The organism is Pseudomonas sp. GL_135 (assembly GCF_057834665.1).
Genome location: NZ_CM174408.1, coordinates 1,898,274 through 2,013,616, shown reverse-complemented (window position 1 = coordinate 2,013,616; position 115,343 = coordinate 1,898,274). Strand labels below are relative to the sequence as shown.

At 61.8% G+C, this 115,343-nt stretch carries 97 protein-coding genes (2 of these 97 cut by a window edge); 60 read left to right on the top strand and 37 right to left on the bottom strand.

Translation table 11 applies throughout. From position 1 onward, the window contains the following. On the top strand, nt 1-70 hold the 3' end of the coding sequence (locus AC3ISG_RS09125; RefSeq protein WP_489299053.1) for a LysR family transcriptional regulator. It extends 830 nt beyond the left edge of the window; 70 of the gene's 900 nt are visible here — the last part of the coding sequence; its start codon lies beyond the left edge, outside the window; it ends in the stop codon at nt 68-70. Between the two features lie 177 nt (nt 71-247). Here AC3ISG_RS09125 and AC3ISG_RS09120 read toward each other — a convergent pair whose 3' ends face one another. Further along, entirely contained in the window at nt 248-520 is a 273-nt protein-coding gene (locus AC3ISG_RS09120; protein ID WP_489299052.1) for a DUF2790 domain-containing protein, read from the bottom strand. A 516-nt stretch (nt 521-1,036) separates the two neighbouring features. Between AC3ISG_RS09120 and AC3ISG_RS09115 the strand changes: the two genes are divergently transcribed. The 3 genes from AC3ISG_RS09115 to AC3ISG_RS09105 are packed head-to-tail and all read left to right on the top strand — an operon-like array spanning nt 1,037 to nt 4,921. Next, a complete protein-coding gene (locus AC3ISG_RS09115) occupies nt 1,037-1,489 on the top strand; it encodes a (2Fe-2S)-binding protein (protein ID WP_074893339.1) in 453 nt (150 codons plus the stop codon). An 11-nt stretch (nt 1,490-1,500) separates the two neighbouring features. Further along, entirely contained in the window at nt 1,501-3,693 is a 2,193-nt protein-coding gene (locus tag AC3ISG_RS09110; protein WP_489299051.1) for a xanthine dehydrogenase family protein molybdopterin-binding subunit, read from the top strand. Nucleotides 3,694-3,703: 10 nt separating this feature from the next. Beyond that, nucleotides 3,704-4,921, top strand: a complete 1,218-nt coding sequence (locus AC3ISG_RS09105; protein ID WP_489299050.1) for a c-type cytochrome — start codon at nt 3,704-3,706, stop codon at nt 4,919-4,921. 61 nt (nt 4,922-4,982) lie between these two features. On the opposite strand, the gene AC3ISG_RS09100 is transcribed toward AC3ISG_RS09105, so the two are convergent. Next, nucleotides 4,983-5,378 carry an ester cyclase gene (locus AC3ISG_RS09100; RefSeq protein ID WP_489299049.1) on the bottom strand — a complete coding sequence of 132 codons (396 nt, stop codon included), beginning with the start codon at nt 5,376-5,378 and terminating at the stop codon, nt 4,983-4,985. A gap of 362 nt (nt 5,379-5,740) precedes the next feature. On the opposite strand from AC3ISG_RS09100, the gene AC3ISG_RS09095 reads away from it, so the two are divergent. Both AC3ISG_RS09095 and AC3ISG_RS09090 read left to right on the top strand, forming a co-directional pair. Beyond that, nucleotides 5,741-6,166, top strand: coding sequence for an NUDIX hydrolase (locus AC3ISG_RS09095; protein WP_272634650.1), 426 nt, complete (start codon nt 5,741-5,743; stop codon nt 6,164-6,166). A gap of 225 nt (nt 6,167-6,391) precedes the next feature. Continuing rightward, nucleotides 6,392-8,815: a glucose/quinate/shikimate family membrane-bound PQQ-dependent dehydrogenase gene (locus tag AC3ISG_RS09090; RefSeq protein ID WP_489299048.1), complete on the top strand. Its 2,424-nt coding sequence runs from the start codon at nt 6,392-6,394 to the stop codon at nt 8,813-8,815. 337 nt (nt 8,816-9,152) lie between these two features. On the opposite strand, the gene AC3ISG_RS09085 is transcribed toward AC3ISG_RS09090, so the two are convergent. The 5 genes from AC3ISG_RS09085 to AC3ISG_RS09065 form a co-directional block, all read right to left on the bottom strand. Further along, nucleotides 9,153-9,842: an ATPase gene (locus AC3ISG_RS09085; RefSeq protein ID WP_489299047.1), complete on the bottom strand. Its 690-nt coding sequence runs from the start codon at nt 9,840-9,842 to the stop codon at nt 9,153-9,155. A gap of 434 nt (nt 9,843-10,276) precedes the next feature. Next, nucleotides 10,277-11,203, bottom strand: coding sequence for a hypothetical protein (locus tag AC3ISG_RS09080; RefSeq protein WP_489299046.1), 927 nt, complete (start codon nt 11,201-11,203; stop codon nt 10,277-10,279). A 66-nt stretch (nt 11,204-11,269) separates the two neighbouring features. Next, complete coding sequence (locus AC3ISG_RS09075) at nt 11,270-11,860, bottom strand: DNA translocase FtsK (RefSeq protein WP_489299045.1); 591 nt, start codon at nt 11,858-11,860, stop codon at nt 11,270-11,272. Between the two features lie 85 nt (nt 11,861-11,945). Further along, nucleotides 11,946-12,149 carry a hypothetical protein gene (locus tag AC3ISG_RS09070; RefSeq protein ID WP_489299044.1) on the bottom strand — a complete coding sequence of 68 codons (204 nt, stop codon included), beginning with the start codon at nt 12,147-12,149 and terminating at the stop codon, nt 11,946-11,948. A 151-nt stretch (nt 12,150-12,300) separates the two neighbouring features. Further along, complete coding sequence (locus tag AC3ISG_RS09065; RefSeq protein WP_172612748.1) at nt 12,301-13,638, bottom strand: PQQ-dependent sugar dehydrogenase; 1,338 nt, start codon at nt 13,636-13,638, stop codon at nt 12,301-12,303. Between the two features lie 289 nt (nt 13,639-13,927). Between AC3ISG_RS09065 and AC3ISG_RS09060 the strand changes: the two genes are divergently transcribed. The 6 genes from AC3ISG_RS09060 (at nt 13,928) to AC3ISG_RS09035 (ending at nt 19,760) form a co-directional block, all read left to right on the top strand. Next, nucleotides 13,928-15,118 carry a GAF domain-containing sensor histidine kinase gene (locus tag AC3ISG_RS09060; protein WP_489299043.1) on the top strand — a complete coding sequence of 397 codons (1,191 nt, stop codon included), beginning with the start codon at nt 13,928-13,930 and terminating at the stop codon, nt 15,116-15,118. A 96-nt stretch (nt 15,119-15,214) separates the two neighbouring features. Next, nucleotides 15,215-15,964 carry a creatininase family protein gene (locus tag AC3ISG_RS09055; protein WP_489299042.1) on the top strand — a complete coding sequence of 250 codons (750 nt, stop codon included), beginning with the start codon at nt 15,215-15,217 and terminating at the stop codon, nt 15,962-15,964. Between the two features lie 179 nt (nt 15,965-16,143). Continuing rightward, a complete protein-coding gene (locus AC3ISG_RS09050; RefSeq protein ID WP_122534448.1) occupies nt 16,144-16,509 on the top strand; it encodes a hypothetical protein in 366 nt (121 codons plus the stop codon). A 281-nt stretch (nt 16,510-16,790) separates the two neighbouring features. After that, nucleotides 16,791-17,810 carry an alpha/beta hydrolase gene (locus AC3ISG_RS09045; protein ID WP_489299041.1) on the top strand — a complete coding sequence of 340 codons (1,020 nt, stop codon included), beginning with the start codon at nt 16,791-16,793 and terminating at the stop codon, nt 17,808-17,810. 318 nt (nt 17,811-18,128) lie between these two features. Then, nucleotides 18,129-19,337 carry an MFS transporter gene (locus tag AC3ISG_RS09040; protein ID WP_489299040.1) on the top strand — a complete coding sequence of 403 codons (1,209 nt, stop codon included), beginning with the start codon at nt 18,129-18,131 and terminating at the stop codon, nt 19,335-19,337. Between the two features lie 57 nt (nt 19,338-19,394). Then, nucleotides 19,395-19,760, top strand: a complete 366-nt coding sequence (locus AC3ISG_RS09035) for a glyoxalase superfamily protein (RefSeq protein WP_489299039.1) — start codon at nt 19,395-19,397, stop codon at nt 19,758-19,760. Between the two features lie 12 nt (nt 19,761-19,772). On the opposite strand, the gene AC3ISG_RS09030 is transcribed toward AC3ISG_RS09035, so the two are convergent. Beyond that, the gene (locus tag AC3ISG_RS09030; protein WP_489299038.1) at nt 19,773-20,627 is read right to left on the bottom strand and encodes a LysR family transcriptional regulator; all 855 of its coding nucleotides are present in this window, start codon (nt 20,625-20,627) and stop codon (nt 19,773-19,775) included. Nucleotides 20,628-20,701: 74 nt separating this feature from the next. Between AC3ISG_RS09030 and AC3ISG_RS09025 the strand changes: the two genes are divergently transcribed. Together AC3ISG_RS09025 and AC3ISG_RS09020 are read left to right on the top strand one after the other, a co-directional pair. After that, nucleotides 20,702-21,658: a DMT family transporter gene (locus tag AC3ISG_RS09025; protein WP_489299037.1), complete on the top strand. Its 957-nt coding sequence runs from the start codon at nt 20,702-20,704 to the stop codon at nt 21,656-21,658. A gap of 151 nt (nt 21,659-21,809) precedes the next feature. Continuing rightward, a complete protein-coding gene (locus tag AC3ISG_RS09020) occupies nt 21,810-22,682 on the top strand; it encodes an NAD(P)-dependent oxidoreductase (protein WP_489299036.1) in 873 nt (290 codons plus the stop codon). 42 nt (nt 22,683-22,724) lie between these two features. Here AC3ISG_RS09020 and AC3ISG_RS09015 read toward each other — a convergent pair whose 3' ends face one another. From AC3ISG_RS09015 to yghX, 3 genes are all read right to left on the bottom strand, one after another. Then, the gene (locus AC3ISG_RS09015; RefSeq protein ID WP_489299035.1) at nt 22,725-23,435 is read right to left on the bottom strand and encodes a GntR family transcriptional regulator; all 711 of its coding nucleotides are present in this window, start codon (nt 23,433-23,435) and stop codon (nt 22,725-22,727) included. 62 nt (nt 23,436-23,497) lie between these two features. Then, nucleotides 23,498-25,318, bottom strand: coding sequence for an allophanate hydrolase (atzF, locus tag AC3ISG_RS09010; protein WP_489299034.1), 1,821 nt, complete (start codon nt 25,316-25,318; stop codon nt 23,498-23,500). Nucleotides 25,319-25,971: 653 nt separating this feature from the next. Further along, complete coding sequence (gene yghX / locus AC3ISG_RS09005) at nt 25,972-26,859, bottom strand: YghX family hydrolase (RefSeq protein ID WP_485620918.1); 888 nt, start codon at nt 26,857-26,859, stop codon at nt 25,972-25,974. A 265-nt stretch (nt 26,860-27,124) separates the two neighbouring features. On the opposite strand from yghX, the gene AC3ISG_RS09000 reads away from it, so the two are divergent. Further along, nucleotides 27,125-27,556, top strand: a complete 432-nt coding sequence (locus AC3ISG_RS09000) for a nuclear transport factor 2 family protein (protein WP_122623737.1) — start codon at nt 27,125-27,127, stop codon at nt 27,554-27,556. Between the two features lie 84 nt (nt 27,557-27,640). Here AC3ISG_RS09000 and AC3ISG_RS08995 read toward each other — a convergent pair whose 3' ends face one another. Then, entirely contained in the window at nt 27,641-28,525 is an 885-nt protein-coding gene (locus tag AC3ISG_RS08995; RefSeq protein ID WP_489299033.1) for a LysR family transcriptional regulator, read from the bottom strand. Between the two features lie 116 nt (nt 28,526-28,641). On the opposite strand from AC3ISG_RS08995, the gene argC reads away from it, so the two are divergent. Continuing rightward, nucleotides 28,642-29,565: an N-acetyl-gamma-glutamyl-phosphate reductase gene (gene argC, locus AC3ISG_RS08990; protein ID WP_272633996.1), complete on the top strand. Its 924-nt coding sequence runs from the start codon at nt 28,642-28,644 to the stop codon at nt 29,563-29,565. Between the two features lie 22 nt (nt 29,566-29,587). Here argC and AC3ISG_RS08985 read toward each other — a convergent pair whose 3' ends face one another. The 4 genes from AC3ISG_RS08985 to eat form a co-directional block, all read right to left on the bottom strand. Then, entirely contained in the window at nt 29,588-31,006 is a 1,419-nt protein-coding gene (locus tag AC3ISG_RS08985) for a CoA transferase (RefSeq protein ID WP_489299032.1), read from the bottom strand. A 746-nt stretch (nt 31,007-31,752) separates the two neighbouring features. After that, a complete protein-coding gene (gene eutC, locus AC3ISG_RS08980) occupies nt 31,753-32,571 on the bottom strand; it encodes an ethanolamine ammonia-lyase subunit EutC (RefSeq protein ID WP_489299031.1) in 819 nt (272 codons plus the stop codon). 49 nt (nt 32,572-32,620) lie between these two features. Next, on the bottom strand, nt 32,621-34,012 hold the full coding sequence (locus AC3ISG_RS08975; RefSeq protein WP_122623742.1) for an ethanolamine ammonia-lyase subunit EutB: 1,392 nt from the start codon (nt 34,010-34,012) through the stop codon (nt 32,621-32,623). A 27-nt stretch (nt 34,013-34,039) separates the two neighbouring features. Continuing rightward, nucleotides 34,040-35,392, bottom strand: a complete 1,353-nt coding sequence (eat, locus tag AC3ISG_RS08970; protein ID WP_122534432.1) for an ethanolamine permease — start codon at nt 35,390-35,392, stop codon at nt 34,040-34,042. Nucleotides 35,393-35,840: 448 nt separating this feature from the next. On the opposite strand from eat, the gene qhpR reads away from it, so the two are divergent. Continuing rightward, nucleotides 35,841-36,917, top strand: coding sequence for an AraC-like transcriptional regulator QhpR (gene qhpR / locus AC3ISG_RS08965; protein ID WP_272633988.1), 1,077 nt, complete (start codon nt 35,841-35,843; stop codon nt 36,915-36,917). A 206-nt stretch (nt 36,918-37,123) separates the two neighbouring features. On the opposite strand, the gene AC3ISG_RS08960 is transcribed toward qhpR, so the two are convergent. The 3 genes from AC3ISG_RS08960 to AC3ISG_RS08950 form a co-directional block, all read right to left on the bottom strand. Beyond that, a complete protein-coding gene (locus tag AC3ISG_RS08960; RefSeq protein ID WP_489299030.1) occupies nt 37,124-39,073 on the bottom strand; it encodes an AAA family ATPase in 1,950 nt (649 codons plus the stop codon). A 139-nt stretch (nt 39,074-39,212) separates the two neighbouring features. Continuing rightward, entirely contained in the window at nt 39,213-39,467 is a 255-nt protein-coding gene (locus AC3ISG_RS08955; protein ID WP_489299029.1) for a hypothetical protein, read from the bottom strand. A gap of 78 nt (nt 39,468-39,545) precedes the next feature. Next, nucleotides 39,546-39,809 (bottom strand): DUF2790 domain-containing protein, encoded by a 264-nt coding sequence (locus tag AC3ISG_RS08950; RefSeq protein ID WP_074891841.1) that lies wholly within the window; start codon nt 39,807-39,809, stop codon nt 39,546-39,548. A gap of 305 nt (nt 39,810-40,114) precedes the next feature. Between AC3ISG_RS08950 and AC3ISG_RS08945 the strand changes: the two genes are divergently transcribed. Beyond that, nucleotides 40,115-40,855 carry a response regulator gene (locus AC3ISG_RS08945; RefSeq protein ID WP_122534429.1) on the top strand — a complete coding sequence of 247 codons (741 nt, stop codon included), beginning with the start codon at nt 40,115-40,117 and terminating at the stop codon, nt 40,853-40,855. Beyond that, nucleotides 40,852-42,192, top strand: a complete 1,341-nt coding sequence (locus tag AC3ISG_RS08940; RefSeq protein ID WP_489299028.1) for an ATP-binding protein — start codon at nt 40,852-40,854, stop codon at nt 42,190-42,192. Before AC3ISG_RS08945 ends, AC3ISG_RS08940 begins: the two co-directional genes overlap by 4 nt. A 979-nt stretch (nt 42,193-43,171) precedes the next feature. Here the strand turns inward: AC3ISG_RS08940 and AC3ISG_RS08935 are convergent. Then, nucleotides 43,172-45,298, bottom strand: a complete 2,127-nt coding sequence (locus AC3ISG_RS08935; protein WP_489299483.1) for a TonB-dependent siderophore receptor — start codon at nt 45,296-45,298, stop codon at nt 43,172-43,174. 266 nt (nt 45,299-45,564) lie between these two features. Between AC3ISG_RS08935 and AC3ISG_RS08930 the strand changes: the two genes are divergently transcribed. Together AC3ISG_RS08930 and AC3ISG_RS08925 are read left to right on the top strand one after the other, a co-directional pair. Next, nucleotides 45,565-47,730, top strand: coding sequence for a PA5441 family protein (locus tag AC3ISG_RS08930; protein ID WP_489299027.1), 2,166 nt, complete (start codon nt 45,565-45,567; stop codon nt 47,728-47,730). Then, a complete protein-coding gene (locus AC3ISG_RS08925) occupies nt 47,700-48,473 on the top strand; it encodes a DUF3142 domain-containing protein (RefSeq protein ID WP_489299482.1) in 774 nt (257 codons plus the stop codon). Before AC3ISG_RS08930 ends, AC3ISG_RS08925 begins: the two co-directional genes overlap by 31 nt. A gap of 156 nt (nt 48,474-48,629) precedes the next feature. Here the strand turns inward: AC3ISG_RS08925 and AC3ISG_RS08920 are convergent, their stop codons facing one another. From AC3ISG_RS08920 to AC3ISG_RS08910, 3 genes are read right to left on the bottom strand one after another with little or no spacing between them, the layout of a single operon-like run. Then, nucleotides 48,630-48,947 (bottom strand): AtuA-related protein, encoded by a 318-nt coding sequence (locus AC3ISG_RS08920; protein WP_489299026.1) that lies wholly within the window; start codon nt 48,945-48,947, stop codon nt 48,630-48,632. Then, on the bottom strand, nt 48,944-50,308 hold the full coding sequence (locus AC3ISG_RS08915; protein ID WP_489299025.1) for an acyclic terpene utilization AtuA family protein: 1,365 nt from the start codon (nt 50,306-50,308) through the stop codon (nt 48,944-48,946). Before AC3ISG_RS08915 ends, AC3ISG_RS08920 begins: the two co-directional genes overlap by 4 nt. Beyond that, entirely contained in the window at nt 50,309-51,742 is a 1,434-nt protein-coding gene (locus AC3ISG_RS08910; protein WP_489299481.1) for a CitMHS family transporter, read from the bottom strand. Between the two features lie 36 nt (nt 51,743-51,778). Between AC3ISG_RS08910 and AC3ISG_RS08905 the strand changes: the two genes are divergently transcribed. The 5 genes from AC3ISG_RS08905 to efeO (AC3ISG_RS08885) all read left to right on the top strand — a co-directional run bounded on the left by AC3ISG_RS08905 (nt 51,779) and on the right by efeO (AC3ISG_RS08885) (nt 57,203). Beyond that, entirely contained in the window at nt 51,779-52,657 is an 879-nt protein-coding gene (locus AC3ISG_RS08905; protein ID WP_489299024.1) for a LysR family transcriptional regulator, read from the top strand. 211 nt (nt 52,658-52,868) lie between these two features. After that, entirely contained in the window at nt 52,869-53,750 is an 882-nt protein-coding gene (gene efeU, locus AC3ISG_RS08900) for an iron uptake transporter permease EfeU (protein ID WP_122534420.1), read from the top strand. A gap of 8 nt (nt 53,751-53,758) precedes the next feature. After that, a complete protein-coding gene (efeO, locus tag AC3ISG_RS08895) occupies nt 53,759-54,970 on the top strand; it encodes an iron uptake system protein EfeO (RefSeq protein WP_489299023.1) in 1,212 nt (403 codons plus the stop codon). Between the two features lie 64 nt (nt 54,971-55,034). Then, nucleotides 55,035-56,351, top strand: coding sequence for an iron uptake transporter deferrochelatase/peroxidase subunit (gene efeB / locus AC3ISG_RS08890; RefSeq protein WP_489299022.1), 1,317 nt, complete (start codon nt 55,035-55,037; stop codon nt 56,349-56,351). Nucleotides 56,352-56,378: 27 nt separating this feature from the next. Beyond that, entirely contained in the window at nt 56,379-57,203 is an 825-nt protein-coding gene (gene efeO, locus AC3ISG_RS08885) for an iron uptake system protein EfeO (RefSeq protein WP_122534417.1), read from the top strand. A 1,069-nt stretch (nt 57,204-58,272) separates the two neighbouring features. Here efeO (AC3ISG_RS08885) and AC3ISG_RS08880 read toward each other — a convergent pair. Genes AC3ISG_RS08880 through AC3ISG_RS08870 form a run of 3 tightly spaced genes read right to left on the bottom strand, consistent with a single transcriptional unit; the run spans nt 58,273 to nt 60,340 of the window. Then, the gene (locus AC3ISG_RS08880) at nt 58,273-59,043 is read right to left on the bottom strand and encodes a molybdopterin-dependent oxidoreductase (RefSeq protein WP_122622695.1); all 771 of its coding nucleotides are present in this window, start codon (nt 59,041-59,043) and stop codon (nt 58,273-58,275) included. Next, on the bottom strand, nt 59,036-59,659 hold the full coding sequence (locus tag AC3ISG_RS08875) for a cytochrome b/b6 domain-containing protein (protein ID WP_489299021.1): 624 nt from the start codon (nt 59,657-59,659) through the stop codon (nt 59,036-59,038). Before AC3ISG_RS08875 ends, AC3ISG_RS08880 begins: the two co-directional genes overlap by 8 nt. A 57-nt stretch (nt 59,660-59,716) precedes the next feature. Next, nucleotides 59,717-60,340, bottom strand: a complete 624-nt coding sequence (locus AC3ISG_RS08870) for a hypothetical protein (RefSeq protein WP_122622702.1) — start codon at nt 60,338-60,340, stop codon at nt 59,717-59,719. Nucleotides 60,341-60,650: 310 nt separating this feature from the next. Here AC3ISG_RS08870 and AC3ISG_RS08865 point away from each other — a divergent pair, with 310 nt between their 5' ends. Beyond that, a complete protein-coding gene (locus AC3ISG_RS08865; protein WP_122534413.1) occupies nt 60,651-61,346 on the top strand; it encodes a heavy metal response regulator transcription factor in 696 nt (231 codons plus the stop codon). Continuing rightward, nucleotides 61,319-62,710 carry a heavy metal sensor histidine kinase gene (locus AC3ISG_RS08860; RefSeq protein WP_489299020.1) on the top strand — a complete coding sequence of 464 codons (1,392 nt, stop codon included), beginning with the start codon at nt 61,319-61,321 and terminating at the stop codon, nt 62,708-62,710. The genes AC3ISG_RS08865 and AC3ISG_RS08860 overlap by 28 nt, the downstream gene beginning before the upstream one ends. Before the next feature lie 425 nt (nt 62,711-63,135). Here AC3ISG_RS08860 and AC3ISG_RS08855 read toward each other — a convergent pair whose 3' ends face one another. Next, nucleotides 63,136-63,804, bottom strand: a complete 669-nt coding sequence (locus tag AC3ISG_RS08855) for a polysaccharide lyase family 7 protein (protein WP_122534411.1) — start codon at nt 63,802-63,804, stop codon at nt 63,136-63,138. Nucleotides 63,805-64,386: 582 nt separating this feature from the next. Here AC3ISG_RS08855 and AC3ISG_RS08850 point away from each other — a divergent pair. From AC3ISG_RS08850 to AC3ISG_RS08805, 10 genes are all read left to right on the top strand, one after another. Then, nucleotides 64,387-64,839, top strand: a complete 453-nt coding sequence (locus tag AC3ISG_RS08850) for a MarR family winged helix-turn-helix transcriptional regulator (protein ID WP_489299019.1) — start codon at nt 64,387-64,389, stop codon at nt 64,837-64,839. A gap of 5 nt (nt 64,840-64,844) precedes the next feature. Continuing rightward, complete coding sequence (locus tag AC3ISG_RS08845; protein ID WP_489299480.1) at nt 64,845-66,935, top strand: FUSC family protein; 2,091 nt, start codon at nt 64,845-64,847, stop codon at nt 66,933-66,935. Further along, nucleotides 66,932-67,141: a DUF1656 domain-containing protein gene (locus AC3ISG_RS08840; RefSeq protein WP_122534409.1), complete on the top strand. Its 210-nt coding sequence runs from the start codon at nt 66,932-66,934 to the stop codon at nt 67,139-67,141. The genes AC3ISG_RS08845 and AC3ISG_RS08840 overlap by 4 nt, the downstream gene beginning before the upstream one ends. Further along, a complete protein-coding gene (locus tag AC3ISG_RS08835) occupies nt 67,138-68,058 on the top strand; it encodes an efflux RND transporter periplasmic adaptor subunit (protein ID WP_122534408.1) in 921 nt (306 codons plus the stop codon). Before AC3ISG_RS08840 ends, AC3ISG_RS08835 begins: the two co-directional genes overlap by 4 nt. Further along, nucleotides 68,055-69,491: a TolC family protein gene (locus AC3ISG_RS08830; RefSeq protein ID WP_122534407.1), complete on the top strand. Its 1,437-nt coding sequence runs from the start codon at nt 68,055-68,057 to the stop codon at nt 69,489-69,491. The genes AC3ISG_RS08835 and AC3ISG_RS08830 overlap by 4 nt, the downstream gene beginning before the upstream one ends. Nucleotides 69,492-69,859: 368 nt before the next feature. Further along, nucleotides 69,860-70,693 (top strand): aldo/keto reductase, encoded by an 834-nt coding sequence (locus tag AC3ISG_RS08825; protein ID WP_122534406.1) that lies wholly within the window; start codon nt 69,860-69,862, stop codon nt 70,691-70,693. 107 nt (nt 70,694-70,800) lie between these two features. Further along, nucleotides 70,801-71,817 carry a transporter gene (locus AC3ISG_RS08820; RefSeq protein ID WP_122534405.1) on the top strand — a complete coding sequence of 339 codons (1,017 nt, stop codon included), beginning with the start codon at nt 70,801-70,803 and terminating at the stop codon, nt 71,815-71,817. 130 nt (nt 71,818-71,947) lie between these two features. Beyond that, nucleotides 71,948-73,564 carry an inorganic phosphate transporter gene (locus AC3ISG_RS08815; RefSeq protein ID WP_172612784.1) on the top strand — a complete coding sequence of 539 codons (1,617 nt, stop codon included), beginning with the start codon at nt 71,948-71,950 and terminating at the stop codon, nt 73,562-73,564. A 398-nt stretch (nt 73,565-73,962) separates the two neighbouring features. Continuing rightward, the gene (gene ssuD / locus AC3ISG_RS08810) at nt 73,963-75,099 is read left to right on the top strand and encodes an FMNH2-dependent alkanesulfonate monooxygenase (protein ID WP_122534403.1); all 1,137 of its coding nucleotides are present in this window, start codon (nt 73,963-73,965) and stop codon (nt 75,097-75,099) included. A 145-nt stretch (nt 75,100-75,244) separates the two neighbouring features. After that, nucleotides 75,245-76,348, top strand: a complete 1,104-nt coding sequence (locus AC3ISG_RS08805) for a sigma-54 interaction domain-containing protein (protein WP_489299479.1) — start codon at nt 75,245-75,247, stop codon at nt 76,346-76,348. Between the two features lie 654 nt (nt 76,349-77,002). Here AC3ISG_RS08805 and AC3ISG_RS08800 read toward each other — a convergent pair. Further along, nucleotides 77,003-77,341: an antibiotic biosynthesis monooxygenase gene (locus AC3ISG_RS08800; RefSeq protein WP_489299018.1), complete on the bottom strand. Its 339-nt coding sequence runs from the start codon at nt 77,339-77,341 to the stop codon at nt 77,003-77,005. A 179-nt stretch (nt 77,342-77,520) separates the two neighbouring features. Between AC3ISG_RS08800 and soxR the strand changes: the two genes are divergently transcribed. Continuing rightward, entirely contained in the window at nt 77,521-77,982 is a 462-nt protein-coding gene (soxR, locus tag AC3ISG_RS08795; RefSeq protein ID WP_122622685.1) for a redox-sensitive transcriptional activator SoxR, read from the top strand. Here the strand turns inward: soxR and AC3ISG_RS08790 are convergent. From AC3ISG_RS08790 to rlmM, 3 genes are all read right to left on the bottom strand, one after another. Then, nucleotides 77,973-78,461 carry a hypothetical protein gene (locus tag AC3ISG_RS08790; protein ID WP_122534400.1) on the bottom strand — a complete coding sequence of 163 codons (489 nt, stop codon included), beginning with the start codon at nt 78,459-78,461 and terminating at the stop codon, nt 77,973-77,975. The two genes, soxR and AC3ISG_RS08790, sit on opposite strands and share 10 nt — an antisense overlap. A gap of 164 nt (nt 78,462-78,625) precedes the next feature. Beyond that, nucleotides 78,626-80,053, bottom strand: coding sequence for an FAD/NAD(P)-binding protein (locus tag AC3ISG_RS08785; protein ID WP_489299017.1), 1,428 nt, complete (start codon nt 80,051-80,053; stop codon nt 78,626-78,628). Nucleotides 80,054-80,128: 75 nt separating this feature from the next. Further along, complete coding sequence (gene rlmM, locus AC3ISG_RS08780) at nt 80,129-81,196, bottom strand: 23S rRNA (cytidine(2498)-2'-O)-methyltransferase RlmM (RefSeq protein WP_272633946.1); 1,068 nt, start codon at nt 81,194-81,196, stop codon at nt 80,129-80,131. 235 nt (nt 81,197-81,431) lie between these two features. On the opposite strand from rlmM, the gene acnA reads away from it, so the two are divergent. The 5 genes from acnA to AC3ISG_RS08755 all read left to right on the top strand — a co-directional run bounded on the left by acnA (nt 81,432) and on the right by AC3ISG_RS08755 (nt 88,994). Beyond that, nucleotides 81,432-84,173 carry an aconitate hydratase AcnA gene (gene acnA, locus AC3ISG_RS08775; RefSeq protein ID WP_489299016.1) on the top strand — a complete coding sequence of 914 codons (2,742 nt, stop codon included), beginning with the start codon at nt 81,432-81,434 and terminating at the stop codon, nt 84,171-84,173. A gap of 336 nt (nt 84,174-84,509) precedes the next feature. Beyond that, nucleotides 84,510-85,301, top strand: coding sequence for a CPBP family intramembrane glutamic endopeptidase (locus AC3ISG_RS08770; protein ID WP_489299015.1), 792 nt, complete (start codon nt 84,510-84,512; stop codon nt 85,299-85,301). A 100-nt stretch (nt 85,302-85,401) separates the two neighbouring features. Continuing rightward, nucleotides 85,402-86,967, top strand: a complete 1,566-nt coding sequence (locus AC3ISG_RS08765) for a methyl-accepting chemotaxis protein (protein ID WP_489299014.1) — start codon at nt 85,402-85,404, stop codon at nt 86,965-86,967. Between the two features lie 285 nt (nt 86,968-87,252). Beyond that, on the top strand, nt 87,253-87,906 hold the full coding sequence (locus tag AC3ISG_RS08760) for a hypothetical protein (protein ID WP_489299013.1): 654 nt from the start codon (nt 87,253-87,255) through the stop codon (nt 87,904-87,906). 422 nt (nt 87,907-88,328) lie between these two features. Continuing rightward, a complete protein-coding gene (locus tag AC3ISG_RS08755; protein ID WP_122622678.1) occupies nt 88,329-88,994 on the top strand; it encodes a hypothetical protein in 666 nt (221 codons plus the stop codon). A gap of 74 nt (nt 88,995-89,068) precedes the next feature. Here AC3ISG_RS08755 and AC3ISG_RS08750 read toward each other — a convergent pair whose 3' ends face one another. After that, on the bottom strand, nt 89,069-90,232 hold the full coding sequence (locus tag AC3ISG_RS08750) for an autotransporter outer membrane beta-barrel domain-containing protein (protein ID WP_489299012.1): 1,164 nt from the start codon (nt 90,230-90,232) through the stop codon (nt 89,069-89,071). On the opposite strand from AC3ISG_RS08750, the gene AC3ISG_RS08745 reads away from it, so the two are divergent. From AC3ISG_RS08745 to AC3ISG_RS08730, 4 genes are all read left to right on the top strand, one after another. Then, nucleotides 90,164-91,399, top strand: a complete 1,236-nt coding sequence (locus tag AC3ISG_RS08745; RefSeq protein WP_489299011.1) for a hypothetical protein — start codon at nt 90,164-90,166, stop codon at nt 91,397-91,399. The genes AC3ISG_RS08750 and AC3ISG_RS08745 overlap by 69 nt on opposite strands. A 477-nt stretch (nt 91,400-91,876) precedes the next feature. Next, the gene (locus tag AC3ISG_RS08740) at nt 91,877-93,733 is read left to right on the top strand and encodes a hypothetical protein (RefSeq protein WP_489299010.1); all 1,857 of its coding nucleotides are present in this window, start codon (nt 91,877-91,879) and stop codon (nt 93,731-93,733) included. Nucleotides 93,734-93,787: 54 nt separating this feature from the next. Next, entirely contained in the window at nt 93,788-96,739 is a 2,952-nt protein-coding gene (locus AC3ISG_RS08735; RefSeq protein ID WP_489299009.1) for an immunoglobulin-like domain-containing protein, read from the top strand. Nucleotides 96,740-96,901: 162 nt separating this feature from the next. Then, nucleotides 96,902-97,399, top strand: coding sequence for a hypothetical protein (locus tag AC3ISG_RS08730; RefSeq protein WP_122622674.1), 498 nt, complete (start codon nt 96,902-96,904; stop codon nt 97,397-97,399). Here AC3ISG_RS08730 and AC3ISG_RS08725 read toward each other — a convergent pair. After that, nucleotides 97,374-98,063, bottom strand: coding sequence for an alpha/beta family hydrolase (locus tag AC3ISG_RS08725; RefSeq protein ID WP_489299008.1), 690 nt, complete (start codon nt 98,061-98,063; stop codon nt 97,374-97,376). The genes AC3ISG_RS08730 and AC3ISG_RS08725 overlap by 26 nt on opposite strands. 858 nt (nt 98,064-98,921) lie before the next feature. Here AC3ISG_RS08725 and ccoN point away from each other — a divergent pair. The 12 genes from ccoN (at nt 98,922) to AC3ISG_RS08665 (ending at nt 111,282) form a co-directional block, all read left to right on the top strand. Next, entirely contained in the window at nt 98,922-100,364 is a 1,443-nt protein-coding gene (gene ccoN, locus AC3ISG_RS08720) for a cytochrome-c oxidase, cbb3-type subunit I (protein WP_489299007.1), read from the top strand. After that, nucleotides 100,364-100,975: a cytochrome-c oxidase, cbb3-type subunit II gene (gene ccoO / locus AC3ISG_RS08715; protein ID WP_489299006.1), complete on the top strand. Its 612-nt coding sequence runs from the start codon at nt 100,364-100,366 to the stop codon at nt 100,973-100,975. The genes ccoN and ccoO overlap by 1 nt, the downstream gene beginning before the upstream one ends. 5 nt (nt 100,976-100,980) lie before the next feature. After that, entirely contained in the window at nt 100,981-101,190 is a 210-nt protein-coding gene (locus AC3ISG_RS08710) for a cbb3-type cytochrome c oxidase subunit 3 (protein ID WP_122622699.1), read from the top strand. Then, complete coding sequence (ccoP, locus tag AC3ISG_RS08705; RefSeq protein ID WP_489299005.1) at nt 101,187-102,167, top strand: cytochrome-c oxidase, cbb3-type subunit III; 981 nt, start codon at nt 101,187-101,189, stop codon at nt 102,165-102,167. The genes AC3ISG_RS08710 and ccoP overlap by 4 nt, the downstream gene beginning before the upstream one ends. A 56-nt stretch (nt 102,168-102,223) precedes the next feature. After that, nucleotides 102,224-103,639, top strand: coding sequence for a cytochrome c oxidase accessory protein CcoG (gene ccoG, locus AC3ISG_RS08700; protein ID WP_489299004.1), 1,416 nt, complete (start codon nt 102,224-102,226; stop codon nt 103,637-103,639). A gap of 12 nt (nt 103,640-103,651) precedes the next feature. Continuing rightward, entirely contained in the window at nt 103,652-104,185 is a 534-nt protein-coding gene (locus AC3ISG_RS08695) for a FixH family protein (RefSeq protein ID WP_489299003.1), read from the top strand. A 16-nt stretch (nt 104,186-104,201) separates the two neighbouring features. Further along, nucleotides 104,202-106,685, top strand: a complete 2,484-nt coding sequence (locus AC3ISG_RS08690) for a heavy metal translocating P-type ATPase (protein WP_489299478.1) — start codon at nt 104,202-104,204, stop codon at nt 106,683-106,685. 25 nt (nt 106,686-106,710) lie between these two features. Then, nucleotides 106,711-106,926 (top strand): cbb3-type cytochrome oxidase assembly protein CcoS, encoded by a 216-nt coding sequence (gene ccoS / locus AC3ISG_RS08685; protein WP_489299002.1) that lies wholly within the window; start codon nt 106,711-106,713, stop codon nt 106,924-106,926. A 654-nt stretch (nt 106,927-107,580) separates the two neighbouring features. Continuing rightward, entirely contained in the window at nt 107,581-108,348 is a 768-nt protein-coding gene (locus tag AC3ISG_RS08680; protein ID WP_489299001.1) for a sulfite exporter TauE/SafE family protein, read from the top strand. A gap of 70 nt (nt 108,349-108,418) precedes the next feature. Beyond that, on the top strand, nt 108,419-109,801 hold the full coding sequence (gene hemN, locus AC3ISG_RS08675; protein WP_489299000.1) for an oxygen-independent coproporphyrinogen III oxidase: 1,383 nt from the start codon (nt 108,419-108,421) through the stop codon (nt 109,799-109,801). A gap of 134 nt (nt 109,802-109,935) precedes the next feature. Next, nucleotides 109,936-110,670 (top strand): fumarate/nitrate reduction transcriptional regulator Fnr, encoded by a 735-nt coding sequence (gene fnr, locus AC3ISG_RS08670; RefSeq protein WP_122537282.1) that lies wholly within the window; start codon nt 109,936-109,938, stop codon nt 110,668-110,670. 63 nt (nt 110,671-110,733) lie between these two features. Beyond that, on the top strand, nt 110,734-111,282 hold the full coding sequence (locus tag AC3ISG_RS08665; protein WP_122622664.1) for an adenine phosphoribosyltransferase: 549 nt from the start codon (nt 110,734-110,736) through the stop codon (nt 111,280-111,282). A gap of 225 nt (nt 111,283-111,507) precedes the next feature. Here the strand turns inward: AC3ISG_RS08665 and recR are convergent, their stop codons facing one another. From recR to dnaX, 4 genes are all read right to left on the bottom strand, one after another. Then, the gene (gene recR / locus AC3ISG_RS08660) at nt 111,508-112,110 is read right to left on the bottom strand and encodes a recombination mediator RecR (protein ID WP_065988697.1); all 603 of its coding nucleotides are present in this window, start codon (nt 112,108-112,110) and stop codon (nt 111,508-111,510) included. 69 nt (nt 112,111-112,179) lie between these two features. Then, nucleotides 112,180-113,208, bottom strand: coding sequence for an NADP-dependent oxidoreductase (locus AC3ISG_RS08655; RefSeq protein ID WP_122622663.1), 1,029 nt, complete (start codon nt 113,206-113,208; stop codon nt 112,180-112,182). 182 nt (nt 113,209-113,390) lie between these two features. Then, nucleotides 113,391-113,717, bottom strand: a complete 327-nt coding sequence (locus AC3ISG_RS08650) for a YbaB/EbfC family nucleoid-associated protein (RefSeq protein ID WP_065988699.1) — start codon at nt 113,715-113,717, stop codon at nt 113,391-113,393. A 95-nt stretch (nt 113,718-113,812) separates the two neighbouring features. Then, on the bottom strand, nt 113,813-115,343 hold the 3' portion of the coding sequence (gene dnaX / locus AC3ISG_RS08645; RefSeq protein ID WP_489298999.1) for a DNA polymerase III subunit gamma/tau. 617 nt of this gene lie beyond the right edge of the window; 1,531 of the gene's 2,148 nt are visible here — the last part of the coding sequence; its start codon lies off the right edge, out of view — the gene reads right to left on this strand; it ends in the stop codon at nt 113,813-113,815.

Sequence of the window (115,343 nt, the reverse complement as noted above, 5' to 3'; positions counted from 1 at the left end):
TTACCCAGGACGGCGCTATGTGCCATCACCGTTGAGAGCCTTCCTGGACTTCATCCAGCGGCAGGCATGATGCTTATCCACGCCAAAGCATAGATGATTCATTTACATAAATCGGCCGCCAGCGCTAGTTCATGCCGACACAACCAGCGAGATGTTCCAGCTAAATATTCAGGCAAAAAAAAACGCTGCATTCAATGCAGCGTTTCTTTTATAGCGTTTGTAGTTGAAGCCGCCAGGGCACTGGCGATCAACCATTTTGACGGCCGTAGCCCATGATGGTGTAGTCGAGGGTGTGGGTCACGCCGGCATGGTCAACATAAACCATGGTGGATTGCACCGGACCATCAACTTTCTGCGGGTCTTGGGCATTTTTGATGCTGATCACTTCAGCGACGTCGATACCTTTGTGACGGTTGTATTGTTCAACCTGGGTCGAGTGCTGTTGGTTTGTGACCGGGAGTTCGCCGGCAGCGGCAAATACACTGACGAGGGACAGAGCAGCGAAGGCTAATACTTTCATGGTCGTTCTCCAGAAGTTCATTAAGTAGTAAGGGAGCAAAGCGCTTGTCGTTTGCTTCTGGGGCCATTCTGTTCGTGATCGGCGCAGATGATAAATACTTAAAATCGATAAAGCCCATCACCGTCATCGATGCCCGAATTGATTACATCAATTCTCGTAATAGACTGTTGTACCTCCTGTTAACCCACAACTTTTCGCGCATCTACCCAACCAAGGGTAAACACCCTTTTTGGTGCGGCATATCGAGGGACTGCACTTTCACGGAGCGCGTCATGTTGTCGCGGGACATTAACTGTCCCCGAGAAATATTTTCAGTGCAATCAAACAATTCCAATGACGAACGTACTACCATTCGTCCCGCTGGCTCGTTCCGAACCGCAAGATGGCCGAGCAGACCTCTATAAAGCGCTGGCCACTGGCACGGCGCTAATTTTTAAAACAAACCGAAGCCTTGATGCCGCCTCACGACCTGATCGTGGCGCAGTGCGTCAACCGTGATGACCGTCTGAGGTTGCAATGCAGAAATTGATGATTAACGGCCAGGAGCACGACCTGGATGTCGCCGACGACATGCCATTGTTGTGGGTCCTGCGTGACGTGATGGGCCTGACCGGCACCAAATACGGTTGCGGCATTGCCCAGTGCGGCGTGTGCACCGTGCACCTGGATGGCCAGGCCGTGCGTTCATGCGTGCTGCCGGTCAGCGCCGTGGCGGGCCGCAAGGTCACCACCATCGAAGCGGTCGGCGAGCAGGCCGTGGGTCAGGCGGTACAGAAAGCCTGGCTGGACCATGAAGTCGTGCAATGCGGCTACTGCCAGTCGGGGCAGATCATGTCCGCCGTCGCGCTGCTGCAGGAACACCCCAAAGCCAACGACGAGCAGATCGTCAACGCCATGTCGGGCAACCTCTGCCGCTGCGCCACTTACACCCGCATTCGCGCCGCCATCAAAAGCGTCAGCCAGGCCTGAAGGAAGTCATCATGTCCGAATCACAATCATCTGCCGCGATGCTCTCGCGTCGTGGATTGCTCAAAGGCAGTGCGCTGCTGGGCGGGCTGGTCATCGGCACCTACCTGCCGGCGTCAGTCACCCGAAGCTTCGCCGCCGACCTGGTAAAAGGCGCGAGCCTGGGCGACAACGCCGAACAAGGCTATGGCGCGTTTGTGCGCATTGACCACAGCGGCGCCGTTACGCTGATTTCGCCGAAGATCGAAATGGGCCAGGGCGTGCAGACCGGCATTGCCATGATGGTCGCCGAAGAGCTCGAAGTGCCGTTGAGCCAGATCACCATCACCGAAGCGCCGCCCAATGCAGCGCTGTACACCGATGCGTTGCTGAGCTTCCAGGCCACCGGCGGCTCGACCTCCACTCGCTACAGCTGGGAGCCCCTGCGCAAGGCCGGCGCCGGCGCGCGCATTGTGCTGATCCAGGCCGCGGCCATGCGCTGGAAAGTCGCGCCGAGCCAGTGCCACGCCGAGAACGGCCGGGTCATCGGCCCGAACGGTCAAAGTGCCGATTACGGCGAGCTGGTCGACGCCGCCGCGAAGCTGCCACTGCCGACCGAGATCCCGCTCAAAGCCGTCAGCGAATTCAAGCTGCTGGGCAAACCGGTCCAGCGCCTGGACACCCCGAACAAGGTCAACGGCACCGCGAAATTCACCATCGACCTGCAAGTGCCGGGGATGCTGATTGCCTCCACCCTCACCTGCCCGGTTCACGGCGGCAAACTGCGCGGCGTGAAGAACGAAGACGCTGCACGCAAGGTCCCCGGCGTGCGCGATATCGTGCGGCTCGACAACGCGGTGGCGGTGACGGCGAGCAATTTCTGGTCCTGCCAGCAAGCCCTTAAAGCACTGGACATCGACTGGGACCTCGGCCCCCATGCTGGCCTGGATTCAGCGCAGCTGGACAAATCGCTGTTCGACGCGAGCGCCGGCGACGGCGTGTTCGCACACCAATCCGGTGACATCGCCGGCGCACTGAAAAACGCTTCCAGCCGCTTCGAAGCCATCTACGAACAACCTTTCCTGTCCCACTCCCCACTGGAGCCGATGACCTGCGTCGCCCATGTGCGCGCCGACGCGTGCGAGTTGTGGGTCGGCTGCCAGGCGCCGGGGATGGCCCAGGCGGGCGCTGCCAAAGTCTGCGGCATGCCGGTGGAAAAAGTGGTGATCCACAACCAATTGATCGGCGGCGGTTTCGGCCGTCGCCTGGAGTCCGACTTCATCTTCCAGGCCGTGGATATCGCGCGCCAGTTGAGCTACCCGATCAAGCTGATCTGGAGCCGCGAAGAGGACATGACCCACGACCGTTATCGTCCGCATTACGTCGACCGCCTCAATGCGGCGCTGGACAAAGACCTGCGTCCGGTGGGCTGGGAGCATCGCATCGCCGGTGCCTCGGTGGTCGCGGCCTACATCGGCGCATTGCCGGCGGACGGCGTCGATGGCGATGCCGTCGAAGTGGCGAAGGACCCGATCTACACCCTGCCCAACCTGCAGGTGCGCTACATCCGTCACGACCCGGAAGTGATTCCAGTCTCGTGGTGGCGTGGCGTCGGGCCGCTACGCAGCACCTACGCCATCGAGTGCTTCATCGACGAGCTGGCGCACAACGCCAAGGTCGATCCGGTGAAATACCGCCTGGCGCTGATGCAGTCGCAACCCCGCGCTCAGGCAGTGCTGACCAAGGCCGCGCAACTGGTGGAGTGGGACAAGCCGCTGCCCGCGGGTTCAGGCCGTGGCGTGGCGGTGACGGCGGTGTTCGGCAGCTTTGTCGCGACCATCGTCGAGCTGGAGAAGCAAGGCGAAAAAGGCCTGCGCATCAAACGGCTGGTAACGGTCATCGACTGCGGCTTTGCCACCAACCCGACCTCTGTGGCGTCGCAGATGGAAGGCGGCACGCTGTTCGGTCTGTCGGCCGCGTTATTCAATGAAATCCTCATCGAGAAGGGTCAAGTGCAGCAGACCAACTTCCACGAGTACCGGCAGATCCGCATGAGCGACGCGCCGCCGGTGGAGGTGCACATCGTCGACAGCGTCGAGACCCCTGGCGGTGTCGGCGAAACCGGTGCCGTGCCCGCCGCCGCCGCTCTGGTCAATGCGGTGTTCGCTGCGACCGGTGTACGCGAGCGTCGTCTGCCGTTGAGCCGCTTTGGCTATTTCACTGTTTAAGGAGCGCGTCATGAACGTTTTCAACACTGCGCTCGGACTTGTGGCCGGTTTGCTGGCCAGCACCGTTTACGCGAGCGACACCCCGGCGATGAGCAAGGGCGAATACCTGACCCGCGCCGCTGATTGCGTGGCCTGCCACGTCGTGCCGGGCGGCAAGCCGTACGCCGGCGGGCTGGAATTCAAGTTGCCGTTCGGCAGCCTGTATTCGCCCAACATCACCCCGGACAAAGAAACCGGCATCGGCAACTGGACCGACGACGAATTCGTCGACGCCCTGCAAAAAGGCGTGGGCAAGGACGGCAAGCATTACTACCCGGCCTTCCCTTACACCTCGTACACGCTGATGTCCCGCGAAGACATCCTGGCGATCAAGGGCTACCTGTTCAGCCTTGAGCCGGTGAAGCAGATGCCGCCCGAAAACAAGATTTCGTTCCCGTTCAATCAGCGCTGGGGAATGATGTTCTGGAACGCGATTTTCGCCGGCAACGAACGCTTCGTCCCGGACAGCAAGCAATCGGCTGAATGGAACCGCGGTGCGTATCTGGTGCAGGGCCCAGGCCATTGCGGCGAATGCCACACCCCACGCAACATCTTCCAGGCGATGAGCTCAGGCAATTCTCTGGCGGGTGCCGAACTGGGCAACTGGATGGCCTACAACATCAGCTCCGACGCCAAATACGGCATCGGCGCCTGGCCGGAAGACGCCATCGTCAGCTATCTGTCGAAGGGCTACGCGGCCGGTTTCGGCGGCGCGGGCGGGCCGATGGGAGACGCCGTCGAGCACAGCCTGCAGTACCTCGAACCGGCTGACCTGAAAGCCATCGCGGTGTACCTCAAGAGCACCCCGGCCAGAAGCGAAGGCATCCCCCGCCCGAGCATGGCGGTGAACGATGCCGCGCTGCAGAAAGGGCTCGGCCAGAAGCTGTTCAACGACACCTGCGTGGCTTGTCACCAGATCGACGGCAGTGGCCGGCAATCACCGGCAGGCGGGTTGGCCGGCTTGAAAACCGTCAACGACCCCAAAGGCCGGAACGTGATGGCGACGTTGCTGGAAGGTCACACGCCCACTGCGGCACGGGTCGACCAGCGCATGCCTGCTTTTGCCCGCAGTTACAGCGACGCTGAGCTGGCTGCCGTGAGCACCTTCGTGCTGCGTCGGTTCGGTCAGAGTGACGGCGAGATCAAGGCCGAAGACGTCGCTAAAAATCGCGCCAGCGCGTTGCATTGATGGGACGGTAGCGCTGCTGATTTTTGTCTGAATCGGCAGTACTGCCAGGCCATTCGGCGGCTCAGGGGTTGGATACCTGCGCCGCCACCGCCGCCTTGTCGATCACCGACTCGACGTTGACGATACGCCGCGCCTCAAACGTGTAGAACACGTTCTCCGTAAACCTTACCCTCCTCCCGTTCACCGGCACATCGAACAGCTCGCCCACCGGCGTGCACTCGAACGTCAGCCTTGCGGCAATGTGCGGTGGTTCTGCGATTAGCAGATCGATGACAAAACGCAGGTCGGGAATGGCGCGGAAATCCCGTTCCAGCATTTCCCGGTAGCCGGCCAGACCGACAGGCTCGCCGTTGTAATGCACGTCCTCGCCGACGAAGTCTCCCAAGGCAGACCAGTCCTGGCGATTTAGGCAGGCGATGTAGCCGGTGTAGGCGTCTTTGAGTGTCTGGTTCTTCATGGTGTCTCCCGGAGTGGGTGGTTCGCATGAATGCTAATGCCACTGAATCCACGCGATGCTGTTAGTGGGACCGGCTTTAGCCGGGAAAAGGCCGGCGTGAACACCCTCAATTTTGCAGTGTGACAACTGACGCCTTCCCGGCTGAAGCCGGTCCTACAAGATGAGCGCGCTTTCGTAGGACTGGCTTTAGCCGGGAAGAGGCCGGCGTGAACACCCTCAATTTTGCAGTGTGCCGACTGACGCCTTCCCGGCTGAAGCCGGTCCCCCCAGGTTTACTGCGGTGGGTCAGTCCCCTTGGCTGCAGGCGATGCCTCAGCCAGTCGGTGCTAAGTTATCCGCACTGACTCCATCAAGGCGCAATCATGTCCATCCACCCTCCTTTCTCCGGCGCGAAAGTCGCGATTCTGTGCAACGGAACATTGCTCACTTACCAGCGCGATGACAAGCCGGAGATCCCGTGGCCGAATCTGTGGGACCTGCCCGGCGGCGGCCGTGAGGGTAACGAGACGCCAGAAGAGTGCGCCGTGCGGGAGACGCTGGAAGAGTTCGGCATCATTCTCGACCCCGCGTCCTTCATCTACAAACGGGTTTATCCCGGTCAGGGCGTCGGCGGGCTCGACACCTGGTTCTTCGTCGCTGAAGTGGCTGAAGGCCTGTTCGATCAGGTGGTATTCGGCGATGAAGGCCAGCGCTGGCGGGTGATGACAGTGGACGGGTTTCTTGCAATGGACAACGCCGTGGACCGCCTGCAACACCGCTTGCGGCAGTTTATGACTCAACCGGAATGAGGCATCAGCGCTCAGCAAGCGGGCGCAAGAAACGCCGCAGTGCGAGACAAATTGACGCAGGGTGTCCTTTTTTTGCTATCGTCGCCGAAATTAACTAACCGGTTAACTAAGCAGGTGATCGTGCCGTGCGCTTGCCCACACCGCAACGACGATGCGTTAAACCTTTGCTCTCACCTCACTTGATCGGTCCGCCTCGACCCATCATCGCGTCAGCAGGAATGCCTCATGAACCACTCACAACCTTCGGCAGCCGTCAGCCGCTGGCCCATTCGGGTCGTCGCGCTGGGCGTGCTGGTTTTCGGATTACTCTTCGCAGCGGGCGGCGGCTACCTCGTCACGCTGGGCGGCAGCGTGTATTTCCTGCTGGCCGGACTTGGCCTGATTCTCTCCGCCGTTCAGCTGTTCCGTCGGCGCATGTCGGGCGCCTGGCTGTTTGCAGCGGTGATGCTGCTCACGCTGATCTGGGCGCTGGTGGATGCCGGGCTGGTGTTCTGGCCGCTGGTTTCCCGGCTGTTTGCCCTCGGCGTGCTGAGCCTGCTGGTCGCGCTGATCTACCCTTCCCTGCGCAGGGCCAATGGCCTCGCGGCCGGTCGCGGCGGTTACCTCGTTGGCGGCGTGCTGGCGGTGGCGATGGTCGCCGGGTTCTGGGGGATGTTTCAGCCACACGCCTCGGTGTCGCCCACGGGCGATGGCCCGGCGCTGACCATGGTCGATCCTGCCCACGCGCAGAAAGACTGGGCCCATTACGGCAACGATGAAGGCGGCAGCCGCTTTGCCGCCCTGGACCAGATCAACCGGGACAACGTCAACAAGCTGGTGCCGGCCTGGACTTACCACACCGGCGATGTCGCCATCAGCGACGGCAATGGCGCCGAAGACCAGATGACGCCACTGCAGGTCGGCGACAAGGTGTTCATCTGCACGCCCCACAACAACGTCATCGCGCTGGATGCCGACACCGGCAAGCAACTGTGGAAAAACGAAATCAACGCCAAGTCCGCCGTATGGCAACGCTGCCGCGGGCTGGCCTACTTCGACGCCAGCGCTTACGTTGTGCCACCCACCGACGGCAGCACGCCTGCGGCGTCGGTCGCAGTACCCGCCGGCGCCAACTGCCAGCGTCGTTTGCTGACCAATACTATCGACGCGCGCCTGATTGCCGTGGACGCCGACACCGGCGAGTTCTGCCAGGGCTTCGGCAACAATGGCCAGGTCGATCTTAAAGCCGGTCTGGGCAACGTGCCCGATTCCTACTATCAACTGTCATCGGCGCCGCTGATGGCCGGGACCACCGTGGTCGTCGGCGGTCGCGTGGCCGACAACGTCCAGGCCGACATGCCGGGCGGCGTGATCCGTGGCTTTGACGCGGTCACGGGGCAGATGCGCTGGGCGTTCGATCCGGGCAATCCCGAAGACAAGCAGGCGCCTGGCGCTGACAAAACCTATGTGCGCAGCACGCCGAACAGTTGGGCGCCGATGTCCTACGACCCGGCGATGAACACGCTGTTCCTGCCGATGGGCAGTTCGTCCACGGACATTTATGGCGTGAAGCGCAGCGAGCTCGATCACACCTACGGCGCCTCGGTGCTGGCATTGAACGCCACCACCGGCGTGCAAAAGTGGGTGTATCAGACGGTCCATAACGACCTCTGGGATTTCGACCTGCCGATGCAGCCGAGCCTGATCGACTTCGCCAAACCTGATGGCAGCAAGGTGCCGGCGCTGGTCATCGGCACCAAGGCCGGACAGATTTTCGTCCTCGATCGCCACACCGGCCAGCCACTGACCGAGGTCCAGGAAGTCCCGGTCAAGGCGTCTAACATTCCCAACGAACCCTACTCGCCGACCCAGCCGAAATCCGTCGGCATGCCGCAGATCGGCGCGCAGACACTGACCGAATCGGACATGTGGGGCGCCACGCCGTTCGACCAGCTGCTGTGCCGGATCTCGTTCAAGAAGATGCGTTACGACGGCCTGTTCACCGCGCCGGGCACCGACATTTCCCTGAGTTTCCCGGGCTCGCTGGGCGGGATGAACTGGGGCAGCCTGTCGACCGATCCGGTCCACGGTTTCATCTTCGTCAATGACATGCGCCTGGGTCTGTGGATTCAAATGGTGCCGCAGCTGAAGGACGCTATCGCGGCGTCCGGCGGTGAAGCGCTGAACACCGGCATGGGCGCCGTGCCGCTGAAAGGCACGCCGTACGCCGTCAACAAGAACCGCTTCCTGTCGGTGGCGGGTATTCCGTGCCAGGCACCGCCGTTTGGCACCTTGACGGCGATCGACATGAAAACCCAGAAGATTGCCTGGCAAGTACCGGTAGGCACCGTGCAGGACACTGGCCCGATGGGCATCAAAATGCACCTCCCGCTGCCGATCGGCATGCCGACGCTCGGGGGCACGCTGTCGACCCAGGGCGGTCTGGTGTTCATCGCTGGCACTCAGGATTACTACCTGCGCGCGTTCAATAGCGCCAATGGCGAAGAGGCCTGGAAGGCCCGTTTGCCCGTGGGCAGTCAGGGCGGCCCGATGACGTACGTTTCACCGAAGACCGGCAAGCAGTACATCGTCATCACCGCCGGCGGCGCTCGCCAGTCGGCGGATCGCGGTGATTATGTGATTGCCTACGCATTGCCTGACGGCAAGTAGCCGCCGCATAAAAAAACCGCCGCTGCCTTGATGAGGGGCGCGGCGGTTTTTTATTGCAACAGAGGAAAGATCAGGCCGGATTCACCTGGTGGGACCGGCTTCAGCCGGGAAGGCGTCGGACGTCACACTGCAAAATCGTGGGTGACCAAACCGACCTCTTCCCGGCTAAAGCCAGTCCCACTGTCGAATCGCGTTCGCCTCGTAAGACCGGCTTTAGCCGGGAAGGCGTCGCGCGTCACGCTGCAAAATCGAGGGCGATCACACCGGCCTCTTCCCGGCTAAAGCCAGTCCTACAGTGTGTACCCGGTCCCACCAATCCACCGCACACACCCTTCGATCAATTACTCGCCACTTCCGCGGAGGTACCGGTGGTCACCAACGCTTTCAGCGAAGCATCAAACTGCTTCAGGGCGTTGATCTGCAGGTCGCGCTGCTGGTTGATCTGCGCAGCAATCTCCGGGGCGGCCTTGTCGTGGACCCACACCGAAGTCAGCTCTTTGGCACCGAGGCCTTCAGCCTTGCCGATGTATTGCAGGTTCGAGTCGTAGAACTTCGCAATGAAGCGCGCTTCCACCTGGGAGTTACGCTGGGACACCAGCTGGCTATAGGTGTCGAGCATGACCACGACGTCCGGCCGCGCCTGCATCAGCGCATCGAGGTTGTCATACACGGTCACCGACGCGAACTGCTTCTGCAACGAACCCTTCAGCCAGTCCATCGCCAGTTTCGGATCGGAGCTGCTGACGAACGCCTCGCGAATGCGCGAATCCAACCCGCCGTTCTTGACGCCTTTCAACGCCACCGCGTGATAACGCTCAAGGTATTCGAGGGTGTTGACTGTGTTTTCGCTGTAGAGCACACCAACGCTTTGGGAGGACTGCAAGGCCACGCGGCTCTCCACTACCGGCAGCAGATGGCACGCCTCGGCGTCCGCCGCCGAAACAGTGACCGCAGCAGCAGCGGGACCCGACGCGACGAAACCGCTGGACAGCACGGCGACAAGCGTCAGCAGGGTTGAAATTTTCATCGCGTGGCGTCCTTCTAAAGCAAGTTCGGTATGGAGGCCATCCTCCTCTCTTCCGGGAAAAAGAGAACTCGCCTACCGTGATGGTCACTATCGATTTCAAGAATGGTATGCGCTTTGAGAAACACCTTTACCGGCGGTTCAACAAAGCCTGCCGCGGTGCTTGACCGCACCAGCGCTCACAAACGTACGACGCCGCCTCGCAGGTGACGTTCAAACAGATTCTTATTAGTCCCACGAGTGGCGTGCCGACTCCGAAAGCGTCGACCCCGGATAGCGATAGGGCCCACTCCGACTTCCGAAAACGTGCTTGGGAGCAGTTTTGCCAAGCACAGTAAAAGAAACGATGCTGGTAGAGTGATATGCCTATTCTCTGCATTCCCTTTCTGGGCTGCTGCTCAAGGACGAAACCAAGAGCAGATAATCGCTCTGGATGATCACCTGCGTTTATTGATGAGCCAATCCACAAGTCCGCTACTAATTACCAACGTGGCAGTAGCGTCTAGCCCCCATATATGGACGTTTGCTTCCCTATTTGCCAACTGCTGCAGATCAGCAGAACAGGTGTGGTAGACGAAAAACATCTCATCAAAATCCACATATTCCTGATATGCCGCGATGTATCGCTCGGCTTCCAACTGTGAGGTTTCCGACTTAATCTGGATGAAGGCCCGGCGTCCAGTGGCGGGGGCAAAGGCGTCGATGTCGATGTCCTTGCCTGTCTTCCCTAAAACAGAAAAGCGTTGCCACCCGGCTCTGGCGAATATGAGGTCGATTAGCAGTTCAAAATCGTTCCACCACAAGCCGGCGATGAGGCTGGAGACCTTCGTTTTCAGCGCAGCAAGGACCTGCTCAGCTTCCATGACCTCCTGGATAACATCGCCATTGATCTTCCGAAGAACATAATCGGGCATCTGAACAGTGCAGATGGTGCCTCTATAGCCTTGTACCTTGGTGACCCGTCCATCAATGTTCTCGATGCTCAATGGCCGGCCATTGCCGTCCATCGAGGACCAATTGCCAATAGTGCGGCGGATACGGCTGCCATCTTCCAGCTCATGGACTTCCCTACCCGCACGGCACCAGTACATACGCTTGCGGTGAAACGTTATCCAGATATCGTCTTCGGTGAGCTCATAAAAGTCCTTGATTTGGTTGACGGAGCTTGTTGTCGCCCCCTCGTTACCTTTGCGCTGTTCAAGCCAAAACGTTCTGACAACATCCCACTGGCCTGACAACGAAGCCTGGTGGTGTGGACTGTGGTAACCAAGCCTGACGGTCCCTTCGGCGATGCAACTGGCTTCCCAGCGACCGCCTTCCCCGAGCTTGATGAATCGAATTTGTGGCTGTTTAGCTTCGGGCATATATGAACTCTATGGGCTAAATGACGCTAGACCGGGTATGCCAAGACCGCTGGCGACATCCATGACTCAAGATTTGATATCCCACCCTACGACAATTCCATTCTCGAGCGTGACACGAGTTCGATAACGGTTGCCCGACTCACCATCGTACTTCCAAGTTTCACGTGAGAATCTCTTGAGGTACTTCTGATCAACAGCTTCTGGCTCACCGGCGGCGTCGAAGAGCTGCGCGGCAGTCATGCCCTCCCAAATCTTCCCCGCCATGATTCGCTCAGTTATCTCGGTGTCCTGATACTTTCCAAAAAGGTAGGAGTAGCGTTGTGCTCGCTCCTCTGCTTGTTGCTGACCTAATAACTCAGCCCTACTTGGCATCAGACGAGATTGCTGCCGCTGCGCGTCGCTTAGCAGAAAGCGTGTCCCATCGACAGCAAGGGATGAAACTACAGAGTCGTTTTCTAGGGAGTCCATCAACTGAGCGGCGCGCTGATATCCAATCTTTAGATGTCGCTGTAGCGCCGAAATACTGCATTTCCCTGTAGACATCACGAAAGCTGCTGCTTCCGGATAGAGATGATCGTCACTGGATGACAGATTTGGGACCGCAGGCCCAGGGCAGGGCTTGCTCTCGATGCCAAACAACATTTTCCACCAAGACATCCACTCACTCCATGTGCCGCCGACGTCGTAAATTAATTGCCCTTAGGGGGCTGATAGCTTGCCACGACAGCTTTAGAAAACTCAGCTACGACCAGGGCTTGAAGCGCGAGGAGCAGCGCCTGGGCTTTTGGCTCGGAATTAAAAATAACTGGGCCCTTCTTCCCTGACTGGTTTTGCCTGGATTGTTGGGCATGTACCAGCTCACGAGAATTTCTTTAGGGCCGATCGAGAAGCTTTGGAGCAACTGGCCTTCCACCAGTTGAATGACCCACTGTTCTTGTAATTGCATGGGTGTTCCTTATCAAATCTGAAATTCGACTGAGTTATGCAGGTCCCGGTCAGACTAGGCGACAAGCAGCAATCTGCGCCTTATGTCATGTCAAGGTACGTGGAAAAATGCCGGTGATCATCACCGGCATTTCCCTTTTCTTACCAAGCCATCACTTGGCCTGACTGACGCGCCAGACCTTGTTGCCCACATCGTCTGCGACCAGCAACGCGCCCTGCTTGTCGAGGATGACGCCGACCGGACGGCCTTGTGCGTCGCCATCGGCGTTAAGGAAACCGGTCAGGACATCCACCGGCAAGCCGGTCGGGCGGCCATCCTGGAAGCCGACGAACACGACTTTGTAGCCGGACTGCGGGTTGCGGTTCCACGAGCCGTGCTCGCCGACGAATACACCGTCGGCAAATTTGGCCGGCATGCCGCGCGGGTCGGACCAGGTCAGGCCCAGCGGCGCAACGTGGGTGCCGAGGGCGTAATCCGGGGCGATGGCCTTGGCGACCATGTCCGGGCGAGGCGGCTGCAAGCGGCTGTCAACGTGGTTGCCGTAGTAGCTCCACGGCCAGCCGTAGAAGGCGCCGTCCTTGACCGAGGTCAGGTAATCCGGCACCAGGTCGCTGCCGATTTCGTCACGTTCGTTGACCACCGTCCACAGCTCATTGCTGCCCGGTTTCCAGGCCAGCCCGTTGGGGTTGCGCAGGCCGCTGGCGAACAGGCGTTTCTGCCCGGTTTTTACGTCCACTTCCCAGACCGCCGCGCGGCCCTCTTCGGCCTCCAGACCGTTCTCGGCCACGTTGCTGTTCGAGCCAACGGTGACGTACAGCTTGGTGCCTTCGCGGTTGGCGATGATGTTCTTGGTCCAGTGGTGATTGATCCCCGCCGGCAGGTCGGTGACTTTCACCGGTTTGGCCGTGCTTTCAGTCTGGCCGTCGTTGTACGGGACCTTGACCACGGCATCGGCGTTGGCGATGAACAGTTCGTTGCCCACCAGCACCATGCCGAACGGCGAGGTCAGGCCGCTGATGAATACCTTCTTCATCTCCGCGCGGCCATCGCCGTCGGCATCGCGCAGGATGCTGATGCGGTTGGCGCTCTCGGCTTCGGCGCCGACCCGGCTCATGACGATCCCGGTGGCGGTGCGCTTGATCCAGGCCATGAAGCCCGGGCCGCCGTCCTTCGCGCCTTCAGGCTTGGGCGGCTTGTTGCTTTCGGCGACCAGGATGTCGCCGTTGGGCAGGCTGTACAGCCAGCGCGGGTGATCGAGGTCCTCCGCCAGCGCGCTGACCTTGAAGCCTTCGGCAGCCTTGGGCGTCTCGGCGCCCTTCCAGCCGACGGCCTTGGACACCTTGACGGTGGGAATCAGGGTGCTGTTGGGCTCGGGCAGTTGCGGCTGCGCGCCGACGCCGGCCTGAAACGGCAGCTTGGCGGTTTCGCCGCAAGCACTGAGCATCGCAGCAGTGGTCATCAGCAGTGCAAATCGGTGCATGGCAATCATCGTTCAACCTCGCGGCGGCCATCCGTGGGCCCATTGTTTTGAGAATCAGGAGACAGGAGAAGCAAATGCTTCGAGAGACACAGGGCTGACAAGTATCGCCCTGCCGACCGACAGCAAACAGCTCATCGGACGCAAATGACATGTGCCGTTCAGGCATCAATAAAACGACCACCGTGTGAGTGTGAGGGTTCAATAATCTGCGCCGACACTTCGCCTGCGGGACCGAGGGGTTAGCCATGTTCGCCGATTTTAGATACGCTGCCCTCCCATTACCCCAGAGCCAGATCCGATGACCCGCCCAGAGTTTGCTTTGGATGTTGAGGCGATCAGTGCCATCCCGGCCGTGCCCGTCATTCTAAGCATGGTCAAGCACCTCACCGGCATGCGCTTTGCGGCGGTTGCCAGGGTCACGGAACGTCACTGGGTGGCCTGCGCCGTCGATGACTCGATCAATTTCGGCCTCAAGCCGGGCGGCGAACTGGTGCTGGAGACGACCATCTGCCACGAGATCAGGCAGCATCAGCAGCCGGTGGTATTTGGTCACGCCAGCGCCGACCCGCAGTTCGCCACCCATCACACGCCCCTCACCTACGGGCTGGAAAGCTACATCTCGATCCCCATCGTTCTGCCGGACGACCGCTTTTTCGGCACGCTGTGCGCGATCGATTCGGTGCCGGCGGACCTCAGCGATCCTGCCATCGTCAAGACGCTGACCCTTTTCGCGCAATTGATCGCCATGAGCCTGGACACCCAGGGTCACCTGGAGAGCGCCCGGGCCGAACTGACCGACGCCAACGAACACGGCCGGCTGCGCGAGCAATTCATGGCGGTGCTGGGCCATGACCTGCGCACACCGCTGAGCGCGATCCGCATGAGCGCCGACCTGCTGGCGACCAAAACCGAAGACAAGCGCTCGCAGGGGCTGGTCGCGGCCATACGCCAGAGCTCGATCCGCATGGGCGCGCTGATCGAGAACGTGCTGGATTTTGCCCGGGGCCGAATGGGCGGCGGGATCCCGGTAAAGCGCCACATCACCGACGATCTCTCCGACGTCCTGAAATCGACGGTAGACGAGATCCGCGCGTCGCACCCGCAGGCGAGCTTGATCGAGTCCATCCACCTCGGCGGCAACGTTTATTGCGATCCGCTGCGTATCAGTCAGCTGCTGTCCAATCTGCTGGGCAACGCGGTCACTCACGGTTCACCCACGACGCCGATCCATCTGCACATCTGGCAGGAAGGCGATCAGGTCATCATTTCCGTCATGAACCGCGGCACGCCCATTTCGCCCCGGCTGCTGCCGCTGCTGTTCGAGCCTTTCACCCGCTCAGAAGCCGGTGGTCGCGGAGAAGGCCTGGGACTGGGCCTGTACATCGCCTCACAGATCGCCACGGCCCATAACGGCATTCTGACCGTGAGTTCATCGGCCGAGCTGGGCACCTGTTTCATCGCGCGTTTCCCGGCCGTGCCACCCGCTTGAGCGCCGATTCTGGCGCGTCAAACCGGTGCCGCGCGTCACGATTTTTCGCTATAACCCGGTTTTCTGAAGCCCCCTTCCCTGAGGAGAGCACCTCACATGCTTCTGCACCAGTCCACGTGGATCGAGATCGAGCAGTTTCTCAAACGCAGCCGCACGATCGTCGTGCCCATCGGCTCGAACGAACAACATGGGCCCACCGGCTTGCTCGGCACGGACTGGATGTGCCCGCAGATCATCGCCCACGAAGCGCAAAAGAGTGCCGATATCCTGATTGCGCCGACTTTCAACATTGGCATGGCGCAGCACCATCTGGGCTTTCCCGGGACGATCTCGCTGCGCCCCTCGACGTTCATCGCCGCCATCGGTGACTGGGCGCGCTCGCTGGCGGGTCACGGCTTCGAAAAGATCCTCTTCCTCAACGGTCATGGCGGTAACGTTGCGTCGATCGAGGCGGCGTTTTCCGAGCTGTACGCCGAGGCCAGCTTCGCCGGGCGGTCTGCCGGCTTCGCCCTGAAGCTGATCAACTGGTGGGACCTGGAGGGCGTCGGCGAACTGGCCCACCGGCAGTTTCCGGTAGGCCACGGTTCACACGCGACGCCGTCCGAGATCGCGGTGACCCAGTGGGCCTACCCGGACTCGATCAAGTCGGCGGATTACTCGCCGCAGATCGCACCGTCCGGGCCGATCCGCGAGGCGAAGGACTTCCGTGCGCGCTTCCCCGATGGGCGCATGGGCTCCGACCCCGCGTTGGCGACTCCGCAAAAAGGCGCCGAGCTGGTGGCGCTGGCGTCCAGGGGCCTGGTGCGTGCGGTGGATGCGTTCAGTCGTGAGCCGGCGCTGCGTTGAGGTCGATGCGTTAACGTCGCTGCGTTGACGGGGCTTAGCCGTGCGGCAATAGCGCGCGGCCGTTGAACTCGTCAGCCAAACGGCGGCCATAGTGGTGTGCGCTTTATGAAACGGTTCGGGATCTGGGGCAGTCAGCAGCGCAACGACCTCGCCCGGTCCCCTTGGCTGACAGGTGATATGTGAATACTTTTATCCCACTGGACAAAATTGAAGAAATTGACCTGCAGGATTACCACGAGGTCTGGCTGACCACGTCGGAAACCTGGCCTCAAGACCCCGCAACGGTTCACCGCAAGTGCCTGTGGCGCCAGGACCGCGAAATGACCGCCGATGTGGAAATCGACGGCGTGTATTTTGAAAACCTCCCGCACCTGTGGCTGCGTGTGGACGATCTCGATGATCAACAGGACATCGACCTGGTCATCGAAAAACTAAAGGCGCGCATCGCCGCACTGAATCTCAAGGGTGAGTTCTACCCTGCCGAGCTGCCGAAAGCGCCGCCTCACAAGGACGAAGACGAGATCAACAAGGACCTGCGCAGCTAATTTGCTTCACCCCCGCTTCTAAGACGTGCGCCGTTGCTGATGTTCAGCACGGCGCCGTTTTTGTTTCTGCTGCACGGATTCCCTGGCTGAGGCCTCTATACGTAAAACCGACTGGCGTCGCTCACAGCCAACCGTCTCTTTAACGGAAACAATGTGTCTCTAATCAGGCCAATTGTTCCACTCATGGCAACTCCGTACAGTGTGGTCCAAGCCAGCCGGAAAGCGCTCGATGCGCTAAACCGGCTCATTTGATCCCCGTGCCAATCCACGTGAGCGCCATCATGAATACTCTGACAAAAACCCTGACCGCTACCCTCCTCGCTCTCTCCGTCAGCCAGGCTTTCGCCGCTGAAACCGCCGTGCCTGAACACCAGACTCAAGCGTTCCTCAATGCGCTGGCCGCCGGGGGTGGCAAGCCACTGGAACAGCTCAGCCCGAAAGACGCCCGTGCGGTGCTGACCGGCGCGCAGAATTCGGTGAAGGTGGATTTGAGCGGGACTCAAGTCAGCGAGAAGACCATCAAGGCCGATGGCCAGAACATCAAGCTGACCCTCGTGCGCCCGGCCAACGTCAAGGGTGCACTGCCGGTGTTCATGTTCTTCCACGGTGGCGGCTGGGTGCTGGGTGACTACCCGACTCACGCCCGCTTGATTCACGATCTGGTGGTGGGCTCGGGGGCGGTCGCGGTGTACGTGGATTACACGCCCTCACCCGAAGCGCATTACCCGACAGCGATCAATCAGGCCTACGCCGCGACCCGTTGGGTGGCCGAACATGGCAAGGAAATCAACGTGGACGGCTCGCGTCTGGCCGTGGCCGGCAACAGCGTCGGCGGCAACATGGCAGCCGTAGTAGCGCTGATGGCCAAGGAGCACAACACGCCCAAGCTGCGCTTCCAGCTACTGTTGTGGCCGGTGACCGACGCGAACTTCGACACCGGTTCGTACCAGCAATACGCCGAGGGGCATTTCCTGACCAAAAACATGATGACCTGGTTCTGGGACAACTACACCACCGACGCCAACCAGCGCGCCGACATTCATGCCTCGCCGCTGCGCGCCAGCACCGAACAGCTCAAGGGCCTGCCGCCTGCGCTGGTGCAAACCGCCGCCCTCGACGTGCTGCGTGATGAAGGCGAAGCCTACGCCCGCAAGCTGGATGCCGCCGGTGTCGACGTCACCGCCGTGCGCTACAACGGTATGGTCCACGACTACGGCCTGCTCAACCCGCTGAGCAACATTCCCGAAGTCAAAGCGGCCATGCGCCAGGCCGCGGGCGAGCTGAAGGCTCACCTGAACTGAGTCCATCGGAGGCCACCCGTCTTGCGGTACGGCCTCCGACGCCTTCCCGGCTGAAGCCGGTCCCACTAAGTGCGCGCGTTTATCCAGTGGGACCGGCTTTAGCCGGGAAGAGGCCAGTGTGAACACTCAACATTTTGCAGCGTAGCGTCCGACGCCTTCCCGGCTGAAGCCGGTCCCACTAAGTGCGCGCGTTTATCCAGTGGGACCGGCTTTAGCCGGGAAGGGGCCAGTGTGAACACCCTCAAACGCACATCGGTACAAGCCCACTCCACCCCTCTCTCTTAATGTCACCCATCTGATCCCTGCGAGGCGCTTCGAATGAATCACTCCCACACGACATGGAGCCGGCAGACCAGCTTCTGGGTCGCGGCCGCCGTGGTGGCCCATACGCTGTGGACCAGCGCCGCGCCCGCCATGATGTACCCGCTGTACGCCCATCAATGGCAACTGACGCCGACCGTGACCACGCTGATTTTCGCGGTGTTCCCGGTATTCGTCGTGGCAACGCTGATTGCCTTGGGCGACCTTTCCGATTACATCGGGCGTCGTGCGGCGATGTTGCTGGGTGTCGGCGCTTCACTGATCGGCGTGCTGCTGTTCGCTATCGCCCCCGATGTCACCTGGTTGTTGATCGGCCGGGCATTCATGGGCATCGGCGTCGGGCTGTCAGCAGGCCCTTCGGCGGCTGCGGTCGTCGAATTCAGCGCGCCGGGCAAGGCGAAACTGGCCGGCGCCATCACCACTGCCGCGCAGGCTTCGGGCCTTGCCGCCGCGCTCATCCTCGGCGGCGGCCTGATCCAGTACGCGCCGCTTCCCACGCGCCTGAGCTTCTGGGTGTTGGTGGTCGTGCTCGGCGCCACGCTGTTCGGCGTCTGGCGGTTGCCGCGCCACACCCCGGCCGAGAGCAAAAAGCCCTGGTCGCTGAAGCTGCCGCACATTCACCCGCCGCTGCGCCGCACGTTTCTGGTGTCGGTCAGCGCGGTACTCAGTGCGTATTCGGTTGGGGCGACGATGCTCTCGCTGGGTTCGCAGATCGCCCATGACCTGATCGGCTCAAGCAACGCGCTGGTCAACGGCGGCGCCATTTCGCTGTTCGCCATCGTCCTTGGCATCACCGGCATCGTCGGCAAACGCTTCGGTTCAAGGCTGTCGATCATCGCCGGCGCGAGTTTTTCCATCGTCAGCCTGTTGCTGCTCATGCTCGCGACCAAAACCCACGCTCTGCCGGTGTTCCTGCTCTCCAGCGCAGCCAGCGGCGCCGGTTACAGCTTGCTGTTCATGGGCGGCCTCAACCTGATCAACGCCCACGCGCCGATGCATCACCGGGCCGGGACCCTGTCGGCGCTGTTTCTGGTGGCGTACCTGATGCAGGGCGTTGTCGCTCTGTTGCTGGGCCGCGCCGCCACCGCATGGGGCCTGGATCTGGCGATTGATGTGGGCTCGCTGGCCCTCGCCGCCTTGAGCCTCGGCGCGATGTTGCTGGCGATTTACGTACGCCAGCCGCCTTCTAAAGCAGACGCGGGGTAGCCGCCGGACCACTCTGGGCTAGAATCGCTCGCTCAGACCATCAAGGAGTGAAACCCTGTGCAGATGTCCCCGGCGATACCGCTGATTCGTATCTTTTCCGAAGCCAAGGCGAAAGAGTTCTATGTGGATTTTCTCGGCTTCAGCCTGGAGTGGGAGCACCGCTTTGAACCGGGTCTGCCGCTGTATGCCCAGGCCCGCCGCGACCAGTTCGTGATCCACCTGACTGAACACCACGGCGACGCGACGCCGGGCTCGACGCTCTTTGTGCCGGTCAGCGACATCGCCGAACTGCAGCGCGAACTGCTGGCGAAAAACTACGGCTATTCACGCCCCGGCATCCAGGACCTCGACTGGGGCAAGGTCATGGAAATCGCCGACCCGTTCGGCAACCGGCTGCGCTTCTGCGAGCGCTCCGAGGACTGAACCGCGCCGCCGTCAGAGGCGGAAATACTGCCCGATCGTCCGCCGCAGCAGGTCCACCGCGTCATCGCCGTGGGAAGCAGACGAGCGCACGACGATGATGTCGTGGTCAGCGATCGGCGGCAGGCCGTCGAGGATGCGCATGCCGTCGGTGACCCGGGCGCGGTCGATGACGCTGATCCCCAGGCCTGCTTCGACGCAGGCCTTGACCGCCTGATTGGAGGAGCTCTCGAGCACGATGCGCATGCGCAGGCCGCTGCGCTTGAGCGACTCGATCATCGCTTGCCGGTACGAGCATTGCGCGGCATGCACGGCCAGGGGCAACGGGTCCGGCATATCCCCCGGAAGATGCGCGGCGCCGACCCACACCGGCGTCGTCGGCACCAGCAATTGATCGTCCGCGCCCAGCTGGCCTTCCGGCTGGGCGATGACCGCCACCTGAAGCCGACCCCGCCGCACCTGATCGCGAAGCGTGAAGCTGGGCGCGGTTTTCAGCTCCAGAACGATGTTCGGCCAGGCGGCAGTGAAAATCGGCAGCACGTCGCGAATCAGGTGCGTCGCGTATTCGTCCGGCACCCCGAGGGTGATGCGCCCCGCCAGCTGCGTGCCCTGCAGCTCGGCCAGCACGTGATCGTGGGTGCTCAGCAGCGCAGCGGTGGAGGTCAGAAAACGCTTGCCCAACGGCGTCAGCGACACCGACTGATTGTCACGATTGAGCAGTCGCCCGCCCGCCACCGCTTCCAGCCGCTGCACGTGCACGCTGACCGCCGCCGGGCTTTTGTGCAGCTGTTCCGCCGCTGCACTGAACTTGCCAATGCGCGCCACGGCGTGAAAGGTGCGGACCTGTTCGATATCCAGAATGGCGCTCATGGTTCACTGATCCCGAAGCACTGCTGTCGTTTATTTTGATTTATTAGATTACGGCCGTTGGGTACGTTGGGTCCATGAACACTTCAAACGAACTGACCAACGTGCGCCTCTCCCTTCCGTCCCGACGCCGGGCGATCCCCTTGCCGCTGCTCGAAGCCGGGCTGGTGGTCATCTGGAGCTCGGGCTTCATCGGCGCACGCTTCTCCATCGATTACGCGCCGGCGTCGCTGGTGGTGTTCTGGCGTTGCATCCTGGTCACGTTTCTTCTGTTTCCCTTCGTCGCCCGGCCACTGCGCCAGACGCCGACCGCGGTGCTGCTGAAAAACGCCGGCATCGGCCTGCTGGCCATGGCCGGTTATCTGTTCGGTGTGACCGAAGGGATTGCCCTGGGTGTGCCCGCCGGGCTGGCGGCGCTGTTTGCTGATCTCTTGCCGATCGGCATGGCCGTGCTGGCGGCCGTGGTGCTCCGCCAGCGATTGACCCGCGGCGTATGGGTCGGGTTGCTGATCGGCCTGGCGGGCGTGATGCTGGCGACCCACGACGCGCTGGCCTGGGGCAGCGCACCGCCCTGGGCCTATGCCCTGCCGGTGCTGGGCATGCTGTCGCTGGCGGTCGCCACGCTGTGGCAAAAACACTCCCCCGATCCCACGGCGCTGGGCCTGCTGCCCAACCTGTGGTTGCAGTGCTTCGTCTCGACCTTCGTGTTTGCTGTCGTTGCCGGACTGCACGGGAGTCTCGCGCCCATGCCCAACGCAGGTTTCGCGATGAGTGTGCTGTGGACGTCAGTGTCGACGGTGGGCGGTTACGGCCTGTACTGGATGTGCCTGCGCCGGGCCACGCCGACGCGGGTTGCCAGCGTGCTTTACCTTAGCCCGCCACTGACACTGCTGCTGGCCTGGGCCATGTTCGACGAACCGCTGTCGTGGCTGATGGCGCTGGGCATGGCGGTCTCCGGTGTCGGCATCGGCCTGGTGATACGCGGCGAGGCGTGCCAGGCTGGGCAGCGCGGGCAGCGCGGGCGGCACAGGTAGTGCTCGGGCACGTGCAATGGCCGGGCACGGTTCTAGAGCGGCGCGGTCCCATCCTTCAGGAAGGTGAGCTGCACAGGTCGTGAACGATCCTGCTCGCCCCGCGTGGCGCGCTCTCGCGCCGTACTCCCTTCGTCTACTGGAGCGTATCCCCATGAAAATCGGCTTTTTGGGCCTCGGCAATATGGGTCAGGCCGTGGCTGGCAATCTGTTGAAAGGCGGTCATGAGCTGCTGGTCTGGAACCGTTCTGCCGACGCCGCGCAGCCACTGGTCGAGCAAGGTGCCACGGCAGTCACCGAGCCTGCGCAAGGGTTCGCCGCCGACGTGGTGTTCAGCATGCTCGCCGACGACAAGGCGTTGCGCACCGTGCTGCTGGATTCCGGCCTGCTCAAACAACTCAAGGGCCCGCTGATTCACGTCAACATGGCGACCATCTCCGTGGCCTTCGCCGATGAACTGGCCGAGCTGCACGCCGCACAAGGCATCGACTACATCGCCGCGCCCGTGATGGGCCGCCCCAACATGGCGGCAGCGGCGAAGCTGAACATCATGGCGGCCGGCTCCGCTGAAGCCATCGACCGGGTGCAGCCGTTGTTCGACCTGATCGGCAGCAAGACTTGGCGCATGGGCGACAAACCCTCCAGCGCCAACGCGATGAAACTGGCGATGAATTTCATGCTGGTTTCGGCCATCGAGGCGATGAGCGAAGCCGCCGTGCTCGTCACCCGCCACGGTCTGAAATCCGCTGATCTGGTTGAGCTGGCGGCGGGGACGATCTTTCCCGGCCCGGTGTACGCCGGGTATGGCGCGCTGATCGGCGAACGCACGTACGAGCCGGCGGCATTCAAGGCAGTGCTGGGCCTTAAAGACGTGGATCTGGTCCTGGCCGCCGCCAGCCAGGTGTCGGTCGAGATGCCGAGCGCCGAGATGATTCGCGCCCACTTGCAGGATGCCATCGACCACGGTCAGGGCGACATGGACCTGGCGGTGTTGGCCGAAGTGGCGGAGCGCCGCAATCCGCGCTGAGAGGTCTTTGGTTTGTGGGCGATGCGAGGTGCAGACGTCAGCTCAAGGCCGGGCGACGTGAAGCCGGTGCAGGGTGATCTTGCGCACTTCCTGCTTGCTGATTTCGATGTGCCGCGTGAGCAACTGCTGGGCCTGCTCGGTGTGGCCGTTGAGCACGGCGTCGAGAATCTGCCCATGCTCGTCGTAGGTCGCCTCGATGCGCGACGCCTGGGTGAAATCCAGGCGGCGAATGATGCGGATCTTCTCGGTGATCTCCAGGTGCAGGCGCGCCATCTCGGTGTTTCCTGCCGCCTCCAGCAAGGCGCAGTGGAAACGCTCGTCCAAGGCTGACACTTGCTGGGCGTGTTGCAGGCGTTTGGAGGGAGTGACGAGCCAGGTGTGTTTCAGTTCATCGATAACCGGGTGTTGCTCCAGATCCAGCGCTTCAAGACGCGCCAGCGCCGCGCACTCCAGCACGACGCGGACGTCGTAAAGCTCTTCAAAATAGTTGAAATCGAACGCCCTCACCCGCCAGCCGCTGCGGAAGTACACCTCCAGATAGCCTTCGCGCTCTAGCCGATACAGCGCCTGCCGCACCGGCGTGCGGCTGGCCTGCACGCGCTCGGCCACCTCGCCTTCGCTGAAGCGATCTCCCGGCAGCAGGCGGAACTCGAAGATGTCCTCCTTGAGCTGCTGATAGATGCGCTCGGCCAGGTTGTCCGGGCGCAGTTTGGGTTTTTGATGAGGGATGATGACCTGGGTGCTCCGACTCATGATGGTTAGACGTGACGTGGCTTTTTGCTGTGTTTGGTGCGCCGGCCGCGTCAGGCGTTGGGTCAGGCTTTTTTCAGGCTGCCGATGTACGCGCGCCAGCCACCGAACGAGGTGATGTCCAGCGCGCCGTCGATCGCCCAGGGTTCGCAGATGAAGCCCTTGACGCTGCGACCGTCCTTCAGCGTGAGGTTGCCGATGCCCAGCGGCGCGGGGATCTCGGCAACGAACTCGCCAAAACGCGCCAGCGGGATGTCCCACAGCTCAACGATGATTGACGTACCGCCTGGGGATTTGACCAGACCCGGTTTGGGTGGAACGGTGCCGGGCAGCGCGTAGAGCCGGTAATCGGCCGCCGTCAGGGTTTGTTCGACGAGCACGGCATCACGACTCGTGAGCTGGACGTTGAGCGGCATGCCGGTCAGGTGCGCACCCACCACGGCAACCCGCACGCTGCCGCGCGGTGCACCGGCTGGCGAAGGTGGCGACGCGGGAAGTGAGCGACCAGTTGCGCCCAGCGGCAAGCCGACGCTTTCCTGCCAGCGCTGACCGAACCGGGCCAGCGCGGTATCGTGCCACGCCGGTGCAATCAGGGTGATGCCCGACGGCAAGCCATCCGCACGCATACCGGCAGGCAATGCCAGGGCCGAGAGGTCCGCCAGGTTGGTGAAGTTGGTGTAGAAGCCGAACTGCGAGTTGTACAACACCGGCTCCGCGGCCATTTCCGCCTGGGTGCGCAGGGTCGCGGAGGTGGGCACGACCAGCGCGTCGAAGCCGGCCAGCGCCTCGTTGATCTGGCGGCTCAGCGTCGCCCGCAGGTATTCGGCGCGGTAGGCGTCACAGGCGCTGTAGGCCAGGCCGCTTTCCACAATGCCGCGCACCACCGGGTGAATGGCGTCGGGGTTGGTTTCCAGCATCGAGGCCAGGGCCACCGTGCGTTCCGCCACCCACGGGCCGTAATAGAGCTGCTCGGCCAGGGCTTTGAACGGGGCGAAATCGATGCGGGTGATCTCGGCGCCCATGTCGCTCAAACGATGCAGCGCCTGTTCGAACACGGCTTGATTGTGCGTATCGCCGAAGAACTCCAAAGTGTCCGGCACCGCCAGCTTCATCGCGACGCCAAAGCCCACCGGCGCCGTGCCCGGATTGTGGCGGGAATAGGCGTCATCGCCATCGAATCCTTCAGCGAGACCGGCAACTTTCTGCGCGTCGTCCACCGTCAGCGCGAAGATCGAAATGCAGTCCACTGTCTTGCACGCCGGCACCAGCCCGGTATTGGGCAAACGGCCCTTGGTCGGTTTCAGGCCGACGATGTTGTTGAAGCCCGCCGGCACCCGGCCAGAGCCTGCGGTGTCGGTGCCCAACGAAAACGCCACCAGCCCCCGCGCCACCACCGACGCCGAGCCAGAGCTGGAGCCGCCACTGACATATTCAGGATTAAAGCTGTTGGGCACCGCGCCGTAGGGCGAGCGAGTGCCGACCAGGCCGGTGGCGAACTGATCAAGGTTGGTCTTGCCCATCAGAATCGCCCCCGCTGCGCGCAGTCGAGCCACCACGGTCGCGTCCTTGCTTGCGGTGTAGGCAAATTCGGGACACGCCGCCGTCGTCGGCCAACCGGCGGCGTCGATATTGTCCTTGATCGCGAACGGCACGCCGTACAACGGCAGCTGCGCGATATCGCCGTTGACTGCATCAAGACGCTCGGCGAGTGCATCAAGCTGCTCGCTGAGCTGCGCCTGACTGGCCCGGGCGATCCACGCGGTGTCGGTTGCCGGGTAAGTGCTGGCGAGCGACAGCAGGACGTCAGTGGACAACTGCCCGGTCTGGTAGGCCGTCAGCCACTCGTTGATCGTCCAGCCGAAATGAGAGCTTTGGAGGTCGTGCATGGGAGGCTTCCATCTTGTATCCAAGTTTGGATTCAACAAAAGCAAAAGCCGGGCCATGGGGATGGGAGGCCAGGTAGGCGTGGGGTGCGGGTGGTTTTCAGATTATTGGAGGAGCAATCGTGCGCATCAAAAAAGCGCGGCGTGCCGGGTTTTGGTGCCCGCCGCCACACTGCGTTTACCTAGTGGGACCGGTGACGCGGAGCGTCAGGGGATGCATTCCCACGCGGAGCGTGAGGAACGATCGGAAAGTGGTGGTGAACACACTGGCCTCTTCCCGGCTAAAGCCGGTCCCACAAAAAGCAGCTCGTGCCCGTAGGACCGGCTTCAGCCGGGAAGCACTTGATCTGCTTTTGATCTTCATACGCAAAAGGCTCAAACACCGCCAGTCGCGACTTTGGTGCAGGCTGAACGGAGGTCTCGCGCAGTGGGTCGAGCCGCATGGATGCGGCGAGAGCGCCGTCAGGACATGGATGTCCGTTCGGCGCGGGCCCACGGAGCGAGACCGGAGTGAAGGAACCCTGACGAAGGAAGGGCCCAACCAGGAGCAGGCACTTTTGCTTACTTTTGGTGCTTTTCAAAAGTAAGTCGCCGAAGGCGAAACAGTTTGCCCCCAGGCAGACGCTCTTGATCTTCCCCAGCCGCACCGCGCTCCCTCAGACCAGGTACTTCCTGAACCAATCCACCGTCCGGTTCCACGCCAATGTCGCGGCAGCATCGTCATACCGCGGCGTCGAATCGTTATGAAAACCGTGGTTGGCGCCCTTATAAATATGAGCCTCATAGGTCTTCCCCGCCGCCTTCAACGCCGCTTCATACGCCGGCCAGCCGTCAGTGATCGGCTTATCCAGCTCAGCGTAATGCAACAACAACGGCGCCTTTATCCGGCTCACGTCCTCAGCCCTGGGCTGCCGGCCATAAAACGGCACCGCCGCCGCCAGCTCCGGGTAGGCCACTGCGGCCGCATTCGAAACACCCCCGCCATAACAAAACCCGGTGATCCCTACTTTTCCGGTGGAAGCGTGATGCGCCATCAGCCATTCGATGCCCGCAAAGAAATCGTTCATCAGCTTTTCCGGGTCGACTTTCTGCTGCAGCTCGCGGCCCTTGTCGTCGTTCCCCGGATAGCCCCCGACCGACGTCAGACCGTCAGGCGCCAAGGCAATGAAACCGGCTTTGGCCACACGGCGGGCGACGTCTTCGATGTAGGGATTCAGACCGCGGTTCTCATGCACCACCAGCACCGACGCGACTTTGGCATCGGCCTTCGCCGGCCGCACCAGATACCCGCGCACCTGGCCATGGCCCTTGGGCGACGGATACGTGATGTACTCGGCGATGATGTCCGGGTCGGTAAACTCGACCTGCTCGGCCAGCGCGTAGTTGGGGCTCAATGAGGCCAGAATCGTCGTCGCCGCAAGGCCGCCCACGGCGAACACCGCCGCGCGATCGAGAAACTCCCGGCGATTGATCTTGCCGTGAACATAGTGGTCATAGAGCTCCAGCAATTCCGGGGCGAAGTCTTTGGCGGTGAGACGGGTCATCTGTGCGCATCCTCATCGGTGGTTCAACGGCCACAGGCGCGATAGCGAGCGTCTGAACGTGCCGCAGCGAGTCCTCAGTAAAGCAGGATTTCGCCAGCCTGTATCAAGAGGCGCCGCGGCGGCTCCCCGCTTTCAAACACTCCCTTTCCAACACGCCCGTTGTGGGCTAGCCTGAGCGGCGCAGTTGTACGACGACGTACAAAAGCCACTTTTGCCAGATGGCCTCTGCTTTACGCTTCCATCAACAATAAAAAAGGATGCACCTATGACCAGACTCAAACTGACCCTCGGCTTCCTGTGCCTGTTTTCAGGCTTCGTTGCCGCTGCTCCCTCTGCCGATGAGCAAGACGTCGAAAAAGCGGTCGACAAAATGACCCAAGCGATGCTGCACAAGGACATCGCCGGCCTCAAAGCCCTGACGTCCGACAACGTCACCTACGGCCACTCCAGCGGCAAAGTGCAGAACAAGGATGAGTTCATCGCCGACATCGAAACCGGTCGCAGCGGCTTCAATACCCTTGAGATGAAAAACCAGAAAATCAACATGAACGGCGACACTGCCCTGGTGCGCAATCACTTCTCCGCAGAAGCTGTGAACAGTGGCAAGGTCGTGCCGACCGAGATCGAAAACTTTCAGGTCTGGCAGAAACAGAAAGGCCAATGGCTGCTGATCGGGCGCCAGGCGTTCAAATTCTGATGGCATGACAGCCACGCTGTAACCGACCGGGCGCCTGACAGGATCACGCACCGGTCGGCTACACGTCTGCCTTACCCCCTTGAGCTATAACGCCTCCAGTTCCTGCAACACCTCCAGCACAAACCCGGTCGAGCATTCGACGCTTCCCGCCCGGTGCGCAATGCCCAATTCCCGCCACAACGCCGGCTGCAACGGACGCATGACAATGCGGTTCTCGGGCGCTGGCGTGGATGCTTCGTGGGGCAATAAGGTCGCGCCATAGCCCGCCCCCACCAGACTCTTGATCGCGTCGTTGTAATTGAGCTGAATGCGCGGCGTCGGCTGCGGCCCTTCGCCAGCAAACCACTCCGCCACCTGGCGGGAGAGCCGCGTGGTGGCGTCGTTGAGAATCAGCGGCTGACTGGCGAGCCATGACGGCGTTATCACTGCCGGAGAGTCCCAGCGAGCCGGCAGGAACGCCATCACCGGGTCGCGCCGCCACGGCTGAATCGACAGTCCTTTTACCGGCGCCTGGGGCAATGCAATCACCCCGATGTCCAGGCTGCCGTCCGCGAGCTTTTGCAGCGTCTGTTGCGACGTCAGCACCGCAACCTGCACGTCGATGCCGGGGTGCACCTGCGCCAGGGTTTCCAGCGCCTGGGGCAGCAATTGCGCGATGACTCCCGTCGAAGCACCCAGCCGCACCCGCCCGGCCAGTCCCTGAACCTGACGCTCAACGTCTTCCAGCGCCTGTTCGGCATCAGCCAGCAGGCGTCGCGCGCGTTCGATCAGGGTGTCGCCGATGGCCGAAGGCTGAACCCGTCCGCGGGTGCGCGACAGCAACACGCCGCCCACCCGTTGCTCCAGATCGGCAATGTGCAGGCTGACCGTCGGCGGCGCGAGGTTCAGGACTCGCGCCGCTTCAGCGAACGACCCGTGATCGGCGATGGCCACTAACGTGCGCAACCGATCCAGACTGATTTCCCGCATCGCACGGCCCTTTCTTCAGAAAAGCTGAAGTCTACCGTCAATAAATTCAACTTTCTCTATTCACGAGTGGATTGGAAGATGGCGTCCATTGACGACCTTTTTGCGGAATCGAACCCATGCCCCTCCCTATTGTTTTCATCGACGGCGACCAAGGCACCACCGGCCTGCAAATTCACCAGCGCCTGCAAGGCCGCACCGACCTGCATGTGGTCACCCTGCCGGCCGAGCATCGCAAGAACCCTGTGAGCCGAGCTGCCGCGATCAACGCCTGTGACATTGCCGTGCTGTGCCTGCCGGACGATGCCGCGCGCGACGCGGCTGCGAGCATCACCAACCCGGACGTGCGGGTCATCGACGCCAGCTCTGCGCACCGCACCCACCCCGACTGGGTCTACGGCTTCGCGCAGATAAGCGACGCGCAAAAACAACGCATCGCCAGCGCCCGCCGGGTCAGCAATCCGGGCTGCTACCCCACCGGGTCGGTCGGTTTGTTGCGGCCGTTGCTGGAGGCGGGCCTGCTGCCCCGCGACTACCCGATCACCATCAACGCGGTGTCAGGCTATTCGGGCAAAGGCCGCGCCGGGGTCGATGAGTTCGAGGGGCCGGATGTCGCGCAGGCGGTGCCTTTTCAGGTCTACGGCCTGAGCCTGGCGCACAAGCACGTCCCGGAAATCCAGCAGTACAGCGGACTGAGCGAGCGGCCGGTGTTCGTTCCGGCCTATGGCGCGTTTCGTCAGGGCATCGTGCTGACCATCGCGCTGCAAACGCGCCTGCTGCCCCACGGCGTGACGGGCACGACGCTGCATGCCGCGCTGGCTGGGCATTATCAGGGCAGCGGGTATGTCGAAGTCATGCCGATGGAGCAGTCGCGCGCGCTGACCGGGATTGATCCGCGCCAGCTCAATGGCACGGATAACCTGCGGCTGATGGTGTTTGAAAACGATGGTCACGTATTGCTCGCCGCCGTGTTTGACAACCTCGGCAAAGGCGCGGCCGGGGCGGCGGTGCAGAACCTGGATGTGATGATTGCGGGTGGCTGACAGGCGTTCGACCCGTCGCGCGTTACAGCCATCGCGCGTCGACGCAGCCCAGTGCGCTCGCCGGTAAATCCCAGTGGGTCGGCGTGCCGTCGATCTGCCCGGCGGGTTTGAGGCGCAGCGCCGGGCCCCAGGCGGTGTGCTCGATGGCGGCGGAATAATCGCTCGGATTCAACGGCGGCAGCGCTGAAGGCTGCGCCTCGGTTGGGGCAAACGACATCAGCGATAACGCAGTGCGGGCAAGGGATGCTTGAACCTGAACGCCCTGCCCGGTGGTCAGTCGCTCGGTCAGTCCACGCACGGCTGCTGCCGCCATCAAATACCCGGTGGCGTGATCCTGCGCCTGCACCGGCAGCGGCACGGGGCGATCACTTCCCGCTGCGACCATGCCCGCATCGGCGATGCCGCAACTCATCTGTACCAGGCTGTCGAAACCGCGTCGCTCGCGCCACGGGCCGGTCCAGCCGTAGGCGTTGAGCGATACATCCACCAGACCGGGATTGAGCTGGCGGCGGCGTTCGGCACTGAGGCCCAGCCGCGCAAGGGCGTCGGCGCGGTAGCCGTGAACCATCACGTCGGCTTCACTGATCAGGCCCTCCAGCACTGCGAGATCGGCAGGGTCGCGCAGGTCCAGCCGCGCGCAGCGTTTGCCCAGCACCACCTCGGGCACAGTGCCGGGCTCGTCCCAGCCAGGGGGGTCGATGCGCAGTACCTCGGCGCCGAAACCGGCAAGAAACCGCGTCGCCACCGGGCCGGCCAGGATGCGCGTGAGGTCGAGCACGCGGATGCCCTGCAAAGGACGTTCGCGCGGGACGATCCATTCGGGTCGTGCAGGGTTTGGCTGATGCGCTGCAGCCGGTGCCGCTAGGGCCTGCGCGCGATGGAGCAAGGGTTCGGCGGCGACGGCGCGGCCCTGGGGATGTTCGCGCCAGGCCGAAGCGCTACGCATCGCGGCAGCACACCCCTGATTGTCGACCACCGCACTTTCCAGCTCACTGGCCTTCCAGCGCAGCACGGCCTGACTGACCACGTCGCGCTCGGCGGCGGTTTTCAGCACGGCGAGCGCGGCCTGACGATGGTGCGGCGCGTTGGTGTGTAAACGAATCCAGCCATCCGCCGCGCGATAGTCCCCCGCCACCGCGTCCCACTGCGCCGGCAGTGACCAGCTCTGGGGCTGAAGGGACGTTGAGAACCAGAACGAGGCCAGCCGCCGATCGACCGTGATCGCAGGCGAGGCGCCGTGGGCCTGATCAATCAGTTCGCCCACCGCCAGATGCGCGGCAGCGATGGCGGAGGTGGCGAAGCCGGTGACCGGGAATGCCGACGCCAGCGCGCCTTCGCCAGTGATCTGGAGATGATCGAGGTAGCGAGGCTCGCCGCCGAGGGCCAACCAGAATTCACGTAAGAAGTGCGGGGTGGCACAGTCGGAATGGGCAGTCGACATGGGGCAGCGCTCTCGGGAGTGGTGGGAGCAGCCTAGCAAATGAATCTGGAAAGCGGGCTGACACCGCGCAGCTCGTAGGATCGGCTTTAGCCGGGAAAGCCCTGTCTCTGCCGGTGGAGATTCAGCGGACGGACCGGCCTCTTCCCGGCTGAAGCCGGTCCCACTAAAAGCACCGCGTGCATCTGGTGAAACTGGCCGTGACCTAAAATGTGGGACAGGCTTTAGCCGGGAAAGCGATGTCTCCGCCGATGGAGATGCAGCGGATGTGCTGGCCTCTTCCCGGCTGAAGCCGGTCCCACTAAAAGCACCGCGTGCATCCAGTCAAGCTGGCTGTGAACTAAAACGTGGGACCGGCTTTAGCCGAGAAAGCGATGTCTCCGCCGATGGAGATGCAGCGGATGTGCTGGCTTATTCGTGAGCAAGCTCACTCCCACACGTTCTGCAGGCTGGCTCAGATCCGGCGGCGTCGACGATTATGTGGGAGCGAGCTTGCTCGCGAAGGGGGTCTGTCTGCCGATGGAGATGCAGCGGCTGTGCTGGCCTCTTCCCGGCTGAAGCCGGTCCCACTAAAAGCACCGCGTGCATCCAGTCAAACTGGCTGTGAACTAAAACGTGGGACCGGCTTTAGCCGGGAAGGCGTCGGAAAAGACGCCAGATATTTCCAGCCCTGCAAAGCTGACGCGGAGCGTCACGGGGGGCATGTCCACGCAAAGCGTGGGCACGGTCATCTGGACTGGCTTGGTTCATCATCCACCCAGCAAAAAATTCCCCGGCCGGCTGCCCTCGCCCGCCTCCAGCACCGGCACTTGTGCGTCGTCTTTAAGATTCACGCCGGACAGTTGCCGGCGCCAGGCCTCGCGCATCAGGTACAGCAACTTGTGCGCCGCCATCGCGTAACTCATCCCCTCAAGGCGCACATTGGAAATGCAGTTGCGCGCCGCGTCGTTCAGGCCCACCCGCGGTGCGTAGGTGAAGTACAGGCCGAGGCTGTCCGGCGAGCTGAGGCCCGGCCGCTCGCCGATCAGGATCACCACCATGCGCGCCTTGAGCAGCGAACCAATTTCATCGGCCACGGCGACGCGGCCCTGTTCCACCAGCACCACCGGCGCCAGGCTCCAACCCTCCGCTGCCGCCATTTCGTCAATGCGCTCCAGCATCGCCGGGCTGTGACGCTGCACCGCCAAGGCAGACAACCCGTCAGCGACCACCAGCGCCAGATCAAATCCTTCAGGATGGGCCGCCGCGTACTCCTTCAGTTGCGCAGCCGACGCCTCGGACAAACGCCGCCCAAGATCAGGCCGTTGCAGGTACAGATGGCGGTCGGTGGCCGAGCTTTGCAGGGTCAGCGTCTCGCGGGAGCGGCCCGCCAGTTGCTCGGCCAGCGCCCCGTGATCGAACGCCAGATGCACCGCGTCGCGGGCTTGTGCATGGGCGAACTGGAAATCCAGCTGCGCCGCCGTCGGCAGGCTGGTACCGGCATGCCCGAGGGCAATCCGCGCCGAGGTCAGCGACCGCAGCTGCTGCCAGGCATCGGCGTGTGCGGGTGATTTCTTGTCATCGCTCATGGCTCATGCCCTTCTCTCGACTGCTGATCACGCCGGTCATTCAATTTTCCTAATTCAGTTGCGCCAGCGCCTTGCGGAACAGCGGCGGCACGCCCTGCCCCAGCCGCACGCCTCCGTCATCCTGACGCAGGATGTCCATGCGCGTCAGCCATTCCTCGAACTCCGGCGCCGGGCGCAGGCCGAGGGTCTTGCGTGCATACAGGGCGTCGTGAAACGAGGTGGTCTGGTAATTGAGCATCACGTCGTCGGACCCCGGAATGCCCATGATGAAATTGATCCCCGCGACGCCGAGCAACGTCAGCAGCACGTCCATGTCGTCCTGATCGGCTTCGGCATGGTTGGTGTAGCAGATGTCGCAGCCCATGGGCACGCCGAGCAGCTTGCCGCAAAAGTGGTCTTCCAGCCCCGCGCGAATGATCTGCTTGCCGTTGTAGAGGTATTCCGGGCCGATGAAGCCGACCACGGTGTTGACCAGAAACGGGTTGAAATGCCGCGCGACGGCGTAGGCGCGGGCCTCGCAGGTCTGTTGATCGACGCCGTGGTGAGCGTTGGCCGACAACGCGCTGCCCTGCCCGGTTTCGAAGTACATCAGGTTGTCGCCCAGCGGCCCGCGCTTCAGGCTAAGCCCGGCTTCGTAGCCTTCGCGAAGAACTTCCAGGCTGATGCCGAAACCGCTGTTGGCCGCTTCGGTGCCGGCGATGGACTGGAACACCAAGTCCAGCGGCACGCCCTTTTCGATGGCCGCGACCGAAGAGGTGACGTGGGTCAGCACGCAGGACTGGGTGGGAATCTCGTAATGACGAATGACGCCGTCGAGCATTTTCAGCAGTTCGCTGATGGCGCTGACGCTGTCCGTGGCGGGGTTGATGCCGATCATGGCGTCGCCGTTGCCGTACAGCAGGCCGTCGAGCACGCTGGCGGCGATGCCGGCCGGGTCGTCGGTGGGGTGATTGGGTTGCAGCCGGGTGGACATGCGCCCACGCAGGCCGACGGTGTTGCGAAAGCGGGTGACGACGCGAATCTTCTGGGACACCAGCACCAGATCCTGCACCCGCATGATCTTCGACACTGCCGCCGCCATCTCCGGGGTCAGCCCCGGCGCCAGTTCCTTGAGGCTGGCTTCGGTGGCGTCGTCCCCCAGCAGCCAGTCGCGGAAGCCGCCAACCGTGAGATGGCTGACCGGAGCGAAGGCCGCGCGGTCATGGCTGTCGACGATCAAGCGGGTGACTTCATCCTCTTCGTAGGGAATCAGCGCTTCGGTGAGGAACTGCTTGAGCGGCACGTCGGCCAGGGCCATTTGCGCCGCCGCACGCTCGGCATCGCTGCTTGCAGCCACTTCGGCCAGGAAGTCGCCGGAGCGCGCGGGGCTGGCCTTGGCCATGAGTTCCCGCAGGCTGTCGAAGCGCCAGACCATGCCACCGATGCTGTGGGAAAAGCTCATGCACACCTCTTTTATCGAACCGCGTGATTAACCGGTGACCGCGACCGCCGCACTGCGTCCGCGGACCATTTTGCAGAACAGCGCGCCCACGGCCATCAGGCAGATGAATATGGCGCAGATCAGCAGGTTGAACCAGACCATGGCGACGAGGCACACCACCGCCAGCACCAGGGCGATCCCCGGCACGACCGGGTAACCCGGCGCGCGGAAGCTGCGCTCAAGGTTCGGTTCGCTGCGGCGCAACTTGAACAGGCTGAGCATGCTGATGATGTACATCACGATAGCGCCGAACACCGACATGGTGATCATCGCGGCAGTCAACGTCATGCCCTGCAGATTGATCACACCGTCGCTGAGAATCGCGATGATGCCGATCACACCGCCCGCGAGGATGGCGCGGTGCGGGGTCTGGAAGCGCGACAGTTTCGCCAGGCTCGGCGGCAGAAAGCCCGCCCGCGCCAGGGCAAAGAACTGCCGCGAGTAACCGAGAATGATGCCGTGGAAACTGGCGACCAGACCGAACAGGCCGATCCACACCAGCATGTGCATCCAGTTCGAATTGCCGCCCACCACGGCCTTCATTGCCTGGGGCAGCGGGTCATTGATGTTCGACAGCGTGCGCCAGTCGCCCACGCCGCCGGCGAAGATCATCACGCCGATCGCCAGCACCACCAAGGTCAGAATGCCCGCCACATAGGCCCGCGGGATGGTGCGTTTCGGGTCCTTGGCTTCTTCGGCCGCCATGGCCGCGCCTTCGATGGCGAGGAAGAACCAGATGGCAAACGGGATCGCCGCGAACATGCCGCTGATGGCCGGCAGGCCAAAGGTGTCGGAACCCGCCCAGCCGCCCAGTACGAAATTGCTGAAGCTGAAGCCCGGCGCGACAACGCCCATGAACACCAGCAGTTCAGCCACCGCCAGGACGGTGACCACCAGTTCGAAGGTCGCGGCGATGCTCACGCCCAAAATGTTCAGGGTCATGAAGACGAAGTACGCGCCGATGGCCGCAACCCTTGGGTCAAGGGACGGGTACTGCACGTTGAGGTAGGCGCCGATGGCCATGGCGATGGCCGGTGGGGCGAAGACGAATTCGATCAGTGTCGCCAGCCCCGCGATCATCCCGCCGGTGACGCCGAAGGCGCGCAAGCTGTAGGCAAACGGCCCGCCTGCGTTGGGAATCGCGGTGGTCAGCTCGGTGAAACTGAAGATGAAACAGGTGTACATCACCGCGACCATCAGCGTGGTCACCAGAAAGCCCAGCGTCCCGGCGGTGCCCCAGCCGTAACTCCAGCCGAAGTATTCGCCGGAAATCACCAGGCCCACGGCCAATCCCCACAAGTGCAGGGTTCCCAAGGTCGGTTTCAGTTGTGAAGCAGTCATGAGCGTGTACCCCGGTAGCCAGGCGACGGTATTTGTCTGCCGTCGAGCATAGTCACAGCGCGCCGGCCATGGCTTGACAGTGCGTTGCACCGTATGTCGTCTGCGGTCAAGTTTTCCGGGTATCTGCCGGGGGTGCGCCACGCTGGCGCGTGAAAACGGCCCGGTGCTTTATTGAGGGTCACGATTGAGGTCAGTGTAAGGCTGTGTTTCCCGATCGGCGTGGCACCGTAATTCCCAAAACTCTGGTTGCCGGATGAGTCGCCGGGTAGCACCGTGCCTGTTGTGGGAGCGAGCTTGCTCGCGAAGACGTCCGCCCAGCCGAGATGCGATCAAGCCTCCACAGCTCAATGGCAGGCCGGCCCGTGGGTGCCGGAAGCTGTGCTGAAGCCATGAAGGTATGACATTTGCTTGCACACATTGCCTACACACCGTCAGAGCCGTCACCCCCATGCTCCAGACCCTCGTCCCTGCCGCAGCATCGAACATGCCCGCCGCCAGCAATCGCGGCGTGCTGTCGGCTGCGGCCAATGGGCTTGACGGGTTCATCCTGCAGCACGGCGGTGATCTGGACCGCGTATTCGGGCGGTCCGGGATCGACCCCGAGCAATTGCTGCACCCGACCCTGAGCCTGCCGCTGACCAACTACTGCAAAGTGCTGGAAGAAGCCGCGAGCCAGACCGGCTGCGACAACTTTGGCCTGCGTTACGGCCAGCAATTCCGGCCTCAGGCACTGGGTCTGCTGGGCTACATTGGTCTGTGCTCGGCGACGCTGGAAGACGCGCTGATCAACTTTTCCGCCGCCTTCCCCTTCCACCAGCACAGCACGCTGATCGAACTGGTCGATCAAGGCGAGTGCTACCGGTTTGATTATCAGGTCCGCCACGGCGCGATCAACGAACGACGCCAGGACGCCGAACTCACAATGGGCATGGCGCTGAACCTCGTGCGCCACGTGCTCGGCCCGGACTGGGCACCTCGGCAAGTGGCCTTCGAACACGCCCAACCCCAGGGCTGGCACGAGCACCGCGACGTTTTCCGCGCTGATGTGCGCTTCGGGCAGGGCTGCAATTCACTGCTGATTCCCAAGGGCGATGTCGTCGGCAAGGCCATGCCGGGCAGCGACCCGATTCTGCTGATGCTGATCAAGGACGCGATCCGTCAGTTGGGCGAGAACGGCAGCAGCACGGGCAACCGCCACGAAGCGACGCTCCTTGACCGCGCTCGCCAGACCATCGTCGCCACCCTGCACCTGGGCGAACCGGCGCTGGAGGACATCGCCCAGACCCTGGGTCTGTCCGAATGGACCCTGCAGCGCAAACTGCGCGAACACGGCATCAGCTTCACGCAACTGGTCGACCAGATCCGCCAGGACTCGGCCCTGAGCCACCTGAAGCAGCAGAACCTCAGCATCACCCAACTCGCCTCGCTGCTGGGCTACTCGGAAACCAGCGCGTTCTCCCGGGCGTTCAAACGATGGTTTGGAGTCAGTCCGAAGCAGTGGCGTGGGGGTGATTGCCGGGTTTGAAACGCCGACGGCCGGCTTTCCTTGTTTTTCCAGACAGCACCGGTCATGTGGGAGTGACCGGGGTGGCGCTCCACCTTGCTCATGAAAGGGCCCAAACATTCAGCCACTTTCTCTGGTGACTGACAGGAAGCCTTCGCGAGCAAGCTCGGCTCCCACAGGTAAATCAGTCCCAGCGGGCAGCGCGGCGTCTGGATCAGAAGCGCCCTCTACTTACGCCCCAAATCCTGCAACCAGTCGTTCATGTTCCCCGGCAGCAGCAGTTCGTGCCGGGCGCGGGAGCTGGCGGTGTAGAGCAGCGAGCACACGCTGGCGAGGGAATGCGTCGAGCCTTCCCGCGGTGGGCGCATGAGGTCGCGGGAGAGCAGCACCGAGTCGAATTCCTGGTTCTTCACGTCTTCGACTTTCGCCAGTTTGAGGATGGCGGCCGGGTCGTTGCAGAAACGCTGGGTGGTGTCGAGGAAGTCCTGCAGCCGGTTGCCCTGGCAGAGCCACTCGTGCATGGCCTTGAATTCGTGACTGCCGCCCATGGCCGAGGCCAGTGCGTCCCAGTAAGCGAAGCGGAAGATCAGCCGGTGTTGCGGGCGCAGGTCTTCGCGGTAGAGCAGGTCCAGGCCTTTGACGAACAGCGTGAGGTTTTCAAGGGTGCGCAGTGGCATTTGAAAGCGCGCGCCTGCTTCGGTCAGGCGCTTGAACCAGGCAAACAAGCCCCATTCGTTGGCGACCAGAATCGTGGTGGGTTTTTCCGGGATCGGCATGACGCTGTGGCCGATGATCCTCGTCGAGTGCGGCGCGCGGCCGACGAAGCCTTCTTTTATGTCGCTGGGGTGCATCTGAATCAGCGGGTTGAGCACGTCGGCCATTTGCTTGCCGGCGCGAATCGACTGGGTCATGAATCGCTGGCGAATGAAGCCACCGTGGCGCGGGGTTTTGCCGCTGAGCTGCTGGAATTCGTCGCCCAACGTAATGACCGCCTGGGGGCTGCGGTCGAGGATCTGCACCATCGGCGCCGTCAGCTCGTGGCTCTCGTCGATGATGATGTGGCTGTAGTTCTCGGGAATGACTTCAGTGGTCAGCGCCAGAAACTTGATCCGGTGGCTGTTGCGGATCGGCAACCGAATATGCGGCGCCGAGGGCCTGACCGTTTCGCGCCAGAGCAGGCGGCTGTATTCCAGCAGCAGGGCGATGTCCGCCTGACTCGCCGCATGGCCCAGGGACGGCAAGTGCCGGGCCTCAATGTTGGCCAGCGGCGACAGGCTGAAACTGTGCACGGTGCTGCGGCAGACCCTGGCCACGTCGCGCGGGCTAAGCTTGCCCACCGCTTGCAGGTTCAGCCACTGCGCCACTTGCCGGTCATCGACCAGCGAGCTGGCGGTGGTGCGCTGCATGTCGGTGTTGCGCCAGCCGCGCGCCGTGAGATCGCGATTGAGCAGCAGGTTGGCCATGTGACCGAAGGTACACGCGTTGATCCGCGCATCGGGGTTCGCCTGACGCACCCGCGCCTGTAGCGCGGCCACCTGACCGGGAAAGGTCGCCATAAGCAGGGTCTTTTCCGGGACCAGGACCTCGAAGAACTTCGCTAGCAGGTAGGTTTTGCCCACCCCGGCATAGGCCTGCAGGTGGAACGACTCTTCGTTGCAGACCTTGAACTCGTCGAAGATCCGGCTCTGCTGATCGCTCAGGTGCAGCACGTCGCCGGACGGCATCACGACCTCACGGGTCAGGGGTTCCAGTTTGGCGCGATGGCGCAGGCCAAAACCGAAGTCCCACTGCCCTTCCCCGTCCAGGTAATCCTGCTGCTCGATGTCAGCGTCTTCGAGCAGGCTGACGCCGGCAATTTCAAGCACCGAGAGCCCTGCGGCCAGATGGTCGGCGGTAAATCTGCCGCGCACCAGATCGGCAAATCGGCCGCCGGCGTCTTCAACCGAGGCGGCCGCGCGCAGGACATCATCGAGCATGCGTTCGAGCTGTTCGACGGCGGTGTTTTGCGCGGCCAGGGCCTTGAGATTGAGCAGCAGCATGAGCGCGGCGAGTTGTGGCCGGCCTGCCTGATTGAGGAAATCGTCCAGCGATTCGCCAGCGGCCAGGCCTTTGCACACCTCTTCGGTCAGGGGCAGAAACAGTGACGGCGGTGGCGCGAAGGCAGCGGGTGATCTCATTGCGGGTGTCAGGTCCTGAGCGGCGCGTGGGCGCGGGCAGTCAAAAAGGAGCACAGCTTACTCCTGCCGCCCGATCACCGCCCACTTGCGTGTCGCCGTTACCACGGACGGCCCGAAAGACTACCGTCTGGCACGCCCTTCACACCCGGCTCTGCTGATGCCCCGCCACGCCGACCCGGGTGTGTTCCGAGCCGCCTTCGGCAACCATCTGCACGCGGCTTTCGATCCACATCACCAGTGGCGTTTTGTCGGAGCCGTTTTCGGCGACTTTCGGCGCAAGCTGGAAGCAGGTGCGCTCGTCGCCGCCGATGTGCTGCACCGCTGCGTTGGCGTGAACGGCGAAACCCGCGAGTGCGAATGCAACGGCGGACAAGGTGGTTTTGATCGGTGTCATGGTGTGATCCTCACGTAATCTTCAACGGGAATGGGCGAACCGGGCGGCCGGCGACACGTCATCCGCGCGGCCCTGGACTCAGTTGTCCTGCGGGCAGTTCTGGGCAACGGTCTCGTAATTCAGAACCTGTTGCTGGCCTTGGGAGTCGAGGTAGCGAAGGTGGGCATTGACCACGCCGCACGCCGGGCTTGGGTCGACTTCGGTGGACAAGGCCTTGGCGATGTCCAGGTGCTCGCCGTACATATAGTTGTGGGCTTGAGCAACGGGCTGGGCTTGGGCGGTCAGGGCGCCAAGGCTCATGGCGGCAAACAGGGTGGCGATGCTGAGGTTCTTCCAGTTCATGATGTTCTCCGGTATTCAAAGGGTCATTCGGTCAGGGTTCGAGGCGGTGTGTGTCTGTCGTCTCGATGGGTCCCATTGAACGCCCCGCAGGTATCTCGCTTGTGTCGCGAACCGCCGGAAAATCATCCTTACGTGTCAGAGCCCGCTGCAGATACACAGCGATACATTCGCGCCGAAAAACCTGCCTTTTGCATGCGCATGTATGCCCGGCAGCGCCAGATACAGTGGAATACAAACCCCGGCAGGCAAGTCACCCGCGACTGGTTAAGATGCGCCTCACACACATGAATACGGGAGCTGCGGCAATGGAGCACGTCGATCACATTCTGATTGTCGATGACGATCGCGAGATTCGGGAACTGGTGGGCAACTACCTGAAGAAGAACGGCCTGCGCACCACCGTGGTCGCGGACGGCAGGCAGATGCGTTCGTTTCTGGAATCGACGCCTGTCGACCTGATCGTGCTCGACATCATGATGCCCGGCGACGACGGCCTGCTGCTGTGCCGCGAGCTGCGCACCGGCAAGCACAAGACGACGCCCGTGCTGATGCTCACCGCCCGCAGCGACGAAACCGACCGCATCATTGGCCTGGAAATGGGCGCCGATGACTACTTGGTGAAGCCCTTCGCCGCCCGTGAACTGCTGGCGCGGATCAACGCCGTGCTCCGCCGCACCCGCATGCTGCCGCCGAACCTGATCGTCACCGAAGCCGGGCGTTTGCTGGCCTTTGGCAAATGGAAGCTGGACACCACCGCCCGCCACTTGCTCGACGCCCAAGGCACGGTGGTGACGCTCAGCGGCGCGGAATACCGCTTGTTGCGCACCTTCCTCGACCACCCGCAGCGGGTATTGAGCCGCGATCAACTGCTGAACCTGACCCAGGGCCGCGACGCCGATCTGTTCGACCGCTCCATCGACTTGCTGGTCAGCCGCTTGCGTCAGCGCCTGGCCGACGACGCCCGCGACCCGGCCTACATCAAGACCGTGCGCAACGAGGGCTACGTGTTCACCTACGCTGTGGAAATTCTCGGGGAAAGCCCATGAAGCTGAGCTTCGGATGGCCGCGCACCCTGGCCTCGCGTCTATCGCTGATTTTTCTGATCAGCCTGGTGCTGGCCCACGGTCTGTCGTTCGGCCTGCAATTTTATGAGCGCTATGAAAGCGCGATGACCACGATGCTCGGCAACATGGAGCGCGACCTCAGCACCACCGTTGCCATCCTCGAACGCCTGCCCGCCGACGAACGCCAGGCCTGGCTGCCACGTTTCGAACACCCCACCTACGTCTACATCCTGGGTGCCGGCCAGACCGGTACGCCGGTGGACATGGACAAGGCGCCAATGTCGGTGCATTCGATGCAGGAAAGCCTGGGCAACGATTACGCACTGACCTTCAATAACATCGCCGACAGCCGCCCGCACTACCAGGCGCATCTGACGCTGAAGGACGGCAACCCGCTGACGATTGACGTGCGCCCGCAGATCACCCCGCTGTCGCCCTGGCTGCCGCTGCTGTTGATCGGCCAACTGGTGCTGCTGTTTGTCTGCACCTGGCTTGCCGTACGCACAGCGATTCGTCCGCTGACGCGCCTGTCCCACGCCGTCGACAACCTCGACCCGAACGGCGAAGGCATCCGCCTGGATGAAAGCGGCCCGACCGAGGTGGCCTTCGCTGCCGTGGCGTTCAACACCATGCAGCAACGGATCTCGACCTACGTGAAGGAGCGCATGCAACTGCTGGCGGCAATCTCCCACGACCTGCAAACCCCGATCACCCGCATGAAACTGCGCGCCGAGTTCATGGACGATGGCGTCGAGAAAGACAAGCTCTGGAGCGACCTGAGCGAGATGCAGCACCTGGTTCAGGAAGGCGTCGCGTACGCACGCAGCATGGACACCTCAACCGAGACAGCGCGGCGCGTGGACATGGACTCATTCCTCGACAGCCTGGTGTTCGACTATCAAGACGTCGGCCGCGACGTGCAGTTGAACGGCAAGACCGGCGCCGTCATCGACACCCGCCCCCATGCCTTGCGCCGGGTGCTGGTCAACCTGACCGACAACGCGTTGAAGTTCGGTGGTGCAGCGGAGATTGAAGTGATCGCCCACGCCGATCAGAGCCTGACGCTGCACGTGCTCGACCGCGGACCGGGCATTGCCGAAGGGGAATTGTCGGAAGTGATCAAGCCGTTCTACCGCGTCGAAAGCTCACGCAACCGCGACACCGGAGGTACCGGACTGGGCCTGGCGATCGCGCAGCAATTGACGATCGCACTGGGCGGCACCTTGACGCTCACCAACCGCGAAGGGGGTGGGTTGAGTGCTCAGTTGAAGCTGCCCGCACGGATAGCGACAGGCGCGGTGAAGATCACGGATCTTTAGAGGATATTGACGTTGATTATCCCTGGTGGGACCGGCATCAGCCGTGAAGAGGCCAGCGTGAGCACCGAACCTTCTGCAGTGTGACGCCTGACGCATTCCCGGCTAAAGCCGGTCCCACTAACGGACCGCGCGCGCCTGTAGGACCGGCTTCAGCCGGGAAGAGGCCAGCGTGAGCACCGAACCTTTTGCAGTGTGACGCCTGACGCATTACCGGCTAAAGCCGGTCCCACTAACGGATCGCGCGCGCCTGTAGGACCGGCTTCAGCCGGGAAGAGGCCAGCGTGAGCACCGAACCTTTTGCAGTGTGACGCCTGACGCATTACCGGCTAAAGCCGGTCCCACTAACGGATCGCGCGCGCCTGTAGGACCGGCTTCAGCCGGGAAGAGGCCAGCGTGAGCATCGAACCTTTTGCAGTGTGACGCCTGACGCATTCCCGGCTAAAGCCGGTCCCACTGACGGACCGCGCGCGCCTGTAGGACCGGCTTCAGCCGGGAAGAGGCCCGTGTGAGCACCGAACCTTCTGCTGTGTGACGCCTGACGCATTCCCGGCTAAAGCCGGTCCCACTAACGGCATGCGCCGTGTCCGTGGGACCGGCTTCGTTAAGTCCCACAGAAGCAACGCGTGCAGTCAGTGTGACCGGCTTCAGCCGGGAAGCCTTTGATCTGCTTTTGATGTGCCTTTGATCTGCCTTCGCTGTTCAACCACAAAAGGCTCAGTCACCGCCAAACGCGACTTGGGTGCAGGCTGAACGCAGGTTTTGCGGAGTGGGCCGAGCCGCAGGGATGCGGCGAGAGCGCCGTCAGGACATGGATGTCCGTTCGGCGCGGGCCCACGGAGCAAGACCGGAGTGAAGGAACCCTGACGAAGGAAGGGCCCAACCGAGAGCAAGCACCCTTGGTTACTTGGGGTGCTTTTCCAAGTAACTCGCCGAAGGCGAAACCCGAGGCCGTTAGGCCGACGCTCTTGATCTTGAGAAATCAAAAATCCAGCTTCACCCGCGCCACCAACTGCCGCGGCTCACCGATGGAAATCGCCGGCGACCCCAACCCGCTCGCCGACGTGTAGTACTTCTCGTCGAACACATTCTTCAGATTCAACTGCAGCGTCACATCACGCTCATCCAGCTTCACCTTGTACGCCACAAACGCATCCGCGACCTTCGACGACGGCAGGTAATACTCCCTCCCCGCACCATCGTTCACACCCCAGCGGCTGGCAAACCGTGCACCGGCACCCGCGCGCAGATCACCCACACCCACGTGCCCGAAGTCACGGGTCAGGTACACCGCACCGGTGTGCTTCGACACGCCGTCCAGCGGTTCACCCTTGAGAATCGGATCTTCCAGCACTTTGGTGTCGGTATAAGCGTAGCTGCCGGTAATACTCCAGAACTCGTTCAACTGCCCGGTGATATCCGCCTCCAGCCCGCGCGAGCGCACCTCGCCGGACACCCGCGTGCAAGTCTCGGTGCCACACGCTTCGCTGGTCTGCACGTTCTGCTTGTTGATATTGAACAGCGCCACCGTCGCGGTGATCGCGTCGTTCTGGAACTTGGTGCCGATTTCGTAGGCCTTGCCCTCCTCCGGCGGCAGGTCGCCAATCGGCGAAGCAATCGAGGTATTCGGGCGGAACGACTCGGTGTAGCTGCCGTACACCGACCAGTCCGGCTGGATCAGGTACACCAGGCCGACGCGGGGCACGACCTTGCTGTCCTTCACGTCGGCGCCGACCACGAACGGCCGGCCCTTGCCGGTCAGCTCGTCGAAGGCGTCATAACGCAGGCCGGTCTGCAGGATCCACTTCTCGCCCAGATGCATGGCGTCCTGAACGAAGAAGGCATGGGTACGCAGGTGATCGGTCTGGTCGCTCTGGCCGGCATTGGCCGTAGTCGGTTGCTGAGTAACGCCATACACCGGCGCGTTGTAATTGAAGTCGACCTTGTTGGCGCTGCGGTACAGATCGCCCAGGTCGCGGTCGTTCTTCATGTAATCGGCGCCGATCAGCACTTCGTGGCGCACATCGCCCCAGTACAGGTTGCCGAGCGCGCTGACAGTGGCGGTGTGGGCGAACTGCACGGCATCGCGGGTGGCGTCGCCGCGACGGGTCACGGCGCCGGTGTTGTAGTTAGCCGAGATGAAGCGCGACTGGTAATCGTTGTAGTAATTGCGGCTGTAGGCGTAACCGGTACGCAGGGTCCAGGTGTCGTTGAGGCGATGGTCCATGCGCAGGTCGAGGGAATCAGAGCGGCCGGTGGTGACGTTGAACGGCTCGTCCAGACGCCGGCTGCGCGGGATGTCCAGTACCTTGCCGGTCTTGGGGTTGATCTGCGTGCCACGGTCGAAGGGCACGGAATATTCCATGTGCTCGTAGGCCACGGACACCGTCGTGTCATCGCCGTACCAGGCCAGCGACGGCGCGATGACCGACTGATCGATGCTGCCGAAATTGCGCCAGTAATCGTAGTTCTGCTTGTCGGCGATCACCCGGTAGGCCAGACCGTTGGTGCCGATCGGGCCGGTCAGGTCGATCTGCTCGCCACCGCCGCCAAAGCTGCTGCCGAAGGCCGAAACAGAGCGGGCCTTGACCAATTCCGGCTTCTTCGTCACCACGTTGATCACGCCGCCCGGGTCCTGCACGCCGTAGAGCATGGACGCGGGGCCCTTGAGCACTTCGATGCGCTCGGTGGTCGGGGTGAAGTTACGCGCCCGCACCGATTGCATGCCGTCGCGCATGATCGAGTTGTCGCGGTTGGTGCCGAAGCCGCGTTTCTGAATGGCGTCCTGAGTGCCGCCCAGGGTATTGCTTTGCTTGACGCCGCTGACCGCGTTGATCGCTTCGTCCAGGCTGAACGGCTGGCGGTCTTCGATGACCCGGTTGGTCACCACGTTAACGCTCTGCGGCACTTCCACCAACGGCGCTTCGGTGCGTGTGGCCACGGTCGCCTTGCGCGCCTGATAACTGTCGCGGCTGTGCTGGGTTTCGCTGACCTCGGGCTGGGACGTGGCGTCGATGTTGACCGCGTCCAGCTGCATTTCTTCAGCGCCGGCAACAGGGCTCATGCCCAGCGAGCACAACAGCGCCGTGGCTGAGCACATGCTCAACAACGATGCAGGACGAAGCACGGGGAAAGCGGACACGCGAAAACCGGATTGAGCTGTCATGGAAGCGAGAACCTGAGGCGTCGAGAAGCGATGCGCCTGTCACGAAACGCATCTGATTCTCACTACACGGATGCCGACACGGTTTACCTCACATGAATCTGAAAATAATTTTTAACCCGGCGTCCGCAGCGCTCGGTGGATACGGCGAAACACCCTGTATCATTCGCCGCGCTCACCCTCTTCTTACGTAGCGAAATCAAGGATTGTTCATGCGTATCCGCTCCCTGACTCCTCTTGCTTTGATCATTGGCGCGACGATGGGCGGCCAGGCCCAGGCCAGCAGTGACGACTCCTGCTACCCCAACTGGTCGCTGCTGCGCGACTCGCTGGACGTCTGTAACAACCTGCCCTTCCTCACGCCCGGTAACGACAGCCGGGTCAACCTGCGTCTGCTGCTGGCCGATCGCAAGGCGCTGACGCTCAAGCCCGGCGAACTGACCGAGCAGGAATTGGCCGAGGGCTATGGCCCGGTGCCGTTTGCGGCGTTCAGGTTGGCGAACGAAGAGATCGAGGGCGACGAAAGCGAAGAATCAGGCGCCGCCGCCATGGCCGACTTGCTGGGCAAGCTCGGCGTCAGCCGTGAGAGCAACGACACCGCCGGCCAGGCCTTTCTGCAGGGCGAAGGCAGCCGCTGTCGCAGTAACCGCGACGAGAGCGCCGCTGATTTCATCGGCCAGTTGCTCGACACCGAAGGGCTGTCCGCCACCGAGCGCCAATCCCTGGCCCGCGCGCGCCTGCAACTGCTGGACGCGTGCACCTGGGAGGCGGACAAACAGGCCAGCCTGTTGCCGACCGATGTCCAGTCGCCGGAAGCCAAGGCGTTTGCCGCCTACCTTCGTGCGGCCTCGGATTTCTACAGCGGGCGCTTCAGCGACGCTGAAAAAGGATTCAGCGGCCTCGCCGAGAGCGCGCAACCCTGGCTCAAGGAAACCGCGCTCTACATGATCGTCCGCACCCGGCTGAACGCCGCGCAACAGAACGCGTTCGACGAATACGGCAGCCTGAAAGAGGACCATGATCGCGCGCCTTACGCAGCCGTCGGTCAAGCCATCGAGCAGTACCTCAGCGTTTACCCCGACGGCCGCTACAGCCGCTCCGCCACCGGGTTGCTGCGCCGCGTCCACTGGCTGGCAGGAGACACCGACAAACTGGCCGCCGATTACGCCTGGCAACTGACGGAAGCCGGCGAGGCCCGGGCGTCTGCTTCGCCGGAAGCCTTGATTCAGGAAGCCGACAACAAACTGCTGACGACCCTCACCGGCGCCACGCCATCGCCGTTGATGACGGCGACCCATGACCTGATGATCATGCGCCCGGACCTGCCGAACCGGCTGACCCGCCAGCAGCTCGATGGGCAAAAAGCGCTGTTCGCGCAGCAACCGGCGATGTTCGATTACTTGCAGGCCGCTTTCGCGTTCTACGTCGACAAGAAACCTGCCGACGCGCTCAAGCATTTGCCGAACGACGTTCCCGAATCACTGGATTATTTGGCCTTCAGCCAACAGACCCTGCGCGGCCTGGCTTTGGAGGCGGGCAATGATATGCCTGGCGCCCGAGCGCTGTGGCTGAAACTGCTGCCCCTGGCGCTGCAGCCCCTGCAGCGCGAACAACTGCAACTGGCGCTGGCGATGAACTATGAACGCAGCGGGCAACTGACGAAGGTGTTCGCCAGCGATTCGCCGATCACCTCCGCCCAGGTGCGGCTGATTCTGCTGGGCAAGGTGGCCGACGCGACGCTGCTGCGCCAGCAGATCGGTCAGGGCATCAGCGATGTCGAGAAGGCCACCGCGCAGTTCGTCCTGCTCTACAAGGCGCTGCTGCACAGCCAGTACGCCGCGTTCGCCGATGATCTGAAAACGCTGCCGGAGCCGCCTGCGAACACCAAACTCGGCACCAGCCTGGGTTATGTCTACGACGCCGGCCAGACATTGCAGTTGTTCCGCTGGAACGGCGCCAAGGCCGAATCGGGTTACGCCTGCCCGAGCATCGGCGAGATCGCCGACGTGTTGCAGGCCGACGACAAGGACGCCAAAGGTCTGAACTGTCTGGGTGAGTTCATCCTGCGCAACGGCCTGGACGGCATGCCGCTGGATCAGAAGCCCGACGCGGGTAATTTGGGCAGCAGCGAACCCGGCTTCAAGGGTCAGGTTTTTTCGCGACTGAACGGCTATCAGACGGTGATCGCCGACAGCAAGGCCGCGCGGGACGACAAGGCCTACGCCCTGTTCAGGGCGATCAACTGCTACGCGCCCGCGGGCTATAACAGTTGCGGCGGCAAGGATGTGGCGCCCGCCGTGCGCAAGGGCTGGTTCAAGCAACTGAAAACCACTTACGGCGCCACCAGCTGGGGCAAATCCCTGCAGTATTACTGGTGATGAGGACGCCGTTTCGCTGGCGGGTGTGTGCCGGCGGGCTGATCGGTCTGGTCATCGCAGGCTTGAGCAGCGGCGTGGCCTGGGCGGCGGTGGGCGCCCGCGAGCACGATGCCTTCTGGCTGTGGAGCGGCGTGGCGACGCAGCCGGTGCTGATGAACCAGGCGAAAACCCTGTACGTGCTCCAGGGCCAGATCAGCACCACCCGTCGTGATCGGCAAACGCCGGCGCTGATTGCCCAGGGGATGAGCGTGAGGCGTCTGCCCCAGCGGGAGGTGTGGATCGTCTACCGCGCCCACACCCTGCGCTGGCCCGACCCGGTTTACAAACAGCTGCTGGGCCAGGTGCAACGCTGGCGGGACGCGGGCACAGCGGTCGCTGGCGTGCAGATCGATTTCGATGCGCGCACCCGTTATCTGCAGGACTACGTGGTCTTTCTCAAGGACCTGCGCCAGCGCCTGCCGTCTGATTTGAAGCTGAGCATCACCGGGTTGATGGACTGGAGCAGCAACGCGGATGCGCAGACGATCGGCGAGCTGAAAGGCGTGGTCGACGAAGTGGTGGTGCAGACCTACCAAGGCCGCCACAGCATCCCCGATTACGCCGCCTACCTGCCGCGCATCAGCCGGATGGGGCTGCCGTTCAGGATCGGTCTGGTGCAGGGCGGAGAATGGCAAGCGCCCGGGTATTTGCAGGACAGCCCGTGGTTTCGCGGGGATGTGGTGTTTCTGGTGAATCAGAAGTAGGTGAACGGGCCGCGTTTCATGCAAGGTCGGCAGGAGTGCGGTGTGATCGCTGGCCTCTTCCCGGCTAAAGCCGGTCCCACTGAGGACTCGCGTGCATCCCGTAGGACCGGCTTCAGCCGGGAAGGCGTCGGCCGCTGCGCCGCGAATCCGGCGAACTCACACCTCCATATCCAGCAACGCCGCACCCAGTGCCTTGCCGTGTGCATCCAGCGCCAGTGACCGTGTGACGCCCCCCTTCAAAATCCCCGGCAGCACAAAATTCAGCGCGTGTACGTTCGGCAGTTCATACCGAAGTACCCGCGAGCCATCGTCCCCCAGCAACTCGGCAAAATACTCAGCCACCCGCTCGGCCGTCAGCGCCTTGAGCAATCGCGGGTAGTCTTGCGCCTTGAAGGCGATGACCGAAATATTCGAGGTGTCGCCCTTGTCCCCGGTCCGGGAATGGGCCAGTTCGCGTAATTTCACGTTGCTCACGATGCATCCTCCAGATGAGCCTGCGCCTTGACGGCATCCCGCGGCATCAGCAGCGACGCCACTGCCACCACCTGGCGCACGGCCTTGGTCGCGCCGCCGCCGCCATAGGGTCCGTTGGTGTAAAGGGTTTCGACTTCATTGCCGATGCGCACGGCTTCGGCCTTGTCTGCACAACGGGCCGCAACACGTAAGCGCACTTCCCACGGCTCGGCCGCTGCCCGCGAACCCAACGTCGCACCGTGCAACGCGTCCACGCCAATCAGCTCGGCGCGCAGGTCATCGAAGACCACGCCGGTCAGCTGTAAGCGCTCCAGCACCACGTCCCGCGCCAGCTGCGCCCGGGCCAGTGCACCAGGCCCGCCGTAGGAAATCTGCCCCTCGCCGATCCAGCCGTCGAGATAACCCACCGAGACCTTCAGCGTCTCCGGTCGCGCGCGGCCATCGGCGCCTTCAGCCCGTACTTGGTTGGTGGCGACTGGATGAAAAGACACGCCGGAAAAATCCGCCGTCACGTCCGGGGTCAGGTACGCCGCCGGGTCGTGCACTTCATAAATCATCTGCTCGGTGCAGGTGGCGGTGTCGATGCGCCCGCCGGAGCCGGCGACCTTGCTGATCACCGCCCTGCCCTCGGCGTCGACTTCCGCCAACGGGAACCCCAGGCGCGCCAGGTTGGGTACCTCTTTAACGCCCGGATCAGCAAAATAGCCGCCAGTGATCTGCCCGGCGCATTCCAGCAAGTGGCCGATCAACGTGCCGCGTCCCAGCCGCGTCCAGTCGTCCTCGGCCCAGTCAAATTCAAAGAGCTGTGGCGCGAGAAACAAAGAAGGGTCGGCAACCCGGCCGGTGATCACCACATCGGCATCCGCCTTCAGCGCCTCGACAATCCCCTGGGCGCCGAGATAGGCGTTGGCTGAAATCAAGCGATCACCCAACGAAGCAATCGTCGCGCCGTTATCCAGCAACCGTTCAGGACTCGCCTTGAGAGCAGCGAGCACGTCATCCCCCGTCACCGCGGCGACCTTTAGCCCGTGCAGGCCCAGCTCGACCGCGATGCGCCGGACTTCCCGCGCCGCCGCCAGCGGGTTGGCCGCGCCCATGTTGCTGATCAGCCGCAGCCGACGCTGTCCGGCCTCGCGTCCGCGCCCCACGAATGGCAGCACGCGACGCATGCGCTCGCTCAACAGCGGGTCGAAACCGGCTTCGGGATCACTGAGCCGCGCCTGTTGCGCCAGGGCAATGGTGCGCTCGGCGAGGCACTCGAAGACCAGGTAGTCGAGGTCGCCCTTCTCGGCCAGCTCGACCGCCGGCTCGATGCGGTCCCCGGAATAACCGGCGCCGGAGCCGATACGTATTGTCTTCATTTAAAACACTCCCAGCAGCAGTGCGGTCAGGGTCATCAGCACCGATGCGGCAAACAGAAACGGAATGGTGAAGCGCTGGTGGTCGGCCAACTCGACCTTGCACAACCCGACCAGCAGGAAGGTCGCCGGCGTCAGCGGGCTGACCGGGAAGCCGGTGGTGTGTACGCCCAGCAGCGACGCCTGGGCCACCTGCAGCGGATCGACGCCCAGGGAGCGGCCGACTTCGGCGATCACCGGCATCACGCCGAAGTAGAAGGAATCGGGGTCGAACAACAGGCTCAGCGGCATGGACAGGAAACCCACCACCATCGGGATCAGCTTGCCGTGGCCGGCCGGAATCTGCGCCACGGCCACTTCGGCCATGGCCTTGAGCATGCCGGTGCCCTGCATGATGCCGGTGAACACTCCCGCTGCCAGAAGAATGCTGGCCATGGTCAGGGCGGTCTTGGCGTGGGCGTCGATGCGCGCGCGCTGGGCGTCGACATTGGGGTAGTTGATGCACAGCGCCAGCACCGTGCCGACCATGAACATCACCACCGGGTCGACCCAGCCGGAGATCATTATTCCCATGACGGCGATGGTCAGCAGCAGGTTGAGCCAGAACAGCCGCGGCCGGCGCAGCACCGCTTCCTGTTCGGTCAGCACCCGCTGCGGCACCACATCGATGTGCTCGGCCGTGGTCTGAAAGCGGCCCAGCCCAAGACGCTTTTCTTCACGCCGCCCGAGCATCCAGGCGCAGAAGAAGACAAACGCCAGGCCGACGATCTGCACCGGAATCAGCGGCTGAAACAGCTCGGACACCGGCACATGCAGCGCTGCCGATGAGCGCAGCACCGGACCGGTCCACGGCAGGAAATTCACCCCTGCTGCCATCGCAGCGACGCAGGCCAGGATCCGCCGATCGATGCCCAGCCGCGTGTACAGCGGCAGCATCGCCGGGATCGTCACGAGAAACGTCACCGCGCCGGAACCGTCGAGGTGCACCAGCAACGCCAGCAGTGCGGTGCCGACGACAATCCGCGTAGGACGCGTGCCCACCGTGCGCAGGATGCGGTCGATGATCGGGTCGAGCATACCGGCGTCGGTCATCACCCCGAAGAACAGGATGGCGAACACGAACATGCCGACCACCGGGGCGACGTTCTTGATGCCGGTGATGATGAAGCCGCTGGTTTGCAGACCGAATCCGCCGATCAGCGCGGCGATGATGGGCAAGGCAATCAGGGCGACCAGGGGCGAGAGGCGCTTGCTCATGACGGCAGCGAGCAGGCAGAGGATGGTAATGACACCGAGGGTGGCGAGCATGGTTTGATCCTTCGTCATCCCTGACCGGCTGGCGGCGGGATGAGCTGTTGTTGTTTTCATCGAGTATCGAAACGGGGGTAAGCTTTGTAAATTGAAATGTTCGGCACCCTGCGTTCGGAAAAACCGAATAGCGCGTGTACGGCAACTTCTTCGGAAAACTCAGCCATGAAGAACTCGATTCAGCACATCCGCGCCTTTTTGACCGTCGCCCACACCGGCAGCTTTGCCAAAGCGGCGCTGGAGCTGAACCTGTCGCCGTCCGCCCTGACCGTGCAGATCCAGCAGCTGGAAGAATGGCTCGGCGTCGCCCTGCTGGAGCGCAGCCCGCGTCAGGTCAGCCTGACCGCTGCGGGTCAGAACAATCGCGGGCCCATGGAGAAACTGCTGCTGGACCTGGACAACATCGTCAGCGGCTCGCGGGATCTGGCAGCGCTGCGCCGAGGCGTGGTGACCATCGCCGCCCTGCCCTCAATGTGTTCCGGCACGCTGCCGCCGCTGCTTAAAACCTTCCGCGAGCAGTTTCCTGGTGTTGAAGTGCGCCTGCGGGACGTGGTGGCGCAGCGGATCGATGTGCTGGTGCGTGAAGGCGAAGTGGATTTCGGGCTGGGGGTGCGAGCGCGGATGGGCCACGGGCTGACGTTCGAGGTGGTGATGGTCGACCGGCTGAGTCTGTTCGTCCCCGCTGATCATCCGCTGGCACGGGAGCGCTCGATCACCCTGCAGGCCCTGGCCGGGCAGCCGATCATCCTTACCGGTCGCGACAGCAGCGTGCGCGAGCGGGTGGAGCAACTGTTTGCTGAAGAAGGACTGGCACTGACGCCGGGGCTGGAAGCGAACTACATGTCGACGGTCATGGCGCTGGTACGGCAAGGCCTGGGGATGACGTTGCTGCCGGAATCCGCCGACGAAGGCCGCGGCGATTTGATACAGGTGCGGGTCGAGCATCCTGGGGTGTGTCGGGAGATCGGCCTGATTACCCGTACGGGTGTGAGCCTGAGCCCCGCCGCCCAGAGATTTGTCGAGACAATGAAAAGCGCCCTGTGAGCGCAAAGCCTGTCGCAGCCTGTCACTAAACGCTCAAAGCACCCTGTGCTAGCTGAACGCCACCTGAACACCTGCATGACAAGCAGGGATTTGCAAAAAAACCAGTGCAGCCATTCAATAATGAGTATCATTATGTTACACAATGGCTGAATGCGAATGGCTACCTGACGCATTCACGTCGCACACCCTATCAGATCTGCACCGGTGATAAATGCTCGTTCCTTTTTTGATCATGCTGCGCGAAGGGATTGAAGCCGCGCTTATCGTTGGCATCATTGCCAGTTACCTGAGACAGACCGGCCGCGGCGAGTGGATGCCTGCGGTGTGGATCGGCGTGTTTCTGGCGGTCGCCCTGGCGCTGTTCGTCGGTGGTGGCCTGGAGATGGTCAGCGCTGAATTCCCGCAAAAGCAGCAGGAACTGTTCGAAGGCATCGTCGGCCTGGTGGCCGTGGTGATCCTCAGTTCGATGGTCGTATGGATGCGCAAGGTCGCCCGCTCGGTCAAACATGATCTGCACCAGTCCCTGGACGCTGCTTTGGCCGGGTCGAGAAACCAGACTTACGCCCTGATCGGCATGGTGTTCTTTGCTGTCGCCCGTGAAAGCCTCGAAACCGTGTTCTTCCTGCTCGCCGTGTTCCAGCAGAGCGAGGGCGTGTCCGGTCCGCTGGGTGCGCTGTTCGGCCTGATAATCGCGGTGTGCATCGGCGTCGGCATCTACAAAGGCAGCATGCGCCTGAACCTGAGCAAGTTTTTCCGCTACACCGGCCTGTTCATCCTCGTGGTGGCAGCGGGCATTCTGGCCAACTCCGTGCGTTCGCTGCACGAAGCCGGGGTCTGGAACCACTTTCAGGACGTGGTCTTCGACATCAGCGCGATCCTGCCGATGGACGGCCCAACCGGCTCGGTGCTGGCCGGCATGTTCGGTTATCAGGATGCGCCGACCGTCAGCGTGCTGGTGGCGTACCTGGCGTACCTGGTTTTTGCGCTGTTCCTGTTCTTCAAGCCCCAGGCGCGGGTGGTGAGTCTGCCCACCCGCCCGGCCCATGAACACGGCCACACTTCTTCCGTTACGCATTCAGTTACGAACAAATAAGGGCACTCATGAACTCCACTGCCAACGGCCTTCCTCCCAAGAAAGCCAAGCCATCTCGCGCCCTGCAGTTCGCCGTTGCGGGCTCGGTGGTGCTAATGATCGCCGCCGGCGCCATGTTTTATTTCGCCTCCCAGGCCGCGCAGAAGAAGCGCATCGCCAACAGCGGCAATGAAACGGTCGTGACCATTAACGCGAAAAGCTGCGAGCCGAATTCGATCACCGTGCCGGCCGGCAAGAACGCGTTCCGCATCGTCAACGCCTCGGATCGCGCCGTGGAGTGGGAAATCCTCGACGGCGTGCTGGTGGTGGAAGAGCGGGAAAACATCGTCCCGGGGCTGAGCCAGATCATCAACGCCAACCTGCAGCCCGGCGACTACGCCATCACTTGCGGCCTGCTGAGCAATCCGCGCGGCACGTTGCACGTGACGCCGACCGCGGAGTCTGACGCCGCTGCCAAAGCGCGTCCGTCGATGGTCGCCTTCATCGGGCCGCTGTCCGAATACCGCGTCTACCTGAGCACCCAGAGCAGCGCGCTGATCCGCGCGACGAACGATTTGCAGCAAGCCATCGACAGCGGCGATCTGGCCCAGGCGCAGAAAGCCTATGCGCCGGCCCGCGCTGCCTATCAGCGCATCGCCCCTGCGGCCCAGCGCCTGTCCGAGCTGGACAACGCCATCAACGCCCGCGCCGATTACTACGAAAAACGTGAGCAGGATCCGGGATTCGGCGGCTTCCACCGCCTCGAATTCGGCCTGTTCTCGCAGAAATCCGTCGACGGCCTGGCGCCGGTCGTGCAGAAGCTGCAAGCCGACATCGCCAGCCTGAAGCAGCAATTGCTGGCCCAGAGCATCGCCCCGGAACAGCTGGCGAGCATGGTCGTGCGCAACATGCGCAGCATTGCCGAGGTCCGCAGCAACGGCGAAGAAGAACGCTACAGCCACCTCGACGTGAACGGCTTTGCCGCCAACCTTGAAGGCACGCGCAAGGTTATCGAGCTGCTGCGTCCGCTGCTGGCCAAGTCCTCCGGCGACGTGCTGAAAAAGATCGACACCGCGAGCACCGCGCTGGATGACCAGTTGCTGATGCTCAAGACCGCCGACGGCTTCAAGCCGTACGACCAGGTCAGCACCGAACAACGAAAACAAATAGCAGACAAGGCCAAGGCACTGGCCGACGCACTCGATGGAATCGATCCGGCCCTCGGCCTCTCAGGCCTGTAAGCGTGCCCTGGCGGGTGTCCATGCACCCGCCCGGCCCTGAAACCAGAGCGAAGACAGCATTCACATGAAAGACTCCGATTCAAAAAACGCGCCGATCTCCACTGACCGTCGCCGCGTCCTGCTGGGCCTTGGCGCTGCAGGCGCAGCGGTGGCCGGTGCCAGCCTGACCGGTAACGCGTTCGCCGCCCCCGCGCCGGCGCAGGTCACCGAAGCACCGAAAAGCGAAAAGACCCAGGACCACAACGCGTTCCACGGTCAGCATCAAAGCGGCATCGTCAACCCGCGCCCAACCGCCGGGATGATGGTCTCTTTCGACGTACTGGCCCAGGACCGGGAAGACCTCGAGCGCATGTTCCGTACGTTGAACGAGCGCATTGCGTTTTTGATGACCGGCGGCCCCGTGCCCCAGGTTGACCCGAAACTGCCTCCACTGGATTCCGGCATCCTCGGCCCGGTGGTCACGCCGGACAACCTCACCATCACCGTGTCGGTGGGTGACTCGCTGTTCGATGACCGCTTCGGGCTGGAACCCGTCAAACCCAAGCGTTTGCAGCGCATGGTCGGTTTCCCCAACGACGCGCTGGAAGCCGATTGCTGCCACGGCGACTTGAGCATTCAGTTCTGCTCCAACGCCCCGGACAGCAACATTCACGCCCTGCGCGACATCGTGAAAAACCTGCCGGACCTGCTGCTGGTGCGCTGGAAACAGGAAGGCACCGTCCCCGCCCAGGCCCCGTTGAAACCGGGCCAGGCGCCGGAAAGCGCGCGCAACTTCCTGGGTTTCCGCGACGGCTCGGCCAACCCGGATTCGAACAACCAGAAGACCATGAACGAACTGGTCTGGGTGCAACCGGGCAGCGACGAGCCGGCCTGGGCCGCCAACGGCAGCTATCAGGCGGTGCGCATCATCCGCAACTTCGTCGAGCGCTGGGACCGTACCCCGCTGCAGGAACAGGAAGCGATCTTCGGCCGGGTCAAAACCACTGGCGCGCCGATGGACGGCAAGACCGAAGCCGACGTTCCGGATTACCACAAAGACCCGGAAGGCAAGATCACCAAGCTGGATTCGCACATTCGCCTGGCCAACCCGCGCACCGCTGAAACCCAGCGCAACCTGATCCTGCGTCGCCCGTTCAACTACTCGAACGGCGTGAACAAGAACGGTCAGTTGGACATGGGCCTGCTGTTCATCTGCTATCAGGCGGACCTGGAGAAAGGCTTCATTACCGTGCAGACACGCCTCAACGGCGAGCCGCTGGAGGAATACCTCAAGCCCATCGGCGGCGGGTATTTCTTCACCCTGCCGGGCGTGGTCGACATCAACGATTTCATCGGCCGGTCCCTGTTGGCCGCCTCTGCCCAGACAACAAAAACTGCCTGACACCCCTTACCTCACAGGAAGAGCTCTATGAAAAAGTCGCCTCTCGCGTTGTTGCTTACCTTTGGCGTGTTGCAGACATCGATGTCCGCGTTCGCCGCCACCGCGCCGCTGGACCTGGTCACGCCGGTTTCGGACTACAAGATCTACGTGACGGAAAATGTCGACACCCTGGCCGCCGACACGCAGAAGTTCACCGACGCGATCAAGAAGGGCGACCTGGCGACGGCGAAGAAGCTGTTCCCGACCACGCGTCTGTCCTATGAGTCGATCGAGCCGATTGCCGAGCTGTTCAGCGACCTGGACGCGTCGATCGACTCCCGCGAGGACGACCACGAAAACGGCGTGAAGGCCGACGATTTCACCGGTTTCCACCGTCTGGAATATGCGCTGTTCTCGCAGAACTCCACCAAGGATCAGGCCGTGTTCGCGGACAAGCTGCTGGCTGACGTGAAAGAGTTGCAGTCGCGTATTGCGGACATGACGTTCCCGCCGGAGAAGGTCGTGGGCGGTGCGGCTGCGTTGATGGAAGAAGTGGCGGCGACCAAGCTGTCGGGCGAGGAAGACCGTTACAGCCATACCGATCTGTATGATTTCCAGGGCAACGTTGACGGTTCGAAGAAGATCGTCGATCTGTTCAAGCCGCAGCTGGAGAAGTCGGACAAGGCATTCGTGGCGAAGGTCGAGAAGAACTTTGCGACGGTGGACAAGATCCTGGCGAAGTACAAGACCAAGGACGGTGGCTACGAGACGTACGATAAGGTGAAGGAACAGGACCGCAAGGCGCTGGCAGGCCCGGTCAATACGTTGGCTGAAGATCTGTCGCAGATGCGCGGGAAATTGGGTTTGAACTGATTCTTCAGGTTCTGAATAGCCCGCTTGCCGAGAGATCGGCAGGCGGGCTTTTTTATGGGCGCGCCGTTTGTTGGATTGGCGCTCTATCCATTATTTGTGTGGGCTGGAATTATGGTTCCGCCCTTACGGCGGGTCACTTTTGGCAAAAGCGCCCCAAAAGTAACCAAAAACGCTTTGCTCCCGGTTGGGCCCGACTTCGTCGGGTTCCTTCACTCCGGTCTCGCTCCGTGGGCCCGCGCCGAACGGGCATCCATGCCCTGACGGCGCTCTCGCCGCATCCATGCGGCTCGGCCCACTCCGCGAAACCTGCGTTCAGCCTGCACCCAAGTCGCGATTGGCGGTGACTGGGCTTTTTGCGTATGAAGATCAAAAGCGTTGAAGCAGATCAATGGCTTCCCGGCTGAAGCCGGTCCTTGTGACCGCGGTGTTTGTAGGGACTGGCTTTAGCCGGGAAGAGCCCGGATTGCTCACCATCAGTCTTGCGGCGTGACGATCGACGCTTTCCCGGCTGAAGCCGGTCCTACAAGACGCCGCATGCATTCAGTGGGACCGGCTTTAGCCGGGAAGAAGCCAGCCAGGGCGCCAACCATTTTGCTGACCGCACCCCCATCCTGTGGGAGCGAGCTTGCTCGCGAATGCTGCATTTCAAACACCGATTATCGGCGGATGTACCAATGCCTTCGCGAGCAAGCTCGCTCCCACAAGTACCCAGTATCCTCAGGCCGCAATCCGCTTTTGATCTGCTTTTGATCTGCTTTTGATCTTCATACTCAAAAAGCCCAGACACCGCAAAACGCGACTTGGGTGCAGGCCGAACGCAGACGACGCGCAGTGGGCCGAGCGGCATGGATGCCGCGAGAGCGCCGTCAGGACATGGATGTCCGTTCGGCGCGGGCCCACGGAGCGTCGTCGGAGTGAGGGAACCCGACGAAGTCGGGCCCAACCAGGAGCAAGCACCCTTGGCTGCTCTTTAAAACCAAGAGGGGGGTGCTTTTCCAAGTAACTCGCCGAAGGCGAAACGGTCTGCCCCCAGGCAGACGCCTTTGATCTTGATCCTAAAAACACGGGATCAGATCCCGCTGAACCAGTTGTACCCCTGATCCTCCCAATACCCCCCGGGATTCTCATTGCTCACCACAATCTCGACGATATGCTTCGGATTCTTGAAGCCCAGCTTCGTCGGCACCCTCACCCGCAACGGATAGCCATACTCCGGCGGCAACGCCACCTCGGCAAAATCCAGCGCCAGCAACGTCTGCGGATGCAATGCCGTCGGCATGTCCAGACTCGAGTAGTACCGATCCGCGCACTTGAACCCGACAAACTTCGCCGTCGTATCCGCCCCCACATGCTCCAGGAACGTGCGCAACGGCACACCGCCCCACTGCCCGATCGCGCTCCAGCCCTCAACGCAAATCAAGCGCGTGATATCGCTGCGCTGGGGCAACTTGCGCAAACCTTCCAGCGTCCACGGCGCCTTGTCCCGCACCAGCCCCGACACACCCAGCTTCCAGTCCGCCGTGTCCAGCTCCGGAATATCATCCTCGCTGTAGAACGCGTTGAACGGAAACGGGTTACGGACCTGATCCTTGGTGAACGTCGGCGCCAACTTCTGCCCGCTGAACAGCCAGGCCTGAACCCGATCGTTCCACCGCGACATGCTCCACAGCACCTTATCCACCTGATCGCCGTCCTGCAGGTTGCAACCGGTGAGCATCGCCATCGCGCCCACGGTCAGGCCGCCTTTGAGGAAATGCCGACGCTGCAAACTCTCCAGCTGGATCTGCTGGGCCGGTTCCAGTTTGATGCGCGCAATGGCGCGTTTTTTTGGCTCAATCATGCTCGACCTTCCCGCTCTCTATCCCACGCTTGCCGCCAGTGATCATCGGCATCAGGGTTTTCGGCACCATCAGCACCAGCGCCAGATGCACAACCACGAACGCGCCAATGAACGCCATCGCCGCAAAGTGCACATACCTGGCGAAGTCGTAGCCGCCGAACACGGCGGTCAGTTCCTGCAACTGGATCGGCTTCCAGATCGCCAGCCCCGTCAGCACGATCAACACGCCGGCGGCCAGCACCAGCCAATACATCAGGCGCTGCACGGCGTTGTACACGCCCTTCTCGTGTTTGAGACGAAAGCGCAGCGCATCGAGCATGTCGCGCTTCACCGCTGTGGGGGTGACCGGCAGAAAGTCGCGCTTGAAATGCCGCGTGAACAGGCCATAGAGCACGTAGATCAGGCCGTTGATCACCAACAGCCACATTACGGCGAAGTGCCACGCCAGCGCGCCGCCCAGCCAGCCGCCCACGGTGAAATCCCGGGGGAACGAGAAGCTGAACAGCGGCGACGCGTTATAGATGCCCCACCCGCTCATGAACATGCAGACCATGCCAAAGGCATTGATCCAGTGCGTCAGGCGGATGGGCCATGGATGAATTCTGGTTTTTTTCATGGTGCGAGACTCATCACGGATTCGGTGAAAGCGGCGCCGTGAGACGCCGCAACCCGCTTACATCGGCGGCTGGAAGCCGTCTTTGCCGACCGCGACACCGCGTGCGGTCTTGCCGTCTTCGCCCGGGAACACGACGATTTTCGCGCCCTTGACCAGCTCATCGACCTTGCCCGGCTGCACATAGGCAATGGGTACGTCTTCCGGCACAACCAGTTGCTTCTCGCCACCTTTGTAGCCGACGCTCAGGGTACGGCCGTTGGCCTTGCCGCTCAGCTTGCCGACGGTGCCGTTGGTCATGGTGCCGGTGCTGCCATCGGCGTTTTCCCAACCGTAGTGACCTTCACCGCTGCCTTTCAGGCTCGGCTCGAATACGGTCACTTCCAGGGCCTTCAGCGTGCCATCGGCTTGGGGGATTGCGGCGGAACCGATGAAGCTGTCCGCTTTGATCGACGCGATGTCGGTCTTGGAGACCAGGCGGATGCCAGTCTTGTCGGTCAGCCCGATGCTCTGATGGGCGCCGGAACGGGTGGTGAAATTCAGGGTGTTGCTGTCGACGCTGTCGACCGTGCCGCGCAGTGGCTTGACCACCGGCATGTCACCGGCGGCCATGCCAGCGGCGGAAGCCATGACGGCGGCGCTGAGCATCAGCATGCCGAACGTGGAGGTCAGGGCTGTCTTCATCTTCATCGGTGGATTCCTTCAGGCAGTTGGGAAAGTTGAAGCTGAGGGTCAGGTGTTGCATGACCACCATCCTGTACCCGCAACCGGCACCCGACAATGACCGCCCGATTACATTTTTGTCATTCGGGAGGCAGGCGCGTTACGGCGCCGATCAATGACAAAAATGTAACCGACCGCGCGCCATCCGTTGGTTACACTTCACATCCGGCGCGGCCTGCAGCCCTTCGCGCCTTTTCTGACCCAATCTGATGATCCATCCGACACCCGCGCCGGCGACGCCGCCAATGACGTGAAGCGAGCCTGACCGACGATGCACATTCTGCTTATCGAAGACGACACCAAGACCGGCGAGTACCTGAAGAAAGGTCTGACCGAGTCCGGGTACAAAGTCGACTGGACCCAGCACGGCACCGACGGCCTGCACATGGCCCTGGAGCACAGCTACGACCTGCTGGTGCTCGACGTCATGCTGCCGGGCATCGACGGCTGGCAGATCATTGAAATCCTGCGGGCGAAGCAGGACGTGCCGGTGCTGTTTCTGACCGCCCGCGATCAGTTGCAGGATCGCATCCGCGGCCTCGAACTGGGCGCCGACGATTACCTGGTCAAGCCGTTTTCCTTCACCGAATTGCTCCTGCGCATCCGCACCATCCTGCGTCGCGGGGTGGTGCGCGAGGCCGACCATTTCCACCTGGCCGATCTGGAGCTGGACCTGCTGCGCCGTCGGGTCACGCGCCAGCAACAGGTCATCACCCTGACCAACAAGGAATTCGCGCTGCTGCATCTGTTTCTGCGCCGCGAGGGCGACGTGCTGTCGAGGGCGCAGATCGCTTCGGAAGTCTGGGACATGAATTTCGACAGTGACACCAACGTCGTCGACGTGGCGATCAAGCGCCTGCGCAGCAAGGTCGACACGCCCTACCCGATCAAACTCATCCACACCGTGCGCGGCATCGGTTACGTCTGCGAGGTGCGGCCATGCGAGCCCGACGCCCGCCATCCCTGACCCTGCGCGCAACCCTGGCGTTTTCGGTGGTGGCCATGCTCGCCGTCGCGGGCGCCGGCATGTACCTCTACGAGACCATGAAGGGCGCGGTGATGACCCGCAGCGACCATGCGGTGCTGGCGCGGCTGGATCACTTTCGCAAACTGCTGCAGTACGACCTGACCCTGAGTACTTTGCAAAGCAGCCCGCAGCTGTTCGAGAACATGCTCGACAGCGAGGACGACATTTTCATCATCGCCGAGCCGGGCAAGCCGGCGGTGATCAGGGTCAATCCGCTGCACGCGTCCCTGCCGTCGATGCCAGTGGTGCCCGCGAACATGCCGCTGAGCGTGGCCGACATGCGCAGCGGCATGCTGGATTCAGGCGTGCCGATGCGCGCGGCGACGGTCGAGGCGGTGTCAGGCGGCAGGATCGTGCACCTGACGGCCGCGCACATCGAGGTCAAGGAGATGGCCACCCTGGCGGGGTTCCGCAATCGCATCCTGTTCGCTGTGGCCCTGGCCTTCGTGCTCACAGCCCTGCTCGGCTATGTTTTGCTGCGCCGGGGTCTGCGGCCGTTGCGCAGGATGGCCAGCCACGCCGCGGCCATCACCCCGGCGCAGCTGGACAGCCGCATGGACAACCGCGACACGCCGGTGGAGTTGCAGCAACTGGGCGAGGCGTACAACGCGATGCTTGACCGGCTCGCCGACGGCTATCAGCGGCTGACGCAGTTTTCCGCCGACCTGGCCCATGAAATCCGCACGCCGGTGGGTTCGCTGATGGGGCATTGTCAGGTGGCGCTGCGGCAAGTGCGCACCGAGGATGAATACCAGGCGCTGCTGGCCTCCAACCTGGAGGAGCTGGAACGCATCTCGCGCATGGTCGAAAGCATTCTGTTCCTGGCGCGGGCCGATGAAGCGCAAGCCGCGCTCAACCGCCAGACGCTGGACTTGGCGGACGAGATGCAGCGAGTCGCAGGCTATTTCGAAGGGCTGGCGGAAGAGCGTGATATCACACTGCACACGGAAGGCGAAGCGCGGATCGAGGCCGATCCCTTGTTGCTGCGCAGGGCACTGAGCAACCTGGTGGCGAACGCGATCCGCTACGCCGATGAAGGCAGTGAGATCAGGATTCGTGTGATGGAGAGCGGCCAGCGCTGCCGCATCGAGGTGGAGAACCAGGGCCCGACGCTGGACGACGCGACCCTGGGCAAACTGTTCGACCGTTTCTACCGCGGCGATGCCTCACGTCATCAGAGCTCTGATTCCAACGGACTCGGCCTGGCGATCGTCGCCGCGATCATGCAGCTGCACGGCGGCGAGGTGTCGGTTAACCAGCCGACGCCGGGGCGGATCTGTTTCGGACTGGTGTTCCCACGATAGCGCGCAGCGCAGACTGTCACCTGCCGTCAGATGAACTGAGGGAGTGAGCTTGCTCACGAAGAGGCCGGGGCATTCAGTCGCGTCCTCCGGCGGCTGAAATTAAGCCTTCGCGAGCAAGCTCGCTCCCACGGGATCGGTGATCGACTCGGAATCTTGGTCATGCTCCGGGACCTGTGGAGTGAGCTTGTTCACGAAGAGGCCGGGGCATTCAGTCGCGTCCTCCGGCGGCTGAAAGTAAGCCTTCGCGAGCAAGTTCGCTCCCACGGGATCGCGCATCTGCCCGAGATATTCCGGATGTCGCAGGGCCTGTGGGAGTGAGCTTGCTCGCGAAGAGGCCGGTACATCCGCTAGAGCTTCAGCGGTTGAGATCAACTCTTCGCGAGCAACGAAGGGGTTCGTCACGTGACAGCAGCCTGCCCCAACCCTCACGCCTTCTTGTCGTGGGTCGCCACCAGTTTGTAGAACGTCGCCGCGCCGCCTTCGGTGGCGTAGCCGGCATTGTCCTGGGTGTAGACGCCTGCCTTGAAATACAGCGGCTTGCCCTTCCAGGACAGGTCGAGCTTGGCGCCCCACTGCATGTCGTAGGCATTGACGGTCAGGTTGCCGGCCTGGGTCAGGTGGATGGTGTACGTGAAGCGCTGCTTGAGCAGCACGCCGGTGGCCACCTGAATGACTTCGGGCTCGGAAGTGGGCGTCGAGCGATACTTCACGACGAGGTTGCCGGTCTTGGTTTTTTCCTTGTACTGGTATTCGAGCTTGAGCAGCGGCTCGGTACTGCCATAGGCGTGGATCTGACCGATGACGATTTTGCCCGTAGAAGGCACCTGGTCCACGGTCAGCGCCGCACGCAGGAAATTGTCCGCGTCAGAGTAGGTCCAGTTGTGAACCGTACCGTTGGCGTAGGTCTCACGCAGTTCAGTACGGGGAAATTTGGCATTGTCAGTCCTTGACCCTGTAACCGGCGCCCAGAAGAACAAAGTGTCCCCTGAACGGAAGTAACCATCCTGGTAACCGCCGACAAGTTTTGGCGTGTCGATGGTGGCGGCTGCGATACCGACCGGTATAGAAAGATTCCAGATAGCGAGATCAATCATGGGTGCACTCATGGTGCGCGTTGCGCACAGCAAAGAAGGTGTCTGGAACAGGCCTGTGACTGCCGTTCCTGTCGTCTTTGCTATCGGCTGAACCGTTTGATCTTTAGTCGTCCCGAGAGTCAAGAATCCGCCGAAGCGCATAGGCAAGCGTGTAAGGCCAGCACAATGCCACCAGTTAACCGGCGCAGTCCCCTGCATCAAACTTTTACCCAGCCTGCGGAAATAGCGGCGCAGTGGTAAATATTTTGGCGCCATTTTTTTGGAGGGCGCTTAGACGACGCTAGAAAAAATAGTTCAGCCACAGCGGCCTTGCCCGACAGACGGTATCGAAAATTTCCTACCCCAATGACCTCGCCCGTCCTACGCGGTAGCCAGAAGCGTCTGGCGCGCTTATGCGCACAGTTGAGAAACCCGGCAACAAACCGGCCTGCGACACTTCGCCAGCCCCGTTCATCAACATTCCGTTTGACGCGAACACTTTGTTACAGGATATTATTAGTTAGCAGCCTAATAATGCAGCACCTAATCATTCAACTCCTAACCAACTCCTAACCGCGTTCATATCGCTTCAATGGCCTTTTCATGAACCCTGACACCCTGCAAATGCGCATCACCGGCGGCGTTGTCGCAGCCTCCCGGCAGTGGCGACGCGTCTGCCAGACAACGCTGATCGACTCTGGCGTCACCGAAGCCTGCGCCGGTCCGTTGCTGATGATCGCGCGTCTGGGTGAAGGCGTACGTCAGGTGACAGTGGCCCAGGCCTGCGGGCTGGAAAGCCCGTCACTGGTGCGCCTGCTGGATCAATTGTGCAAAGCCGGACTGGTGCAGCGCACCGAAGACCCCACTGACCGACGCGCCAAGGCCTTGAGCCTCACCGATGAGGGCCGCGCGCTGGCCAACGCCATCGAGGCAGAGCTGATCCGCCTGCGCCGCGACATCTTCAGCAACGTTGACCGGGCGGATCTGGAAGCGACCTTGCGCGTCTTCAGCGCCATCGCCCAGGCCACGCCGATGGCGCCGGAGTCTTCATCTTGAGCGGTCTGTTCAAAGGCTTTTTCGACGGTGTCCCGCCGGGCCGCGACTGGTTTTACGGCGTGCGCACGTTTGCGGCCTCGATGCTGGCGCTTTACATCGCGCTCATGATGGAACTGCCCCGCCCCTATTGGGCGATGGCGACGGTGTACATCGTCTCCAGCCCGTTCGTGGCGCCGACCAGTTCGAAGGCGCTGTACCGCGCCGCCGGCACGCTACTCGGCGCCGCCGCCTCGGTGGTGCTGGTGCCGATGTTCGTGCAGACGCCGTTTTTGCTGGCGGTGGTCATTGCCCTGTGGACCGGCACCCTGCTGTTTCTGTCCCTGCATCTGCGTACGGCCAACAGTTATGCGCTGATGCTGGCGGGCTACACCATGCCGCTGATTTCCTTTCCCGTGGTCGACAACCCCCAGGCGGTGTTCGACATCGCCGTCTCGCGCACCGAGGAAATCTTCCTTGGCATCGTCTGCGCCGCCGTGGTCGGGGCGATGTTCTGGCCCCGTCGGCTGGCGCCGGTGCTGGTGGATGCCATGGGCAAGTGGTTCAAGGATGCCTCGGCCTACAGCGATCTCTTTCTTTCCCGCAGCGCCACGCCGGAAGCGGTCGGCGGCCTGCGCACGGCCATGGTCGGCACGTTCAACAGCCTGGAGCTGATGATCGGCCAGTTGCCCCACGAAGGCGCCCATCGCCAGACCGTACGCAATGCCAAGGAACTGCGCGGGCGGATGATTCATCTGCTGCCCGTTATTGATGCCCTGGACGATGCCCTCTGGGCGCTGGAGCGGCGTTCGCCCGAGCACGTCGCCGACCTCGCGCCGCTGTTGACCGAGTGCCGCGACTGGGTCGAACAGACCGCCAAAGGCGCGCCGATCACATACTGGAAAGCCTTGCACACCGAGCTCGACCGCCTGCAACCCACGCCTGCGCAAATCGATGATCGCCGGCAACTGTTGCTGTCGAACGCGTTGTATCGGCTGCGCGAATGGATCGACCTGTGGCAGGACTGCCGCAGCCTGCAGCACGCCATCGAGACCGATGACCACTCGGCCTGGCGCGCGGTGTATCGCCATTGGCGGCTGGGGCGGCTGTCGCCGTTTCTTGATCGCGGGATGATGCTGTATTCGGTGGCAACCTCGGTCAGCGCCATCATTGTCGCGTCAGTGCTGTGGATCTTGCTGGGCTGGCAGGACGGCGCGAGTGCGGTGGCGCTGGCGGCGGTGTCGTGCAGCTTCTTTGCGGCGATGGACGACCCTGCGCCGCAGATCTACCGGTTCTTCTTCTGGACCATGATGTCGGTGATCTTCGCCAGCCTCTATCTGTTCGTGGTGCTGCCTAACCTGCACGACTTCCCGATGCTGGTGCTGGCGTTTTCCGTGCCGTTTATCTGCGTCGGCACCCTGACCGTGCAGCCGAAGTTCTACCTCGGCACCCTGCTGACCATCGTCAACACCTCGTCCTTCATCAGTATTCAGAGCGCCTACGACGCCGACTTCGTCAACTTCGTCAATTCCAACCTGGCCGGGCCGGCGGGTCTGGCATTCGCCTTCGTCTGGACGCTGATCGTCCGGCCGTTCGGCACTGAGGTGGCGGCCAAGCGTCTCACCCGTTTCAGCTGGCGCGACATCGTCTCCCTCAGCGAAGACGCGACCCTGGCCGAGCACCGGCACATGGGCGTGCGCATGCTCGACCGGCTGATGCAGCACCTGCCGCGTCTGGCAATCACGGCCCAGGATTCCACCAGTGCACTGCGCGAAGCGCGGGTCGCCCTGAACATGCTCGATTTGCTGGCGTACATGCCGCGGGTCGACCCGGCGCCGCGCCAGCTGTTACGCCAGGTGGCGACCGAAGTCGGTGCGCATTTCCGGGCCTGCCTGAAAGCCCGGGAGCGTTTGCCGGCGCCCAAAGGTCTGCTGATGACCATGGACCGCGCCCGCCGCGCAATGGCGTTCAATGGCGAAGATGATGACGCCGCGCGGCTGAATCTGTTGCACGCCCTCAGTGGCTTGCGCCTGGCGCTGTTGCCGGGTGTGGAGATCGTCGATGTGCTCGCCGAGCAGGAAGAACAACCGCCCTATGGCATCGATGGAGCACCGTTATGATCGGTGATGTGGACATCAGCGGGATCTTCCTGCCGACCTTTCTGGTGCTGATGGGCATCGCTTACCTGATTTTTCTGGTGGTGCACGCCGTGTTGACGCGCGCCCGCTTCTACCGCCTGGTCTGGCACCGGGCTTTGTTCAACGTCGGTCTATACGCTCTGCTGCTCGGCGTCGTGGATACCCTAAGTCGATACCTGATGACATGAAAAAACCTCTTCTGACGCTGGGCCGCGTGGTCCTGACCCTGCTGGTTGTCACCCTCGCCGCGATCGTCGTGTGGCGCATGGTGATGTATTACATGTATGCGCCCTGGACCCGCGACGGGCACATCCGCGCCGACGTGATCCAGATCGCGCCGGACGTTTCGGGGCTGATCGAGAAGGTCGCGGTGAGCGACAACCAGCCGGTCAAAAAAGGCCAGTTGCTGTTCACCATCGACCAGGACCGTTTCCGCCTCGCCTTGCGTCAGGCCCAGGCGACGGTCGCCGAGCGCAAGGAAACCTGGGAACAGGCCCAGCGCGAGAACCGGCGTAACCGCAGCCTCGGCAATCTGGTCGCCCGCGAGCAGCTGGAAGAAAGCCAGTCCAGGGAAGCCCGGGCGCTGTCGGCCCTGAATGAAGCACAGGTGGCCGTGGATTCGGCGCAGCTGAACCTGGACCGCTCGGTGATCCGCAGCCCGGTGGACGGCTACCTCAATGACCGTGCGCCCCGGGACCGCGAATTTGTCAGTGCTGGGCGTCCGGTGCTGTCGGTGGTGGACAGCAACTCGTTCCACATCGACGGCTACTTTGAAGAAACCAAGCTGGACGGGATTCACATCGGCTCCGGCGTGGACATCCGCGTGATCGGCGACAACGCCCGCCTGCGTGGCCATGTGGTGAGCATCGTCGCGGCCATCGAAGACCGCGACCGCAGCAGCGGCACGAACCTGCTGCCCAACGTCAACCCGGCCTTCAGCTGGGTGCGACTGGCCCAGCGGATTCCAGTGCGCATTGCGTTCGACGACGTGCCGGCGGATTTCCGCATGATTGCCGGGCGCACGGCGACGGTGTCGATCATCGATGACGCCCGCACAGCTGCTCAGGGAAATGACCAACCCATCCAGCCTGGAGCGCCGAAATGAAACACCGCGCACGCCTGCTGACGGTGGGCATGAGCATGTGCATGGGCTTGCTGCTGTCGGCTTGCACCGTGGTCGGCCCGGATTACACGTTGCCTGATCAAGCCGCGGTCAATCGACCCGATCTGCAGGGCGAGCTGGCCGGCTCATCGAAAAATGTGGTGTCGGCGCCGGTGCCGGCTGACTGGTGGCGGCTGTATCACGATCCGAAACTCGACGAGCTGGTGGGTCAGGCGCTGGTGTCGAGCACCGATTTGCGCGTCGCTGCGGCGAACCTGCAACGGGCGCGGTTTCAAATGAGCGAGGCCGATGCGGCGGGCGGCTGGAGTGGCACGGCCAAGGCCGGGGCGCAACGCCTGCAGGAAGCCGGTCAGGCCTATTTGCTGCCAGAAAAAGTGCCGGTGTCCAATGTCGGAGATGTCGGCCTGACCACTTCTTACCAGTTCGATCTGTTTGGCGTGCTACAGCGCGGCATCGAAGCGGCCCAGGCCAACGCCGACGCGACCCAGGCGGCTGCCGACACGGCACGTATCACGTTGGTGGCCGATGTGGTTCGCGCGTACACGCAGGTCTGTGCCGCCAACGAAGAACGCAACATCGCCCTGCACTCCCTGGACCTGCAGCAGCAGAGCCTGAATCTGACCCAACGCCTGCGCGATGCCGGCCGTGGCGATGAAACCCAGGTGACGCGCTCGCAAACCCAGTTCCGCTCGCTGCGTGCCGAGTTGCCGCGTTACGAAGCGGCGCAGAAGTCAGCGCTGTATCGCCTGTCGATGCTGCTCGCCCGCCCGCTCAATCAGCTGCCCCGCGGGGTCGCGGAGTGCGCCGAGCTGCCGCACATCGCTCAAGTCATGCCGGTGGGCGATGGCGCCGCGCTGCTCAAACGCCGTCCCGATGTGCGCCAGGCGGAACGCCGGCTGGCGATGTCGACGGCGGCCATTGGCGTGGCGACGGGCGAGTTGTATCCGGACATCAGCATCGGCGCGACCGTGGGCACCGTGGGGATTCTCGATGAACTGGGCGATCCGTCGACCAACCGCTGGGGCTTTGGCGGAGTGATCAATTGGACCATCCCGTCCAATGGCGCACGGGCGCGGATTCACATTGCCGAAGCTTCGAACCAGGTGGCGCTGGCGCGTTTTGATGGCGTGGTGCTGAACGCGATCCGCGAAGCCCAGACCGGGCTGTCTCAGTACACCGCGCTGCTGGAGCGCCGCGATGCGCTGGTTGAAACCGAGGAGTCGGCACGGCAGGCGGCGGACCAGACCCACCGGTTTTTCCTCGCCGGCCGCGAATCCTTCCTCGCCGACCTGCAAGCCACCCGCACCTACACCGACATCACCGCACAACTGGCGGCGGCGAACACCCAGGTTGCGATGGGTCAGATCGACCTGTTCCTGGCGCTGGGTGGGGGTTGGGAAAATGGGCATAAGTGAGTTCTCGCGGGTTGGCGTGAACTCTTTGTGGGACCGGCTTTAGCCGGGAAGGCGTCGGTCGTCATACCGCGAAATTGATGTCGTTCACACCGGCCTCTTCCCGGCTGAAGCCGGTCCTACTAATCGACCGCGTGCATCCAGTGGTATTGGCTGGACCACTATTGTAGGACCGGCTTTAGCCGGGAAGTCGTCGGTCGTCACACCGCGAAACTGATGCCGTTCACACCAACCTCGCTCCGGCTGAAGCCGGTCCTGCAATGGGTGTGCAGCCCGCTCACGCACCGCGTATTCGCTTGAGATTGAACCCCTGCGGACCGGTACTGCCTGACTCTTAATGACTCAGACCCATCAGCCCGGAGGCACCCCCGATGCGCACGCTTGAACTGGCAGACAAAACCGTCCCCGTTATCGGTCAGGGCACTTGGCACATGGGTGAGGATCGCCATCAGTTCGAGGCGGAAGTCTCGGCGCTGCAACTGGGCATCGATCTGGGCCTGACACTGATCGACACGGCCGAGATGTACGGCGAAGGCGGCGCCGAGAAAGTCGTCGGCCAGGCCATCGCCGGGCGCCGCGAGGAGGTCGTGCTGGTGAGCAAGGTTTACCCGCACAACGCCAGCCGCGCGGGTATTCCGGCAGCGTGCGAGCGCAGCCTCAAGCGCATGAACACCGACTACATCGATCTTTATTTGCTGCACTGGCCCGGGCAGTACCCGCTGGAAGAAACCGTCGAGGCCTTCGAGCGTTTGCGTGAAGCGGGCAAGATCGGTCGCTGGGGCGTGTCGAATTTCGACGTGTCCGACCTGCTTGAACTGGACGAGCTCGGCCTCGGTGGCGGGTGTGCCACCAATCAGGTGCTGTACAACCCGGAAGAGCGCGGCATCGAATACGACCTGCTGCCCTGGATGCAAACCGCCCGGATGCCACTGATGGCGTACTGCCCGATTGGTCAGGCCGGCAATCTGCTGATGAACCCGGCCATTCTCGAAGTCGCCGAACGCCACGACGCCACGCCGGCGCAGATCAGCCTGGCGTGGGTGCTGCGGCAAGACGGCGTGATCGCGATTCCCAAGGCCGTCACCCCCCATCATCTGGAATTGAACGCTGCGGCGGTTGATATCGAGCTGTCCATCGAGGATGAATTGTTGATTGATTCCTCATGGCCGGCGCCCCTGCGCAAGACGCGCCTGTCAATGGTCTGAACAAGATCGCTGCCGGACACAAACCGTCACAAAACTGTCAAAACCCCTTGCGATGATGCCGCCTTCGATCTCGTGCCCTGCGGGGCACTTCCCGTCTGCGAGCCTTCATGAATCAACGCATCGCCCACCATCAGGACTCCGATCTGTTCGGCTTGCTTTACGGCTACCGCTTCCGTCCCGGTGAGCCAGGTCGGGAGCTGGATTCGACGGCCGCGCTGGAATGCCTGCGCCGGCCGACCGAGCCGGACGAGTTCGTCTGGCTGCACCTGAACCTCACCCACGCTAGCTGCGAGCGCTGGCTGAAAACCAATCTCGACCTGCCCGACGAGTTTCTCGAAGCGCTGCATGAGGGCTCACGCTCTACGCGCATCGAACACGTCGACTCCGCCCTGCTCGCGGTGGTTAACGACGTCGTCTTCGACTTCAACCGTATCTCCACCGACATCGCCACGTTGTGGGTCTGCGTGCGCAGCAACCTGATGATCTCCGCGCGCCATCAGCCCCTGCGGTCCGTGGACCGGCTGCGCTCCTCGGTCAAGCAGGGCGAAACCTTCCGCTCCCCCCTTGAGTTGCTGGCCCATCTGCTGCGCGATCAGAGCGAGGTGCTGAGCCAGTTCATGCGCAAGACCAGCCTCAGCGTCGACAAAATCGAAGACCAGCTTTTGTCTCAACGTCTGAGCAACAACCGCTCGGAACTGGGCGCCATGCGTCGGGTGCTGGTGCGCCTGCAACGGCTGCTGGCCTTGGAACCCGGCTCGCTGATGCGCCTGCTGCACCGACCGCCGCAATGGCTGCTGGAGGAGGATTTGCAAGAACTGCGGCAATCCACCGAAGAGTCGGCGCTGGTGATCAGCGACCTCACCGCCCTCGGCGAACGGATCAAACTGCTGCAGGAAGAAATCGCCGCCAACCTCAACGAACAGAGCAGCCGCACGCTGTTCACCCTCACCGTCGTCACCGTGCTGGCGCTGCCGATCAACATCGTCGCGGGTTTCTTCGGCATGAACGTCGGTGGCATACCGCTGGCGTCCGATCCCCATGGGTTCTGGGTGCTGGTCGCGCTGGTGGCAACCTTTACGTTTATTGCGGGGCGATGGGCGTTTCGCAAGAGTCGGGATTATTAACGGCCTCTTTAACGGCGCGTCCATTGGTCCCTAACCCCAGCAAATCCGCACAAAACGTGACGTGTGTCGCATCTCTGTCACATTTTGTAATGATCATGGTCACTATCCCTCATCAACAGGATTGTGCCCCATGGCGACCCCCACACTGGCTCAAGGCTCTCTGCAACAGGGACCCGGACTGAGTGCTCAATTTGGGCGCAAGCCTGGCATGACGACGATGGTGATTTTCTTCGTTGTGCTGGCATTGGGCCTGTTCTATACCGGCTACAGCCTCAAGCAGGACATGGACGACCTGGGTACCGTCGTGCTGACCTGGACGCCGTTCATTCTGCTCGGCGTCGCGCTGGTCATCGCGCTGGGCTTTGAGTTCGTCAACGGTTTCCACGACACCGCAAACGCCGTCGCGACCGTCATCTACACCCACTCCCTGCCGCCGAACTTCGCCGTGGTCTGGTCGGGAACGTTTAACTTCCTGGGTGTGCTGTTTTCCAGCGGCGCGGTGGCGTTCGGCATTATTGCCCTGTTGCCGGTCGAGCTGATCCTGCAGGTCGGTTCATCGGCGGGTTACGCGATGATCTTCGCCCTGCTCATTGCGGCGATTCTGTGGAACCTTGGCACCTGGTGGCTGGGTCTGCCAGCGTCGTCTTCCCACACGCTGATCGGCTCGATCATCGGCGTCGGTATCGCCAACGCGTTGATGCACGGCCGTGACGGCACCAGCGGCGTGGACTGGTCCCAGGCAACCAAAGTCGGCTATTCGCTGCTGCTCTCGCCGCTGGTAGGGTTCACCTGCGCCGCGCTGTTGCTGATGGCGCTGCGCATGTTCGTGAAGAACCGCGCGCTGTACAAAGCCCCGGAAGGCAACAAGCCGCCGCCGATCTGGATTCGCGGGCTGCTGATCCTGACCTGCACCGGCGTGTCCTTCGCCCACGGCTCGAACGACGGTCAAAAAGGCATGGGGCTGATCATGCTGATTCTGGTGGGAACGCTGCCCATGGCTTACGCGCTGAACCGCGCCATGCCGGCCGATCAGTCGGTGCAATTCGCCGCAGTCGCCCAGGTCACCCAACAGGCCCTGACCAAAGCGGCGCCGCTGCCCGCGCCGGCTGATTCACGTCAGACGCTGTCCACTTACATCCGTGACAAGCAGGCCACTCCTGAGCTGGTGCCGGCGTTGGCCGTCATGGCTGGCAAGATCGGCGATCAGGTCGCCAGTTATGGCTCGCTGGCCAAGGTGCCGGCCGAGGCCACCGCCAACGTGCGAAACGACATGTACCTGACCTCTGAAGCCATCCGCGTGATGGACAAGAACAAGGTCGGCAATTTCGACGCCGACACCCAGGCCAAGGTCGATCAGTTCAAGCAGCAGATCGACACCGCGACTCGATTCATTCCGTTGTGGGTCAAGGTGGCCGTGGCGATCGCGCTGGGCCTGGGCACCATGGTGGGCTGGAAACGCATCGTGATCACCGTCGGTGAGAAGATCGGCAAGACCCACCTGACCTACGCCCAGGGCGCATCGGCTGAAGTCGTTGCGATGCTGACCATTGGCGCAGCGGACATGTACGGATTGCCGGTCTCGACCACCCACGTTCTGTCCTCGGGCGTGGCCGGCAGTATGGTCGCCAACGGCTCCGGCCTGCAGATGCGCACCCTGCGCAATCTGGCGATGGCATGGGTGCTGACCTTGCCCGCCGCGATCCTGCTGTCGGGCAGCCTGTACTGGCTGTTCACCCAGATTTTCTAATGTTGGGGCGTCTCCCGTAATGTCCTTCAGGCGCTTCGGCGCCTGTTTTTTTGCGCGGTGTTCTGACCCGGCGCAGGTCTGTAACTCGCCCTAAATCGGGTAGGCGGGTTTGACAGGCCCACTGCAGATTCGCCTGGGATGCACGACTTGTGGGAGTGAGCTTGCTCACGAAGACGGCGTTTCAGGCGCCGAGAATGCAGCGGTTGTTCCGGCTCCTTCGTGAGCAAGCTCACTCCCACAAGATCTTACCCGTCAGCTGCATCTCCAAAGGGTACAAATCCGGGCATATCTCTAACGGTTATAAAAATATGGAATTCAGTTCTTTTACGGAATAAATCGGAGCCTTTATAACGGGTGCACTTGTTACAAGCCCACCGATTCCGCTCGAAGGATTTCTCATGGATGTTTTCTGGTTTCTACCGACACACGGCGACGGCCATTACCTGGGCACGACCAAGGGCGCGCGCCCGGTCACGCTCAATTACCTGAAGCAGGTCGCCCAGGCCGCGGATGATCTGGGTTACCACGGCGTATTGATTCCGACCGGCCGTTCCTGCGAAGACTCCTGGGTGATCGCATCGGCTCTCGTGCCTTTGACCGAACGTCTGCGCTACCTGGTGGCGATTCGTCCGGGGATCATTTCTCCCACCGTTTCCGCGCGCATGGCTGCGACGCTGGATCGTCTGTCCGGCGGACGCCTGCTGATCAACGTCGTGACCGGTGGTGACCCTGATGAAAACCGCGGCGATGGCAGCTTCCTCGATCACAGCGAACGCTACGAAGTCACCGACGAATTCCTGAAGATCTGGCGCCGCGTGCTGCAGGGCGAAGCCGTGGACTTTGAAGGCAAGCACCTGAGGGTGCAGAACGCCAAAGCGCTGTATCCGCCGATCCAGAAGCCCTATCCGCCGCTGTATTTTGGCGGCTCCTCCGAGGCGGCCCACGAACTGGCCGCCGAGCAGGTCGACGTGTATCTCACCTGGGGCGAACCCCCTGCCGCCGTGGCCGAGAAACTGGCGGATGTGCGTGAGCGCGCCGCGCGCAACGGCCGCACCGTCAAGTTCGGCATCCGTCTGCACGTAATCGTCCGCGAAACCAGCGAAGAAGCCTGGAAAGCCGCCGACACCCTGATCGAGCACATCAGCGACGAGACCATCGCCGCTGCGCAGAAATCCTTTTCGCGGTTCGACTCCGAAGGCCAGCGCCGCATGGCCGCGCTGCACGACGGCCGCCGCGACAACCTGGAAATTGCCCCGAACCTGTGGGCCGGCGTCGGCTTGGTACGGGGCGGCGCAGGCACGGCGCTGGTGGGCAATCCCCAAGAAGTCGCCGCACGCATCAAGGAATACGCAGACCTGGGCATCGAAAGCTTCATCTTCTCCGGCTACCCGCACCTGGAAGAAGCCTACCGCTTCGCCGAGCTGGTGTTTCCGCTGTTGCCTGAGCCGTATCGCAGCCTGGCAGGCCGCGGCATCACCAACCTCACCGGCCCGTTCGGCGAGATGATTGCCAACGATCTGCCGCCGCAGAAGTAAGTTTCACCGCCCCCCTGGAAACAACCGCTTGCTGCGCGCCCGCGCAGCACGTGGGAAGCGGTTGATCTGCCAGCGCGACAACGGCGACCGCGACAAGGAGTCCTTCATGACAGCCAGCCTCCCGTTCCAACCACAAGTGACCCCTATGCAGCTATTGACCCTACCGCCCTCGCCAGCCCTGGCGACTTCGATACGCGCCACCGCGCAGGTGTTCGAAGACCCGAGGTCACAGGCGCTGCTGGCCCACATCGAGCAAGTTGCACCCAGCGATGCCAGCGTGCTGATCATCGGCGAAACCGGCACCGGCAAAGAGTTGGTGGCCCGTCACATTCACAACCTGAGCAGCCGTCGTCACCAGCCGTTCGTGGCGGTCAACTGCGGCGCGTTTTCTGAATCCCTGGTGGAAGCCGAGCTGTTCGGCCAGGAAAAAGGCGCGTTCACCGGCGCCCTCACGGCCAAGGCCGGCTGGTTTGAGGAAGCCAACGGCGGGACCTTGTTTCTCGACGAGATCGGCGACCTGCCCCTGGCGATTCAGGTCAAGCTGCTGCGCGTCCTGCAGGAGCGCGAAGTGGTGCGCCTGGGCTCGCGCAAAAGCACGCCGATCAACGTGCGGGTGCTGGCGGCGACCAACGTTCAGCTGGAACGCGCGATCAACGCCGGGCACTTTCGCGAAGACCTGTTCTATCGCCTCAACGTCGTCAATCTGGAGCTGAGCACCCTGCGCGACCGGCCGGGCGACATCATGCCGCTGAGCCGCCACTTCATCGACGTCTACAGCCAGCGTCTGGGCTGCGGACCGATCCAGATCAGCGCCGACGCAGAGCACAAGCTGCGTACCTACGGCTGGCCGGGGAATATCCGCGAGCTGGAAAACGTGATTCACCACACCCTGCTGATCTGCCGCAACGGCATGATTCAGTCCAGCGATCTGCGCCTGTCGAACCTGCGCCTTGAGCGCCAGGAGGATTCAGCCCCCGCCGTCGACGATTCAACCGAAGCGCTGCTGGCCCGAGCGTTCCAGCGTCTGTTCGAAGAGCAGGCCGGCGCGCTGCATGAGAAGGTAGAAGACGCCTTGCTGCGCGCGGCCTATCGCTTCAGCCACTGCAACCAGGTGCACACCGCGCAGTTGCTGGGGTTGAGCCGCAATGTCGTGCGCGCGCGGCTGATCAAGATCGGCGAACTCGCCGTCAACAAGCGCCGCCCCGGCGAACAGACCCAGGGTGAGCGGATGCTGCATTTGTCGGTGTGAACGCTGCGCAGAATCTACAAGACTCTTCGTGAGCAAGGTGGAGCGCCACCCCGGTCACTCCCACCCGTCCTGCGGCTGCCGAATATCTGGGGCAGACCACGATCCCGTGGGAGCGAGCTTGCTCGCGAAGGCTTACTTGCAGCCCGGAAGAAAGTAGCTGAATGCACCGGCCTCTTCGTGAGCAAGCTCACTCCCACCTGTCCTGCGGCTGCCGAATATCTGGGGCAGACCACGATCCCGTGGGAGCGAGCTTGCTCGCGAAGGCTTACTTGCAGCCCGGAAGAAAGCGGCTGAATGCACCGGCCTCTTCGTGAGCAAGGTGGAGCGCCACCCCGGTCACTTCCACCCGTCCTGCGGCTGCCGAATATCTGGGGCAGACCACGATCCCGTGGGAGCGAGCTTGCTCGCGAAGGCTTACTTGCGGCCCGGAAGAAAGTGGCTGAATGCACCGGCCTCTTCGTGAGCAAGGTAGAGCGCCACCCCGGTCACTCCCACAAGTCCTGCGGCTGCCGAATATCTGGGGCAGACCACGATCCCGTGGGAGCGAGCTTGCTCGCGAAGGCTTACTGTCATTCTCCAGAGAGGTGGCTGGCTGTTCTGGCGTATTCGTGAGCAAGGTAGAGCGCCACCCCGGTCACTCCCACTATGTGCTTGTCACGGACGAGGTCCTACGACTTCCCCCGCCACTTCGTACGCGTTAAAGATCATCGACGTCGCCCGGTGTCGAAGGATCAGTTCCCACATGTCCCCCTCGCCCTGCTCGGCGTTCTCGAACGCGCGCTCGCAGTCGCCCTTCGACAGCCATTGCACATGGCTCAGCACCCGCTGGTGGTCTTCACTGACCAGCACGCTGGCCCGGACAAAGCCTGGGTAAGTGCGCGTGAATCGCTCGAAACGCTCGCTGAGCGCCACAACCAGCCCGGCCTGATGGTGGGGGTCGACGGCGAACTCAACGAACTGACTGTAGGGAAGATGAGCGGCTGCTGGTGTCATGAACGATCTCCACGGATGACGGATGTTGCTGAACAGGATGCTGCGCAAACCGGCAAGGCCCCATACGTTTCTTGCGCCGGTGCGCCACTTGCCAAGCCGGTCCGGCCAAGCGATGCTGCGCAGGATAAAACCTCCAGTTAACTGTAGGTCAAGCGTCGTTCCGCAGACAGGAAGATTGCATGCTCACCCAGGACATCCCGCCCATCGCCCGCGAACTCACCGTCGGCCAACTGTCCGCCCGCAGCGGCGTGGCTATTACCGCGCTGCGCTTTTACGAGGCCAAAGGTCTGATCAGCAGCCAGCGCAACGCCGGCAATCAGCGTCGCTATCCCAGGGATGTGCTGCGCCGCGTAGCGTTGATCAAAACCGCGCAGCGCCTGGGCATTCCGCTGGCGACCATCCAGACCGCGCTGCAGACCCTGCCTCAGGACCGCGCGCCCAGCGTTGAAGACTGGACCCGGTTATCCGAGCGCTGGAAAGCCGATCTGGATGAACGCATCAACCGCCTCACCGCCCTGCGCGACCAACTCAATGGCTGCATCGGTTGCGGCTGCCTGTCGATGGAGGCCTGCCCGCTGCGTAACTTCGGCGACAGCCTGAGCGAGCAAGGCGCCGGGCCGCGCCTGCTGGATCAGGATTGAAGGTTTTGCGGACTGACCAGGGTGCCAGCGAGGGTCTGGTCCGCCACTGACAGATGCATCTGCTGCATCGCTTGATTGAGCTGATTTGTGGCCTGAATGAGCGAGTTGGTCATGGCCATGATTTCCATCTGCAACTGGCGCATCTTGCCCTCCCGGGCGCGGGGCGAGAGCGACCGGTCGCTCATGAATGCCTGCATGTCCTGCATGCGTTTGGCAATGCGCTCCTGAATCGAGCGGATCAGCTTGAGCTGCTCCTTGATCCGGTCAGGCAGGTGCGTGGCGTCAATGTCGGCGTTCTTGTCACCCTTCTTCGCCGCTTTCTGCGCGTCCGGTGAAAGCAATACTTCGATGCCCTGACGCACCTGATCGGCGGCGCTGAGGCTCTGTTGCGGGTCGTCAGCACCAAGGGACGCCGGCGCAACGGTTTGCGGCAGCAGTAATGCCGCTTCTGCAGGGTTTCTGAAACTCAAGCTCAACATGACGACTGGCCTCCATAGCCTTGTCCGATCGCTGACGTCCCTGTCGTCGCGCGATGAAAAGCGGGCGGTCCTACCGGGTCGATAATGGGCTTTCGGCTCGTTCGGAGGGTGCTTTAGGAGGGGCTGCGGAAAGTGTGTCGCGGTCGACACAATTTCCTGCTCATTCAGCTTGGCACGTTGCTCACCGCCGCCAGTCGCGCCGCCAGCAGCTTGGCCTGCAACGCCACGTCGGTCACGGCAGTGCTTTCCCACCACAGGCCGCGCAAGGGCGGGCCCATGGCATAGAGCCGCATCGAGACCCGCCCATCAGCGTCCATCACCGCGCCCCCCGCATCGGCGGCGATCCCCAGTGCCAGCGGCCCCGGCTGAATCAGGCCACGCGCCAGCAGATTGCGCGGCAAGGCACGATCAACCCGGCGCCAGTCGTATTGAATGCCGGTCGAGTTGATCAGCGCTGCGCCGCTCTCTGTGGTGGCCTTGTCCTGGCCGCGATAGCGAACGCTAATGGAGACCTGTCCGGCCTCGGCGCTTCCCACGCTGTGCAATGAGGCGGCGTGGATGTGCAGGCGCCTTTCGTCGATCAGCCTGCCCAGCAAGTGCGCGCTGGGCGGCGGCGAACGGTGGTGATGGCTTTCCCACCACGGCCGGACGTGACGTACGAATTGGCGGCGCTGCAGGTCAGACGCCTGACTCCACAGCCGTGGAATATGCACGCGCACCGTATCGAGCGGCGCCTGCCAGTCGATGCCCTGCTGCGCCGCTCGGGCGCACTGCTCGCGCAAGGCCCTGACCAGTTGCCGGGTGCTGCGTATGTTCAGGTCGGCAGCGAGAAAGTCCGGCCATGTCGGCGGCTGACGGCGCACGTGGGGCAGCAGACCGTGGCGGGAAAACACGTCAATGGGCCCACGGTGACCGGCTTGCTCCAGAGACACCACGGCGTCGACCATGGTCAGGCCCGAGCCGATGATCAGCACTCGGCCCTGGGGGTCGAGCTGGCCCATGGCGTTGACGTCCCACGGATCGACGGCGGCGGCATTAAGGGCGTTTGAATCGCGCTGAGGCGTGCGCGCGGCGGCGAACATGCCCGTTGCCAACACACCGAAGCGGCCAGTCAAATGCTCGCCGCTGGCAAGGGTCAGCCGAATGCCGGCCGCGTCAGTCTGCAGGTCGCTCACTTCACCGCGCACGTGCTCGACAGTGGAACCGTAGCGCTCGCCAACCACCCGGGCCTCGGCCAGGCGCTGCTGAACATACAGCCCGAAGATCCCGCGGGGCGGAAACAGCTCGGCCACCGGCACGTGCTGCTGATCAGACTCCGGCCAGCCGCCGCCGGCAATGTAGTCGGTCAGCCAGCGGGTGAGATCGTCGGCATCGTCCGGGTCGACGCTCATGCGCGCGGCATTGCCGTTCAGCGTATGGCCCAGCTCGGTGGCGCTGTAGGCCTCGCCGCGACCCAACTCGCTGCGTGACTCGACGATCAGGATCCGCCGCTGGCCCGGCAGGCGCAGCAGCTGCACGGCCAGCATTGTGCCGCTGAGGCCACCGCCGACGATGAGGATGTCGGCGTCAGGTCCAGTGTGTTCAGCGCTCATTACGTCTCCCCTTGTCTTCGCCCCGCTGGCGCGCCCGCTGATTATGGACACCGTGGCATCGGATTCAAGCCAACGTCAGCCCTTGCGTTTCATGTCCAGCCGCCGCAGATGGCAGGTCACTTCTTCGCGGTCGTGGTACAGCTGCTTGCAACCGATGGCGACTTTCACGCCGCGGGCCTTGAAGCCGTCTTCGATGCGCTCCAGCAGACGCCGCACCTCGGCGTAACGCTGCTTCATCGGCAATTTGAGGTTGACCACGGCCTCGCGGCACAAGCCCTCGCCCAGCCAGGTTTCCAGCAGCGCGGCGTTGCGTGCGGGCTTTTCGACGATGTCGCAGACCATCCAGTCCACCGGCTGACGCGGCTTGAAGGTAAAGCCGTCCGCCATCAAGTGCTGCACCAGCCCGGTGTCCATCAGGCTTTCGGCCATCGGCCCGTTATCGATAGCGGTGACCAGCATGCCGCGGCGCACCAGCTGATAGGTCCAGCCACCAGGCGCCGCACCGAGGTCGACCCCGGTCATGTCGCCCGACAGACGCTCGTCCCACTGATCGCGGGGGATGAAGTGGTGCCAGGCCTCTTCAAGCTTGAGGGTCGAGCGGCTGGGCGCTTCCCGGGGAAACTTCAGACGCGGAATGCCCATGGGCCACATCGCCGAGTTGTTCGCGTCGGCCAGCCCGAGGAACACTTCCCGCCCGCTTTTGAACGTCAGCAGCAAACGCGGCAGGCTCGGGTTGTCGACCAGTTTGCCGGCCTTTTCCAGGGCCTTGCGCAACGGCGCCTCGAACTTGCGGCAGAAGGTCGAGAGCTCCTTGCCGTCGTTGGTGTCGACCACTTCCAGCCACAGGCTGCCGCAAGGGGCGAAGCCGGCCATGTGCTCGAGGATCACGCTGATGCGGTCGGTCTCAGGCAACTGGACAAACACGCCACGGGCCCACTGCCGGGGAAAAATCAGTTCGCGGAACTTGAGATTGTTCATCAGCCGCTCGGCGCCATCGGCCTCGGTGCAGATGAATTCGGCAAAAGCGGCGTCGGTCTTGGCCTTGGCGTAGCCGGACACCTCGAGGCGGGCGGCGTGCTCGCTGAGTTCCGAGCAGACCTCGCTTTCGAAGCCGGGGCGGCAATGCATGAAAAGGGTGTTCACGGGGCGGTCTCCTCGCGCGCCGCGAATCGGGTCGCGGCGCAAGCTGTACTTGAGGACTAACCTCAATGACTCGAAAGCGGCGCATGATAGCCGAATCAGGAACCACTGGCTCAGCCGGTGGGTCCAGTACTACTCAATGAACATTCAAAGGCGCCGCCCAGAGCGCCGAAGCAATACCCGTCTTACCGTCGATCGCCCGTCCGCGCGTACTGCACGGACCGTCAAGGAGTCAGTCATGCCCTCCCTCGATAGCCTGAAAAGCCTCAAAACCCTCGAAGTCAGCAACAAGACCTACCACTACTTCAGCCTCCCGGATGCCGCGCGCACGCTGGGCGATCTCGACAAACTGCCGATGTCGCTCAAAGTGCTGCTGGAAAATCTCCTGCGCTGGGAAGACAACCACACGGTGACCGGCGACGACCTCAAGGCCCTCGCCGACTGGCTGATCGAGCGCAAATCCCATCGCGAAATCCAGTACCGCCCCGCCCGCGTGCTGATGCAGGATTTCACCGGCGTGCCGGCCGTGGTTGACCTCGCCGCCATGCGCGCCGCCGTGGCCAAGGCCGGTGGCGATCCCCAGCGCATCAACCCGTTGTCCCCGGTGGATCTGGTCATCGATCACTCGGTCATGGTCGACCGCTTCGGCGACGACAAGGCCTTCGGCGAGAACGTCGACATCGAGATGCAGCGCAACGGCGAGCGTTACGCGTTCCTGCGCTGGGGCCAGAATGCGTTCGATAACTTCAGCGTGGTGCCGCCGGGCACCGGGATCTGCCACCAGGTCAACCTCGAATACCTCGGCCGCACCGTGTGGACCAAGGAAGAAGACGGCCGCACTTACGCCTTCCCGGACACGCTGGTCGGTACCGATTCCCACACCACAATGATCAACGGCCTCGGCGTACTCGGCTGGGGCGTCGGCGGTATCGAGGCGGAAGCGGCCATGCTCGGCCAACCGGTGTCGATGCTGATTCCGGAAGTCATCGGCTTCAAGCTCACCGGCAAACTGCGCGAAGGCATCACCGCCACCGACCTGGTGCTGACCGTGACGCAAATGCTGCGCAAGAAAGGCGTGGTCGGCAAGTTCGTCGAATTCTATGGCGACGGCCTGGCAGACTTGCCGCTGGCGGACCGGGCCACCATTGCCAACATGGCCCCGGAATACGGCGCGACCTGCGGCTTCTTCCCGGTCGACGACGTCACGCTGGATTACCTGCGCCTGTCGGGGCGTCCGGACGAAACGGTGCAACTGGTCGAGGCCTATTGCAAAGCTCAGGGCCTGTGGCGCTTGCCCGGTCAGGAACCGGCGTTTACCGATGCGCTGGAGCTGGACATGGGTTCCGTCGTGGCCAGCCTCGCAGGGCCAAAACGTCCGCAAGACCGCGTTGCCCTCCCCGATGTGTCCCAGGCTTTCAGCGACTTCCTGGGGTTGGCGGTCAGCCCGAGCAAGCACGAAGAAGGCCGACTGGAAAGCGAAGGCGGCGGCGGTGTTGCGGTGGGCAACGCCGCGCAGGTGGGCGAGGCTGAGTATGAATACAACGGCCAGACTTACCGCTTGAAAAACGGCGCGGTGGTCATTGCGGCCATCACGTCCTGCACCAACACCTCAAACCCCAGCGTGATGATGGCGGCCGGCCTGCTGGCGAAAAAGGCCGTGGAGAAGGGCCTGCAGCGCAAACCGTGGGTGAAGAGCTCGCTGGCGCCGGGTTCCAAAGTCGTGACCGATTACTACAACGCCGCCGGCCTCACTCAGTATCTCGATAAGTTGGGCTTCGACCTGGTGGGTTATGGCTGCACCACCTGCATCGGTAACTCCGGGCCGCTTCCTGACCCGATTGAAAAAGCCATCCAGCAGTCGGACCTGACTGTCGCGTCGGTGCTGTCGGGCAACCGCAATTTCGAGGGCCGCGTGCATCCGCTGGTGAAAACCAACTGGCTGGCCTCACCGCCGCTGGTGGTCGCTTACGCGTTGGCGGGTACCGTGCGCACCGACCTGAGCAGCGAGCCCTTGGGCGAAGGCAGCGATGGCAAGCCGGTGTACCTTCGTGACATCTGGCCGAGCCAGCAGGAGATCGCCGACGCGGTCATGAACGTCAGCACTGGCATGTTTCACAAGGAATACGCCGAGGTCTTCGCCGGCGACGCGCAGTGGCAAGCCATCGAGGTGCCCGAGGCGGCGACTTACGTCTGGCAGCCGGACTCGACGTACATCCAGCACCCGCCGTTCTTCGAGGACGTGGCCGGGCCATTGCCGGTCATCGCTGACGTCCAGCAGGCTCGCGTGCTGGCGGTGCTGGGCGACTCGGTGACCACCGACCACATCTCCCCCGCCGGCAACATCAAACTCGACAGCCCGGCCGGGCGTTATCTGCGCAGCAAGGGCGTGGAGTACAAGGACTTCAACTCGTACGGCTCGCGCCGCGGCAACCATGAAGTGATGATGCGCGGCACCTTCGCCAACATTCGCATCCGCAACGAGATGCTCGGCGGCGAAGAAGGCGGCTACACGCTGCACGTGCCCACCGACGAGAAGCTGCCGATCTATGATGCGGCCATGCGTTATCAGGAAGAAGGCACGCCGCTGGTGGTCATTGCCGGTCAGGAATATGGCACGGGCTCCAGTCGCGACTGGGCGGCGAAGGGGACGAATCTGCTGGGGGTCAAAGCGGTGATTGCCGAGAGTTTCGAGCGCATTCACCGTTCCAACCTGGTCGGCATGGGCGTCCTGCCGCTGCAGTTCAGGGCGGGCGAAAGCCGTAAAACACTGGGCCTGACCGGCAAGGAAGTGCTGAACATTACCGGACTTACCGGCGCGACGCTGCAACCGGGCATGAGCCTGGCGGTGCAGATCACCCGGGAGGACGGGCAGCAGGAAAACATCGACGTGCTGTGCCGGATCGATACCCTGAATGAAGTGGAATACTTCAAGGCGGGCGGGATCCTGCATTACGTGTTGCGGCAGTTGATTGCTTCCTGAGCCTCATCCCGGCTCAAGCCGGTCTCGCTGTCAGTGGGACTGGCTTTAGCCGGGAAAGCGTCAGATGCCACAACGCAATATCAATGGTGGTCAAACCGGCCCCTTCCCGGCTGAAGCCGGTCCTACTTGTGGGACTGGCTTTAGCCCGGAAGGCGTCGGCTGACTCACCGCAAATTGCCAGCGTTCACCCAATATCCGTCGTTATCAGAAACGCCCTACACAACCCCCGCCCTGCATCCTCGAAATAATCGGACCAACCCCCCGTTGATCCGACATACACACGCGTTTAATGAACGTTAAAATCCCCAGCCTATTCCGACGCCCTAGGACGACTTCATGTCGGTGCAACGCTGGACTTCCCTCTTCCTGCTCTCTCTCGGCTACAGCCTGGCGCTGCTCTACGGCCAACTCAGTCTTCCCGTGGTCATCACGTTCGGACTGTTCATCATGGCCGGCATCTGCGTCAGCCATTTCCAGCACCGCGCCGTCCGCCTGTTCGGTCATGCCTTGTTCATCGCCATTGCGGCGGGCCTGGCCAGTCACTGGCTGCCCGGCTTCCTCAGCGCGAGGGCGATTGCCGGTGTTCGCCTCAGCCCCGAGGCCGCGCCGTATTCGATGTACCTGAATCTCGACAAGCCCCTCATCGGCTTCTGGATCGCCATCGCCTGCCCATGGGTGTTTATCGCGTTGAGCCCACGACGCTGGCTGAGCGTCACCAGCATCGCCTTGCCCCTCACCGCTGCAGCGTGTTTATCAACAGCGATGGTGCTGGGCCTCGTCGGCTGGTCGCCCAAGTGGCCGGAGCAAACGGGCATATGGGCGCTGAACAACCTCTTGCTGGTCGCGCTGACCGAAGAATTGCTTTTTCGGGGTTATCTGCAAGGGGGTCTGAAAAGGTGGCTGCAGCACTTACCCTGCCATGACGCTCTGGCAGTCGGAATGGCATCGGCACTGTTCGGCCTCGCGCACATCGGCGCGGGCTGGGAATGGGCGCTTCTGGCGGGCATCGCGGGTGTGGGTTATGGCGTTGCCTATCGACGGGGCGGGCTGCCCGCTGCCGTGCTCACCCACTTCGGTCTGAACCTTCTGCATTTCAGCCTGTTTACCTATCCGATGTTCGACCGGTAGGCGTTTTCAGGACATTCAGAATATGAAGCAGTTCACAAAAACTTAATTTTTGTCGCATCGAGCCGATAACCCGTGACAGCCTTCCTGGATCGAATAGCTCATGCGAAATAACCAGCCCATCACTCAACGCGAACGGACCTTCCCGGCGCAGCAACGGTTGATCTCTACCACCGATGCGCGCGGCGTCATCACCTATTGCAACGACGCCTTCATTGAAATCAGCGGTTTTTCCCAGGATGAACTGATCAAGTCGCCGCACAACACGGTGCGCCATCCAGACGTGCCATCGGCGGTTTTCGAACACATGTGGGCCACGCTCAAGCAGGGCTTGCCGTGGATGGGCATCGTCAAGAACCGTTGCAAAAACGGCGACCATTATTGGGTCAACGCTTACGTCACGCCGGTCTTCGAGAACAAGCAGGTCGTGGGCTTCGAGTCCGTGCGCATCAAGCCGACCGCTGAACAGGTGCGTCGCGCCGAAGCACTCTATAAACGTCTGAACAGCGGCAAAAGTGCAGTGCCAAGCCGCGACAAATGGCTGCCGATGTTGCAGGACTGGCTGCCGTTCATCCTGGTGAGCCAGGTGAGCTTTTTGATTGGTGTGTGGCTGAATTCCCATTGGGGCTTCCTGCTCGCCGCCGCGCTGTCCGTGCCGCTGGGCCTGCTGGGGTTGAGCTGGCAACAGCGTGGCCTCAAGCGCTTGTTGCGCCTGGCCGAGCAAACCACCTCCGACCCACTGATCGCGCAGATGTACACCGACAGTCGCGGCGCGCAAGCACGGCTGGAGATGTCGATCCTCAGCCAGGAAGCGCGCCTGAAGACCTGCCTCACCCGGCTGCAGGACACTGCCGAACACCTCAATGCCCAGGCGCGTCAGTCCGACACCCTGGCGCAGGCCAGCTCCACCGGCCTGGAACGTCAGCGCGTCGAAACCGAACAGGTCGCCACCGCTGTCAACCAGATGGCCGCGACCACCCAGGAAGTGGCCAATCACGTGCAGCGCACCGCTGACGCCACCCAGCAGGCCAACGAGCTGACCCGCCGAGGCCGCGAGATTGCCAGCGACACCCGCGAAGCCATTCAGCGTCTGTCGGCCTCGGTGGGTGAAACCGGCCTGACCGTAACTCAGCTGGCGAAGGACAGCGATGAAATCGGCGGCGTTGTCGATGTCATCAAAGGCATCGCCGACCAGACCAACCTGCTGGCCCTCAACGCGGCGATCGAGGCCGCTCGCGCGGGCGAAATGGGTCGTGGCTTTGCCGTCGTCGCCGATGAAGTCCGTCAATTGGCCCAACGCACGACCGAATCCACCGGCCAGATCCACGCCCTTATCGCCAAGCTGCAACAGACGGCCACCAACGCGGTGCAGACCATGAACACAGGCCGCCGCCAGGCCGAAGAAGGTGTTGAGCAGGTCATGGAGGCCGACAGGGCGCTGGTGGGCATCAGCGACGCAGTGGCCAACATCACCGACATGACCACGCAGATCGCCGCCGCCACCGAAGAGCAAAGCTCGGTGGCAGAAGAGGTCAGCCGCAATATCAGCACCATCGCACACCTGGCGGACCAGACGTCTGATGAAGCGCGTCGCTCTGCCACGCTCAGTGCGGAACTGACCCAGACCGCCAACACGCAATACTCGTTGGTGGAGCGCTTTAACCGCTGAGTGATTGATGGGTTAAGCGAAGGCCCCGGCAGATCGTCTGCCGGGGCCTTTTTGTTTGTATTGGGGATTAAGTAGGACATTTCTGAAAATCGTTTGAGGGAGCGGTTTTTGGTTTGGAGCGCGGGTTTGGCTGTTGACAGGATTTGTAGAACTCTATTAGTTGATTGTTGAAAGACGATAAATAGTTACCACCATGGGTGGGGTATTTGTTGATCTGGACAATTGAATTAAATGTGCACTCTTTCTGCGGATGGAAGTGGAGAGGTGTGCTTGATGGAGAAACATATGAATGAGCAATTTCCTTTCAGCGCCCCGCTGGTAACCAAAGCAAGCCCTATTGAAGGACTTTTACAAACCGGGGATTTATCTCAACCAATTCCCGTTGAAATCATCATTTGGGATGGAGCACGTCCAGGCTATATTGTTCAGCTACGACTTGATGGTGATCTCATTGGGCTCCCTATGGTCTTGGGCGACCAAAAGCCTGGCGATACAATGCAGCTTCAGCTAAGTCACGACTTGTTGTGTGAAAGCCGTAGCTATTCCCTCAATTATCAGGCTACAAATAATATCAATGGCGTAACTCGCGAATCTCCCGCCGCAGCACTCAAAGTAGACCGCACCAAACCCGGCGCTACCCTCCTCGCTCCCCTCATCTTCCCGACCGCCACCTTCGGCGATCAACTCGTCGGACTGCTCCCTGGCTATGCCGGCATGGAACCGGGCGATATCATCCAGACATTACTCAACGGCGTCGCAGGCCCGGCCCATCAGGTCCAGGCGGATGAGCTCACCCTCCGACCCATCGAAATCCCGTTCAGCCGTGAACACCTGCAAGCCCATGCAGCCGAAACTGTGTCCATCGAGTACGTCGTCACCGACCGGGCGGGCAATGTGTCCATCACCAGCCTGCCGACCCTGGTTTCAGTTAAATTGTAACCAGCTTCCCCGCTATTCAACTGAATACCAAAAGTAACCCCCTCCACGCTTATGCGTGGAGGTTTTGTCAATAAATGAGCCAGCGGAAAATAATTTAAATTATTTTTGGGCATCTCGATTCCAAAGAACCTACATCACCGTAGGAAGCGTCTGATGGACTATCAAAATTTTATAGACTACGCGCGATACATAATTATTAAAAACACTCACAAATGCCTTAAAAAAGGACCGATTCACACATCAAAGATCTATTCAACCACGAATTTTTTTCGGAGAAGCCATGCAATCCCATGCACTTCGGTTGTTTGACAGTCCTATTTTTCGAATCGATCATAGGCATGTGCAGCGCCGCAGTCCTACAAGCAAGCGCACAACACCCAATCCTGTAATTCTCGCACTAGCGATCTGATCAAGGAGTTCCAATGGAAGATGAAACGGATATCCAGCCATCCCCCCACTCACAACCGACCGAGTCAGATAACAATAAAAAGTTAACGGTGCCAAACCCCAAAAATACCCGCAGGACCAAACGCAAATCACCTGACAAGAGTTCAATCCCGCTCTACGAAGAACTGCAGGCAATGCCGCCCGTGGGCAAAAGTGCGGCTGAACAGGCCATGGTCTACGCCGGCCAACTGCAGAACGCCCCGGGATTTCCATGGCATCACGAGATGAAGCACCCGCCTCCGGCGCCGGTATTCGAAGCGCCTTTCATCACCGGTGCCGACCCCGAAGGCCCGACCGACGCACAGCTGCACGTGGGCATCTACATCAATATCCCGCGCTCGCCGAAGCTGTGGTTCGGGGATCACCTGAAGCTGCGCTGGGGCCACAACACCTTCTACACCACCATCGGCAAAGTAGAAGGCCGCAAAGGCCCTCGCCTGGTTCAGTACCTCAACAATGAAACGCTGGCGGACTACGAAAGCGGATGCGTCGAGGTGCGCTACGAAGTGGTGCGGCGCGCCAAGCTCGTCGGCATCTCGGAAACCCTGACCGTCAACCTGCCGCGGCTGAGGAAGCGGCGCGGCAAGGGCTCGTCCCCTGGCCGACCACCGCGACGGCGCCGGATGCAGCCGAAGCCGTAAGCCCACGTAAAAAAGCCCCGACTGCATTGCTGCAGCCGGGGCCTCGGAACCGCCATTTAATCAACTAATGCGAATCAAAACGCCAGACGCACACCTACGTTCGCACCCCAAGGCTGCTCAACATGCTCACCCTTCATGTAATCGAAATCAGCGTGCACTTGGAGTCGCTCGGACAGCGACACCGAAACACCTGCGCCCAATTCCGCGCGGGAGCCGAACAGGTCGTTGTCAAAACGCTGACCGTTCACGCTGACGTCATTGCTGCGGGAGAACTCGTGGGCCAACGCCACCCGTGCGTACGGCATAACCACGCCGCCGTCTTTCAGGGCGAAGCTGCGTCCCACGGTACTACCGACCTTGCCCAGCACCGACTGGGTCTGGTTGGTCCTGGCCTGCATGCCGTTGTCCAGCGTGTAGCTGCTGCCATCGATCCAGACGCTGGACACCTGCGCGAACGGCTCGACGAAATACTCATCACCCAGTTTTATGTGCTTGCCGACTTCCAGCGACCCGCCCAACGCCTTGCTGCTGTAATCACCCTTGGCCTTGGTGCCATCGCTCATCGCCACCTTGGACTCGTTATGGAACTGGTTGAGTTTCAGCACGCCGTCCAGGTAATAACCGCCTTCCGACAACCACGTGCCATACGCGCCGACGTAATAGCTGTCGACCTGACCCGAAGTGCCTCGGCCGATGTCCAGATCCGACTTGCTGTAACCGCCCATCAATCCGAGCAACAGCTGACCGTTGCCCACTGGCACAGGCGCATCCGCACCGAACGACAGACCCTGCTGCTTCTGGCTGTAATCAACGCCGGAGTCCAGCGCCGCATTGAAGCGACTGCCGTAAGTACGCATCCAGCCGCCGCCCTGCTCATGCCCGCGCACCTCCCCCATGCGACTGCGCAACGTCGTCAACTCGCTGTTCCACACCGTCGGTGCCGTGTTGAACAACGCCAGCGCACTTTGCGTGGACGGGCTGATCTCCTTGCCGGACCCGACGATGAACCAGTCCGTCCCCTGGCGCTCAAGCTCATAGGAATACACCCCAAGATCCGCCCGACCGCCCACCAGACCGAACTCCGCATCCCCGCCTTCGGTGTGTACCACCCGAAGGGGGTCGAACTCGGCGGGAACCGCTTCGGTGCCGGTGTTATGCACGCTGAGGAGATGGATACCCTTAGCGACACCTGCCACATTCAGCAAATCGCTTGTTCCATCGTCCAGATTTACGCGCATATCAAATGTACCCCTCCCCGAAAGCTCACCCAACGTAAGCTGGTTAAACGTCGCTCCTTCAAATCGGACTATCCCGCTGCCCAATGTAAGCTTGGGAAGAACGGTATCGCCCACCAGCATCCACGCTGCTTCGGAATTAACTGTGAGACTTTCGGCGTTGAGCAGGTTGCCCTTGAAGCGCGCGCTGTTCTGCAACGTTATGTTGAGTTGACTGCCTTCGCCCGCGAGAAAATTCCCCGCGAGACTGCTGTTGTCGACAATCAGCTTTACCTCGCCGCTGTCTTGGACCTCGATCAGGTTGCCGTTCCCGGCGAACAGCTCGGCGCCATTTCTAACAGTTATTTCAGCAATGCCACGGAACATGTGATTGCCTCTGACTCGAATCGCAGAGTCAGAAAGGCCAACTACCCGAGAGTGATCAATGATGATCGAGTTGGCACCGAGTTCAGGTTCGCCGCTACCAGGAACCTTCCCTGCGGAGGTCGCAATCAGCCCGACGCCATCGCCCTCTACGAGGCTATTATCTTGGATCGTGACCTTGGAACTGGCGGCGTAAATTCCCGTTCCCTCGCCATCTGCGCGCATTGCGGCATTCACTCTCGTACCCTCAAGAGTGACGGTGCCGGCACCTACCTCAATGCCTCTCCCCAGCCCAGCTATATGGCTACCAAGAAATTTCGCTTGGGACTCAGCTCCACCAAGCCGCTGCAGTCGGATAGCTGGCCGGGTCGAGCTGTTGATTTCCGCACCAGCAGCATTGATCCGCCCCCCGGAAAGCATGACCGCCGCTTCCGTGAAGGCATCATTCAGAGTATGCCGTACCGCACCGCCATTGATATTAAGCACCCCTCCCAAACCTGGACCGGAGACCTTATTTATTTGAGCACCGGTAGACAAGTTCAGGGTTGCTCCGGGCCCGGCCAGGACGTAATCCAGGCCTGTGTTTTGATCGACATTCTCAACTTGGCCGGCAGGTACGATAACTGGAAAAGTAGACCTAGAAGTTTGATCATCTGCAGACACCTGACTTGCCAGCGACATACTCAATATGACGGTGGCGGCTTGCCCATAAGACGCAGCGATAGACCGCTTAAAAGTACGTTGAATCACGATAGACATCTCAATCACAAAAAAGAGCGCTCACAATGCAGTACCTGTACGAATTAATTAGAAGCGCAGCTATGTTTTTTACACCGAAATTTCTGAAGTTTTTGTAGTCCGATTCTGACAGCAGCACATCTATCGAATCCGAAGACGAGGCAGGTAGCAGAAATATAAGTACCCATGCACGAAAAACGCTCAACGGTATCGATATGGAGCAATTGATCAAAGAGCTCGATCAGTGCATAGCACCCATGTATATAAAAAAATCGCCATAGCATTGACAGTTGTCTCGAGGTGAGATTATGTACATTCGGTGTTCTGAAGAAAAACAGAGACCATTGGTTTCTCTTTGAACACTACGCCACCGCACAATAAATATTGACAGCCTTAAAATTTACCTATTACGTAATTTAACTATCTAAAAACTTAGCTTGTAATCATCGGCCAGTTAGCCATCACACTCCGTGCTGGCAATATAAAAAATCCAGGCAGCCCCATTCTGGCCAATGCTATCGGCTGCCTTTTTCCAGGAGAAACACAATGTGTAATTCAACAAATCGCTCGACTGTGACCCGACAATCACGCGGGCCTTCCAAAGCACTCGCTACGCCAAGTATCCCAACAGCTGATCCAATTGACGGCTTGCTTACCCTTGAAGCTCTTCTTCAGCCCGTCCAAATTGTATTTCCATGCTGGAACGAGGCGCTGCCTGGGGACTCTTGTCAAATTACTTGGGGTAAAGAAACCCTGACAGACCAATTTTTTATTACTGACGAGACACCTGGCACGCTCATATCTCTGGAAATCCCGCCAGAACTTCTCAAAGATGGGGAATACAATGTTGGTTATGCAGCAACCAACGAGGGAGGTGCGGTATCTGTAAAGTCTCCGCAGATTCCCCTGATCGTGGACACAGTCGCACCCGGCGGCGATCTAATCGCCCCCATGATTTTCCCCTTCCAAACGCAAGATGGGATTCTGACCGCAGACGAGCTAACCGAACTTGGCGGTACTCTTGTTGCTGAAGTTCCTGGTTACTCAGGGATGGCATGGGGCGATCAAATTCGAACTTTGTGGGGGGCGATCGCCGGACCTGAGCACACTGTGACCTCGTCGGAGGTGACAATGGATCGCGTGATGTTGAGCTTTCCTCGTGAGTTTTTAGAAAGTTTGGGCGATGTCACAGAGCCGGTTAGCTTCGTTGTCACGGATCGGGCAGGAAATCAGTCGATCAAGTCCAATGAAACTACGTTCCGTTTGTTCCTTGTAGATATTCCAGATAACTACCCTGCCCCCGTTTGTTCTCAAGCAAGCGATGGGATTGTGGACGATGCCGACGCCCGAGCAGGCGTAGCGGTAGATATTCCTCAGTATCCCGATGCATTACCAGGCGATAACGTAACCCTTTACTGGGGCACCTATCCTCTGCCGGAGGTTCAGTTAAATCCTGGTGACGAAACGTTCAACCCCGTATTCACCATCAACGTACGATATGGGATCGTCGCACTGGCGGGCGACGGGCCTGCGCAGTTAAATTATGAAGTACGCCGTAACAACGTTCTGATCGGCACATCTTTAATGCTGGTGGTCGATGTCAATATTACGCTACCGGGCCCGCAAGATCCGGAACCGGGCACACCCGAGAACGAGGCTCTAGCGTTTCCTGTTATCCGCGGAAGCAGCACTAATGCTAACAACGAAGACAATGTAATTGACGAAGACGATTTCCTACTTGATGCCTACGCACTAATTGGCTGGAGAGACGATTTCGCCATCGGCGATGTATTTACGCTTACTTGGGGCTCGCAGGATGAACAGGTGATTTACACGTTGCGCTCCAGCGACGTTAATAGAGACCTGTTGCTCACCATTCCGAATAGAATCCTGACTGGGGAAGGCACGGGCGAAGATATTAAGGTGTCCTACTCGATATCTCAGTCAAGCAGTCCAAATATCTCACGATCGCCAGCGCAAAGTGTCTCAGTCCATTCTCAAGGTGACCTTCCGGGCGGAGAGACAGGCCTACAGGGCCCTGTTTTTACGAACGCAAACCACAATAATGCAATCAGCCCTATTTTGAGTCCAGATGGGACACCCATTTATATTGCGCCGTACGAGAATATCGCAAAGTATCCACGAGTCACCGTGGTATTCCGCGGATATAACGCGGCAAACGGCGACACGCCAGTGCCAGGCGCCAGCTTTGAGATGACTCACGTTCTTGATGAGTTTGAAATAGCGGCCGGTTATAGCTTTCGCGTCACCGATCACCAACTTCGACTTATCTGTACCGGACGCGCAGAAGCTTATTACCGCGTTGAGGGTCCAAATGGGCCGGTTAACTCAATAAGTACCCCCGTACTGATCCGCATGGCAACCCCCGGATCGGGTTGCTAAAACATTTGGCGAGCCCTCCCGGCTCGCCTACCACTACATATTATGGAAAGTAAAATGAATACTCCCTTCACAGACCTGTTACCCGTACCGGCGATGCAGAACCTGCACGACCCGAGCGGCATTGGTTATGCTGATACCCTTGACCCACAGGTCCCATTGTCGGTCCGTGTAGGGCCATACGTCACAATCGCGGCAGGGGACATCATTGATCTTTACTGCGATAACCAACTCGCACTGAATTACACAGTTCGCGATGAAGACCTTACTCCTGAGACGCCTACTTTCGTCGTTCTTCCACTCGACCAAAAGTTCATCCATCCAAAAGAAATCACACTTCACTATGAAGTGACTGAGCCAATTGGAGGCGTTAAAAACCAGTCACCCCCAATCACTGTCCCGGTGAAAATTACTGTGCCTGGTGGTGCTGATATTAATCCAGCAACTCCATGGGAAAACGAAGCGCTTGCCAAACCTATTGTCTCCCCACCCGGCATCATCACCTCCCCTGAAGGCGTCTCCGTAGAAATCGCTCCATACGTGAACATGACCGTCGGCGACGACGTCAAGTTGTCATGGCATGGACAATTCATTCGAATGGTCATCATGAGTGAGGCTGAGATCGGTAAGCCAGTCATCATTCAGGTACCCAAAAGCGCCATCGAATTCGCGGGCAGTTCGGACATGATCGAAGTCCGCTATGAAATCCGCGACGTCGTAAATAATTGGTCGCGCTGGTCACTGCCGACCTATGCGCAGGTTGAAATTGGACAGGATACGTTGCCGGCACCGGTCGCACCGCAGGCACCTGACATGGAGCTAGATCTCGAAAAGCTGAATGGCTCGCCCGTCCAAATTCTGGTGCTGTCCAACCCGCAGATCGCTAAAAACGATGAGGTCATGTTGTCTGTTGAACGAGAGACGGGCTCGGGCATGCCGCTGCCGACCTATCGAACGACGAAAGTGGTCCAAAATCCGTATGGATTTCTGGACTTTTCGCTTCCGAACGATCTGTTCCAACCGATTAGCCAAGGCCGCGCCCGCATCAAGTATCGGGTAATGAAAACCACCGGCCAGGCATTGATATCGAAAAATCTACCGTTGAAAATCATCGGGCAAATGATGGAACTGGATCCGCCACGAATTCCCGTGGCCGAGCAAAACGAAGGGGTACTGGACCCGACTGCCCATAACGTACTAGTCGAGGTACCCCCTTACTACTTCATGCTTCCGGGCCACGATGTCAATCTTGTCTGGATGGGGAAAACGGCCGGTGGCGCAAACGTCATGCATGAGGAGCGTAAGAACCTCAGCTATGGAGACATCGGCAACACGTTGCAGTACGCCATTCCTGACATGAAGGTCAGCCCATTGGCGGGCGGTTCACTGGAGGTGTACTACACCGTTACTTCATTCGAGCGGGAGTTCTTCAAGTCGCCCGTTCTGAATGTTCTGGTGGGCGATGACACTGGGGTTTCCTTTCCGGCGCCCTCAATTGACGAACTGGACAGCAGCGGCGTACTGGACCCCGCGACCATTGCCCTGGAAGCCACGCTGCGCATCGCGCGGTATCCGGGCATGGCGGTGAATGATCGAGTCACACTGCATTGGGATGGCCAAGGATCCAGCGGCAGTTACAGTGACTTCACTGTAATTAATAGCGGGACCGTCAGCAGAGAAGTGATTTTCAGGGTCAACAAGCGCGTCGTCGAGGCCAGTACAAACAGCGAAGTGACCGCTTGGTACGAGGTCGACCGGGGCACGCAGAAGTTCGTCTCCGCACAGCTGCGATTCCGTGTCGGTAGCATGGTCTACGCGCCGTTGCCCAATCCGACTGTCAAAGAAGCCAAAGGCGACACGCTCGATCCTGCTGATGCACCTAACGGCGCTACAGTCTTGATTGGTTCCGATGCGAATCTGGAGGCTGGCGATATCGTTGAAACCCGCTGGAGCGGTCCAAGGGGCAGCGGGACAAAGAACAACGTCATCACGGCCGAGGAGGCATTTCGCGAATTGTCGGTAGTCTTTGCCAGCCAATTGGTCAGTGCAAACGATGGTCAAACAGTCAACGTCTCATACACCGTGCAACGCGCTAGTGGCGTGCAACAGTCCGAGGTCGTGAGCCTGCAAATCATGAGTTCAGTGCTCGAACTGCCGGCACCTGCCATGGACTCAGTCGGCGCTGACGGAATTTTGCGCCCCGCCTTGATCCCTGCGTCTGGTGCAACTGTGCGCGTCAGCTATCGCAACATGGCGCCTGAGGATCGTGTCACCGCTCGCTGGTCTAGCGTCTCGACATTCGATACCGCCACGCAAACGGTTGGAGACCAACACACGCTCGTCTTCAATGTGCCAAAAGCACAGATCTCTGCAGCTGAAGGCAGTTCCGCAACAGTGAGCTATGAAGTCATCCGAAACGGCACACCTCGCCGCTCTGAAGAACTGTCGCTCAATGTTCTCAAGGGTCTGGAATTCGACACATCTCCAGCCACCTTGGGCGGAAAGATTTATCTGCTTCCGGCACATCCAGAACTGCTTCCGGTCTTCCCGAGCGGAACCACGATCAAGCGGGTAGCAGCCGGCGGCAAGCCACCTTATACCTACTCTTCGAGCATGCCGAACGTGGCACATGTTGACTCGACAGGCCTGGTCTCCGTACGCAGCAGGGGCGGCGCGATCATCACGGCGACAGACGCTACGGGCGAGAGCAAAAGCTTTACCGTGTCCGTCACCGGCGTCATCGAATGCCACGGCGTGGGCTCCGGCAACTACACCCAAATCTCCAACGCCGCCAACCGCATCGGCGGGCGCATCCCGAGCATCCACGAGCTGATCGAGATCTATAACGCCTACGGCAACCGCTGGCCAATGGGCAATGCCAACTATTGGTCGTCCACCGTCGCCAAGAACGTGTTCGGCGCGAAGTGGTATTACGTGAAAAACCTCAACACCGGAAAGGACTACAAACTGCTCCACATCAATTCCAGCCTGGGCGTTGCTATTCGCTAATTCGCTGTTTTAGCTAATGCGCGAATCAGCCAATCACGCTACCCGGCAAGCTTCAGACACGTAAGCAGCACCCCCTTTCAAAGACGTCGTCGCCACCCGACGGCGTCTTAAACGTGCAGCGCCAAACCACCCCTAAAACCCGTTCACGGAAAGCTCAGAAAAATGCCCGCAAAACCTCCACTTCAACGCCCGCAAGCACCGGCGGCGCGCGGCACGTTCAGCGCCACCGTCAACGGCCACCCTTTCATCACCCACCGCCTGAGTGCCATGGCGTGTCTGCGCCCGGGCCGGTCGGATCCGACCACGTGCCGAATCTGGAAGATCCTCGCCACTGGCACGGTTCGTCGGCACCGCACCATGATCGGCCTGTTCATCGACCAGACAGTGCAACCCGGCAGCTACAACCTGCTGCGCAACGAACAGATCACCGTTATCTATCACCTCACCCCCACGCGGATGGCGAAGATTTATCACTCCCGCGATCTGCAGCAAGGCAACCTGACGCTGTTGGGCTGCGATGCCACCTCAGGACAGCTGCACGGCAACTTCGAGTTTGCGGTCCCGACCAAGGACTTTCACGTGACCGACGGCCTTTTCGACCTGGTTTGTGACCTGAACGCCGAGGAACATCCCGCTATCCGATCAGCCGACGCGCCATAAGCCCGGCGATTTCCTGCATGCACGCCTCGACACTGAGGCCCGATGATTTCAACGGTTTGAGGTCATGGTTGGCAGTCGGTACCCAATGCACGTCAATGGCTCTCGACAGCTTGTACCCTTCAACCGCCTCTCGATTGCCCAACGCATCACGTTCGCCCTGAACGATCAGCGTCGGCGTCTGCAGTTCCGCCAGGTGCGCGACCCGCGGTTTCTCGGGTTTACCTGCCGCGTAGAACGGATAGCCCAGACAGAACAACCCATCGGCTTCCACGTCGTCAGCAATGACGCTGGCCATGCGTCCGCCCATGGATTTGCCGCCGATCGCCACCCGCCCGCTCACACCGGCACGCACCGCCGCGTACACCCCATGCCAGCACTCCAGCAACTTCGGCTGAGGGTTCGGCGGTCGTCTGCGCCCGTCGACTCGGCGCTGGGCCATGTAGGGGAACTCAAAGCGCAGCACGCCGACACCCAAGGCCGCCAGGCGCGTGGCGATGTCGTTCATGAAGTCGCTGTCCATCGGGGCGCCCGCGCCGTGGGCGAGAATCAGCGTCGAGGGCGCGTCCGCCGCCGGGCCGGTTGGCGCATCCCAGATCCAGCCGTGTTCTTGCGCCAGTTGCGCGCAGTGATCAGCCGCTCGCTTCGCTGCCTGTTGTTTGCTCATGCCGGTCTCTTTTTTACCAAAACATCGACCACCCGCCGACTGAGGCGAGCACCACGGCCGGCATTATGCAGCAACCTTGGCGCGCCATGATCCTGCCCGCCGATTGCCTTGTCCCGACAGCAAGGGTTCAGCTCCCGGGCGTTAGTCTAGCCCGGCACTTCGGCAACAAGCACCGAACCCTGAGCGCCCCAACCTGCACACAACCGGGCGGTTTCATCGACGGAATATGCTTTTTGTCCGCGCCGGACGATCACCCGTGACGATCGCCGGCCTTTCTGCCAGCTCGGGCCAAATATTTTTGGGCGGGAAAAAGCGCCAATGTCAGCGGCTTTTTGTATACAACTTTGCAGTCGAAATGCTCTCTCGATGCACAGGAACGGCAGGCAGAGAAGCGTTTCAGCTATCTCCGGAAATGGTTGATCGCCGCGTCCCGCCAGGGACGCGGCAACTTTCCGTCGAGCGCGGCCAAGTGTCGCAGGCGCTGTTCCAAAGCCTTCCCTCCGCGATCATTCGCGTCTAAGCTGTGTCCGCACAGTGGACCGGCGACAGCTAGCCACAGGCCCAGCAACAAGATTGTGCCCGGCAACGCAACCCTCTTGCAGACAAGCAGCCTCAGCGCTGTTTTCACCCGCAGGGTTGTATCCAATCCCTCCCACTCACGCGCGCGATCCAGCTCGACCTGTCTTCCTTCCCCCAGGCCACTCAGCCAGAATCCCCTCACGCTTCGGCGACCGGGCGTCTGCGCGCACCGCGTCTATCGCCTCCGTCGATCCCAACCACGCCACTGCGTGACGGGCTACGCGCGATCGAAGATGCGGCTGTTACCACACTAATAAAATACACACCGTGGAACCTGACATGAGCACAGCACCCCGCCCGACTGCTTATAACTACAAGGTCGTCCGCCAGTTCGCCATCATGACGGTGGTCTGGGGCATCATCGGCATGGGCATGGGCGTGTTCATCGCCGCCCAGCTCGTCTGGCCTGACCTGAATTTCGGACTACCGTGGACGACATTCGGTCGCCTGCGTCCCCTGCATACCAACCTGGTTATCTTCGCGTTCGGCGGCTGTGCACTGTTCGGCACGTCCTATTACGTCGTCCAGCGCACCTGTCAGGCGCGGCTTATTTCCGATGGCCTGGCGGCCTTTCATTTCTGGGGCTGGCAGGCGGTAATCATCGGCGCCATCGTCAGCCTGCCGATGGGCTACACCACCACCAAGGAATACGCCGAGCTCGAATGGCCGATCGCGATCCTGCTGGCGATTGTCTGGATCGCCTACGGCGCGGTCTTCTTCGGCACCATCGTCAAACGCAAGACCCAGCACATTTATGTCGCCAACTGGTTCTACGGCGCTTTCATCGTGGTGACGGCGATGCTGCACATCGTCAACCACATCTCGCTGCCGGTGAGCCTGTTCAAGTCGTACTCGGCGTATGCCGGCGCCACCGACGCGATGATCCAGTGGTGGTACGGGCACAACGCCGTGGGCTTTTTCCTCACCACCGGCTTTCTCGGAATGATGTATTACTTCGTGCCGAAACAGGCCGAGCGCCCGATCTATTCCTATCGCCTGTCCATCGTGCATTTCTGGGCGTTGATCACGCTGTATATCTGGGCCGGCCCGCACCATTTGCACTACACCGCCCTGCCCGACTGGGCGCAATCGCTGGGGATGGTGATGTCGATCATCCTGCTGGTGCCGAGCTGGGGCGGGATGATCAACGGCATGATGACCCTCTCCGGCGCATGGCATAAGTTGCGCACCGACCCGATTCTGCGCTTCCTCGTGCTGTCGCTGGCGTTCTACGGGATGTCGACGTTCGAAGGGCCGATGATGGCGATCAAGACCGTCAACTCGCTTTCCCATTACACCGACTGGACCATCGGCCACGTTCATGCCGGCGCGCTGGGCTGGGTGGCGATGATCTCCATCGGCGCCGTCTACCACATGATCCCGAAACTCTACGGCCGTGCGCAGATGCACAGCGTCGCGCTGATCAACACGCACTTCTGGCTCGCCACGGTCGGCACCGTCCTCTACATCGCCGCGATGTGGGTCAACGGCATCACCCAAGGCCTGATGTGGCGCGCCATCAACGACGACGGCACCCTCACCTACTCGTTTGTCGAAGCCCTGCAGGCCAGTCATCCGGGGTACATCGTCCGCGCGTTGGGCGGAGGGATTTTCGCCAGCGGCATGCTGTTCATGGCCTACAACGTGCTCCGCACCATTCGTGCAGCGAACACGGAAGAAGCGGAAGCCGCCGCACAGATTGCCGTCGTGGGGGCTCACTGATGATCAAGCACGAAGCACTGGAAAAGAACATTGGCCTGCTGTCGATTTTCATGGTCATCGCGGTGGCGATCGGCGGGTTGACGCAGATTGTTCCGCTGTTCTTTCAGGACGTCACCACCCAGCCCGTCGAAGGCATGAAGCCGCGCCCGGCGCTGGAGCTTGAGGGCCGCGACGTTTATATCGCCAACGGCTGCGTGGGTTGCCACTCGCAGATGATCCGGCCGTTTCGCGCCGAAACTGAACGCTACGGGCATTACTCGGTGGCGGGCGAGAGCGTCTGGGATCATCCGTTTCTGTGGGGGTCCAAACGCACCGGGCCGGACCTGGCCCGGGTCGGCGGTCGCTACTCGGATGACTGGCACCGCGCGCATTTGTATAACCCGCGGGACCTGGTGCCGGAGTCGATCATGCCGGCCTATCCCTTCCTGGCGGACACCAAGCTCGACGGCACGCTGACCGGCAAGAAGATGGAAGTGCTGCGCAGCCTGGGCGTGCCCTACACCGATGCCGACATCGCCGGTGCAGCCGACGCGGTGAAGGGCAAGACCGAAATGGATGCGCTGGTGGCCTACCTTCAGGGCCTGGGCACCCTCATCAAGAGCAAACGGTGATCGCCATGGACATGGGAACAATACGAGGCCTGGGCACCGTCGTCGTGATGGTGGCCTTCATTGGTCTGGCGTTGTGGGTGTTCAGCCCGCGGCGCAAGGCGGAATTCGACGATGCAACCCTGCTGCCGTTTGCCGATGATCCAGAGGCGATCGCGCAGGTCAGGCAGGCGCAAGACCAAAGCAAAGCACACGCCGCAGGGAGCCCAAAAGAATGAGCACCTTCTGGAGCCTTTACGTCACGGTGCTGACCCTGGGCACGATCTTCGCGATGGGCTGGCTGCTGATCGCCACGCGCAAGGGCCAGCGCGCCGACACCACCGATGCAACCGTCGGCCACTCTTTCGATGGCATCGAGGAATACGACAACCCGCTGCCCAAATGGTGGTTCTGGTTGTTCATCGGCACGATCATTTTCGCCTTGGGTTATCTGGCGTTTTACCCGGGCCTGGGCAACTGGAAGGGCCTGCTGCCGGGGTACGACTACGCCGACAACGAGAAAAAAATCCAGTTTTCCGACGGCACAACCGGCTGGACCGGCGTGCATGAATGGGAGAAGGAAATGGCCCGCTCCGAAGCGCGCTTCGGACCGATCTTCGCCAAATTCGCAGCGATGCCTATTGAAGAGGTGGCTAAAGATCCGCAAGCGCTAAAGATGGGCGGTCGATTGTTCGCGTCTAACTGCTCGGTTTGTCACGGCTCCGACGCCAAAGGCGCCTACGGCTTCCCCAACCTCACCGACGCCGACTGGCGCTGGGGCGGCGATGCGCAGAGCATCAAAACCTCCATCATGAACGGCCGTCACGCCGTGATGCCGGCGTGGGGTGCGGTGATCGGCGATCAGGGCGTGCGGGACGTGTCGGCTTACGTGCTGACCCGGCTGAACGGCCACACGCTGCCGGCGGATGCGAACGCCGATCCGCTGGCAGGTGCGAAAATCTACGCCACCACCTGCGTCGCCTGCCACGGGCCAGAGGGCAAAGGCGTTGCCGCATTGGGCGCGCCAGACCTGACCCACCCCGGCGCGTTCATTTACGGCGCAAGCTTTGCCCAGCTGCAACAGACCATCCAGTACGGTCGCCAGGGCCAGATGCCGGCACAGGCCTTGCTGCAAGGAAACGACCGGGTGCACCTGCTGGCGGCTTACGTGTATAGCCTGTCCCATGGCGACGAACCGGCGGCAAACCCAGAGTGAAGGATATCGCCGTCGCACACGCTGATGATTCGGCCCGTAGGGCGTAGGACGCTGCCATGAGCAATCAGATTCCGCTGCACAACGTCACGCCGCCGACTGAAAAGGACGGCGACACCGTTTACCTGTACGCCTCGCGGGAGAAGATCTACACCCGCGCGTTCACCGGTGTCTTCCGTAACCTGCGCATGGGTGGCGGCGTTGTGCTGTTCCTGCTGTATTTCGGCACGGTCTGGCTCAATTGGGGCGCGCATCAGGCGGTGTGGTGGAACCTGCCGGAACGCAAGTTCTACATCTTCGGCGCCACATTCTGGCCGCAGGACTTCATTCTGTTGTCGGGCATCCTTATCGTCAGCGCGTTCGGGCTGTTCTTCATTACCGTGTTCGCCGGGCGCGTCTGGTGCGGCTATACCTGCCCCCAAAGCGTGTGGACGTGGGTGTTCATGTGGTGTGAAAAGGTCACCGAAGGCGACCGCCACCAGCGCATCAAGCTCGACAAGGCGCCCATGGACGCCAACAAGTTCGCGCGCAAGAGTGCCAAGCACGGCCTGTGGCTGCTGATCGGCCTGGTCACCGGCCTGACCTTCGTCGGCTACTTTTCGCCCATCCGCGAGCTGCTGGCGGACTTCTTCACCGGCGAGGCCGACGGCTGGTCGTATTTCTGGGTCGGCTTCTTCACCCTCGCCACCTACGCCAATGCCGGTTGGCTACGGGAACAGGTGTGCATCCATATGTGCCCCTACGCGCGCTTTCAGAGCGTGATGTTCGACAAGGACACCCTGATCGTTTCCTACGACCCACGGCGCGGCGAGCCACGGGGTGCGCGCAAAAAGGACACGGATTATAAGGCTGAAGGCCTGGGCGACTGCATCGACTGCACAATGTGCGTGCAGGTCTGCCCCACCGGCATCGACATCCGCGACGGCCTGCAGATCGAGTGCATCGGTTGCGCAGCGTGCGTCGATGCCTGCGACTCGATCATGGACAAGATGGACTACCCGCGCGGCCTGATCAGTTACACCACCGAACACAACCTTTCCGGGCAGGTAACCCATACACTGCGGCCGCGGTTGATCGGCTATGGCCTGGTGTTGCTGGTGATGATCGGCGGGCTCACCGCCGCGTTTCTCACCCGCTCGCTGGTGGGTCTGGACGTCAGCAAGGACCGCATGCTGTACCGGGAAAACGCTGACGGCCGGATCGAAAACGTCTACAGCCTGAAGGTCATGAACAAGGACCAGATCGACCACATCTATCTGCTCGAGGCCACCGGGTTGCCGGACCTGAAGCTGCAAGGCCGTCGCGAGATCAGGGTGCCGGCGGGCGAGATCGTCAGCCTGCCGGTGCAGCTGTCGGTCGCGCCGGAGCAACTGCCATCGAGCACCAACGAGGTCAGTTTCAGCCTCACGGAGAGCGAGCACAGCGACACCGAAGTCCACGCCAAGAGCCGTTTCATCGGCCCGTCCATTCGCTGAGAGATGTCGGAAATGACCGCAATCACCGCAGCACTTCCCTGGCACCGGCAGCTATGGCCATGGATCATCATTGGCATCCTGACCTGCTCGGTGTCGTTGACCGCGGCAATGGTCACCATCGCCGTGACCCACCCGGACAACCTCGTCACCGACAACTATTATGAGGCCGGGAAAGGCATCAACCGATCCCTCGATCGCGAGTTGCTGGCTCAGTCCCTCAACCTGCAAGCCCGGGTGGGCCTTGATGAGCTGACCGGCGAAGTGGATGTCCAGCTGAGCGGCGCCAGTCAGCCGGAAACGATGGTGCTGAACCTGATCTCCCCGACCCAGCCGGACAAGGACCGTAAAATCGTGCTGGCGCGTAACCCTTCGCAGCCGGGGCGTTACGTCGGGCAGTTGAGCGACAGGGTCGAAGGCCGGCGCTTCGTCGAATTGCTGGGGGTGGAAAACGCCCAGACCTGGCGCCTGTTCGAAGAAGAACGGATCGTTACCGGGCAGGCACTGACCCTGGGCGACGAACCGATTCAGGGCGCGGGCAGGCATTGACGTGAACGCCACTCAAATGACGGCCAACGAGATAAAAGCCCTGCGGTCTTGTTACCACTGCAGGCTGCCGGTCCCGCCGGGCGGGCGCTTCGTCGCCTCGGTGCTGGGTGAGGCGCGAGAGTTCTGTTGCCCCGGTTGTCAGGCCGTGGCCCACGCCATCGTCGTCGGCGGCCTGGAAAGCTATTACCTGCATCGCAGCGAACCATCGGTCAATCCTCAGGTGTTGCCGACGCCTGTGGCCGACGAACAAGCCCTGTTTGATCGTCCCGACGTGCAAGCCCCGTTTGTCCGCCATGACACCCCTTCTGGCGATGTCGCCGGCGATGTGGCTGAAACGACGCTGATGATCGAGGGCATCACCTGCGCGGCCTGCGGCTGGCTGATCGAGCGCCATCTGCGCACGTTGCCTGCCGTGGTCGAAGCGCGGCTGAACCTGTCCAATCACCGCCTGCACCTGCGCTGGCATGACCAGCCAATGCCCCTGAGCGAGGTGTTGGCCGAGCTGCGCAGCATCGGTTACGCCGGCCACCCTTATCAGCCGGACAAGGCGACCGAGCATCTGGCCCGGGAAAACCGCCGCAGCCTGCGTCAACTGGGCGTCGCCGGGTTGCTGTGGTTTCAGGCGATGATGGCGACCATGGCGACCTGGCCTGAATTCAACATCGACCTCAGCCCCGAGATGCATACGATCCTGCGCTGGGTGGCGATGTTTCTGACCACGCCCATCGTGTTTTATAGCTGTGCGCCGTTCTTCAAAGGGGCGCTGCGCGACCTGCGCGCCCGTCATCTCACGATGGATGTGTCGGTGTCGCTGGCGATTGGCGCGGCGTACCTGGCGGGCATCTGGACGGCGGTCACCGGGGTTGGCGAATTGTATTTCGACGCGGTCGGCATGTTCGCGCTGTTCCTGCTCACCGGCCGCTACCTCGAACGCCGCGCCCGGGAGCGCACCAGCGCCGCGACGGCGCAACTGGTCAATCTGCTGCCGGCGTCCTGCCTGCGCCTGAGCGCGGACGGCCAGACCGAGCGCATCCTGACTGATCAACTGCGCCTGCACGATCACGTGGTGGTCCACCCCGGCGCGATGTTGCCGGCGGACGGCCGAATCATCGCGGGTCGGTCGAGCATCGATGAATCACTGCTCACCGGCGAGTACCTGCCTCAGCCACGCGAGGTGGGAGACGCCGTCACCGCCGGCACCGCCAATATTGAAAGCGTGCTGACCGTGGAAGTCCTTGCCCTCGGCGATGACACGCGACTCTCTGCCGTCGTCCGATTGCTGGAGCGCGCCCAATCGGAGAAGCCGCCCCTTGCGCAGTTGGCGGACCGCGCGGCGCAGTGGTTTTTGCTGATTTCGCTGGTGCTGGCGGCGTGTGTCGGCGTGGTCTGGTGGCAGCTCGATGCCGCTCGCGCATTCTGGATTGTGCTGGCGATGCTGGTCGCCACCTGCCCGTGCGCCTTGTCGCTGGCAACGCCGACCGCGCTGACCGCCGCCACCGGCACGCTTCACAGGCTCGGATTGTTGCTGACCCGCGGCCATGTGCTGGAAGGGCTGAACCGAATCGACACGGTGATCTTCGACAAGACCGGCACGCTGACGGAAGGTCGCCTGACGCTAATGGCCATTCGCAGCCTCGGCGCGCTGAGCAGTGACGACTGTTTGAGCCTGGCGGCGGCACTGGAAAGTCGGTCTGAACACCCGATTGCCCGGGCGTTCGGCAAGACGCCGCTGATCGCTGAAGGGGTGTTCGCTACGCCGGGACTGGGGCTGGAAGGCGTCGTTAACGGGCGGCAGTTGCGCATCGGTCAGCCCGGGTTTGTCTGCGCCTTGAGCGGCGTCGCTGTGCCCTCCATGCCGGATGAGCCCGGTCAGTGGTTGCTGCTGGGGGATGACACGCAGGCCCTCGCCTGGCTGGTGCTGGATGATCGGTTGCGGGACGATGCGGCCGCCCTGGTCGAAGCATGCAAACAACGCGGCTGGAAGACCTTGCTGTTGTCCGGCGACAGCTCGCCCATGGTCTCCAGCGTCGCTGCTCAGCTACAGGTCGATGACGCGCGAGGCAGCCTGCGGCCGGATGACAAGCTCGCCATTCTCCAACGGCTGCGCGCCGAGGGTCGGACCCTTCTGGTGATTGGCGACGGGGTTAACGATGTGCCGGTGCTGGCAGCAGCCGACATCAGCATCGCCATGGGCTCGGCCACTGATCTGGCCAAGACCAGCGCCGATGCGGTGTTGTTGTCGAACCGTCTGCAGGTGTTGGTGGAGGCGCTTGGCCTCGCTCGGCGCACGCGGCGGATCATTCTGGAAAATCTGGCGTGGGCCGGGTTGTACAACGGCCTGGTGCTGCCCTTCGCGGCGATGGGCTGGGTCACACCGTTGTGGGCAGCGGCGGGGATGTCGGTGAGTTCGCTGGTGGTGGTGTTGAATGCGTTGCGTCTGACGCGGATGAAGCCGCTTTCTGCAGAATCCATCGCTGCCCGTCAGACGGTGACCCCATGAACCCACGAGCCGATTCGGAGGCCCGATGCCTGCGCTCTACATCATGATTCCGGTGGCGCTGCTGATTGTGGCGGTGGCGGTTTACGTCTTTTTCTGGGCAGTGGACAGCGGTCAGTACGACGACCTGGACGGTCCCGCTCACAGCATTTTGTTCGACGATCAAGATCCAGGGCACAAGGCCGGGGTGGATGAAGCGGCAGGGAAAGAGAAAGCGGGCGTCAAGAAGGATTCTGCCAAGTGAACACGGTCCCTGTGGGAGTGAGCTTGCTCACGAAGGCTGACTATCGACCGCTGGATCACTGTCGGATGTACCGACCTCTTCGCGAGCAAGCTCGCTCCCACAGTCCATGTGTTGGCAGATACATCGGCGGTGCATTCAGGCTTGATGCATTCCGATGTGGGACGACCGGGGTGGCGCTTCATCTTGCTCACGAAGGACTCTGCCAAGTGAACCCGGTCCCTGTGGGAGTGAGCTTGCTCACGAAGGCTGACTATCGACCGCTGGATATCTGTCAGATGTACCGACCTCTTCGCGAGCAAGCTCGCTCCCACAGTCCATGTGTTGGCAGATACATCAGCGGTGCCGTCAGGCTTGATGCAATCTCATGTGGGACGACCGGGGTGGCGCTTCATCTTGCTCACGAAGGACTCTGCTAAGTGAACGCGGTCCCTGTGGGAGTGAGCTTGCTCACGAAGGCTGACTATCGACCGCTGGATATCTGTCGGATGTACCGACCTCTTCGCGAGCAAGCTCACTCCTACAGTCCATGTGTTGGCAGATACATCGGCGGTGCATTCAGGCTTGATGCAATCTCATGTGGGACGACCGGGGTGGCGCTCCACCTTGCTCGCGATGGCGTAATAACACTCACCGAAACGCTTTCGGATAATGCCTATGCCTGACCTCCTCCCCCAACTCCTCTCCGCCCTCGTGCTGGGCCTGCTCGGCGGCGGCCATTGCCTGGGCATGTGCGGCGGGCTGATGGGCGCGCTCACCTTTGCCATTCCCAACGAGCAACACGGACGACGCCTGCGTCTGCTGGTGGCCTACAACGTCGGACGTGTTTTCAGCTACGCCTGCGCGGGATTGCTGACGGGCATGCTCGGCTGGGCCGTCGCCAACAGCCCGGGGGCGATGCTGTTGCGGGTGATCGCCGGGTTGCTGATGATCACCATGGGCTTGTACCTGGCCGGATGGTGGAGCGGCCTGACCCGCATCGAAGGTCTGGGCCGCGGGGTTTGGCGCTACTTGCAACCGCTGGCCCGCCGCTTGATGCCGGTGTCGACGACGCCCCGGGCGTTACTGCTGGGCGCGGTATGGGGCTGGCTGCCGTGCGGGCTGGTTTACAGCACTTTGCTGTGGTCGGCGAGCCAGGGCGATGCACTGCACAGCGCATTGCTGATGCTCGCGTTCGGGGTCGGTACCTGGCCGGTGCTGCTTGCCACGGGCCTGGCCGCCGAGCGCATCACCGCCCTGCTCCGCCGAAGGAGCGTGCGCGTGGCCGGCGGCGTGCTGGTGATTCTGTTCGGCCTGTGGACACTCCCCGGCCTTCATCAACAGTGGCTGATGGGGCACACGCCTCACACGATGAATCACGAAATGAATCCCGCCATGGATCATGCAGGCATGGTTCACGAGAAATCCCAGCCTCCCATCCATTGACCCAGATCAACGCCCTGATCTGCGCGCTGCCTACACTTCCCGCACCGCCATCCTCATCGGGAATGCCCCCATGCTCGACGACCTTCGTTGGGATTCTGAACTCGTCCGCCGCTACGATCTGGCGGGGCCCCGTTACACGTCCTACCCCACCGCCGTGCAATTTCATTCGCAGGTTGGCGCCTTCGAACTGTTGCATGCACTGCGCGACAGCCGTAAGGCGTCGCGGCGGTTGTCGCTTTATGTGCACATCCCGTTCTGCGCCAACATTTGCTACTACTGCGCCTGCAACAAAGTCATCACCAAGGACCGCAGCCGCTCGCAGGCGTATCTCCAGCGCCTGGAGCGCGAGATCAGCCTGATCGCCGCCCACGTCGATGACCGTCAGGTGGTCGAGCAATTGCACTTCGGCGGCGGCACCCCGACCTTTCTCAGTCACGTCGAACTGCGCCAGCTCATGGCCCACTTGCGCCAGCACTTCACTCTCCTGGACGACCACTCCGGCGACTACGGCATCGAGATCGACCCGCGCGAGGCAGACTGGTCGACCATGGGGCTGTTGCGCGAGCTGGGCTTCAACCGCGTCAGCCTCGGCGTGCAGGACCTCGATCCGCTGGTGCAGCGGGCGATCAACCGTTTGCAGAGCCTGGAAGAAACCCGCGCCATCGTCGAAGCCGCGCGTACCCTGCAGTTTCGCTCGGTGAACATCGACCTTATCTACGGTCTGCCGCTGCAGACGCCAGAGGGTTTTGCCCACACCGTCGAGCAAGTCATCGCCCTGCAGCCCGACCGGCTGTCGGTGTTCAACTACGCCCACCTGCCCGAGCGCTTCATGCCCCAGCGGCGCATCGACACGGCGCAGTTGCCCAGCCCGGAACAGAAGTTGGAGATGCTCCAGCGCACCATCGAGCAACTGACCGGCGCCGGCTATCGCTACATCGGCATGGACCACTTCGCCCTGCCCGATGACGACCTCGCGATCGCTCAGGAAGAAGGCACGCTGCAGCGCAATTTTCAGGGCTACACCACCCATGGCCACTGCGATCTGATCGGTCTTGGCGTCTCGGCCATCAGCCAGATCGGCGAGCTGTACGCCCAGAACACCAGCGACCTCAGCGAGTACCAGACCTTGCTGGCCAGCGACCAACTTGCAACCAAGCGCGGTCTGCGTTGCACCGAGGACGATCAGCTGCGGCGCACCATCATCAGCCAACTGATCTGCCACTTCCGACTGGATTTCGGCCCTGTCGAGAATGAATTTTCCATTCACTTTCGGGAACATTTCCGAGAGCAGTGGCCGCAGTTGCTGACCATGGCGACAGATGGGCTGATTCATCTGGACCCGACAGGTATCACCGTCACCCCGGCGGGGCGTCTGCTGGTGCGCTCGATCTGCATGGTGTTCGACGCTTATTTGGCCGCGCAGAACCGTCAGCGCTTTTCCCGGGTGATATAGGCCCAAGTGATATAGGAACTTTCCGCCTGGCGCGGAGGAATCATTTCTGGCCATGGAGGGCGCGTGGTAGTCGCAGGGTTGACCGCTGAGTTACCCTTACGACTTATGTGTGTTTTTGCAAAAGGAATTACCCGATGTCTGAGCCAGTCAAACTCCGCGCCCACACCCAGGCTCACTGCAAGGACTGCAGCCTGGCCCCGTTGTGCCTTCCGCTTTCATTGAACATGGAAGACATGGATGCGCTGGACGAAATCGTCAAACGCGGCCGCCCCTTGAAGAAAGGCGATTTCCTGTTTCGCCAGGGCGACACTTTCAATTCCGTGTACGCCGTGCGTTCCGGCGCCCTGAAAACCTTCAGCCTCAGTGACAGCGGCGAAGAACAACTCACCGGCTTTCACCTGCCCAGCGAACTGGTCGGGCTGTCCGGGATGGACGCCGAGGCGTATCCCGTCACGGCGCAGGCCCTTGAAACCACATCGGTGTGCGAAATCCCCTTCGAACGACTGGACGAATTATCGGTGCAACTGCCCCAATTGCGTCGCCAGTTGATGCGGGTGATGAGCCGGGAAATCCGCGATGACCAACAGATGATGCTGCTGCTCTCGAAAAAAACCGCCGACGAGCGCATCGCCACGTTTCTGGTCAACCTCTCCGCCCGCTTCCGCGCCCGGGGTTTCTCGGCCAACCAGTTTCGCCTGAGCATGTCGCGCAACGAGATCGGCAATTACCTGGGGCTGGCGGTGGAAACCGTGTCCCGGGTGTTCACCCGCTTTCAGCAGAACGAGTTGATCGCCGCCGAGGGCAAGGAAATCCAGATCCTCGACCCGATTCAGCTCTGTGCGCTGGCCGGAGGATCGCTGGAAAGCTGATGCATCATGGCCCGGGCGGGCTTAGACTGGCGTCTTTTGAGTCATGTCCTGCCCGAGATCCTTATGATTTTCGACGAAGTCAGCATCAAATCCCTCATCCGCCCTGTGGTGGACTTCCCCAAGCCCGGCGTGATTTTCCGTGACATCACCCCGCTGTTCCAGTCACCCAAGGCCCTGCGCCTGGTCATCGACAGCTTCATCCAGCGGTACATCGATGCCGAGTTCACTCACGTCGGCGCCATGGACGCTCGCGGGTTTCTCATCGGCTCGATTGTGGCCTACGAACTGAACAAGCCGCTGGTGCTGTTTCGCAAGCAGGGAAAATTACCAGCGGACGTGCTGGCCGAGGCCTATCAGACCGAATATGGCGAAGCGCTGCTGGAAGTTCACGCTGACAGCCTGTGCGACGGGGATTCGGTGGTGATGTTCGATGACCTGATCGCCACCGGCGGGACCCTGGTCGCCGCCGCCAACCTGATCCGCCGCATGGGCGCCAAGGTTCACGAAGCCGCTGCGATCATCGACCTGCCTGAGCTGGGCGGTTCACAACGCCTGCGCGACATGGAAATCCCAACGTTCTGTTTGACCCAGTTTGCGTTGACAGATAAGTAAGAAGCCACCCGTGGACGACGTCTGATCACACCACCAGACATCAGGCCAGCTGACACTGCTGCTCCTGAGCGAACACGATATTGTGGGAGTGAGCTTGCTCACGAAGAGGCCGGTGCCGCCGCCAGATATCTAGCGGTAGGAAGGCCACCTTCGCGAGCAAGCTCGCTCCTACAGGTCCTGCATTCGCCGCAAGACAGCGGGGCGTAGTGAAGACCGGGAACTTACCTACAACTGAATTGGCTTGCGCCCAGCGAACGAGTGCGCGAGCGTGCCGCCGTCGACCAGTTCCAGCTCGCCACCCAGCGGCACGCCGTGGGCAATGCGCGAGGTGACCAGGCCTTTGTTGGTAAGGAGCTGAGCGATGTAGTGCGCCGTCGCTTCGCCTTCGACCGTCGGGTTGGTGGCGAGGATGACTTCGGTGAACGAGCCCTGCTCTTCGATCCGCGCGACCAGTTGCGGGATGCCAATGGCTTCAGGCCCCAAACCATCCAGCGGCGACAGGTGGCCTTTGAGCACGAAGTAGCGCCCGCGGTACCCCGTCTGCTCCACGGCATACACGTCCATCGGGCCCTCGACCACGCACAGCAAGGTGTCGTCGCGCCGGACGTCCGAGCATTGCGGGCAGAGTTCTTCTTCGGTGAGGGTGCGGCATTGTTTGCAGTGACCAACGCCTTCCATCGCCTGACTCAGCGCCTGGGACAGACGCGAGCCACCACTGCGATCGCGCTCCAGCAGCTGCAACGCCATGCGCTGGGCGGTTTTCTGACCGACGCCGGGGAGAATGCGCAGGGAGTCGATCAACTGGCGAATCAGGGGGCTGAAGCTCATTGGAGAAACGTCCGACAAAAACACGAGACGCGGTTTATACCCGCGCCTCCGATTACCGTCAAATCAGGGTCATGAGACCTTGACCACCAGCTTGCCGAAGTTCTTGCCGTCGAGGAGGCCAATGAACGCATCCGGCGCGTTCTCCAGGCCTTCCACCACGTCTTCGCGGAACTTCACCTTGCCGTCTTTCACCAGCGGAATCATGGCCTGCATGAATTCGTCCAGACGGTGGTAGTACTCCTCGTAGACGATGAAGCCCTGAATCTTCGCGCGCTTGGTCAGCAGCGTGCGCATCAGCAGCGGCAACCGATTCGCCCCTTCTGGCTCGCTCTGGGCGTTGTAATGGGCAATCAGGCCGCACAGAGGCACCCGCGCACGCTCATTGAGCAGCGGTATGACCGATTCCAGCACCTTGCCGCCGACCAGTTCGAAATAGATGTCGATGCCGTTCGGGACGGCCGCCTTCAGCTGCTCGGCGAAGTCGTCGCTGCGGTGGTCGATGCAAGCGTCAAAGCCCAGCTCGTCGACCACATAACGGCATTTGTCCTCGCCACCGGCAACGCCCACCACCCGCAGGCCATTGAGCTTGGCCACCTGGCCCACCACGGACCCGACTGCGCCGGAGGCTGCCGCGACGACCAGGGTCTCGCCCGCTTTCGGCTTGCCGATGTCCATCAAGCCCATGTAACCGGTGATGCCCGGCATGCCAAGCACGCCCACTGCCATGGACGGGCTGGGCAGATCCTTCGGCGCCATCAACAGGTTGCTGCCGTCGGAAATGCTGTGGGTCTGCCAGCCGGTCTGGCCCACGACAAGATCGCCTTCCTTGAACTTCGGGTTGCGCGACTGCTCGACCACGCTGACCGCGCCGCCTTCCATGACCGCGTCGATTTCCACCGGTGCTGCGTAGGATGGAGCGTCGCTCATGCGACCGCGCATGTAGGGGTCGAGGGACAGATAAAGCGTGCGCAATTGCACCTGGCCGTCTTGCAAGTCAGGCAGCGCCTCGCGCTCGAGTCGGAAGTTTTCCGGGGTCGGTGCGCCCTGGGGACGGGATGCCAGGACCACACGCTGGTTGAGGATCAATTCTTGCGTCATCGGATTGGGCTCCATGATGAAGGGTTGCGAGGGTATAGAAAGCAGACCGTGGGCGGCGGGACGGGTTCGGTCGGATGTGGGATTCCATATGACGCGCGTAATGCCAGCGGCCTTGGCGCCGTCCGCAAACAAAAATGCCAGGCACGAGGGCCTGGCATTTTGGGGTTGCTACAACCGTCACATCAGAACGGCATTTTCATGCCCGGCGGCAGTTGCATGCCGGCGGTCATGCTGGCGGTCTTTTCCTGGCTGGCCGCTTCGATCTTGCGCACGGCATCGTTGACGGCCGCAGCGATCAGGTCTTCGAGAATTTCCTTCTCTTCCTGCATCAGGCTGTCGTCCAGGCTGACGCGCTTAACGTCATGACGCCCGGTCATGACCACGCTGACCAGACCGGCGCCAGACTGGCCCGTCACTTCAGCGTTGGCCAGCTCTTCCTGCATCTTGGCCATTTTTTCCTGCATCTGCTGAGCCTGCTTCATCAGGCCTGCCATGCCACCTTTCATCATGGGAGTTACTCCTCGGAAGTCATTGGATAGAAAGTCGTTGAACAATAAGGGGCGCCCTCTCAGCTTAGCGCCCCCGGGAATCATCGGGCGTGGACTTACGCCTGGGTCGGCGCATCCACCGGAACAATGGTGTCATCGCGAATCGACGCACCGAACTGCTGCATCATCTGCTGGATGAATGGATCGCCGTGGATCGCCGCCTCGGCCTGCTTCTGCCGATCGGCACGTCGACGCGCCGCTGCCTGAGCCGGGGTTTCCTGCTCGGGCTTGATCAGTTCGATACTCAGGTTGAGGGTGCGTTCATGGTATTGGTTCAGCGCGTCATTCAATCGGCGCTGCTGGGTCGAGTTAAACAGCGCGCTGTGGGCAGGATCCAGGTGCAGCAGCCAGTTGTCGCCCTCCACCGCAATCAGCGTGCAATTGGCGGCGATGCTGCCGGTCATGCCGGAGATCGGCAGTTTCGGGAACAGCTCAAGCCACTCCGCTGCAAGACCGGTGGCAGGCTTGGCGGCCGGCAACAGCTCGGGCTCCTTCTCCACCGCTTCGACCGCTTCGTGGGCCAAATCGTCAAGATAAGCGAACGACGCCGGGTCGATGTCGATGTCCGGTTCGTTGTAATCGTCATCGGGCGGCGGCTCGTCGTCGCGCTCCATGGGCGCCGGCACGTACGGCGTGGCGTCGGGCACATGCTCGATCATCTGCGGCGTCACCGCGTCGGCGGCGGCTTGCCGTTGCTCTGACGACTCGACTTCAGGCGCTTCAGGAACAGGGCTCGCGGGGACCGGCGCCGGCATGGGCGTCAGATCCGGTTGCTCCGCGACCGTGTCGAGGACGGGCTCGGGAATCTCGACGACGGATTTGGAAGCGGGCTGCGAAGACGACTCTGGTTCAAGCTCGGCCTCGGGCTCGGCAGCATGGGCTGGCGGCGCGGCTTTCGGCTCGTTCCAGGGCAGATCGATCTCTTCCTCAGCCTTTGCCTTCGCAGGTTGAACGTCAGGCACGGCCACTGGGGCAGGCTTGTCGATAACCGGCGCTGGCGCCGGGGCGGTGACAGGATGGGGTGCTGCGGATGCTGAACGCGCCACCGCTGTCCGGGAATCAACCGTGGCCGGGTTGATCCCCACTGACTTTAACGGTTGCGTCGGCGCGTTGTCGGCGTCTGCGGGCCGGAACGCGAGCATGCGCAGCAGCACCATCTCGAAGCCGCCACGGGGGTCCGGCGCCAGCGGCAGATCGCGGCGCCCGATCAGGCCCATCTGGTAATAGAACTGGACGTCTTCGGCGGGCAATGACTGGGCCAGCGCCAGTACGCGATCCCGATCGCCGTGGCCGTTATCGACCCCTTCAGGCAGCGCCTGGGCGATGGCGACCCGGTGCAACACGTTGAGAATCTCCGAGAGCACGCCACTCCAGTCCGGGCCCTGCTCGGCCAGGTGACGCACGGCTTCGAGCAACGAGCGGGCATCGCCTTCGATCAGCGCTGCGAGCACGTCGAACACCTGACCGTGATCCAGCGTGCCGAGCATGGCGCGCACGTCGGCGGCCAACACTTTGCCTTCGCCGAAGGCAATCGCCTGATCGGTCAGGCTCATGGCGTCACGCATCGAACCATCGGCCGCGCGACCC

Coding starts and splice junctions, on each gene's coding strand:
- AC3ISG_RS08690 (WP_489299478.1), top strand. CDS start 104,202: ATGACGGCCAACGAGATAAAAGCCCTGCGGTCTTGTTACCACTGCAGG.
- AC3ISG_RS08955 (WP_489299029.1), bottom strand. CDS start 39,467: ATGACACCGATCAAAACCACCTTGTCCGCCGTTGCATTCGCACTCGCG.
- AC3ISG_RS08905 (WP_489299024.1), top strand. CDS start 51,779: ATGAAGAACTCGATTCAGCACATCCGCGCCTTTTTGACCGTCGCCCAC.
- AC3ISG_RS08995 (WP_489299033.1), bottom strand. CDS start 28,525: ATGCGGGAAATCAGTCTGGATCGGTTGCGCACGTTAGTGGCCATCGCC.
- AC3ISG_RS08940 (WP_489299028.1), top strand. CDS start 40,852: ATGAAGCTGAGCTTCGGATGGCCGCGCACCCTGGCCTCGCGTCTATCG.
- AC3ISG_RS09095 (WP_272634650.1), top strand. CDS start 5,741: ATGTCCATCCACCCTCCTTTCTCCGGCGCGAAAGTCGCGATTCTGTGC.
- AC3ISG_RS08750 (WP_489299012.1), bottom strand. CDS start 90,232: ATGCGCGTAAATCTGGACGATGGAACAAGCGATTTGCTGAATGTGGCA.
- argC (WP_272633996.1), top strand. CDS start 28,642: ATGCCCCTCCCTATTGTTTTCATCGACGGCGACCAAGGCACCACCGGC.
- atzF (WP_489299034.1), bottom strand. CDS start 25,318: ATGCACGACCTCCAAAGCTCTCATTTCGGCTGGACGATCAACGAGTGG.
- ccoS (WP_489299002.1), top strand. CDS start 106,711: ATGCCTGCGCTCTACATCATGATTCCGGTGGCGCTGCTGATTGTGGCG.
- AC3ISG_RS08950 (WP_074891841.1), bottom strand. CDS start 39,809: ATGAACTGGAAGAACCTCAGCATCGCCACCCTGTTTGCCGCCATGAGC.
- AC3ISG_RS09015 (WP_489299035.1), bottom strand. CDS start 23,435: ATGAGTCGGAGCACCCAGGTCATCATCCCTCATCAAAAACCCAAACTG.
- AC3ISG_RS09020 (WP_489299036.1), top strand. CDS start 21,810: ATGAAAATCGGCTTTTTGGGCCTCGGCAATATGGGTCAGGCCGTGGCT.
- AC3ISG_RS09060 (WP_489299043.1), top strand. CDS start 13,928: ATGACCCGCCCAGAGTTTGCTTTGGATGTTGAGGCGATCAGTGCCATC.
- AC3ISG_RS08805 (WP_489299479.1), top strand. CDS start 75,245: ATGCAGCTATTGACCCTACCGCCCTCGCCAGCCCTGGCGACTTCGATA.
- AC3ISG_RS08985 (WP_489299032.1), bottom strand. CDS start 31,006: ATGTCGACTGCCCATTCCGACTGTGCCACCCCGCACTTCTTACGTGAA.
- AC3ISG_RS08930 (WP_489299027.1), top strand. CDS start 45,565: ATGCGTATCCGCTCCCTGACTCCTCTTGCTTTGATCATTGGCGCGACG.
- AC3ISG_RS09080 (WP_489299046.1), bottom strand. CDS start 11,203: ATGCCCGAAGCTAAACAGCCACAAATTCGATTCATCAAGCTCGGGGAA.
- AC3ISG_RS08960 (WP_489299030.1), bottom strand. CDS start 39,073: ATGAGATCACCCGCTGCCTTCGCGCCACCGCCGTCACTGTTTCTGCCC.
- AC3ISG_RS08740 (WP_489299010.1), top strand. CDS start 91,877: ATGTGTAATTCAACAAATCGCTCGACTGTGACCCGACAATCACGCGGG.
- AC3ISG_RS09045 (WP_489299041.1), top strand. CDS start 16,791: ATGAATACTCTGACAAAAACCCTGACCGCTACCCTCCTCGCTCTCTCC.
- AC3ISG_RS08815 (WP_172612784.1), top strand. CDS start 71,948: ATGGCGACCCCCACACTGGCTCAAGGCTCTCTGCAACAGGGACCCGGA.
- efeO (WP_122534417.1), top strand. CDS start 56,379: ATGAAAAAGTCGCCTCTCGCGTTGTTGCTTACCTTTGGCGTGTTGCAG.
- recR (WP_065988697.1), bottom strand. CDS start 112,110: ATGAGCTTCAGCCCCCTGATTCGCCAGTTGATCGACTCCCTGCGCATT.
- AC3ISG_RS08825 (WP_122534406.1), top strand. CDS start 69,860: ATGCGCACGCTTGAACTGGCAGACAAAACCGTCCCCGTTATCGGTCAG.
- AC3ISG_RS08850 (WP_489299019.1), top strand. CDS start 64,387: ATGAACCCTGACACCCTGCAAATGCGCATCACCGGCGGCGTTGTCGCA.
- AC3ISG_RS08865 (WP_122534413.1), top strand. CDS start 60,651: ATGCACATTCTGCTTATCGAAGACGACACCAAGACCGGCGAGTACCTG.
- ccoP (WP_489299005.1), top strand. CDS start 101,187: ATGAGCACCTTCTGGAGCCTTTACGTCACGGTGCTGACCCTGGGCACG.
- AC3ISG_RS09065 (WP_172612748.1), bottom strand. CDS start 13,638: ATGATTGCCATGCACCGATTTGCACTGCTGATGACCACTGCTGCGATG.
- AC3ISG_RS09070 (WP_489299044.1), bottom strand. CDS start 12,149: ATGCAATTACAAGAACAGTGGGTCATTCAACTGGTGGAAGGCCAGTTG.
- AC3ISG_RS08695 (WP_489299003.1), top strand. CDS start 103,652: ATGACCGCAATCACCGCAGCACTTCCCTGGCACCGGCAGCTATGGCCA.
- AC3ISG_RS09100 (WP_489299049.1), bottom strand. CDS start 5,378: ATGAAGAACCAGACACTCAAAGACGCCTACACCGGCTACATCGCCTGC.
- fnr (WP_122537282.1), top strand. CDS start 109,936: ATGTCTGAGCCAGTCAAACTCCGCGCCCACACCCAGGCTCACTGCAAG.
- AC3ISG_RS08840 (WP_122534409.1), top strand. CDS start 66,932: ATGATCGGTGATGTGGACATCAGCGGGATCTTCCTGCCGACCTTTCTG.
- AC3ISG_RS08790 (WP_122534400.1), bottom strand. CDS start 78,461: ATGTTGAGCTTGAGTTTCAGAAACCCTGCAGAAGCGGCATTACTGCTG.
- AC3ISG_RS08975 (WP_122623742.1), bottom strand. CDS start 34,012: ATGAGCTTTTCCCACAGCATCGGTGGCATGGTCTGGCGCTTCGACAGC.
- AC3ISG_RS08745 (WP_489299011.1), top strand. CDS start 90,164: ATGGATACCCTTAGCGACACCTGCCACATTCAGCAAATCGCTTGTTCC.
- efeU (WP_122534420.1), top strand. CDS start 52,869: ATGCTCGTTCCTTTTTTGATCATGCTGCGCGAAGGGATTGAAGCCGCG.
- AC3ISG_RS08945 (WP_122534429.1), top strand. CDS start 40,115: ATGGAGCACGTCGATCACATTCTGATTGTCGATGACGATCGCGAGATT.
- AC3ISG_RS08880 (WP_122622695.1), bottom strand. CDS start 59,043: ATGATTGAGCCAAAAAAACGCGCCATTGCGCGCATCAAACTGGAACCG.
- AC3ISG_RS08680 (WP_489299001.1), top strand. CDS start 107,581: ATGCCTGACCTCCTCCCCCAACTCCTCTCCGCCCTCGTGCTGGGCCTG.
- AC3ISG_RS09040 (WP_489299040.1), top strand. CDS start 18,129: ATGAATCACTCCCACACGACATGGAGCCGGCAGACCAGCTTCTGGGTC.
- AC3ISG_RS09075 (WP_489299045.1), bottom strand. CDS start 11,860: ATGTCTTGGTGGAAAATGTTGTTTGGCATCGAGAGCAAGCCCTGCCCT.
- AC3ISG_RS08860 (WP_489299020.1), top strand. CDS start 61,319: ATGCGAGCCCGACGCCCGCCATCCCTGACCCTGCGCGCAACCCTGGCG.
- soxR (WP_122622685.1), top strand. CDS start 77,521: ATGCTCACCCAGGACATCCCGCCCATCGCCCGCGAACTCACCGTCGGC.
- ssuD (WP_122534403.1), top strand. CDS start 73,963: ATGGATGTTTTCTGGTTTCTACCGACACACGGCGACGGCCATTACCTG.
- yghX (WP_485620918.1), bottom strand. CDS start 26,859: ATGACCCGTCTCACCGCCAAAGACTTCGCCCCGGAATTGCTGGAGCTC.
- eutC (WP_489299031.1), bottom strand. CDS start 32,571: ATGAGCGATGACAAGAAATCACCCGCACACGCCGATGCCTGGCAGCAG.
- AC3ISG_RS08665 (WP_122622664.1), top strand. CDS start 110,734: ATGATTTTCGACGAAGTCAGCATCAAATCCCTCATCCGCCCTGTGGTG.
- AC3ISG_RS09055 (WP_489299042.1), top strand. CDS start 15,215: ATGCTTCTGCACCAGTCCACGTGGATCGAGATCGAGCAGTTTCTCAAA.
- AC3ISG_RS09000 (WP_122623737.1), top strand. CDS start 27,125: ATGACCAGACTCAAACTGACCCTCGGCTTCCTGTGCCTGTTTTCAGGC.
- AC3ISG_RS08650 (WP_065988699.1), bottom strand. CDS start 113,717: ATGATGAAAGGTGGCATGGCAGGCCTGATGAAGCAGGCTCAGCAGATG.
- AC3ISG_RS08725 (WP_489299008.1), bottom strand. CDS start 98,063: ATGAGCAAACAACAGGCAGCGAAGCGAGCGGCTGATCACTGCGCGCAA.
- AC3ISG_RS08820 (WP_122534405.1), top strand. CDS start 70,801: ATGAATCAACGCATCGCCCACCATCAGGACTCCGATCTGTTCGGCTTG.
- AC3ISG_RS08875 (WP_489299021.1), bottom strand. CDS start 59,659: ATGAAAAAAACCAGAATTCATCCATGGCCCATCCGCCTGACGCACTGG.
- AC3ISG_RS09115 (WP_074893339.1), top strand. CDS start 1,037: ATGCAGAAATTGATGATTAACGGCCAGGAGCACGACCTGGATGTCGCC.
- AC3ISG_RS09090 (WP_489299048.1), top strand. CDS start 6,392: ATGAACCACTCACAACCTTCGGCAGCCGTCAGCCGCTGGCCCATTCGG.
- AC3ISG_RS08855 (WP_122534411.1), bottom strand. CDS start 63,804: ATGATTGATCTCGCTATCTGGAATCTTTCTATACCGGTCGGTATCGCA.
- acnA (WP_489299016.1), top strand. CDS start 81,432: ATGCCCTCCCTCGATAGCCTGAAAAGCCTCAAAACCCTCGAAGTCAGC.
- AC3ISG_RS08770 (WP_489299015.1), top strand. CDS start 84,510: ATGTCGGTGCAACGCTGGACTTCCCTCTTCCTGCTCTCTCTCGGCTAC.
- efeB (WP_489299022.1), top strand. CDS start 55,035: ATGAAAGACTCCGATTCAAAAAACGCGCCGATCTCCACTGACCGTCGC.
- AC3ISG_RS08735 (WP_489299009.1), top strand. CDS start 93,788: ATGAATACTCCCTTCACAGACCTGTTACCCGTACCGGCGATGCAGAAC.
- eat (WP_122534432.1), bottom strand. CDS start 35,392: ATGACTGCTTCACAACTGAAACCGACCTTGGGAACCCTGCACTTGTGG.
- ccoG (WP_489299004.1), top strand. CDS start 102,224: ATGAGCAATCAGATTCCGCTGCACAACGTCACGCCGCCGACTGAAAAG.
- hemN (WP_489299000.1), top strand. CDS start 108,419: ATGCTCGACGACCTTCGTTGGGATTCTGAACTCGTCCGCCGCTACGAT.
- AC3ISG_RS08800 (WP_489299018.1), bottom strand. CDS start 77,341: ATGACACCAGCAGCCGCTCATCTTCCCTACAGTCAGTTCGTTGAGTTC.
- AC3ISG_RS09030 (WP_489299038.1), bottom strand. CDS start 20,627: ATGAGCGCCATTCTGGATATCGAACAGGTCCGCACCTTTCACGCCGTG.
- AC3ISG_RS09085 (WP_489299047.1), bottom strand. CDS start 9,842: ATGAAAATTTCAACCCTGCTGACGCTTGTCGCCGTGCTGTCCAGCGGT.
- qhpR (WP_272633988.1), top strand. CDS start 35,841: ATGCTCCAGACCCTCGTCCCTGCCGCAGCATCGAACATGCCCGCCGCC.
- AC3ISG_RS08655 (WP_122622663.1), bottom strand. CDS start 113,208: ATGACGCAAGAATTGATCCTCAACCAGCGTGTGGTCCTGGCATCCCGT.
- AC3ISG_RS08710 (WP_122622699.1), top strand. CDS start 100,981: ATGGACATGGGAACAATACGAGGCCTGGGCACCGTCGTCGTGATGGTG.
- AC3ISG_RS09025 (WP_489299037.1), top strand. CDS start 20,702: ATGAACACTTCAAACGAACTGACCAACGTGCGCCTCTCCCTTCCGTCC.
- AC3ISG_RS08755 (WP_122622678.1), top strand. CDS start 88,329: ATGGAAGATGAAACGGATATCCAGCCATCCCCCCACTCACAACCGACC.
- AC3ISG_RS08915 (WP_489299025.1), bottom strand. CDS start 50,308: ATGAAGACAATACGTATCGGCTCCGGCGCCGGTTATTCCGGGGACCGC.
- ccoN (WP_489299007.1), top strand. CDS start 98,922: ATGAGCACAGCACCCCGCCCGACTGCTTATAACTACAAGGTCGTCCGC.
- AC3ISG_RS08835 (WP_122534408.1), top strand. CDS start 67,138: ATGAAAAAACCTCTTCTGACGCTGGGCCGCGTGGTCCTGACCCTGCTG.
- AC3ISG_RS08870 (WP_122622702.1), bottom strand. CDS start 60,340: ATGAAGACAGCCCTGACCTCCACGTTCGGCATGCTGATGCTCAGCGCC.
- AC3ISG_RS08730 (WP_122622674.1), top strand. CDS start 96,902: ATGCCCGCAAAACCTCCACTTCAACGCCCGCAAGCACCGGCGGCGCGC.
- AC3ISG_RS08785 (WP_489299017.1), bottom strand. CDS start 80,053: ATGAGCGCTGAACACACTGGACCTGACGCCGACATCCTCATCGTCGGC.
- AC3ISG_RS09110 (WP_489299051.1), top strand. CDS start 1,501: ATGTCCGAATCACAATCATCTGCCGCGATGCTCTCGCGTCGTGGATTG.
- AC3ISG_RS09120 (WP_489299052.1), bottom strand. CDS start 520: ATGAAAGTATTAGCCTTCGCTGCTCTGTCCCTCGTCAGTGTATTTGCC.
- AC3ISG_RS09105 (WP_489299050.1), top strand. CDS start 3,704: ATGAACGTTTTCAACACTGCGCTCGGACTTGTGGCCGGTTTGCTGGCC.
- AC3ISG_RS08760 (WP_489299013.1), top strand. CDS start 87,253: ATGAATGAGCAATTTCCTTTCAGCGCCCCGCTGGTAACCAAAGCAAGC.
- efeO (WP_489299023.1), top strand. CDS start 53,759: ATGAACTCCACTGCCAACGGCCTTCCTCCCAAGAAAGCCAAGCCATCT.
- AC3ISG_RS08765 (WP_489299014.1), top strand. CDS start 85,402: ATGCGAAATAACCAGCCCATCACTCAACGCGAACGGACCTTCCCGGCG.
- ccoO (WP_489299006.1), top strand. CDS start 100,364: ATGATCAAGCACGAAGCACTGGAAAAGAACATTGGCCTGCTGTCGATT.
- AC3ISG_RS08830 (WP_122534407.1), top strand. CDS start 68,055: ATGAAACACCGCGCACGCCTGCTGACGGTGGGCATGAGCATGTGCATG.